Origin of the sequence: Hymenobacter jeongseonensis (genome assembly GCF_015694725.1) — a bacterium.
Classification (GTDB): domain Bacteria; phylum Bacteroidota; class Bacteroidia; order Cytophagales; family Hymenobacteraceae; genus Hymenobacter; species Hymenobacter jeongseonensis.
The window spans coordinates 54,691-170,033 of sequence record NZ_JADQDQ010000006.1 but is presented as its reverse complement, the minus strand read 5'-3'; the positions used below and the strand labels follow the sequence as shown (position 1 = coordinate 170,033).

The 115,343-nt window shown below is 60.4% G+C and carries 84 protein-coding genes, 1 tRNA gene and 1 riboswitch (2 of these 86 only partly in view); of the genes, 35 read left to right on the top strand and 50 right to left on the bottom strand.

What is annotated here, in order from left to right:
* Positions 1 to 766, top strand: partial view of a DASH family cryptochrome gene (locus I2I05_RS14105; RefSeq protein WP_196282912.1) — the 3' portion only. Its footprint begins 551 nt before the window's first position; only the last 766 of its 1,317 coding nucleotides appear in the window; its start codon lies off the left edge, out of view; the stop codon is at positions 764 to 766.
* Between the two features lie 144 nt (positions 767 to 910).
* On the opposite strand, the gene I2I05_RS14100 is transcribed toward I2I05_RS14105, so the two are convergent.
* From I2I05_RS14100 to I2I05_RS14090, 3 genes are all read right to left on the bottom strand, one after another.
* Positions 911 to 1,876, bottom strand: coding sequence for a glycoside hydrolase family 43 protein (locus I2I05_RS14100; protein ID WP_196282911.1), 966 nt, complete (start codon positions 1,874 to 1,876; stop codon positions 911 to 913).
* Between the two features lie 190 nt (positions 1,877 to 2,066).
* Positions 2,067 to 4,889, bottom strand: a complete 2,823-nt coding sequence (locus tag I2I05_RS14095) for a bifunctional transaldolase/phosoglucose isomerase (RefSeq protein ID WP_196282910.1) — start codon at positions 4,887 to 4,889, stop codon at positions 2,067 to 2,069.
* A gap of 323 nt (positions 4,890 to 5,212) precedes the next feature.
* Entirely contained in the window at positions 5,213 to 6,214 is a 1,002-nt protein-coding gene (locus tag I2I05_RS14090) for an arabinan endo-1,5-alpha-L-arabinosidase (protein ID WP_196282909.1), read from the bottom strand.
* Between the two features lie 353 nt (positions 6,215 to 6,567).
* Here I2I05_RS14090 and I2I05_RS14085 point away from each other — a divergent pair, with 353 nt between their 5' ends.
* Both I2I05_RS14085 and I2I05_RS14080 read left to right on the top strand, forming a co-directional pair.
* Positions 6,568 to 7,635: a LacI family DNA-binding transcriptional regulator gene (locus I2I05_RS14085; RefSeq protein ID WP_196282908.1), complete on the top strand. Its 1,068-nt coding sequence runs from the start codon at positions 6,568 to 6,570 to the stop codon at positions 7,633 to 7,635.
* Between the two features lie 51 nt (positions 7,636 to 7,686).
* The gene (locus tag I2I05_RS14080; RefSeq protein ID WP_196282907.1) at positions 7,687 to 8,457 is read left to right on the top strand and encodes an alpha/beta fold hydrolase; all 771 of its coding nucleotides are present in this window, start codon (positions 7,687 to 7,689) and stop codon (positions 8,455 to 8,457) included.
* Positions 8,458 to 8,466: 9 nt separating this feature from the next.
* On the opposite strand, the gene I2I05_RS14075 is transcribed toward I2I05_RS14080, so the two are convergent.
* From I2I05_RS14075 to I2I05_RS14050, 6 genes are all read right to left on the bottom strand, one after another.
* Positions 8,467 to 9,282 carry an energy transducer TonB gene (locus I2I05_RS14075; RefSeq protein WP_196282906.1) on the bottom strand — a complete coding sequence of 272 codons (816 nt, stop codon included), beginning with the start codon at positions 9,280 to 9,282 and terminating at the stop codon, positions 8,467 to 8,469.
* Positions 9,283 to 9,386: 104 nt separating this feature from the next.
* Positions 9,387 to 9,812, bottom strand: a complete 426-nt coding sequence (locus tag I2I05_RS14070) for an SPW repeat domain-containing protein (RefSeq protein WP_196282905.1) — start codon at positions 9,810 to 9,812, stop codon at positions 9,387 to 9,389.
* Positions 9,813 to 9,907: 95 nt separating this feature from the next.
* The gene (locus I2I05_RS14065; protein WP_196282904.1) at positions 9,908 to 11,125 is read right to left on the bottom strand and encodes a DUF1501 domain-containing protein; all 1,218 of its coding nucleotides are present in this window, start codon (positions 11,123 to 11,125) and stop codon (positions 9,908 to 9,910) included.
* A 26-nt stretch (positions 11,126 to 11,151) separates the two neighbouring features.
* Complete coding sequence (locus I2I05_RS14060; RefSeq protein ID WP_196282903.1) at positions 11,152 to 12,642, bottom strand: DUF1800 domain-containing protein; 1,491 nt, start codon at positions 12,640 to 12,642, stop codon at positions 11,152 to 11,154.
* Between the two features lie 78 nt (positions 12,643 to 12,720).
* Positions 12,721 to 15,315: a lamin tail domain-containing protein gene (locus tag I2I05_RS14055; protein WP_196282902.1), complete on the bottom strand. Its 2,595-nt coding sequence runs from the start codon at positions 15,313 to 15,315 to the stop codon at positions 12,721 to 12,723.
* Positions 15,316 to 15,464: 149 nt separating this feature from the next.
* Positions 15,465 to 17,828 (bottom strand): glycosyltransferase, encoded by a 2,364-nt coding sequence (locus tag I2I05_RS14050; protein ID WP_230688340.1) that lies wholly within the window; start codon positions 17,826 to 17,828, stop codon positions 15,465 to 15,467.
* Positions 17,829 to 18,349: 521 nt separating this feature from the next.
* Here I2I05_RS14050 and I2I05_RS14045 point away from each other — a divergent pair.
* From I2I05_RS14045 to I2I05_RS14030, 4 genes are all read left to right on the top strand, one after another.
* Positions 18,350 to 19,678: a glycoside hydrolase family 2 TIM barrel-domain containing protein gene (locus tag I2I05_RS14045; protein ID WP_196282901.1), complete on the top strand. Its 1,329-nt coding sequence runs from the start codon at positions 18,350 to 18,352 to the stop codon at positions 19,676 to 19,678.
* A 195-nt stretch (positions 19,679 to 19,873) separates the two neighbouring features.
* Complete coding sequence (locus tag I2I05_RS14040) at positions 19,874 to 20,875, top strand: aspartate-semialdehyde dehydrogenase (protein WP_196282900.1); 1,002 nt, start codon at positions 19,874 to 19,876, stop codon at positions 20,873 to 20,875.
* Positions 20,876 to 20,956: 81 nt separating this feature from the next.
* Positions 20,957 to 22,930 carry a carboxypeptidase-like regulatory domain-containing protein gene (locus I2I05_RS14035; RefSeq protein WP_196282899.1) on the top strand — a complete coding sequence of 658 codons (1,974 nt, stop codon included), beginning with the start codon at positions 20,957 to 20,959 and terminating at the stop codon, positions 22,928 to 22,930.
* A 45-nt stretch (positions 22,931 to 22,975) separates the two neighbouring features.
* On the top strand, positions 22,976 to 23,593 hold the full coding sequence (locus I2I05_RS14030; RefSeq protein ID WP_196282898.1) for a DNA-3-methyladenine glycosylase: 618 nt from the start codon (positions 22,976 to 22,978) through the stop codon (positions 23,591 to 23,593).
* A 3-nt stretch (positions 23,594 to 23,596) separates the two neighbouring features.
* On the opposite strand, the gene I2I05_RS14025 is transcribed toward I2I05_RS14030, so the two are convergent.
* A complete protein-coding gene (locus I2I05_RS14025) occupies positions 23,597 to 24,064 on the bottom strand; it encodes a GNAT family N-acetyltransferase (protein ID WP_196282897.1) in 468 nt (155 codons plus the stop codon).
* Between the two features lie 128 nt (positions 24,065 to 24,192).
* On the opposite strand from I2I05_RS14025, the gene I2I05_RS14020 reads away from it, so the two are divergent.
* A complete protein-coding gene (locus I2I05_RS14020; RefSeq protein ID WP_196282896.1) occupies positions 24,193 to 25,569 on the top strand; it encodes a PQQ-dependent sugar dehydrogenase in 1,377 nt (458 codons plus the stop codon).
* Between the two features lie 26 nt (positions 25,570 to 25,595).
* On the opposite strand, the gene I2I05_RS14015 is transcribed toward I2I05_RS14020, so the two are convergent.
* Complete coding sequence (locus I2I05_RS14015; protein WP_196282895.1) at positions 25,596 to 26,159, bottom strand: hypothetical protein; 564 nt, start codon at positions 26,157 to 26,159, stop codon at positions 25,596 to 25,598.
* Positions 26,160 to 26,201: 42 nt separating this feature from the next.
* Complete coding sequence (locus I2I05_RS14010; protein ID WP_196282894.1) at positions 26,202 to 27,209, bottom strand: cation diffusion facilitator family transporter; 1,008 nt, start codon at positions 27,207 to 27,209, stop codon at positions 26,202 to 26,204.
* Between the two features lie 235 nt (positions 27,210 to 27,444).
* On the opposite strand from I2I05_RS14010, the gene I2I05_RS14005 reads away from it, so the two are divergent.
* The 5 genes from I2I05_RS14005 to I2I05_RS13985 all read left to right on the top strand — a co-directional run bounded on the left by I2I05_RS14005 (position 27,445) and on the right by I2I05_RS13985 (position 36,230).
* Positions 27,445 to 28,806, top strand: a complete 1,362-nt coding sequence (locus I2I05_RS14005; RefSeq protein ID WP_394368732.1) for an Nramp family divalent metal transporter — start codon at positions 27,445 to 27,447, stop codon at positions 28,804 to 28,806.
* 239 nt (positions 28,807 to 29,045) lie between these two features.
* Positions 29,046 to 31,505, top strand: coding sequence for a TonB-dependent receptor (locus I2I05_RS14000; protein WP_196282893.1), 2,460 nt, complete (start codon positions 29,046 to 29,048; stop codon positions 31,503 to 31,505).
* Between the two features lie 279 nt (positions 31,506 to 31,784).
* Positions 31,785 to 32,639: a transporter gene (locus tag I2I05_RS13995; protein WP_196282892.1), complete on the top strand. Its 855-nt coding sequence runs from the start codon at positions 31,785 to 31,787 to the stop codon at positions 32,637 to 32,639.
* A gap of 69 nt (positions 32,640 to 32,708) precedes the next feature.
* A riboswitch (cobalamin riboswitch) is annotated at positions 32,709 to 32,933 on the top strand.
* Between the two features lie 160 nt (positions 32,934 to 33,093).
* The gene (locus I2I05_RS13990) at positions 33,094 to 35,100 is read left to right on the top strand and encodes a TonB-dependent receptor plug domain-containing protein (protein ID WP_196282891.1); all 2,007 of its coding nucleotides are present in this window, start codon (positions 33,094 to 33,096) and stop codon (positions 35,098 to 35,100) included.
* A gap of 77 nt (positions 35,101 to 35,177) precedes the next feature.
* Positions 35,178 to 36,230, top strand: a complete 1,053-nt coding sequence (locus tag I2I05_RS13985; RefSeq protein ID WP_196282890.1) for a YncE family protein — start codon at positions 35,178 to 35,180, stop codon at positions 36,228 to 36,230.
* 108 nt (positions 36,231 to 36,338) lie between these two features.
* Here I2I05_RS13985 and I2I05_RS13980 read toward each other — a convergent pair whose 3' ends face one another.
* Positions 36,339 to 36,614 (bottom strand): hypothetical protein, encoded by a 276-nt coding sequence (locus I2I05_RS13980; RefSeq protein WP_196282889.1) that lies wholly within the window; start codon positions 36,612 to 36,614, stop codon positions 36,339 to 36,341.
* A 419-nt stretch (positions 36,615 to 37,033) separates the two neighbouring features.
* Between I2I05_RS13980 and I2I05_RS13975 the strand changes: the two genes are divergently transcribed.
* On the top strand, positions 37,034 to 37,393 hold the full coding sequence (locus I2I05_RS13975) for a hypothetical protein (protein WP_196282888.1): 360 nt from the start codon (positions 37,034 to 37,036) through the stop codon (positions 37,391 to 37,393).
* A gap of 5 nt (positions 37,394 to 37,398) precedes the next feature.
* Positions 37,399 to 37,971 (top strand): helix-turn-helix domain-containing protein, encoded by a 573-nt coding sequence (locus tag I2I05_RS13970; protein ID WP_196282887.1) that lies wholly within the window; start codon positions 37,399 to 37,401, stop codon positions 37,969 to 37,971.
* Positions 37,972 to 38,049: 78 nt separating this feature from the next.
* Here I2I05_RS13970 and I2I05_RS13965 read toward each other — a convergent pair whose 3' ends face one another.
* Complete coding sequence (locus I2I05_RS13965) at positions 38,050 to 38,403, bottom strand: four-helix bundle copper-binding protein (protein WP_196282886.1); 354 nt, start codon at positions 38,401 to 38,403, stop codon at positions 38,050 to 38,052.
* A gap of 320 nt (positions 38,404 to 38,723) precedes the next feature.
* Here I2I05_RS13965 and I2I05_RS13960 point away from each other — a divergent pair, with 320 nt between their 5' ends.
* A complete protein-coding gene (locus I2I05_RS13960) occupies positions 38,724 to 41,096 on the top strand; it encodes a B12-binding domain-containing radical SAM protein (RefSeq protein ID WP_196282885.1) in 2,373 nt (790 codons plus the stop codon).
* Positions 41,097 to 41,178: 82 nt separating this feature from the next.
* Here the strand turns inward: I2I05_RS13960 and I2I05_RS13955 are convergent, their stop codons facing one another.
* The 3 genes from I2I05_RS13955 to I2I05_RS13945 are packed head-to-tail and all read right to left on the bottom strand — an operon-like array spanning position 41,179 to position 43,114.
* The gene (locus I2I05_RS13955) at positions 41,179 to 42,252 is read right to left on the bottom strand and encodes a dienelactone hydrolase family protein (protein WP_196282884.1); all 1,074 of its coding nucleotides are present in this window, start codon (positions 42,250 to 42,252) and stop codon (positions 41,179 to 41,181) included.
* Between the two features lie 17 nt (positions 42,253 to 42,269).
* Positions 42,270 to 42,815, bottom strand: coding sequence for a GNAT family N-acetyltransferase (locus tag I2I05_RS13950; protein WP_196282883.1), 546 nt, complete (start codon positions 42,813 to 42,815; stop codon positions 42,270 to 42,272).
* Positions 42,816 to 42,844: 29 nt separating this feature from the next.
* Positions 42,845 to 43,114 carry a hypothetical protein gene (locus tag I2I05_RS13945; protein WP_196282882.1) on the bottom strand — a complete coding sequence of 90 codons (270 nt, stop codon included), beginning with the start codon at positions 43,112 to 43,114 and terminating at the stop codon, positions 42,845 to 42,847.
* A 105-nt stretch (positions 43,115 to 43,219) separates the two neighbouring features.
* On the opposite strand from I2I05_RS13945, the gene I2I05_RS13940 reads away from it, so the two are divergent.
* A tRNA-Gly gene (locus I2I05_RS13940) sits at positions 43,220 to 43,292 on the top strand.
* A 135-nt stretch (positions 43,293 to 43,427) separates the two neighbouring features.
* Here I2I05_RS13940 and I2I05_RS13935 read toward each other — a convergent pair.
* The 8 genes from I2I05_RS13935 to I2I05_RS13900 form a co-directional block, all read right to left on the bottom strand.
* Complete coding sequence (locus tag I2I05_RS13935) at positions 43,428 to 44,834, bottom strand: alpha-amylase family glycosyl hydrolase (RefSeq protein WP_196282881.1); 1,407 nt, start codon at positions 44,832 to 44,834, stop codon at positions 43,428 to 43,430.
* 50 nt (positions 44,835 to 44,884) lie between these two features.
* Positions 44,885 to 47,005, bottom strand: a complete 2,121-nt coding sequence (locus I2I05_RS13930; protein ID WP_196282880.1) for a glycoside hydrolase family 97 protein — start codon at positions 47,003 to 47,005, stop codon at positions 44,885 to 44,887.
* Between the two features lie 54 nt (positions 47,006 to 47,059).
* A complete protein-coding gene (locus tag I2I05_RS13925; protein WP_196282879.1) occupies positions 47,060 to 48,433 on the bottom strand; it encodes an alpha-amylase family glycosyl hydrolase in 1,374 nt (457 codons plus the stop codon).
* A 58-nt stretch (positions 48,434 to 48,491) separates the two neighbouring features.
* The gene (locus I2I05_RS13920; protein ID WP_196282878.1) at positions 48,492 to 50,714 is read right to left on the bottom strand and encodes a T9SS type A sorting domain-containing protein; all 2,223 of its coding nucleotides are present in this window, start codon (positions 50,712 to 50,714) and stop codon (positions 48,492 to 48,494) included.
* 83 nt (positions 50,715 to 50,797) lie between these two features.
* Positions 50,798 to 51,964: a T9SS type A sorting domain-containing protein gene (locus I2I05_RS13915; RefSeq protein WP_196282877.1), complete on the bottom strand. Its 1,167-nt coding sequence runs from the start codon at positions 51,962 to 51,964 to the stop codon at positions 50,798 to 50,800.
* Between the two features lie 227 nt (positions 51,965 to 52,191).
* Entirely contained in the window at positions 52,192 to 53,820 is a 1,629-nt protein-coding gene (locus tag I2I05_RS13910) for a RagB/SusD family nutrient uptake outer membrane protein (RefSeq protein WP_196282876.1), read from the bottom strand.
* Between the two features lie 13 nt (positions 53,821 to 53,833).
* The gene (locus I2I05_RS13905; protein WP_196282875.1) at positions 53,834 to 56,953 is read right to left on the bottom strand and encodes a SusC/RagA family TonB-linked outer membrane protein; all 3,120 of its coding nucleotides are present in this window, start codon (positions 56,951 to 56,953) and stop codon (positions 53,834 to 53,836) included.
* A 426-nt stretch (positions 56,954 to 57,379) separates the two neighbouring features.
* Entirely contained in the window at positions 57,380 to 58,972 is a 1,593-nt protein-coding gene (locus tag I2I05_RS13900) for a DUF6377 domain-containing protein (protein ID WP_196282874.1), read from the bottom strand.
* 268 nt (positions 58,973 to 59,240) lie between these two features.
* On the opposite strand from I2I05_RS13900, the gene I2I05_RS13895 reads away from it, so the two are divergent.
* The 3 genes from I2I05_RS13895 to I2I05_RS13885 all read left to right on the top strand — a co-directional run bounded on the left by I2I05_RS13895 (position 59,241) and on the right by I2I05_RS13885 (position 62,214).
* Positions 59,241 to 59,627: a hypothetical protein gene (locus tag I2I05_RS13895; protein WP_196282873.1), complete on the top strand. Its 387-nt coding sequence runs from the start codon at positions 59,241 to 59,243 to the stop codon at positions 59,625 to 59,627.
* 193 nt (positions 59,628 to 59,820) lie between these two features.
* Positions 59,821 to 60,768: a YitT family protein gene (locus I2I05_RS13890; RefSeq protein ID WP_196282872.1), complete on the top strand. Its 948-nt coding sequence runs from the start codon at positions 59,821 to 59,823 to the stop codon at positions 60,766 to 60,768.
* A gap of 156 nt (positions 60,769 to 60,924) precedes the next feature.
* Positions 60,925 to 62,214, top strand: coding sequence for a cation:proton antiporter (locus I2I05_RS13885; RefSeq protein WP_196282871.1), 1,290 nt, complete (start codon positions 60,925 to 60,927; stop codon positions 62,212 to 62,214).
* Positions 62,215 to 62,259: 45 nt separating this feature from the next.
* On the opposite strand, the gene I2I05_RS13880 is transcribed toward I2I05_RS13885, so the two are convergent.
* From I2I05_RS13880 to I2I05_RS13855, 6 genes are all read right to left on the bottom strand, one after another.
* Positions 62,260 to 62,484, bottom strand: a complete 225-nt coding sequence (locus I2I05_RS13880; RefSeq protein ID WP_196282870.1) for a hypothetical protein — start codon at positions 62,482 to 62,484, stop codon at positions 62,260 to 62,262.
* Positions 62,485 to 62,567: 83 nt separating this feature from the next.
* Positions 62,568 to 63,356: a BON domain-containing protein gene (locus I2I05_RS13875; protein ID WP_196282869.1), complete on the bottom strand. Its 789-nt coding sequence runs from the start codon at positions 63,354 to 63,356 to the stop codon at positions 62,568 to 62,570.
* A 484-nt stretch (positions 63,357 to 63,840) separates the two neighbouring features.
* Positions 63,841 to 64,521, bottom strand: coding sequence for a type 1 glutamine amidotransferase domain-containing protein (locus I2I05_RS13870; RefSeq protein WP_196282868.1), 681 nt, complete (start codon positions 64,519 to 64,521; stop codon positions 63,841 to 63,843).
* A 58-nt stretch (positions 64,522 to 64,579) separates the two neighbouring features.
* Positions 64,580 to 65,575: an NADP-dependent oxidoreductase gene (locus I2I05_RS13865; RefSeq protein WP_196282867.1), complete on the bottom strand. Its 996-nt coding sequence runs from the start codon at positions 65,573 to 65,575 to the stop codon at positions 64,580 to 64,582.
* Positions 65,576 to 65,624: 49 nt separating this feature from the next.
* Positions 65,625 to 66,059, bottom strand: a complete 435-nt coding sequence (locus tag I2I05_RS13860) for an organic hydroperoxide resistance protein (RefSeq protein WP_317192354.1) — start codon at positions 66,057 to 66,059, stop codon at positions 65,625 to 65,627.
* A 43-nt stretch (positions 66,060 to 66,102) separates the two neighbouring features.
* Entirely contained in the window at positions 66,103 to 66,549 is a 447-nt protein-coding gene (locus I2I05_RS13855; protein ID WP_196282866.1) for a MarR family winged helix-turn-helix transcriptional regulator, read from the bottom strand.
* 256 nt (positions 66,550 to 66,805) lie between these two features.
* Between I2I05_RS13855 and I2I05_RS13850 the strand changes: the two genes are divergently transcribed.
* Entirely contained in the window at positions 66,806 to 67,192 is a 387-nt protein-coding gene (locus I2I05_RS13850) for a group III truncated hemoglobin (protein WP_196282865.1), read from the top strand.
* Positions 67,193 to 67,290: 98 nt separating this feature from the next.
* Here I2I05_RS13850 and I2I05_RS13845 read toward each other — a convergent pair whose 3' ends face one another.
* Positions 67,291 to 67,614, bottom strand: coding sequence for a thioredoxin (locus I2I05_RS13845; protein WP_196282864.1), 324 nt, complete (start codon positions 67,612 to 67,614; stop codon positions 67,291 to 67,293).
* Positions 67,615 to 67,854: 240 nt separating this feature from the next.
* On the opposite strand from I2I05_RS13845, the gene I2I05_RS13840 reads away from it, so the two are divergent.
* Both I2I05_RS13840 and I2I05_RS13835 read left to right on the top strand, forming a co-directional pair.
* Positions 67,855 to 69,465, top strand: a complete 1,611-nt coding sequence (locus I2I05_RS13840) for a sensor histidine kinase (RefSeq protein WP_196282863.1) — start codon at positions 67,855 to 67,857, stop codon at positions 69,463 to 69,465.
* Positions 69,443 to 70,501 (top strand): response regulator, encoded by a 1,059-nt coding sequence (locus I2I05_RS13835; protein WP_196282862.1) that lies wholly within the window; start codon positions 69,443 to 69,445, stop codon positions 70,499 to 70,501. Before I2I05_RS13840 ends, I2I05_RS13835 begins: the two co-directional genes overlap by 23 nt.
* A 139-nt stretch (positions 70,502 to 70,640) precedes the next feature.
* On the opposite strand, the gene I2I05_RS13830 is transcribed toward I2I05_RS13835, so the two are convergent.
* A complete protein-coding gene (locus I2I05_RS13830) occupies positions 70,641 to 71,138 on the bottom strand; it encodes a carboxypeptidase-like regulatory domain-containing protein (RefSeq protein WP_196282861.1) in 498 nt (165 codons plus the stop codon).
* Between the two features lie 283 nt (positions 71,139 to 71,421).
* Between I2I05_RS13830 and I2I05_RS13825 the strand changes: the two genes are divergently transcribed.
* Positions 71,422 to 74,859 (top strand): PAS domain-containing protein, encoded by a 3,438-nt coding sequence (locus tag I2I05_RS13825; RefSeq protein WP_196282860.1) that lies wholly within the window; start codon positions 71,422 to 71,424, stop codon positions 74,857 to 74,859.
* 29 nt (positions 74,860 to 74,888) lie between these two features.
* On the opposite strand, the gene I2I05_RS13820 is transcribed toward I2I05_RS13825, so the two are convergent.
* On the bottom strand, positions 74,889 to 75,614 hold the full coding sequence (locus I2I05_RS13820; RefSeq protein WP_196282859.1) for a LytR/AlgR family response regulator transcription factor: 726 nt from the start codon (positions 75,612 to 75,614) through the stop codon (positions 74,889 to 74,891).
* A gap of 1,479 nt (positions 75,615 to 77,093) precedes the next feature.
* On the opposite strand from I2I05_RS13820, the gene I2I05_RS13815 reads away from it, so the two are divergent.
* Positions 77,094 to 83,255, top strand: a complete 6,162-nt coding sequence (locus I2I05_RS13815; RefSeq protein ID WP_196282858.1) for an MBG domain-containing protein — start codon at positions 77,094 to 77,096, stop codon at positions 83,253 to 83,255.
* 375 nt (positions 83,256 to 83,630) lie between these two features.
* Positions 83,631 to 84,872 carry a metal-dependent hydrolase family protein gene (locus tag I2I05_RS13810; RefSeq protein WP_230688347.1) on the top strand — a complete coding sequence of 414 codons (1,242 nt, stop codon included), beginning with the start codon at positions 83,631 to 83,633 and terminating at the stop codon, positions 84,870 to 84,872.
* A gap of 5 nt (positions 84,873 to 84,877) precedes the next feature.
* Here I2I05_RS13810 and I2I05_RS13805 read toward each other — a convergent pair whose 3' ends face one another.
* Positions 84,878 to 85,588, bottom strand: coding sequence for a head GIN domain-containing protein (locus tag I2I05_RS13805; protein WP_196282856.1), 711 nt, complete (start codon positions 85,586 to 85,588; stop codon positions 84,878 to 84,880).
* 325 nt (positions 85,589 to 85,913) lie between these two features.
* Between I2I05_RS13805 and I2I05_RS13800 the strand changes: the two genes are divergently transcribed.
* Positions 85,914 to 86,465 (top strand): hypothetical protein, encoded by a 552-nt coding sequence (locus I2I05_RS13800; RefSeq protein ID WP_196282855.1) that lies wholly within the window; start codon positions 85,914 to 85,916, stop codon positions 86,463 to 86,465.
* A 92-nt stretch (positions 86,466 to 86,557) separates the two neighbouring features.
* Here the strand turns inward: I2I05_RS13800 and uvrB are convergent, their stop codons facing one another.
* The 3 genes from uvrB to I2I05_RS13785 form a co-directional block, all read right to left on the bottom strand.
* Complete coding sequence (uvrB, locus tag I2I05_RS13795; RefSeq protein ID WP_196282854.1) at positions 86,558 to 88,600, bottom strand: excinuclease ABC subunit UvrB; 2,043 nt, start codon at positions 88,598 to 88,600, stop codon at positions 86,558 to 86,560.
* A gap of 219 nt (positions 88,601 to 88,819) precedes the next feature.
* Positions 88,820 to 90,607, bottom strand: coding sequence for a hypothetical protein (locus tag I2I05_RS13790; protein ID WP_196282853.1), 1,788 nt, complete (start codon positions 90,605 to 90,607; stop codon positions 88,820 to 88,822).
* Positions 90,597 to 91,247: an RNA polymerase sigma factor gene (locus tag I2I05_RS13785; protein WP_196282852.1), complete on the bottom strand. Its 651-nt coding sequence runs from the start codon at positions 91,245 to 91,247 to the stop codon at positions 90,597 to 90,599. Before I2I05_RS13785 ends, I2I05_RS13790 begins: the two co-directional genes overlap by 11 nt.
* Before the next feature lie 380 nt (positions 91,248 to 91,627).
* On the opposite strand from I2I05_RS13785, the gene wrbA reads away from it, so the two are divergent.
* Positions 91,628 to 92,242, top strand: a complete 615-nt coding sequence (gene wrbA / locus I2I05_RS13780) for an NAD(P)H:quinone oxidoreductase (protein WP_196282851.1) — start codon at positions 91,628 to 91,630, stop codon at positions 92,240 to 92,242.
* Positions 92,243 to 92,309: 67 nt separating this feature from the next.
* Here the strand turns inward: wrbA and I2I05_RS13775 are convergent, their stop codons facing one another.
* Together I2I05_RS13775 and I2I05_RS22355 are read right to left on the bottom strand one after the other, a co-directional pair.
* Entirely contained in the window at positions 92,310 to 93,068 is a 759-nt protein-coding gene (locus I2I05_RS13775; protein WP_230688339.1) for a LytR/AlgR family response regulator transcription factor, read from the bottom strand.
* A gap of 40 nt (positions 93,069 to 93,108) precedes the next feature.
* Positions 93,109 to 94,311 carry a sensor histidine kinase gene (locus I2I05_RS22355; RefSeq protein ID WP_196282850.1) on the bottom strand — a complete coding sequence of 401 codons (1,203 nt, stop codon included), beginning with the start codon at positions 94,309 to 94,311 and terminating at the stop codon, positions 93,109 to 93,111.
* A gap of 277 nt (positions 94,312 to 94,588) precedes the next feature.
* Here I2I05_RS22355 and I2I05_RS13765 point away from each other — a divergent pair, with 277 nt between their 5' ends.
* Positions 94,589 to 96,025, top strand: a complete 1,437-nt coding sequence (locus tag I2I05_RS13765) for a serine hydrolase (protein WP_196282849.1) — start codon at positions 94,589 to 94,591, stop codon at positions 96,023 to 96,025.
* 54 nt (positions 96,026 to 96,079) lie between these two features.
* Here I2I05_RS13765 and I2I05_RS13760 read toward each other — a convergent pair whose 3' ends face one another.
* Together I2I05_RS13760 and I2I05_RS13755 are read right to left on the bottom strand one after the other, a co-directional pair.
* A complete protein-coding gene (locus I2I05_RS13760; protein WP_196282848.1) occupies positions 96,080 to 96,823 on the bottom strand; it encodes a shikimate dehydrogenase family protein in 744 nt (247 codons plus the stop codon).
* Positions 96,824 to 96,947: 124 nt separating this feature from the next.
* Complete coding sequence (locus I2I05_RS13755; RefSeq protein WP_196282847.1) at positions 96,948 to 97,625, bottom strand: DedA family protein; 678 nt, start codon at positions 97,623 to 97,625, stop codon at positions 96,948 to 96,950.
* Positions 97,626 to 98,119: 494 nt separating this feature from the next.
* Here I2I05_RS13755 and I2I05_RS13750 point away from each other — a divergent pair, with 494 nt between their 5' ends.
* Together I2I05_RS13750 and I2I05_RS13745 are read left to right on the top strand one after the other, a co-directional pair.
* Entirely contained in the window at positions 98,120 to 99,043 is a 924-nt protein-coding gene (locus I2I05_RS13750) for a bestrophin family protein (protein ID WP_196282846.1), read from the top strand.
* A 213-nt stretch (positions 99,044 to 99,256) separates the two neighbouring features.
* Positions 99,257 to 102,064: a T9SS type A sorting domain-containing protein gene (locus I2I05_RS13745; protein ID WP_196282845.1), complete on the top strand. Its 2,808-nt coding sequence runs from the start codon at positions 99,257 to 99,259 to the stop codon at positions 102,062 to 102,064.
* Positions 102,065 to 102,172: 108 nt separating this feature from the next.
* Here I2I05_RS13745 and I2I05_RS13740 read toward each other — a convergent pair whose 3' ends face one another.
* The 6 genes from I2I05_RS13740 to I2I05_RS13715 form a co-directional block, all read right to left on the bottom strand.
* A complete protein-coding gene (locus tag I2I05_RS13740; RefSeq protein WP_196282844.1) occupies positions 102,173 to 103,003 on the bottom strand; it encodes a phosphosulfolactate synthase in 831 nt (276 codons plus the stop codon).
* A 209-nt stretch (positions 103,004 to 103,212) separates the two neighbouring features.
* Positions 103,213 to 104,610: a tetratricopeptide repeat protein gene (locus tag I2I05_RS13735; RefSeq protein ID WP_196282843.1), complete on the bottom strand. Its 1,398-nt coding sequence runs from the start codon at positions 104,608 to 104,610 to the stop codon at positions 103,213 to 103,215.
* 168 nt (positions 104,611 to 104,778) lie between these two features.
* The gene (locus I2I05_RS13730; RefSeq protein ID WP_196282842.1) at positions 104,779 to 105,801 is read right to left on the bottom strand and encodes an NAD-dependent epimerase/dehydratase family protein; all 1,023 of its coding nucleotides are present in this window, start codon (positions 105,799 to 105,801) and stop codon (positions 104,779 to 104,781) included.
* 85 nt (positions 105,802 to 105,886) lie between these two features.
* Entirely contained in the window at positions 105,887 to 106,654 is a 768-nt protein-coding gene (locus I2I05_RS13725; protein ID WP_196282841.1) for a tyrosine-protein phosphatase, read from the bottom strand.
* 12 nt (positions 106,655 to 106,666) lie between these two features.
* A complete protein-coding gene (locus I2I05_RS13720; protein WP_196282840.1) occupies positions 106,667 to 109,165 on the bottom strand; it encodes a polysaccharide biosynthesis tyrosine autokinase in 2,499 nt (832 codons plus the stop codon).
* Between the two features lie 72 nt (positions 109,166 to 109,237).
* Positions 109,238 to 110,197, bottom strand: a complete 960-nt coding sequence (locus I2I05_RS13715) for a polysaccharide biosynthesis/export family protein (RefSeq protein WP_196282839.1) — start codon at positions 110,195 to 110,197, stop codon at positions 109,238 to 109,240.
* Between the two features lie 249 nt (positions 110,198 to 110,446).
* Between I2I05_RS13715 and I2I05_RS13710 the strand changes: the two genes are divergently transcribed.
* The 4 genes from I2I05_RS13710 (at position 110,447) to hpf (ending at position 113,288) form a co-directional block, all read left to right on the top strand.
* Positions 110,447 to 111,592 (top strand): acyl-CoA dehydrogenase family protein, encoded by a 1,146-nt coding sequence (locus I2I05_RS13710; RefSeq protein WP_196282838.1) that lies wholly within the window; start codon positions 110,447 to 110,449, stop codon positions 111,590 to 111,592.
* A 120-nt stretch (positions 111,593 to 111,712) separates the two neighbouring features.
* A complete protein-coding gene (gene rpsU, locus I2I05_RS13705; protein WP_035564799.1) occupies positions 111,713 to 111,907 on the top strand; it encodes a 30S ribosomal protein S21 in 195 nt (64 codons plus the stop codon).
* Positions 111,908 to 112,072: 165 nt separating this feature from the next.
* Complete coding sequence (locus tag I2I05_RS13700; RefSeq protein ID WP_196282837.1) at positions 112,073 to 112,951, top strand: tyrosine-type recombinase/integrase; 879 nt, start codon at positions 112,073 to 112,075, stop codon at positions 112,949 to 112,951.
* Positions 112,952 to 112,988: 37 nt separating this feature from the next.
* Positions 112,989 to 113,288, top strand: coding sequence for a ribosome hibernation-promoting factor, HPF/YfiA family (gene hpf, locus I2I05_RS13695; protein ID WP_196282836.1), 300 nt, complete (start codon positions 112,989 to 112,991; stop codon positions 113,286 to 113,288).
* A 97-nt stretch (positions 113,289 to 113,385) separates the two neighbouring features.
* On the opposite strand, the gene metK is transcribed toward hpf, so the two are convergent.
* Entirely contained in the window at positions 113,386 to 114,648 is a 1,263-nt protein-coding gene (gene metK, locus I2I05_RS13690; protein WP_196282835.1) for a methionine adenosyltransferase, read from the bottom strand.
* 330 nt (positions 114,649 to 114,978) lie between these two features.
* Positions 114,979 to 115,343, bottom strand: partial view of an SDR family NAD(P)-dependent oxidoreductase gene (locus I2I05_RS13685; RefSeq protein ID WP_196282834.1) — the end only. It continues 370 nt past the right edge of the window; only the last 365 of its 735 coding nucleotides appear in the window; its start codon lies beyond the right edge, outside the window; the stop codon is at positions 114,979 to 114,981.

Sequence of the window (115,343 nt, the reverse complement as noted above, 5' to 3'; positions counted from 1 at the left end):
CGCACCACTGCCCACGGCCGCCGCGGTAGCCGAAGCCGCGGGCCTGCCGGCAGCGAGCGTGTCGCTCCGCGACGCCCGCTCGGCCCTGCCGACACTGGGCGGAGGCGAAACCGCCGCCCTGGCCCGTATGCACGATTACGTCGTAGACCGCCGCCTGATTGCGCGCTACAACGACACCCGCAACGAGCTGCTGGGCGAAGCCTTCAGCACCAAGTTTTCGCCCTGGCTGGCCAATGGCAGCTTGTCGGCCCGCCAAATCTGGGCGGCCATTGACGACTACGAGGCCGTGGCCGGCCGCAACGGCAAAGGCTCGCAGCAGCTACGCATGGAACTCATCTGGCGCGACTATTTCCGGCTGCTCGCCCGCCGCGCCGGCGCCGATTTTTTCCGCCTCGCGGGCCTGCGCGGCCAGCAGCCCAAAACCCCCAACCCCGACCGCGCCGCCTTCGAGCGCTGGACTCAAGGCCGCACGGGCAACGGCTTCGTCGATGCCAACATGTGCGAGTTGGCCGCCACTGGTTTTATGAGCAACCGCGGCCGCCAAAATGCTGCCAGCTACCTCATCCACGACCTGCATCAGGACTGGCGCTGGGGCGCCGCCTGGTTCGAGCACCAGCTCATCGACCACGACCCGGCCTCGAATTGGGGCAACTGGAAATACATCGCCGGCACCGGCACCGATGTGCGCGACACCGCCTTCGACGTGGCCCAGCAAGCCCAGTGCTACGACCCGAAAGGCCGCTACGTCCGCACGTGGCTACGGTAGTGGCTGAAGCACTTGAAATTACAAGAACGTCATGCTGAGCGCAGCCGAAGCATCTCGCTTGGGGCAGTAATCAAATGGATTAGTGGTGGCACGCGAGATGCTTCGGCTGCGCTCAGCATGACGTTCTTTTTGCTTCTGGTTCGCCTACTTCACCGCCTTCACGCCTTCCGTGGTCATCACGACGCGTTTCATGGTGCCGTCTTTGTTGTAATACAGGTAATCAACGCACACGGAGCGCCGGAAGCTGCCGCCGTCAGGGTTCAGGCCGCCGTTGTGGTAGATGAAGTACGACTGGCCTTTGAAGTCGATGATGGCTTGGTGGTTAGTGTTGGAATTGCCCGCCAACTCATTCAGAATGCCCTTGTATTCCCACGGCCCCTCGATGCTCCGGCTCATGGCGTACACAATTTTCTCGGGGAATTGCGAGGCGTAGCTCAGGTAGTACCAGCCGTTGCGCTGATGCACCCACGGCGCCTCCGTGAACTGCGGCAGTTTCACAGTTTGAATGGGCCCGTCTAACTCGGTCATATTGGCCTTGAGCTTGGCGTAGTAGCACGTCACATTACCCCAGAAGAGGTAAGCCTGGCCTTTGTCGTCGATGAAAACGCTGGGGTCAATGTCGTCCCACGGGTGTTTGTCATCGGTCGTCATATTATTGGCAATGAGTGCCGAGCCGCGGGCGTCCTTGAACGGTCCGGTCGGGTTATCCGCCACCGCCACGCCAATCGACTTGCCCGGAATGGTGCCGTGCTCCATTGCCGCGTACCAATAAAACTTGCCGTTGCGCGCAATCACCTGCGAGGCCCAGGCGTCGCCCTTGGCCCAGGCAAAATCCGACACCTTCAACGGCACCGGGTGCTCGGTCCAGTTTACCATATCGGTGGATGAAAAGCACAGCCATTCGTTCATCACGTAGCGCTCCTGCCGGGCGGGGGCTTCGTCGTGGCCGGCGTAGAGGTACACGGTTCCTTTTTGGACCATGGCCGCGGGGTCGGCCGTGTACTTGCTCTTAATGATGGGGTTGCCGCCTACCGTAGCACCGAGCACGGGAGCACCCGCTGGCACCGTTTGGGCCAGCGCGGCCGTGGAAAGGGCAAGGGCCGCAGCCATTGTGCACAATCGATTGTGTATTGAAGGCATAAGAAACTTGCTATGGGTGGGGTTTCGGAGTTCTATGAAATTGAAAAAACGTCATGCTGAGCGCAGCCGAAGCATCTCTATCTCGAGAGTAATTCAACGAAGCGGTAGAGATGCTTCGGCTGCGCTCAGCATGACGTTTTATCTATCGTTATGAAAGTATTTACGCCCTCGGCAGCGCCGCCAGCATGGTGCGCAGGCCCTTCTCCGCATTGGCGCCGAGATGCACGCGCAGGGTGCGGCGGTTGTAGCTGTGTAACGCCTCCAGGTCGCCCAAGGCCTGGGCATTTTTAAAGGTGCCGAAGGTGTAGGAGCGGCCCGGCAGCGCCAGGTCGTTCGGGTTATCGTCGGTGAACTGTACGAACAGGCCCGTATCCGGGCCGCCCTTGTGGTACTGGCCTGTGGAGTGCAGGAAACGCGGGCCGTAGCCCGACGTGGTGGCAATGTGGTACTGCGCTTGCACGCGGGCGCGCAGCTCCTGCAAGCACTCGCTCACAGCGGGCGTCTCGGTCAGGTAGGCTTGCAGGCAGAGAAAATCGCCGGGCCGGGCCTGGGCGAAAAATGCCTTCAATACCTCCGCAGCGCCTTCGCCCTGCACGGCCGAGTAGTAGGTCACGCCGTCTTGGCTGGCCACGGGCTGGCTCTTTTCGGGCAGGCTGCCTTGCTCTTCTACTGCCTTCATCAGGCCGTCGGTAGCGGTTTTGGCGGCTTGCACGTTGGGCTGGTCGAAGGGGTTGATGCCGAGCACGGCGCTGGCCACGGCCGTGGCCACTTCCCAGCGGTAAAACTCCTGGCCCAAGTCCAGCGCATCGTCCATCAGGATGGTGATGGTGGGGTGGCCGGCTTGCTCAAACGCCTTCATTTTGGCAAGGTTGGTCTCGTCGGCCTGGCCCTTGTAGCCCACGTACACAAACACCCGGTCCTGGCCGTAGGTGCTCACGTCGCCGAGCGGCTCGCCGGCTACCGGCAGGATGCCCTTACCTTCCTTGCCCGTGCTTTCGGCGATGAGCTGCTCCAGCCACAGGCCCAGGTCGCTCAGCGGTGCCGGCGTGAGCAGTGTGAGCTTGTCGCGGCCCAGTTGCGCGAGCACGCCCAGCGTGGCGCCCAAGTCCAGGCCGGGGTTTTGCTTCACGTCGCCGTAGGCACCGCAAGCACGCATCATCAAAATGGCACGTTCCAGCAGCTCGCCAATGGGCAGGCCGTATAAAGCCGCCGGTACCAGCCCGAAGTAGGAGAGAGCCGAGAAGCGGCCGCCCACTTCCGGGAAGTTTAGGAAGATGCGGCGGTACTTGGCAGCCGTGGCATCGGTCACAAACTTGGAGCCCGGGTCGGTGATGGCCACGAAGTTATCGCCGGCCTTGTCGCCTTTCAGCTCCTTGAGCTTGGCGTAGAAATAGTCGCCGAACGCCAGCGGCTCGGCTGTGGTGCCGGACTTGCTGGCCACGATGAACAGCGTCTCGGCCAGCGGCACCGACGCTTCAATCTGGCGCACCGTGCCGGGGTCCGTGGTGTCAAGCACTGACATCGGCAGGCCAGTTGAACCCTGCTCAAACGCGGCTTTGAAAACGATGGGGGCCATGGTGCTGCCGCCCATGCCCATCACCACCACGTGTTTGAAGCCGGCGGCTTTCACCTCGTGCACAAATTGCTGAATTTCGGGCACGCGGCCCACCATTGTTTCGGCCACGCGCAGCCAGCCCATGAAGCTGCGAATGCTCTGCTGCCCGGCTTCGTCCTGCACCCAGAGGTCGGCTTTTTTGTCCCAGAAGCCTTTGACGAAGTTCTTATCGTTCAGTTCCAGAATCTTGTTGTCGACGGCCGTTTGGTAGCCGCCCAGGCGCATGGTCACGGGCACCACCATTTCGCCCAGGGCGTGCTTGCGCTTCATGTCCAGCGACAGCATTAGCTTGCTGAAAGGCTCGTTGAATTTCTTCGCACCGTCCACTTCCAGGAAGTTGGTTTGCTCTTCCAGGTTGATGCCCAACTCGGGCAGGCGGCGCAGCACTTCGCGGGCCTTGTCGAGGCCTTCTTCGAGGCGGACGGCGGGCTGGCCTTTTTCGCGGAAAATGTCCAGCGTTTCCACCGGCACGGTGTTCACCGTTTTTGGGCCGATGAGGTTTTCGACGTACTTCAGGTCGTCGTATTTTGGGTTTTTGTTGCCGGTGCTGGCCCACAGCAGGCGCTGGGTTTCGGCCCCTTGGGCTTGCAGCGCCTCCCAGCGCGGACCGGCGAAAATCTCTTTATACAGTTGGTATGCCTGCTTGGCGCTGGCCAGCGCCACTTCGCCCACCATCGACTGCGCCAGGGCGCCGCGCTCGCCGCCTTCGGCCGCGATTTTTTCCAACATGGGGTCAAGCAGCACATCGATGCGGCTGAGGAAGAAGCTCGCCACCGAGTCGATGCGCGCCAGCGGCAAGCCGGCCTGCGCCCGGTCTTCCAGGCCCGCCAAAAATGCCTCGGTCACCAAGCGGTAGCGCTCGAGCCCAAAAATCAGGGTCACGTTCACGTTGATGCCTTCGGCGATGAGCCGGCGAATGGCGGGCAGGCCCTCCAGCGTGGCCGGCACCTTAATCATGACGTTGGGGCGGGCCACCGTTTTCCAGAGGCGAATGCCTTCCTCAATGGTGCCCTCGGTGTCGTTCACCAGCGTTGGCGATACTTCCAGGCTCACGTAGCCGTCGCTGCTAGTGTGCTCGCTGTCGTAGAGCGGGCGGAATAAGTCGCAGGCCTGCTGCACGTCGGCCACGGCCAGGTTGGTGTAGATTTCGTCGGTGGTTTTGCCTTGCAAGGCCAGCGCCTTGATGGCCGAATCGTAGTCGGTGCTGTCGCCGATGGACTTGGCAAAAATGGCCGGGTTCGACGTGACGCCGCGCAACGCTTCGTCGGCAATGCGGCGCTGCAACTGGCCGTTAATCAGAATCGGGCGGCTGATAAAGTCCAGCCAAAGGCTCTGGTCGAATTGGCGGATGGCAACGAGAGGGTTCATAGAAGTGCAGTTAGTAAGAGCGCCAAAGGTCCGGAAAGAAGCGCGTTGTTTTCAAGTACGTGCTTGTGGAAATATAAAAGGAGTTAAAAAAGGTCGTCATGCTCACCTGGCGTCCGCGCAGTCGAAGCGTCTCGTCGGGACCTCACCCCCTGCCCCCACTTTCCAAAAAAGAAGGGGCAACGGTTGTGCGCGAAATGTAGCGTAGACTCTGCGAGTCCGCGTAGGGTCGCGTCTCGTTCGGACGGGCGCGGACTCGCAGAGTCCACGCTACACTCGTTCGATTCCCCTCTCCTTTGGAGAGGGGCCGGGGGGTGAGATTCCGGTTACTGCGTCGCTACCGCCGGCCAGCCTTCCTTGTCCCACGCCAGCTTTTCAATCCGCAGCTTGGGCCGGCCACGGTCCACGGCATCGTAGCCGTGGAACACGAGGTAATCGGTTTTATCGAAGGTATAGACCGAATTGTGGCCCACCCCAAACCACTTGCTGTCGCCGGCCAGCACCAGCGTGCCGCCGCCTTGCTCTAGCAGCAGGCCCGCGCGGTCCACGTACGGGCCGGTGATTTCCTTGGCCCGGCCCACCACCATTTTGTAGGTGCTTTGGGGGCCACGGCAGCAGTAGTCAAAGGAAGTGAAGAGGTAATAAAACCCGTCTTTCTGGAAGATGAACGGGGCTTCGATGGCGCCATCGCCGGGCAGGGAGTCGTTCAGCTTGGGGTCGCGGGGGCGGCGGGCCACGGTGCGCCACTGCTCGGGCTGGGCGGGCGCGGTGAGGTCGGGCTTGAGTTTCACCAGCTTCATGCCGCTCCAAAACGAGCCGAAGGTGAGCCAGGGCGTGCCCGCTTTGTCGCGGGCCAGGTTGGGGTCGATGGCGTTCCACATGTCGCGGCCGGGCACCGATTGGATGACCTTGCCTTGGTCTACCCACTTGAAGTCGGGGGATTTCGGGTCCAGGGTTTTGTTGGTGACTAAGCCAATGGCGGAGGTGTTTTTTCCAAACGCGGACACCGAATAAAACAGGCTGTACTGGCCGTTGGCGAAGGAAATATCGGGAGCCCAAATGTGCCCCTTAAAACTGGGAATGGCGGCCACCGCCCACGCGGGCGGTGCCGCAAACACCGGCTTTTGCGGGGTCCAAATCTTCATGTCGGGCGACGACCACACGGCGATGCCGTTGCCAGTGCAAAACATGTAGTACACCCCGTTCTGGCGAATCATCACCGGGTCGTGGGCCGGTGGGTTCGCCATCGGGCCCAAGGGCGGGCGGGCGGGCTGGGCCGTAGCCTTCATGCCAAGCGAGAGCAAGACCAGGATAATCAGTTTTTTCATGCCCACCGGGTAGCTTAAATTAACGATTGTGCAGTGCTTGTTGCCAAGGGTCGCGCCATGAGCGCGACCAAAGTTATAATATTTCACAATCGTTTGTGTAAATTATTTTTTATATTGCCTACATATTCTGGTAAGCAAGCCAGTTGGGGCTCCGGCTCCAAACTGAACCTGCCACGGACCAGCGCAACTGGTTGGCTGGGCTGTAAACGGTAGCAAAACCAAGGATGCACCGGCACTGGTTTCACGCCCGGCCGGGCGCTGGTACGTTGTTATAAGCTGAACCCTGCTGCCGAGGCTATTAATAAGTCGCAGTAGCTTTGTACTCCTTTTGGCATTCTTCACTTAATTAAAAAATGGCTGCACGTCGCACTTCAACGAAAGAACCCAACGCGGCCGGCAGCCCCGTTTCCATGGCCGATTTGGCCCGGGAGTTGGGGGTTTCCATGACCACGATTTCGCGGGCGTTGAGCGACCACCACAGCATTGGGCCGGCTACCAAGCAGGCCGTGCTCCGGTTGGCCAAGAAGCTCAATTACCAGCCCAACCACTTGGCCGCGGCGTTGCGCAAAGGCAAAAGCAAGCTGCTGGGCGTGATTGTGCCCTATATTGAAGGACGGTTTTTTGCCTCGGTGGTGCACGGCATCGAAACGGCGGCCAGCAAGGCCGGTTTCAGCGTCATTATCTGCCAGTCGGGCGAGGACGTCGCCCACGAGCGAAAGAACATCGAAACGCTGCTCAGCGCCCAGGTGGCCGGTATTCTGGTGTCGGTTTCGCTGACTACGCAGGATTTCCGGCACTTCGAAAAAGTGCGCAAGCACGGCGTGCCGCTGGTATTTTTCGACCGTTTGGTGGAGGGCGACAACGTGAATGCCGTGGTGCTGAACGACCGGGAGGGCGGCTACCTGGCCACCCGGCACCTGCTGGAGCAAGGCTGCCGCCGCGTGGCGCATTTTGCCGGCATGCAGCACCTCAACATCTACAAGAACCGCCGCCAGGGCTACCTCGACGCTTTGCAGAGCTACGACATTGCGCCCGATGAGAGCCTCATCATGGACTGCAACATGAGCCTGGAAAGCGGCGCCAACTGCATGGCCGCGCTGCTAGATTTGCCCAATCCACCCGATGCCGTGTTCTCGGCCGGCGACTCAGCGGTGCTGGGGGCGCTGCAGCTCCTGAAAAGCCGCGGCATCCGGGTGCCGCAGGACATTGCCCTAGCCGGCTTCAGCAACGAGGCCCTGACCCAAGTGGCCGAGCCCATGCTCACTTCCGTGGACCAGCGCTGCGAAGAAATGGGCCAAGCGGCCTTCCGGCTGTTTACCGAGTTGGTGGCGGCCGAGGGCACGGCGTTTTCGCAGCGGCAAGTGGTGTTGCAGCCGCAACTGTTTGTGCGGGCCTCGTCGTTGCGCCAGGATACGGTTTAAGAATCCGGCGGGGCGGCGGAAGGGCGCGGTGCTGGCGCTACTTTTGTTGCCATGACCGCCACCACGCCCCACCTGCCCACCATCGTTTTCCTCCACGGTTTTGCCGAAAGCCGGGAGGTGTGGACCGCCTTCACCCGTTCCTTCCCCGACGGCTACCGGCTGCTCACGCCCAACCTGCCGGGCCACGGCACCAACTTGGCGCCGGTGCCCGATTTTTCGATGGAAGCGCAGGCCCGTTACGTCATCGACTACCTCGGCCAGAAAGATTGTCCCAACCCCGTGCTGCTGGTGTGCCACAGCATGGGCGGCTACGTGGCCCTGGCCCTGGCCGAGCGCTGGCCCCAGCGGGTGGCCGGGCTGGCCCTCATCAATTCCTCAGCCCTGGCCGATACCGACGAAAAACGCCAGAACCGGGAGAAAAACATCAGTTTCGTGGAGCGGCACGGCGTGGCCAAGTTCATGGAATCGTTCGTGCGCCCCTTGTTTGCACCCACCAACCGCGACCGGCTGACCGATGCCCGGGCCCTGCTGGAAGAAATCGGCAAGGCCACGCCCGAAACCACCATCACGGGCGCGCTGCGCGGCATGGCCGCCCGCCCCGACCGCACCGCCGTGCTGGCCACCGCCAAATTCCCGGTGCTGATGGTAGCCGGCAAGCACGACGTGGCCGTGCATTTTGAGGACGCCGTGCGCCAGGCAGCCCTGCCCGCCGTGGCCCACGCGTTGTTTTTGGAAGGCAGCGGGCACCAATCCTACCTCGAGCAGGCTACTGAAACGCGCCGGGCCGTGCTGGCGCTGGCCGAAGCCGCTTTTGGTGCGTAGCCGCCGGCACTACTGAATCTTGAATGACGAGGGAATAACGTAAAAAACGCGCACCGGCCGCCCCTGATGCAGGGCCGGGGCCGTGGCGGCGGGCAACTGGCGGGCTGCTCGCAACACTTCCTCATCAAGGTCTAGGCCCGCACTGCCCACAATCTGCTTTTGCTCAATGGCCCCAGTTTCCGAAACTTCAAAATAGAGGTAAACCGTGCCCTGCTGCCGCTGGCGCAAGGCCGCTGACGGGTAGCGTATCTGCATTTGAAAATACGGAACCAAACCACTGGAGGAGGAGAGCTTAGCCAGCAGCGGCGCATCGTTTTGTCTCCGCTCGAAGAACACGTTGCGTTGCGCACGTAGCAGCGGTGCAAAATCAGGGAAGGTCGGCGCCTGCTCGGCATATGGAAACGGCTGGGCAACCAGAGGAGTGGCAAAGTCCAGAACCAAGCTGACCTTGGGGTTGCTGCTCTGCGGGTCGTTGGGGTCCGGGGTGCCCGGTTCCCAGGCGGGCATTCGAGCTTGCAAAAAGCTCATGGCCGTTTCCGCGGCGCGGGTCAGGGGGGATTTTATCAGTGTTGGCGATTCCAATAGTTTGAAATTGCGCGGAGTGCTCCCGTTGGCCAGCTCGAACTGCACCACCGCCCGGCCTTTGGGTGGTGGATTGATGAGCTGCGTGCTGCGATAAACGAGGGCACGGAGCGAATCGGGCCCGCCCGGGAAGCGTGGACCAGTGTAGACGGCTGAAGTAGACGCCGGTTGGGCGTGCGCGGTGGGCGCCACCGCTAGTAGCAGCACTAGCGAAGTGGTGAAGGTAATAAACAGGTGTTTCATGTGGATAGAAGGGGAGTTGGAGGCGCAAGCTACGCCCGAGAGGGCACGAAAAAGCCCAGCCTCTGGGAAGCCGGGCTTTTCGGTAAAGTCATTTCGAGCACGGGCTACGCCATGCCGGGGTTGCGGGGATTGGGAGAAGTGCCGGCGCTGGAAATGGTGCGTCCGTGGCCCGTTTCGCGGGTTTGGCCGGCCCAATCGGTGAGCAAATACACCACCAAAAACACCAGGCCCGCCGCCGCGAAAAGGTTGCGGGCCGTCTCGTTTTCATTGGCAAAGCCAAACAGCCACGGCGAAGCAACCAAGACCAAACCGCTCACCAGTTCCAGCTTGCCGTGCACCGGAAACGGTATCACCCGGGCCACGCCCAGGGGCATGTTGGTGAGCAGCGAAATCACGAGGTAGCCGCCGGCCAGTACGTAGCAAGCCGTGGCATAGGCCCCGCCTAAGTTGAATAAGGTGGGCGCGAGGGCAAAAAACGCACACACCAAATAGTCGAGCACACCGTGCATCGTGGGCGATATGGGTTTCATGACAAGGGTAAATAAAGGGTTGAAAGAGGGCCCTTTTTACGTTTTTACGCGGCGAAATGATATAGCCGAGCTGCCCCAAATCCCGCTGGGCTGCGCTATACCAGCCCGCTCAGGCGCTCGAAGCCGGTGCCCAGAATGGCTGCCTCATCGGCTTCCAGCCAGTCTTTGAGGATGCTGGCGTAAATGCTGCGGAAATCAACTTGGTGGCGCAAGTCGCCTTGGTCGAGATTGGCCAGGTCGGGGGCGGCGTTGAGGACGCCTTTTTTACGAAGCTTCCCGCCAAGTAGCAGCACGGGGTTGGCGGTGCCGTGGTCGGTGCCGTGGCTGGCGTTTTCCTGCACGCGGCGGCCAAACTCGGAAAACACCAGTACCAGCGTGTTTTCCCACTGGTTGTGCTGCTGCAAGTCCTTGGCCAGGGCGGCCAGCCCATCGCCCAGGTCGGTGAAAAGGCGTTGTTGCTGCTCCCGTTGCCGCACGTGGGTATCGAACCCCGACAGCGCCAAGTAGTACACCCGCGACTCGACGCCGGCGCTAATAAGCTCGGCCGTCGTTTTAAGGCTTTTGCCAAAATCTGAGTTGGGGTAGGCCACAGCCGAGTGGTGGCCGCTCGATTTGCGGTACAGGTAATCGGCGGCCGAAGTCGTTTCGGCCAAGGTCTTGTAGAGGTAATCGACCTGACTGTGGTGGCCCGGTGCGGTATGCTGGCTCACCTGGGCCAGCCGGCGGTTCTGAGTGAGCTGGTGAAACTTGCCGGCGTTTTTCAGGGCGAGGCCTTTGCGGGTGCTGCCTTTCATTGCCAAGCTCAGCGTATCGTCAATTTCCAGAGCGTTGTACGGCTGCTGGCACGCCGGACAAGCCGAATCGAGGTAACGGCCCAGCCAGCCGGTGCTCACGCTTTGGTCGGCGCCGGAGCCGCTTTGCCAGATATCCATCGACCGGAAGTGCGACCGGTCCGGGTTGGGGTAGCCCACCGAATTGAGGATGGCCAGCTGTCCTTGGTCGTATAGCCCTTTCAGTCCGGCCAGGGCGGGGTGCAGTCCCAGGTCCTGCTCCAACGCCAGAATGCCGTCGGTTTCTCGGATGCCCAGCGTGGGCCGGGCGCGGTAATACAGGTCGTTTTTATAGGGAATAACCATATTCAGGCCGTCGTTGCCGCCGCTCAGCTGCACCACAATGAGCCGCCGCGCGCCGGGCGCATCGCCCAGGCGTGCCAGGCCCGGCCCCCGGTCCAGGGCGTGCAGGAATTTGGGCACCAGCAGCAAGGAGCTGGCCAACGCAGAAGTCCGAATAAAATCGCGGCGGGTGGAGGACATGTTGGAATGATGAAGGAGATTCGCAATTACGAAAGCTGGTATTCCGGCAGACTCAACAAGCTGAGCAGCAGGCTACGCAAGGCATCGGCCGGTGCTTGCCCCGCGGCGGCTTGTTGCGCCGCCAGCAGGTTTTCGGGCCGAATGGGGGCTTGCAGCAGGAATTCGCTCAGCCTGGCGGGCTGCTGGGCGGCGGGAATCGGGGCCAGAACTGGGCGCAGCGCGGTTAGCGGCAGCTGCGCCCCCACGCCCGGGCGCAGGGTGCGCTCGGCCCGGCCCAGGTTGGGCGCGAGGTCGTTTTCGTCCTGTTTGAGGGCCACCGCAAATTCGGCCTGGCGAAAAAGGACGGCCGGCAGCTGCAGGCGCAGCAGCAGCGACGAGGAGTCAATCCAGCTGCGGCCGCCGGGCCAGCCCGCCACGTTCGGTGGCTGAAACAAGGTTTGGCCCAGGGCTTTCTGGTACCCCAGCAGGGGCCGGGCGTTTTCCAGCTGCAGGCCCAGCGTGCGGCGGATGCCGGCCAGCAGTTCCACCGGCGACTTGATGTGCGTGCCCACGTTGGCCGGTTCGTAAAACCAATCGGCCAAAAACAGCCGTTCCATCAGGTCGGCGATGTCGTAGCCGCTGTGGCGGAAGGCCGCGGCCAACGGGGCAATGTGCCGGTCATTGGGCACCTCGTTCACGAAAAACCGGTAGATTTTGGTGACCAGAAACGTGGCTGCGGCTGGCTGTTGTAGCAGGAGCTGGAGAACTTCCTCGCCCGTGAACGCGCCGGTGTGGCCGAGGATGGTTTTGGGCCCCGCGTCGTGGGTTCGCTCCCGAAACACAAAGTTGTTTTCCCCGTCGTACCCCCAGCCGGTGAAGGCGCGGGCAGCCTCCTTCACGTCCTGTTCGGTATAGTTGCCCCGGCCCAGGGTGAACAGTTCCATCACCTCGCGGGCAAAGTTTTCGTTGGGGCGGGCCTTGCGGTTCTGCTGGTTGTTCAGAAACTGGAGCATGGCCGGCTCCCGGCTCACCGCCAGCAGCAGGTCCGGGAATTTGTCCAGGGCATGGCGATGCATGGTGTTGTGCAGGCTGAGCGCAGCCGCGGGCTGGCGCACCCGGCAGGCAAAGTGCCCGTGCCAAAACAGCGTCATCTTTTCGCGCAGCTGGGCCGGCGAGGCGGCCATGCGTTCCATCCATGCCGTGCTCAGGTTCGCGTAGGCTTCCCGCAGGTCCGTGTTTTGGCGCTTGCGCTGCTCGGGCGTGAGGGCCGCCCGGCGCAAGCGGGGCGGGCGGGCGGCGTTGGGTTTCGTTGGTAGTTCGCCCGATGCAACACGTTGGCCGGTTGCGGATTCAATTATCATCTGCTCGTCGCCGATGGCAGCGTTCAGGCCAGGAATTATCAGCGGCTCCCCTTGCTGCGAATCGTGCAGCAGCTGCCGCAGGGCCTGGCGGGGGCTAAGGCCGGCGGCCACGTCCTGCGGCCGGGGCCCAAAACCGGCCCGCCAATACAAGTGCTGAAGTTGCTGGTTGCTGCTCATGCGCCTTCTGACGCCAAACCGCCGCGCAGGTTTAACCGCGCCGGCCCGCCGTCGGAAGTCCAGCTTTCCCGTTTGCGCTTAAAACCGGGCGCCCAGCACCACCGTTTTTTTGTATTCCCGCTTCTCCCCGCCGTTGGTCCGGAAAAGCTCGACCAGGAAAACGTAGTAGCCCACGCTGGCTTTGCGGCCTTTCTCATCGATGCCGTCCCACTGGAAAAAGCCCGTGGTGGGCACCGTTTCGTTGCGCACAAGCCGGCGCGTGAGGTGGCCCAGGGCGTCGTATACCGTGACGGACGCGGCATAGCCGGGCTGGTCGAGGTGGAAGTTGAGGGTAGCGAAATCCTGCTGGCCGTCGTCGTCGGGCGTAAAGACTTCGGGCGTCAGGGTGAGCTCCTGGTTGCCGCCGGGCGCATCCTGGGCCTGCGAGTTGGCAGTGCCGGGCGTCGCGTAGCCCACCGCACCGGCCGCCGAGTGGAAGTTGCTGCCCGTAGTAGCCCCCGCTGCCCGAATGCGCTCCAGCGACACACCGTCCTGCGTAGCCAGCAGGCTCAGGTGCAGGGCGTCGCTGTACGCAAACCGGTCAATTTCGAGGCCGCGGCTGTTGAATATCTGCGCCGTGCTCTCGTTCGGGAATGAGGGGAAGCTGGCCAATTGCACCAAGTTGGCGGCGGTAGTGCTGGTGGGGTATTGCAGCAAAAGGTTGTCGCTATTGGTGCTGAAAGCCAGCAGCTGGCCGGGCGCTAACACCAGCGGCTCGTTGCTCAGCACGTCGGTATCCACGCTGCCGTCGGCTCGCAGGTTGCCAATTTGCCAGCCTTGCAGGTCGATGAACTTGGTGCTGCGGTTCAGCAACTCAATGAACCGCACGGCGCCCACGCGGGGGTTAAATAGGAGTTCATTGATGACCACATCGCCGCTCACGGCTACTTCGGGCAAGGCAAAAGTGGCCGATTGCAACGGCCCGCTGGCGTTGCCCACGCAGTCGGTGGCTACCTGCACGGCCAGGGTGCTGGCCCGGCTGGCCAGCAGCGGCGCTGCCAACGTCAGGTCGACCTGCCGGAAATCGGGTGCTACGGGCACCACCCGGATGATGCCCGGGCCGGACGCTCCCAGCGAGTAGTGGCTGGCAATGGACGCCGTTGTGCTGTCCAGCTTCTCCGAAAAGTACACCCGGACGGTGGTGGCATTCAGGGCCACGGCGCGGAGCAGGGTGGGCGGCGTGGCGTCGGGCCGGGCGGCCCGCACCGAGTTGGCCTTGCCGGGGGTGCCACCGCTGGCATCGGTGCTGGCCAGCCAATTGTCGGCCCCGGCGCAGAAGTTGTTCACGTCTATCATCTCCAGGCTCCAGCCACCTTCTTTCTTTTGGGAGTCGCGGTACCATTCATCCGAGTACGTGACCTCGAACAGGGTGCGGCCGTCGCGGCCGCGCAGCACCAGCTGGTCACCGCCGTTGTTGAGCGCGGGGAAATTGGTGGGCCCGTACACTTTGCCGTAACCGGCAAACTGCGGTACCCGCGTGCTGCCGCACACAATGGCGTACTGGCCGGGCAGCAGCCGGGCGGTATCGGGCAAAATAGCGGCCGAGCTGCTGCCCGGCTTGCTCAGGCGCACGCCGCCCAGGCTGATAACCTTGGTGCTGCGGTTGTGGATTTCCACGTATTCTGACAGCGGCAGCCCCACCTGGGGCGTTTCGTCGGCGAAGATTTCGGTGATAATCAAATCGCCAACCTGCGGCGTGGCGGGTGGGGCCGAAAAAGTGGCCCGCAGGGGGCCTGCCGCCACATTGCCGTACAAGTCGGCCACATTGCGGACTTCCAGTGTGTTTTGGGCGGCCACGTCGGCCGCGAACGTGAGGCGCACCACGGCCGGGTTGGTGGCCAGCACCTGGGCCGTGGTGGGCACGGCGCCGCTTTGCAGCCGGTAGTTGGCCGGCATGGTGGCGCTGGCCGGGTCCACGGCTTCGTTGAAGCCGGCGTCAATCTGGCGGGAGCTCAGAGGCACAGCGCGGGCAAGCAGCGGCGCGGTGGCGTCGGTCACAGCAAAGTCATCGAAGTAGAAACTGCGGTTGTTGGCCGACGAGTAGAGTAGGGAAACACCCAGGGCCACGCTCTGCTGGTAGGTGGCGTCGATGGGCTGCGCGGCCTCCGCCACAAAGTTGCGGCCGCCGGTGAGGTCGCGTTCCAGGGTCCAGCGGCTGTCGGTGGTGCGGGTCACACGCACACGCACGAGGTTATTGCTGGCGCTCGCTAGCGTCCCATCCAAGCCGTCGATGACCAGCACCGCGGAGCGGGTCGAGTCCTTGCGGAACAAGCTCACTTCATCGGCCGTGCCACCGAGGCGGATGTAATAGCCCGAGTTTTGGGTACTGCGCAGGTCTTCCTGCGAGGCCATCAACCATACATCGGCCAGGTTGCCGGAGCTGGTGGCCAAGCGCAGGTTGGCCCAAAACTCCCACACGGTGCCCGTGCTGGCCTGGCTGGGAGTGCTGAGCTGCAACGCGGTACCCGTCACGGCGGGGCCGTTGCTTTGCAGTTGCTGGTTTGTAACCTGGAAACTTCCGGCATCGCCTCTCCAGGTAGGATTGGTGGTGAAATCACCGTCGGCAAATGTCTCGGCCAACTGGGCCGAGGCCAGGAAGGGTAGGAAAGTGAAGAGTAAAAGGAGTCGCTTCATTGATGGGCACAGGTATTAGCAGTGCCCAATGTAAGCCCTTATTAATGATATTGTATTATTTTGTTGCGCTCTGGGGCCACGCGCGGGGTTTTATGGGGTTTTAAGCGAAAGCCCGGCGCGTGGCGTACGGAAATTATGAGCACCAACGCTTACCCTCCTAGCCCGTGGCGACTCTGGCGGTTTTTCCATTCGGTGGCCGTTTCCGGATAGGGTTTGGGAGATATCGGGAATACAATGGCTTTGATTTCCGGGTACTCCCAGTTCAGGCGCTGCGCCACATTTTGCGGATTGCCCTTGGGGGTGGGGGCCAGCAAAACCACGGGCAGCTGGTGCAGGGCCAGGTTTTCGCTGAGGTAGGTGCGCAACTGGGCATAGTCGGGAGCCCCGTCCTGCGCCAGCAGCGGGCTGGCAATCCAGTCGGCGTAGGCCACGCCCGGAAACTGCTGCATCAGTGAATCAGCGGCAACCGGCGTCCAAACCCAAACGGCGTTGATGACTTGCTCCTTGCGGAAGGCCCTGACCATCTCCTTCCAGGCCTGCCGGTAAGCAGCGGCGTTGGGCGCCTGCAAAATAGGCCGCAGCATCACCGGCCCGGGAATTTGGCTTATCTGTTGGGCCAAGTGCTGCCAGTACGCCTTTTGGTCTGTGGCGGACGTGCGCGCCGTCCAGGTGAGCAAGGGCACGCGGCGGCGCTGCACCAAGCTGTCGACTTGCGCCGGCAATGGCCCGGTGAGGGTCGGAGCAGGGATGGTGAGCGCGGCAATATCGTATTCCGAAGCTTCCGGCGTTTCAGTCCACAAGCCTACCAAGGTAGCCGAACCGTGTTTTTCAAAGGGCGTGATGGCCTGGCCCAGGCGCAACGTGTGCGTGCCCGTCAGCATCCATTCGGGGGGGACCCGTGCCAGCCAGGATTCGCGCGCATAGGAATAGGAGCCGACCAGCGCCAAGCCGCTCAGCGCCACCAGCGGGCCGAAGCGGCGCAGGCGCGGCACCAGCGCGTGCACCACACCAGCCTGCACCTGATGCAGGCCCAGCACCACCCCACGAAACGGCTTAGCCGCCATATCCTCGATAAAGTTGCGCAGCACCTGGTGCTGCCCCATAAACGTGGCCGCCAGCAGAATGACTACGTTCAGCAAAGCCAGCAGCACCATGGTGTTGGTGTAAGGTCCGTAGGCAACCAAGCGACCGTATTTGCAGGCGCCTAGCAGGATGGCGACCAGCAGCAGGTTGGGCAGCACCAGGAGCCATTCGTTGCCCCAGCGGCCCTCTTTGGGCGTGGGCAAATAGGGCACGCGCACGCCCACCACCGCATACACAAACCCAAGTGCATACACCCACCACGAGCCGATGCGCAGGAACCCGCCCGCCAGATGCAGGCCGCCCTCGCCGGGCTCGCGCAGCCAGCGCTGGGCGTAGCACCGGATAAGGAGCGACATGCCCATGAGCGGCAGCGCGTGCACGGCCAAGTCGCTCACCTTTACCAGCCAGGGAAATTGGCTGAGGCCCAGCGATAACACCGGCAAGCTCAGGTCAATCAGGGCAATCACGCCGGAAAAGAAGTACAGCGGCAACAGCAGGTAGTGCAGCCGCTGCGGCCAGGAAAAACGGCCCAGCAGCTTGGGGTAAACGCGAAAAAGCAGGTCGAAAGCTCCGCGCGACCATTTGAGCTGCTGCGAATAAAAGGCGGCCAAGGACGCCGGCACCAACCCTCGGCTCACCACTTTCGGCACGTACACCGACTGCCACCCTTCGGCGTGCAGGCGCATGGCCGTGTGCATGTCTTCGGTGAGGCCAGGGGCGTGCCCGCCAATGGAGTCGAGCGCCACGCGGCGGAACGTGCAGTTGGCCCCGATGGCCTGCACCGTGCCGTAGCCGTTCATGCCCATCATCAGCGGGCCGTAGAAATGGTAGGTTTGCTCGGCGGCGCCTTTTGCCACCAAGCTTTCCTGCTGGTTGCCATAGGCTTGCACTACCTGCACGAAACCTACCCGCTCATCTTCGAAATACGGCATCACTTCGTCGAGGAAGTTGGGCGTGGGCACGTGGTCGGGGTCGAGCACGACACAGAACTCGCCGGTGGCCTGGCGCAGGGCGTTGTTGATGTTGCCGGCTTTGGCATTTTTTTTCTCCGTCCGGGTCACGTGTACCACGCCCAAGCGGGCGCAGGCCGCGCGCAGCACCGGGTCGTTGCCCTCGTCGCAGAGGTAGCTCGTGTGCGGGTACCGGATGGCTTGCATCGCCTCCAAGGTCCGGATAATCATGGCGTGGGGTTCGCCGGGGCAGGCCGTCGTGAGAACGTCCACGCGGCGCAGGTTTGCCGTATACGTGGGCGGCACGGGCTCTTGCACTTGCACGTAGTGCACCCATTCGTGCAGCATCTTCAGGAGTTTGAACCCCAGCGAAACCGCGAGCAGCCAGAAAAGCGGCGCGTAGCCCATCCGCAGGGTCGTGAAGAACCACCACAAAAAATGGAGCATGCACAGGAAGCCCACCGCCACAAGCCAGCGCATGGACGTAAGACCGGCAACCTTGCGAAAACGAACCTTATATGATAATCCCGAGGCGTGAGCAGGCTCAGTTTCCGAGGTATTTAATACAGTAGTAAGAGGCATATAGAGAACACATACAGCAATTGAATAGTATATTATTTTTCATATAGATAGTTGTTATATTAAAAGTGGCTTGACTGGGCTGTCAGAAGTCAAACAACACCCAGTACTATAAAATTGTGCTTATGGTTAGGGATTTACGATGATTTTTTTTGCAAAAACTAATTTAGTGCCCTGCAAAGGCCTATAGAACAGAACCTTCAAAAAATAAAAATATTTAGTGTTCTGTTTACGTATAGAGCCTGGGTGTAATGCCCTTCTGATTGTAGTGTCTGAACCAGAATAAGGGAAGATGAAATTGATTTGAAAAATATAAAAAATAAAATATTATAATGATTGTTTTTAACTCGGTAAATAGCCGTTTCAATGAATGTGGGCCTACTATCGGCGGTGCTTGGCTACGGGCGCTGGCAGCAGCATGCGTGCTATTATTCAGCTCCTGCAACGAGGCCAAGCCGCCGATTGCGGAGCGGTACTCTGCTGGCCCGAATGCCAAGCCGGAGAGCGTGATTGAGGTTAAAGTGGACACAACGGCCCACGGCTTTCGCTTGCTGCGCGGCGGGCAGCCCTATTTTTTGCGCGGTGGCGGCGGCCTGCAACAGTACAGCCAGCTGCGTGCCGCCGGCGGCAACACGGTGCGGCTGTGGAGCGCCGACTACGCGGGTCCGTTGCTGGACGAAGCCCACCGCCACGGCCTCACTGTGATGCTGGGCCTGTGGGTGGATGGCGAAAACCAACACTTCAGCTACTACGACCCCGCCATGGTACAAGACCAGCTGGCCCGCATCCGGGAACAGGTGCTGCGCTACCGCCACCACCCGGCGCTGCTCATGTGGAACATAGGCAACGAGGTGGAGCTTAAGGCGAAAGGGCCGCGCCTGTTTGAAGCCCTCAAAGACATTGCCCACCTGGTTCACGAGCTCGACCCTTACCATCCAGTTACCATTTCCATGACGGCTAATCTGGCACCTTATACCGACTACCTCAAGGTATTGGCGCCGGAGATAGACATCCTGTCCCTGAACGTGTACGGGCAACTGGGAAAATTGCCAGCCTTGGTGCGGGCCAGCGGCTGGCGGGGGCCGTACATCGTGACGGAATACGGTGGCCGGGGGCACTGGGAATCGGACTCCACGGCCTGGAAAGTGGCGCTGGAGCAGACCAGCAGTGCCAAAGCCGAGTTCATGAGCACCCGCTACCGCCAAACCATTGCCGTGGACACCGCGCGTTGCCTGGGTAGCTACGTGTTTTTCTGGGGTACTAAATTCGAATACACGCCCACGTGGTTCAGCCTGTTCGAGCCGACGGGCGAGAAAACCGAGATGGTGGACGAGCTGCATTTGCTCTGGCGCAAGCAATATCCCGCCAATCGGGCGCCGCACCTCACCGAGCTGCGGCTGGCGGGCTACCCACCCGGCGACGATGTTCAACTGCAGGCGGGCCAGGAATACCCAGCCGTCGTTACTGTCACCGACCCCGAAGGCGATTCCCTTACCACGCGCTGGGAAGTGCTGCCGGAGATGCGGCTCGGGGCTACAGGCAAAGAAAAAGAGTCGCCGCTGGAGCCGGTAATAGGCTGCGTGCTCCGCGCCGAAGGCCGCCAAGCCACCATCCGCACGCCTACAAAGCCGGGTACTTACCGCTTGTACGTGCGCGTGTTTGACGGGCACGGTAGCGTCGGCACTGCCAATATTCCCATGTTGGTGCGGCGAGGCGCCACTCCGGTGTCGGCTGTTTCCGGTTCGAAGTGACGGCGCGGGTCATGTTTTCAGGTACTATCTCCGTGGCTTTACCGCTCGTTTCGGAATAATTGCCTGACGGGCGCGCAGTCCGGCTGTGTCGCCATGGGCGGCGAGGTGAGATTTAGAGGGCCATAATTACTTGTTTGTTGGCGACCTTTGCAGGGCGCGGCGCGCTGGATTACCGCGTCTTATTTCCCCAATTCCATGAAACTTGCTATTGTGGGTGCCACCGGCCTGGTGGGCACCGAACTGCTGAAAGTACTGGCCGAGCGCCAGTTTCCCTTAACCGAATTGCTGCCCGTGGCTTCGGCCAAATCGGTGGGCCAACTGGTGGAATTCCGGGGCAAACAATACCCCGTGGTGAGCATGGACGACGCCATTGCGGCCCGGCCCGAAATTGCCATTTTCTCGGCGGGCGGTTCGGTTTCCAAAGAGCACGCCCCGCGCTTTGCCGCCGCGGGCACCACCGTTATCGACAACTCTTCGGCCTGGCGGATGGACCCCACCAAGAAGCTGGTGGTGCCTGAGCTAAACGCCTTCACCCTCACGGCCGAAGACAAGATTATTGCCAATCCCAACTGCTCCACCATTCAGCTGGTGGTGGCCCTCAACGAACTGCACAAGGTGTACCAGGTGCAGCGCATTGTAGTCAGCACCTACCAAAGCGTGACCGGCACCGGCAAAAAAGCCGTGGACCAACTCCTGGAAGAGCGCGCCGGCCAAACCGCCAGCAACCCCGCCTACCCGCACCCCATCGACCTGAACGTGCTGCCCCACATCGACGTGTTCGAGGACAACGGCTACACCAAGGAGGAGATGAAAATGGTGAACGAGACCAAGAAAATCATGGGCGACGACAGCATCCGCGTCACGGCCACCTGCGTGCGCATTCCGGTGATGGGCGGCCACTCCGAGGCCCTGAACGTGGAGTTTGCCCGCGAGTTTGAGTTGGACGATGTGCGCGCCATTCTGGCCCGCACGCCCGGCGTGGAACTGGTCGACGACCCCTCGCAAAACCGCTACCCCATGCCCAAAGACAGCCACGGCAAAGACGCCGTGCTGGTGGGCCGCCTGCGCCGCGACGAAACCCAGCCCCGCACCCTCAACCTGTGGGTGGTGGCCGACAACCTGCGCAAAGGCGCGGCCACCAACGCCGTGCAAATTGCCGAGTACCTGGTGCGCGAAATGGTGCCTGCCAGCCACTAGCAGCTACTTCGCGCAACCGGCGTTGACGAACATTGAAAGCCTGTTCGAAGTAGACGGGCGGACGCATTCCGAACCGTTTTTATGCGCTGTTTCCTGCTGATATGGTTTGTGATGGTGGCGGGGGCGGCGTTGGCGCAGGCTCCCGCCATCCTGCGTGGCCAAGTGCTTGATGCCGAAACGCACCAGCCCATTCCCAACGCCCAGGTGGGTGTGGCCGGCAACCGCATCGGTACCAGCACGAACGAAGACGGGCGCTTTGCGCTGCGCGTGCCGCCGGAATACCAGCGCGAGCAGTTGGAAGTAGCGCTGCTCGGCTACCGCAAATTCACCCAGGCGCTGCCGCCGTTGCCGGGCCCAGAGCTTCGCATCGAGCTGCGCATTATCCCGGCCGCGCTGGGCGAAGTGCAGGTAACGGCCTCGGTGGTGGGCATTGTGCGGGAGGCAGTGGCCCGCATTCCGCGCAATTTTCCCCGGCAGCCCACGCGCCTCACGGGCTTTTACCGCGAGTCGGATAACGACCCTGCCGGCCGGCCGCGCTACCTGGTAGAAGGGCTGCTGACGGTGTTTAAGGAACCGTACCAGCAGCGCACCAGCGAGGGCGCCGTGCAGATTAAGCAGTCGCGCAAAGTGGACCTGCGGCCCGCCGGCCCGGTGCGGATTGACTGGGCCGGTGGCCCGTTTATCGCGCATCTGGCAGATTTTGTGCACAGCCGGTCTCAGTTTATTGACCCCGCTCAGTTCCGGCATTACGACTACCGCCTGGCGTCCGGCAGCACCTTCGCCGGCCGGCCGGTGTACATCGTCGTGTTTGGGCCGCGGCCCGGCAACCGCCGTGCGCACTTTGCGGGTCGGATGTACATCGACCAGGACACCTATGCCTTCCTCGGGGCCGAGTGGCACTACACGCCGGCCGGCCTGCGCAGTCGAATTCATGTTGCCGATGCCCGGGCGTTGCGCGTAGCCTACCAGCCCTACGCCGGGCGCTGGCACCTCAAAACGGTGTGGTGGCAAACCAAATACAACCCGCCGGTAGGCCCGCCATTGCTCTATTTCGGCGAGTTCCTGACCACGGCCATCGACACGGCTCAAGCAGCCCCAGCGCCTACTTACCTGGAGCGGGCGCAGTACCGCGACGTATTTCTGCACAACGCCGTGCCTTATGATTCAGCTTTTTGGCAAAGCCAAACCACGCTGTTGCGCTCCGAAGCCGTGCAAAAAGCCCTGCTCGACCAGCAGCGCCAGCAGCGGGCCGATTCTATCTTTAAACAACCCGCCGCTGGCGCCCCCCTACCTGCCGCCGCGCCCGCGTCTCCGCAATCCGTTCCGCTGCCTCCAAAGCCGGCCCTGCAGTGGCTGCGGCGCATCCGCTACGGGGCCGCGGTGGGGGCGTGGCCCGTTGCTGCTTCGGCGGGGCAGGTGGCGGCTGCTTTTGCGCCGGTCGGGGCGGTGTTTCGGGCAGATGGCAGCACCCGCGTAGCCGCCCGGCAAGTTGTGGGCTGGTGGAGCGCTGAGTACGAGGTTGACATCGCAAAGGGGGTGGCCGGGCGCTTGGCTACGCGGCAGCTATTCGGGCAGTTTTCCGGCGCGGGCTGGGAGGCCGGCCTGAGCTACCAGCACAACTTGGCTCCGCGCCACCGGCCCATTTTTGGCCGGGCCGGCTTGGCCTACACCCGCCAAACGGAGGCCCGCGCGGTGGGCGAATTTACCAATTCCACTGGCCCGTTGCGGGTGGGCGGCACTCGCCTGAACGCCGACGAGTTGAGCTTGCGCGTGCAGTCAATGACCGATGCCATCCAGCACAAACTAGGCTTGGGGGTGGAATTAAGCCATAAAGTCGAGTTGTTGGCCGACGTGGGGTACCTCTTGCCGCTCCGCACGCGCACCCAGTTGCAAGTGGACGAGGAGAGTGGGTTTTTCCTAACGCGGCGCTCGGCCGTCGTCAATTTGCCGAGCGCCGACGTAAGCCTGCGGGTGAACGACCAACTGGCTACCGCCCTGCCGTGGCGGCAGCGGCGGTGGCTACTCAGCTTCGGCCTGTTGTATCGGCTGTTTTGAGCGCCTAGCGGGTGGTTCGTTTGGTAAGCCTTTTGATGTAACCCCATGCCCGCAAAAGCCAGTAAGCTGCCCGCATCCTTCTTCCAGCGACCCGATGTGCTGCAAATTGCTCGTGAATTGTTGGGCAAGCACCTATACACCTGTGTCAATGGCATCATCACGGCCGGCCGCATTGTCGAAACCGAAGCCTACCGGCACGAAGGCGACCACTCGCTGACCCTGCACCTGCAGCGCAAGCGCCACCAAGCCCAGGGCTTGCACGTGCCCGGCGGCCACGCCTACATCTACACCGTTTACAACCGCCACGCGCTGTTCAACATCGCCACTCACGACGCCGAACACCCCGACGCCGTCCTGATTCGCGCCGTGGAACCCACCATCGGCATCTCCGAAATGCTGTTGCGGCGCAACCTGCTCACCGCCAAGCGCGCCCTCACCGCCGGTCCCGGCGTGCTGAGCCAAGCCTTGGGCATCACGCCCGCGCTAACCGGGCTACCGGTGAACGGCGAGGTGCTCTGGTTCGAAGACCACGGCGAAGTCATCGCCGCTGCCGACGTGGTGGCTAGTGCCCGGGTAGGCCTGGAATACGCGGGCGTGGAAGCAGCGGGCTTGCCGTGGCGGTTCCGGGTGCGCGCCAGTGTATGGACTAGCCCGGCGAAGTAGCGACTACGCCGGCGTGTGCGCTGGGTAGGGGTCCGGGTGCTTGATTTCGAGCCAGCGGTCGGGGCGGTCGAGGAGGGTGTAGCCGAAGCGTTGGTAGAGGGAGTGGGCGTCGAAGGTAGCGAGCAGGTGGCGGCGCAGGTTTTGCAGGTCTGGGTGGGCCAACATTTGTTGCACCAGCCACTTGGAGAGGCCGTGGCCGCGGAATTCGGGTAGCACGAACACGTCGCAGAGCCAGGCAAACGTGGCTCGGTCCGTCACTACGCGGCAGAAAGCGGCTTGGCGACCATCGGGCGCATAAACGCCGAAATTCAGTGAGTTAGCAATGGCCCGCTCCACGGTGGCCCGGGGAATATGGCGCGCCCAGTACGATTCTTCGCTTAGCCAGCGGTGAATGGCCGTGACATCGAGCTGGGCTGGGTCAGTGCTGAGGAGGTAGCCGGCGGGGTGGGTTTGGGTGATAAACTCGGGCATGGGGAGCAGCGCTAATGAGGCATGCAAGCTACAAAACGGGGCTGCGCGAATGCGCACGGCATCCGGACTTTTCCAAGTTTCGTTTGTTGGAGTAGCACTGCCGTCATTTCCACTTTTAGCCACTTGCCATGAAGTTTTTACGCAACGCAATATTGGCCTTTTGGGCCATTGGGCTGCCGCTCTCGGCCCGTGCACAGGCCCCGGCACTCACCACTTTCCTGGTCGGCACCACCACCGTCACGGCCTCGGCCCTGACCACCGGCCGCAGCCACATCTGGGAGTTGGTGTGGGGGCCCGATAACTTTCTGTGGATGACGGAACGGGGCGGCCGCATCAGCCGCGTCGACCCGGCCACCGGGCAGGTGCAGCTCTTGCTCACGGTGCCCGATGTGACGCCCACCGGCGAAAGCGGCTTGCTGGGTATGGTGCTGCACCCCGATTTCGCTACCATGCCCTACGTGTATGCGGTGTACAACTACACCGCCGCGGGCGACCTGAAAGAAAAGCTGGTGCGTTTCACCTACTCGGCCGCGGCCAATAGCCTAACGGCCCCGCAAGTGCTACTAGGCAACATCGAGGCCACCACCACCCACAGCGGCTCACGGCTGCTCATCCTGCCCGACCGCACGCTGCTCATGACTACCGGCGATGCCCAATTGCAGCCCGAAGCCCAGAACCGCGCTTCCCTCAACGGCAAAATCCTCCGCCTGAACCTCGACGGGACCGTACCCGCCGATAACCCCACGCCCGGCAGCCTCGTGTTCACGCTGGGCCACCGCAACCCGCAGGGCCTCGTGCGCCTGCCCGATGGCCGGCTCTACAGCTCGGAGCACGGCCCGAGCAGCGACGACGAAATCAACAAGATTGAAGTTGGCCGCAACTATGGCTGGCCCAACGTGCACGGCAACTGCAACTCGGCCAGCGAGCTTACCTTTTGCGCGGCTAATAACGTGCGCGAACCCCTCACCATCTGGACGCCCACCATTGCGCCGGCCGGCTTGGCCTACTACGACCATCCCGCCATTCCCGGGTGGCGCGGCAATTTGCTGCTGGCCACCCTCAAGCACCAACGGCTGGTGCAGTTGCCGCTCAACCCGGCCGGCGACGCCATCACGGCCCGAATAGAGTTTTTGACGAACGAATTTGGGCGCTTGCGGGCCATCTGCGTGGCTCCTAACGGCAAGGTGTATTTGGGCACCAGCAATGGCTTCAACGACCGAATTATCATTCTCGAAAACCGCGCTTACGTCGCCACGGGCACCCGCGCCGCTTCCGACTTTTCGTTTGACTTATTTCCCAACCCCAGCCGGCGCCAAGCCACCGTGCAGTTGCCCAAGGCTAACGCGCTGCTCACATTGCGCGACCTAGTGGGCCGCACCGTGCTCACGCTGCGCGCCGCTGGCACCACCGCCACGCTTGACCTGAGCAACCTGCGCCCCGGCACTTATTTGCTACAGGCCCAGACCGCTGCGGGCAGTGCCACGCGCCAAATGGTGGTGGAGTAGGGGAGGGGTGGAGCAAGATGGAGAAGCTATATCACCCCTCCGACCTCGTGGATGAAAGTCAGCACTGCGCCTTGTAGAAAAGAAGTAAGGTTGGTTTCGAGTCGCGCTTGGTCATTAGTCAATTCGAACACATAAAGGGTCGGATTAACGGTGAGCCGGTTCCACACATACATAGTAAACAGTCTATGTTTCGGGGATTTAGTTGCCTCAGCAAGTTCCTTGAGAGTGCTTACTCGGTTCAAATAGTACTCGGGGTGTACCGTCGGGTAAAGAATCCCATCGGCGAAAAGTGACAGGAACCGGTCATCCACATCGAAGGCACTAAGCGTGTCGGCTCCGTAGCGAAACACCTGCTCTTGTCGCGCTACACGAGCTTGGACTGTGCCTTGAAATCGGACAGCAGGTTTGTATTCATAATGTTTCTGGAACGTCGTTTGGGCCCATTTGGCTTCTAGTGGTCCTTGAGTAGCAAAGTTGGTTTCAGCGCTAAATTCCTCTTGGTGAATGCGAGTTTTGGTTGCAATTTGATTGGAAGCAGTACAGGCACTAAAGGCCGGTCCCAGGAGCCAAAAGATGACAGCCTTCTTCATTTGATTTAATTAATCTTCTTAATATAAGCATACCACTAACCGCTACCGGCTTACCCTAGCCCCTTCTTCCAGCGTGTGGCGCTGGTTCTTCACGGCGTTTTGCACGGTCCACTCCACCTCGTGCTTGAGGGGGTGCTGGCGCACGGGGCAGTTCGGCATCAGGCACAGGGAGCACGCGGCGAAGGTGCAAGGGTCGGCGTGCACGAACATCTCGACTTCCACCGCAAAGCGGGCCCGGATAAGCTCCTCAATGTCGTGCAATTGGGTGTGCACTTCCTCCAGGGTGAAATAGTAGGGCATCTGCATGTGGCAGTCGATGTGCAGGTTGGCGCCGTAGCGCTGCACGCGCAGGTTGTGCACGTCAATCCAAGGGGCACGGCGCTGGGTCTGTAGCTCCGCAATGACCTCGGCCACCACGGCCGTGTCGGTTTCGTCCATCAGCCCCGAAATGGCGCGGCGCAGCATCCGGCCGCCGTTCACCAGAATAAAGCCGCCCAGCAACAGAGCCGCGCCCGCGTCGAAACGCACCTCGCCGGTGGCGGCCACCAGCAGCAGCGCCACCGAGGAAACAATGGACGTCAGGGCATCAATGTACAGGTGTTGCCCATCGCCGACCAAGGCCAACGATTTCAGCTTCTTGCCGTTGCGCACCAGCAGCACGCCCACGCCGAGGTTGACCACGGCCGTGCTGGCCAGCAGCAGCACGCCCCAGTCGGGCCGGGCTACTGGCTGCGGGTTGAGCAGGGCCAGCCCGGCCTTGTAGAGAATGTAGGCCCCGGCCATGAAAATCAAGCCGCCCTCGAAGCCCAGCGACAGGTTCTCGATTTTGCCGTGGCCGTAGGGGTGGTTTTCGTCCTTGGGCAGGCTGGCCAGGTAGATGCTGTAGAGGGCAAACCCGCTGGTGAACACGTTGATGATGCTTTCCAGCGCGTCGGTGAGCACCACCTGCGAACGGGTGAGGTAGTAGGCGTAGAATTTCACCGCCACCAGCCCGATGCTGACCACGAGGGAGAGCAGCCCGAGGCGGCGTTTGATTTGGGAAGGCGTCATGCAAAGTGGGTTTCGGCGCAAAGGTCGGGCATGGCCGGCAACTGCCACCGCGCCCGGCGGGCGGCGCCTCCGGCGGGCCGGTGCTAGCGTTCCGTTTTAGCCCCAACAACCTTTTGGCAGAATCCCCGCCGGGCAGCGAAACCTTTTTGCGGATTTCCGGTATTTAAGTCAGTCGAAAAATATTTTTAGGCTGCCCTAAAAATATTGTACCTTTGCTTTAAACCAACTGCTTAACGTGCCTCCCTCTACAATCACCGATACCAAGCAGCCCGTGCCCGAAGCCGGCTGGCGCCGCGCCCGCCACGGCAACTCGCTGAGCGAAGTGTACGCCAGCATCCGCGTGCCGGGTGCCGACGCCTCGTTCTGGCGCAAGCTGATGGCCTTTTGGGGCCCTGGCCTGCTGATAGCCGTGGGCTACATGGACCCCGGCAACTGGGCCACCGACATTGCCGGCGGCGCCCGCTACGGCTATACTCTGCTGTCGGTGGTGTTGATTTCCAACCTGTTTGCCATGCTGCTTCAGCACTTAGCAGCCAAGCTGGGCATCGTGACCGGCCGCGACCTGGCCCAGGCCTGCCGCGACCATTATTCGCGCCCCATTAGCCTGGTGCTGTGGTTTCTGTGTGAAATCGCCATTGCCGCCTGCGATTTGGCCGAAGTCATCGGCTCGGCCATTGCCCTGAACCTGTTGTTTGGCCTGCCGCTGGCTTGGGGGGTGGTGTTCACGGTGCTCGATGTGCTGGTGGTGCTCTACTTTCAAAACAAGGGTTTTCGCATCATCGAAAGCATTGTGGCAGGGCTCATTTTCTTGATTTTCGGGTGTTTCGTCTACGAAATTGTGGCGTCGAATCCTGATTGGCTGGCCCTGAGCCAAGGGCTGGTGCCCCGCCTCGAAATCGTGAGCAACCCGGCCAAACTCTATGTGGCCATCGGCATTCTGGGTGCTACCGTGATGCCGCACAACCTGTACTTGCACTCCAGCATCGTGCAAACGCGTGACTTCCCGAAGGACGAAGCCGGCAAACGCTCGGCCATCAAGTTTGCTACCATCGATTCGACGGTGGCGCTGTTCCTGGCGTTTTTCGTGAACGCGGCCATCCTCGTAACGGCTGCGGCGGCCTTTCACGGCAAGGGCTACGAACAAGTGGCCGACATTGCCGACGCCCACCAATTGCTCACGCCGGTGCTGGGCGCGGTAGCGGCCAGCACGCTGTTTGCCATTGCCCTGCTGGCCTCGGGCCAAAGCTCGACCCTAACCGGCACCCTGGCCGGCCAGATTGTGATGGAAGGTTTCCTGGACCTGAAGCTTAAGCCGTGGATGCGCCGGCTCATCACGCGCACGATTGCCGTGGTGCCGGCCCTGATTGTGACCATCATTTATGGCGAAAAAGGCACCGGCCAGCTTCTGGTATTAAGCCAGGTCATCCTGTCGTTCCAGCTAAGCTTTGCGGTGGTGCCCTTGGTGCTCTTCACCAGCAGCAAAGCCAAAATGGGAGTATTCGTGAATAAGCCCGTGGTGAAGGTCGTGGCTTGGGTGATATCGGGGATAATTATCGCGCTCAACGTCTTTCTGCTTTGGCAGACTTTCACGGCCTAAAGGGCTGTGCTTAGCAGATTTATTTTGCTGTAGGTTAAGTCGTTAAATTGATATTCTACGGTCAAAAAGGGCGTCATGCTGAGCGCAGTCGAAGCATCTCTACCGCTTCGCCTGCCCCCTGCAACGAAGCGATAGAGATGCTTCGACTGCGCTCAGCATGACGCGGAAATCATATAGCTAAATCCACTCCAATGAGCGGCTGGGCTACTGTTGTTGGACTATTAATTAGTAATATCTGTATGAAACTATTATTGCTTTTAATGCTCCTGAGTCCTGCTTTGTTGTGGGGCCAAACCGGTACCTTGAGCGGTGCGGTGCACGATGCCCGGCACTCGGCCGTGCCCTTTGCCAGCGTGGCGGTGGTGGGCACGAACCTGGGCGCTGTAGCCGACGCGGCGGGCCGATTCCAACTGCTGAAAGTGCCGGCCGGAGCCCTGCGCTTGCATCTGAGCGCCGTGGGCTACGCCCCCGCCGAGCACGATGCCGTACTTGCCGACGGCCAGACCCTGAGCCTGCAGCTGACGCTGGCCGCCGCGCCCGCCGCCCTCTCCGAAGTGGTGGTGACGGGCGTGAGCCGGGTCACCGAAATCCGCCGCAGCCCCGTGCCCATCGCCACCCTGAGCCGGCGCGAAATCAGCCTCAACGCCAACACCAACGTGATTGACGCGGCCGTGCGGGGCATTCCCGGGTTGAGCGCCGTTACCACCGGCCCCAACGTATCGAAGCCCTTCATCCGCGGACTGGGCTACAACCGCGTGCTGACCCTCTACAACGGCCTGCGCCAGGAAGGCCAGCAGTGGGGCGACGAGCACGGCGTGGAAATCGACGGCTACGACACCGAGCGCGTGGAGGTGGTGAAAGGGCCCGCCAGCCTGCTCTACGGCTCCGATGCCGTGGCTGGGGTGGTGAACTTGCTGCCCGGCTTGCCCAGCGGCCCCGAAGGCCGGTTGGGCGGCGATGCCCTCACCGAATTCCAATCCAACAACGGCTTGCTGGGCCATTCGCTGGGGCTGAATTACCAGAAAAATGGATTTCAAACCAGTTTCCGGGCCAGCCACCGCCTGGCCCACGACTACCGCAACCACGTGGACGGTTTGGTATACAACACCGGATTCCGCGAGCTGACGCTAACCGGCATGGCCGGCGTGGTGAAGCCCTGGGGCAGCTCGCACTGGTACCTCACGCTCTACGACAACCAACAGGAAATCCCCGACGGCAGCCGTGACTCGCTCAGCCGCCGCTTCACGCGCCAGGTAGCCGAAAGCGCGTTGGATGACATCAAAAACCGGCCATTGGCCAGCCGCGATGAGCTGCGCGCCTACGCCATTGGGCCGCTGCACCAGCGCATTCAGCATTACCGCGTCTTCACCAAAACGCAGGTGGAACTGGGCCGCGGCCAGCTAAACCTGCTGCTGGGCGTGCAGCAAAACCGCCGCCGGGAGTTCAACCATCCCACCGCCCCCGTGCAGGCCGGCCTGGCCCTGGACCTGACCACCTACACTTATGATGTTCGCTACCACCTGCCTGCCTGGCAAGGCCTGGAAATGAGCGTGGGCAGCAACGGCATGGCGCAAGTGAATCGCCATCAGGATGCCACCGACTTCCCCATTCCCGATTACAACCTGCTGGACGCGGGCAGTTTTCTGCTCTTAAAAAAGCCGCTGGGCAAGCTGGAAATCAGCGGCGGCGTGCGCTACGACACGCGCCTTGTGAAGTGGGACGACTTCTACGTGGCCACTGACCCCCGCACGGGTTTTGGGGCGGCGGCCGGGCCCCAGGTAGCGGGTGCGGCTCTGCAATTTCCCTCGTTCCGGCGGCGCTACCAGGGGCTGTCGGCCAGCCTGGGCGCGAGCTACGTAGCCACCGAGCAGCTTACGCTCCGCGCTAATTTAGCCCGGGGCTACCGCGCCCCCAACATCCCCGAAATTGGCTCCAACGGCCTCGACCCCGGCGCCCACATCGTGTACCTGGGCAACCGAAACTTCCAGCCCGAATTCAGCTGGCAGCAGGACGTGGGAGTGCTCTGGCACCAGCCCACGCTCGACGCCAGCGTGGAAGTTTTCCACAACTACGTGCAGAACTTCATCTACCAGGCCCGCCTGCTCGATGCAGCGGGGCAGCCGGTGGTCATTGTGCCCGGCAACACCACCTACCAGTTTCAGCAGGCCGCCGCCCGCCTCTACGGCATTGAGGCCAGCCTGAATGTGCGCCCGGCCGCGTTGCCGTGGCTGGCCCTCACCAGCAACGTAGCCCTTGTAAATGGCCAAAACGAAGACGCCAAATTGGTAGAAAATCCAGACAACGCCGCCCGTTTTCTCCCGCTGATTCCGCCCCTGCGGGCCCGATTCGAAGTCCGCGCGACCCTGCCTACGCGCCCCGGCCGCCTCACCGGCACGTACTTCCGCGCCTCGCTGGACGGCAGCGCCCGCCAAAACCGCTTCTACGCCCTCGACAACACCGAAACTGCCACGCCTGGGTACGCGCTGCTGGGCTTGGGCGCGGGCACCACCTTCCGTACCCGCGCCGGCCGGGAGGCAGTGCAGTTATTTCTGCAAGTCGATAACGTGCTAGACGTGGCCTACCAGGCGCACCTCAACCGCCTGAAATACTTTGAGTACTACCAGGCCTCGCCCAACGGCCGCCCCGGCATCTTCAACCCCGGCCGCAATGTGAGCGCCAAAGTGGTGGTGCCGTTTTAGCATCTCTGCTAAGCCAAAGAGTAGTGAAGGTCTATTGCAAAAAATAATTCTTCCCGGTCATGCTGAGCGCAGTCGAAGCATCTCGCTCGGGGCAGTAATTTCTAACGATTGAGTTACTACCTCACGCGAGATGCTTCGACTGCGCTCAGCATGACCGAAGCGGGGTGTCGCTATTTTCAAAGCCTGATTCAGGCACTACAGTCAGGGCCTGGCTAGCGGTAAAATTGCAAACTGCGGTGGCCGTAGCAGCCGTAGTGCAAGCAGTTGCGTAGAAGCGCCATGAAACAGATTTTATGGTGTTTGTGCTTGCTACCGCTGGGCAGCTGGGCGCAGGTTCGCCCCACGGCTTCGCCCTACGACTCGGCGCACTACAGCTGGCGCAAGCCCGTGCCGCGTAACCGGCTGCGCGAGCTGCAGCCCGACCGGCCCGGCATTACCGAAAGCCCTTTTACCGTGGATGCGGGCCACGTGCAGCTGGAGTTGGATGGCCTGCGCCTGCGGAACAGCGCCCGCGGCAACCCCGAGCAAAGCCGCGAATGGAAAGTGGCGTACACCATGCTCAAGCTGGGCCTGAGCCGCCGCACCGACGTGCACCTCGAACTGCCGATGTACACCATTGCCAAGCAACGGCCCACGGGCACCCGCGAATGGCAGGAGCGCAACGCGGCCTTCGGTGACCTGACGTTGCGCGTCAAGCACAATTTCCTGGGGGATTTGCAGGACGGCACGTTTGCCATGGCCGCCATTGGTTTTGTGCGGCTGCCCAGCGGCGGCCTCACCAGCTCGGGCCGCACCGAGTACGGCCTCGTCGTGACCTCCGACGCGGAGTTGAGCGACAATGCCAACCTCGAATTCCAGCTGGAAACCGACCTTGACTACGACCGCGAAGCCGCCGCCCACTGCCTGCGCCTGATGCCCTCCGTGGCCCTGGAGTACGATTTCACCGAGCGGTTCGGCATCATCACCGAAGGTGTGACGCAATGGACGCCGCGCCAGCAGCGCTGGGAAGCTTCGCTGAACATTGCGCCGCTTTTTAAAGTCACTGAGAACATGCAGTTAGACGCGGGCACCCACGTGGCCCTTAACCGCCGGAGCACCCACGAATACTTTGTGGGCGTCACGCTGCGGCGATGAGCGTCCGCACAGTAAAGGGACTCGTGGCTGAACGACTTGCTCGCAGACTACGAATTCCGCGATAGGTCCTATCTTTGCCCCCGTCAAGGTGCCAACCCCCAATCGCGGGGCGCGGCTGAAAAGGGAATCCGGTTCAATGCCGGAGCTGTCCCCGCAACTGTACGCTCCACATCGGGGTGGGCCCATACGCCACTGTTCGGAGTTGATTTTCTGATTGAAAATCAACGTAATGAATGGGAAGGCGGCCCGCTCGGCGAAGCAAGCCAGGAGACCTGCCCGGACATTCACAGGTTCAGCATTCGCGGAGGACGGATGGAGAAAGAGAGCAGCAGCTGCCTTTGGGTAGCTGGTTTTACAACTGTTTTTCGGCCTCGGCCCGGCAGTGGTTTTCTTCGTTTGAAGGCAGCTGCAATGGGTTTTGAATCGAATTTTCTTCATCGAAAATTTGATTCGGATGCATTTATTCAATTTCGGACGCGCCGGCTGGCGGCAAAGCCTGCTCGGGTTGCTGCTGGCGGGCCCAGGCGTAGCGCTGGGGCAGCAGCCCGGCCCGGCCGCCGCGCCGCCCGATTCGGCCCGCCTCAGCCGGCGGCAGCACCGCCTCGCCGAAGTGCAGGTGCGCGCCGTGGGCCCCGAGCGGTTTGCCGTGGGCAGCCGCCGCTTCGAGCTCGATTCGGCCGTGCTGGCCCAGTACCGCGGCGCCAACCTCGCCGACGTGCTACAAGCCCGCACGCCGCTCGTTCTGAAAAACTACGGGCCCGGTCAATTGGCCACCATTGCCCTGCGCGGCACCTCGGCCCAGCACACCGCCGTGCTCTGGAACGGGCTGAACATCATGCTGCCCACGCTGGGGCAAAACGACTTTTCCCTGCTGCCAGCGGGGGCCAACACCCGCGTTGCGGTGCAGCCCGGCCCGGCGGCCGCGCTCTACGGCAGTGGCGCCATCGGTGGGGCCGTCCTCCTCAACACCGACCCCGACTGGCGGCCTGGCTCCCGCGGCAGCGTGCAGGCTGATGCCGGCAGCTTTGGGCTGGCGGGCGGCAGCCTCGAAGCCCGCACCACTACCCCCACCGTGGCCGTGCGCATAGCCGCCAGCTACCGCGAAGCCCAAAATAATTATTCCTACGTGCTGCGCGAAGCGCGCGGCCCCGTGCGCTACACCTTGCGCAACGCCGCGTTGCGCCACCAGTGGAGCATCAGTCCCGACGTGGCCTGGCGGATAGGCAAGGCCGGCGAGGTTACCGCCGCCGCCTGGCTCACCGATGCCGACCGCGAAATTCAGGCGGGGGTGAATGTGGTGGGCAGCGAGGCGCGCGAGCGGGACCAAAGCCGCCGCCTGGTGCTGGGCTACCGCCACGTGGCCGCCCGCCAGCAGTGGGCCGTGCGCGGCGCTTGGTTCGAAGACATCATCAACTACCGCGACGGCGGCACCCCGAGCAATTCGCGCGTGCGGACTTCTCAAGCCCAGGCCGAACACACCTCCGCCCTGGGTGCCCGCGGCAGCCTGCGCGTGGGCGCCGAAGCCCAGCATTTCGCTGCGCTGGTAGATGGCTATGGCTCCGAAACCATCACGGAAAACCGCGCCGCTGCCTTTGCCCTACTACGCTACGACCCCCGGCCGGCTCTGCGCCTCTCGGCCAATCTGCGCCAGGCTGCCCTGCCTGCCGGCTTGGCCCCGCTCACGCCCACCGTCGGGGTGGAGTGGGATTTGCTGCCGGCCCGCCCTGATACGCTCTCCTATTCCTCCGCTTCTCAGCTCACCATCAAGGCCAGCGCGGCGCGGAGCTACCGGGCGCCTACCCTCAACGAACGATACTGGCTGCCGGGGGGCAACACTGCGCTTCGCCCTGAGTTGGGAGCCGGGGCCGAAGCCGGGCTGCGCTACCGCCAGCGCCGGGGCCGTCGCATTACTATGGAAGCGGAGCTGACGGCCTTTCGGCAAGACGTGGACCACTGGGTGCAGTGGCTGCCCAGCACCAGCACCGGCATCTGGAGCCCCCGCAACCTGCGCCAAGTGCGCAGCCAAGGGTTGGAGGCCAGCACGGCGGTGCACCTACGTCAGGGGAGCTACCAAGGCGGCGCCCAGCTGGCTTACCATTTTACCGATACCCGCAAAATCCAAGGTTCAGCCGCCGACTCTGACCCCGTGGGGGTGCAGCTGGCGTTTGTGCCCCGGCACCAAGCCAGTTTAAGCACCGACCACCGCTGGCGCGACTGGCTGGTGAGCGGCACGTTCGTGTTCAGCAGTTTCCGCTATACCAATGCCTCTGGTACCGATTTTCTGCCCAGCACGTCGCTGCTAGGGGCCACGGTGGGCCGCACCGTGCGGGGGCCCGCCGGAACCAGCGTGTTGCTGCTGGTACAAGCGGCCAACCTACTCAACCATACTTATTACAGCTACCCTGGCCGGCCGGCGCCACCCCGGACGTTGGGGGCCAGCCTGCGCCTGAGCTGGAATTAAGCTCTTGGTACGCCATTTCAATCCATTCAACTCTTTCTTAACCATTTTCTTGCCGGCTGAGGCCGGTGCATTGCCTCATGAAAAAAAACCTTGCTCCTCTGCTGGCCGCTGTGGCCTTTTTGGCTGCCTGCGACCCCGAGAATTCCGCCACGCCCATTCCCGCGCCCGACATCTTCATTCTCAGCGAGGGCGAATTTACCAAGGGCGACGGGGCCGTTAGTGCCTTCAACAGCCGCACCAACGGCTTGGCCGTGGACTATTTCGGCAGCGCCAACGGCGGCGCCAAGCTCGGCGACGTGGTGCAGCACATGGGAGTGCAGGGCCAGCGCGGCTACATCGTGGTCAACGGGTCGAAGAAAATTGAGGTGGTGAACCTGCCCGATTTCAGAACGGCCGGCACCATCAGCGGGCTCGACCAGCCGCGGTATTTCACGGCTACTTCGGCCACCCGTGGCTACGTCACGGAATGGCGCGGCCCCTATACCGGCTACCTACCCGGTGTGCTCAGCATTCTTGACCTCAGCACCAACACCGTAACCAGCCGGGTGCCGGTGGGCCGCAACCCCGAGCACCTGTTGGCGCTGGGCGGCAAGATTTACGTGCCCAATAGCTTGGATAATACCATTTCGGTGGTCGACGAGGCCACTGGCGCGCTGGCCTCAACCATAACGGTGTCCGACGGTCCGTCGAGTATGGTGGCCGATAAGGACGGCAACATCTGGGTGCTGTGCTCGGGTTTTGTGTCGTATGCAACCGGGGCCGCGGTCCAGGTTTCGGCGGGTGCCCTCATTCGCTTCAATCCCAGTGTGCCCAGCGCGCAGCTAAAGTTCACGTTTCCGGCCACGAGCAGCCCCGGCAGTCTGCGCATCAACCCGGCCAAAGACCAACTCTATTACGGGTTTGGCGGGGCCGAGTACCAGATGAGCGTGGCCGCGACGGCACTGCCTACGGCGCCGTTTATCCGGCGCAGCTTCTCGGGCTTTGCCATCGACGCCCGCGACAACCGGATTTACGCCGCCGTGTCGCCCAGCTACAACACCAACGGGCGCTTCATCCGCTACCAGGCCAGCGGCGTGGCCATCGATTCGTTTGAAGTGAAAGTGGGCCCCAACGGCTTCGTGTTTTACTAAGGCTTGTTTCTCCTCCTTCCTCTGCAAAAAAGGAAAGGCCCTTACCGCGCGGTGAGGGCCTTTTTTGTGGAGAGAAGCGCTGCTGATTTTATCCGCAGTACCGCCAGTTTAGTCGGCGATGCCGTCGTGGTTGCGGTCTTTGGCGTCGGCGGCGGCTTTGTATATTTCTTTGCCGGTGGGCTGGCGGGGGCCGGTTTCCCGGGTCATGCCTGCCGTGGTCGAGTCGCCGGCGGGCGTGCCATCGGCGTCGGCAGCAGGGCCTTTCTTGGTGTAGCCGCGCTCTACGTTGGTGTCGCCTTCTTTGGTGCCGGAGCTGCAGGCGCTAAACGTGGCGGTGAGGGCGCAGGCCAGGGCGAAGGGGCGGAGGAGTTGTTGAAACTGCATGAAAGAGCGTAGGTGAAGGAGTTAAGAACCAGCAATGGCGCAAGGTAGAAAAATAACTTGCCGCCGCGCAACCCGAACCTTGCGGCCAGGGTACGGTTGTAGCGATAGCCGTGGCCGTTTGGTTGCGCACGGCCCAGTTATCCAGGCGCCGCAAGCGCATTCCCATGCTCCTTCGGCGCGACCAGGCCAGCGGTGCAGATTTGGGCGAGTGGGACCCCGCCCGGACGAGTTCCAAGTGCTGCCGTTGCGACTGCCTTCTGACAAGGGCTTGCATACCAGTGAAATAGTCAAAACAATGAATGAATAGTACGCAGCCAATAATGGGCAAGCGGTGCGACCAGAACTCCTGATTTTATTGGGGTACTATCCGGAATCAATCAGTTTTATTTCCTATTTTCACCTTCCCAATTTATCAACTGATGCCCGTTCCCCTCCGCCAACGCCTTCAAAAACGCATTGCTGCCTGGCCCTGGCCGCGGGTCGGGGTGTTGGCCGGCATCAGCCTGGGATTGGCACTAATGCTGGTCTTTTATCTGTTTGGGGTGAGTGACCATTTTTTCGGTCGACTTTTTTCTGCGTTTCTCGTACTGTTCTGGCTGCTGGCGGTTACGTTTCTGGCCGTGGTGCCATTCGTAACCTGGGCCACCGAGCACTGGTTTGGGCGTGGCTGGGCGGAGGCCTCTACTCCGGTGCCGCGTCCGCGCCGGGCTAGCAGTGGCTCACCAGCAAATCGTTCTTTTTCTTCACCGGCCCCCTCGCGGCGGCCCGAAACTCGTTAAAGCTCTTGAAAACCAACCTACTGCATATCAAAAACATGGTGTGCCCCCGGTGCGTCGAAGCCGTGCACAACCTGTTGGAACGGGCCGGCTATCATCCCAAAGCGGTGACCTTGGGCGTAGCTGAACTCGACGACGCCACCCCCGCCAACCCCGAAGACTTAGCCCCGCTGCTGCACGCCGCCGGCTTTGAGCTGCTGATGGGCCGCGCCGAGCAGCTCACCGAGCAAATCAAAACCGTGCTGGCCGACTATTTGGAGCACTTGCGCACGGCGCGCTCGCCGCTCACCACTTCGGCCTTCCTCACCGACCGGTTTGCGGCCACGTACTCGCACCTGAGCAAGGTATTTTCGCGCACCGCGCACCTCACCATCGAAAAGTATCTGATTCGCCTCAAAATTGAGCGCGTAAAGGAGATGCTAAGCTATGGCGAGCTGACCCTGAACCAGATAGCCGACCAAATGCGCTACAGTTCGGGCCAGCACCTAAGCAACCAGTTCCGCCAGGTAACGGGCTATTCGGTGAGCGAATTCCGCCGCCTGATGCTGCCCGAGCGGGTGTCGCTCGACGCACTGGCGTAGTATCATCCCATCAAATTGAACTTAACAAAAGGCGACCCTGCATAGGGTCGCCTTTTTCTTTGCTGGCCTGTGAGGCTGCTAAGCGGCGTAGGTGCGGCACGCATCAAGGCACGCTTTGCAGGCAGCCGCGCACTGCTGGCAGTGGTCGTGGGAATGCTGGATGCACTCGTCGTGGCATTTCTGACAAATTTCCATGCACTCCTTGAGCACGTGCGGGGCATGGTCGGAGCCTCGGGAAATGTAGGCGGCCGTGAGGCGGCAGATGTCGGCACAGTCGCGGTCGAGGCGGATGCAGGGCACCATCATCTTAATGTCTTCCTCGTCGAGGCAGGCGTCGGCGCACATTTCGCAGGCGGCAATGCAGCGGCTGAGAGCGTCGGTCACGGCGCGATTATCCTTACGGGTGCGGGGAGAAGCAGTGTGTGCGTGCATGGTAAAGTTATTTGGTGGAAAAACAGTGTTCTACTGTTCAATGGTTTACGAAGAAATGGAAAGCAAGGGGTGTGTAAAATTTATGCCACGAGCCAACAGGATAGAGCTATCTGATTGTCACCACAGCAATGGCTTTACCCGTTGCCTCAAGCCCCTTGGGCGCGGCCAGAATCATTATGGCGGCGTTTCAACAGCTTCTGATGCTGGCCGTGCTACCTAGTGGCCCGTGGCAAAAAGGCAAGGCCGCCGTGACACCGCCAACTATGCCCGAACTTTGTCGGAAATGAACCCCGGCCCACTTCGCCGGGTTAGTTGCTGCCGTGCCGACTGTCTCTCCTCGCATCCTGCTGCTTACCCCGCCGCTCACGCAGCTCAATACCCCGTACCCGGCCACGGCCTACATTAAGGGGTTTCTGGGCGGGCGCGGCTACGCCGTCACCCAGGCCGACATGGGCTTGCAGCTGGTGCTACGCCTATTTTCGGTGGACGGCTTGCAGCAGGTTTTTGCGGAGATTGAAGCTGGCCGCTTCCGCCTCAGCGACAACGCCAAGCGGATGCTGCGCCTGCAAAACCGCTACTTGGCCACCATCACGCCGGTCATTCGCTTCCTCCAGAACAAGGACCTAACCCTGGCCCCGCGCATTTGCCACGGCCGGTTTCTACCTGAAGCCAGCCGCTTCGACAATGTGGCCGACCTGGAAACTGCCTTCGGCACGATGGGCCTCACCGACCAGGCCCGGCACTTGGCCACGCTCTACCTCGAAGACCTGGCCGACCTTATTAAGGAAACCGTGGGGCCGCACTTCGGCTTTTCGCGCTACGCCGAAAAATTGGCCCTCTCGGCCACCAGCTTCGAGCCGTTGCACGAGGCGCTACAAGCCGCGCCCAACCTCCTCGACCGCCTGCTGCTGGAGGAATTGGACGCAGTGCTGGAACGGGTCAAGCCCGACATAGTAGGCTTCACCGTGCCATTTCCCGGCAACTTATACGGCGCCCTGCGCCTAGCCAAGCGCATCAAGGAAATCAGCCCGGCCACGCACACCATCATGGGCGGCGGCTACCCCAACACGGAACTGCGCACCATTCAGGAGCCGCGCTTTTTCAATTACATCGATTTCCTGACCCTGGACGACGGCGAAGGCCCGTGGCTGCGGCTTCTGGAATATTTAGGTGATTCGAAGCCCGAAAAAGAACGTAGTGATGAGCGCAGTCGAAGCAGCTCTCGCGCGCTGGTAACTTTTGCTAACAGCAGCGAAGCGGGAGAGCTGCTTCGACAAGCTCAGCAGGATGGCCAGGAAGTTAACGACGCCGAAGACGAGGTTCACTGCACCCTGCAATCCGTACTCTATAACCCGCCCGGCCGCGACCAGCTTCAGCGTACGTTTCTGCGCAATGAGCAGGGGCAAATCGAGTACATCAACCACCCGCACCCCGACGTGCCGCACCACGAGGTAGGCACGCCCGACTACTCCGACCTGCCGCTGACGGAATACCTCTCGGTGCTGGAAGTGCTGAACCCCATGCACCGGCTCTGGAGCGACGGCCGCTGGAACAAACTCACCGTGGCCCACGGCTGCTACTGGAAGCGTTGCTCGTTCTGCGACGTCACGCTGGACTACATCTCGCGCTACGAAACCGCCCCCAGCACGCTACTGGTCGACCGCATCGAGCAGATTATCCAGCAAACCGGCCAAACCGGCTTTCACTTCGTGGACGAAGCCGCGCCACCCCTTGCCTTGCGCGACCTCGCCGTGGAGCTGCTCAAGCGCCGCGTGGCCATCACGTGGTGGGGCAACATTCGCTTCGAAAAAACCTTCTCGCCCGACCTCTGCCGGCTGCTGGCCGCCTCAGGCTGCATTGCCATTTCGGGCGGGTTGGAAGTGGCCTCCGACCGCCTGCTGGCCCTCATGGAAAAAGGCGTGACCATTGCCCAAGTGGCCCGCGTGGCCGATGGCTTTACCCAGGCCGGCATTATGGTGCATGCCTACCTCATGTACGGTTTCCCCACCCAAACCGCCCAGGAAACCGTGGACAGCCTCGAAGTGGTGCGCCAGTTGTTCGCCGCCGGCGTGGTGCAAAGCGGCTATTGGCACCGCTTTTCGATGACGGCCCACTCGCCGGTGGGCAAAAACCCCGCGAAGTACCAAGTGACCGCCATTGGCCCCGAACCCGCCGGCTTCGCCTGGAACGACCTTTGGCACGACGACCCCCTCGGGGCCGACCATGAGACCTTCGGCCCGGGCTTGGCCAAGTCGCTCTACAACTACCTCCACGGTGTGGCCCTCGACGAACCGCTGGGCTTCTGGTTTGATTTTAAAACGCCCCGGCCCACTACCCCGCGTCACCTCGTGCAGCAGGCCCTGCAAGCGCCCGAAAAGCCAGATTTTGCCAAGCAAAACCAACGCCTGTTCTGGCTGGGCAACGCCCCGGAAATCCGCATCGAGCAAGGCAAAAAGGCATCCCGCGCCGTGCTCACCTGCTACGAGCAAGCCGAGGATTTCGAAGTGAAAACCACCGAAACCACGGGCCTTTGGCTGCACCAACTGCTCACCCAGCTCAGCCACGATTACGACACCAAAGTGCTGCTGAAGGAAGCCGCCGCTACATTCCCGACGGGGGAGGGGACGTTTGAAGCCTTTCTGCAAAATCCGGCGTGGATTCTAATGCGAGAAAAGGGCTTGCTGCTGATTTAACGGCCGAGCTTGCGAGTCATTTGGGCAGCGTCAAGCTAATGGAGCCACGACGAGCGGAGGAATTGTGGCTTGGTAATGCGGGCTATTGCGCCGTCGCGCCCCGCAGCCACTCCACTACTTCGTTTGGCAGGCCGGGGCCAAAACGAGGGCTCAGGCCATCGGGAATCAACAAATCGGGGCCGGTGGTGCGATAGGTGCGCACTGTGGCCCCGCGACGGCCTCCCAGGGCATTGCGGAGCGTAGCGGCTTGTTGGTTGAAGGCAGCCCCGCCGAACAAGCCGAGGACGGGCAGCTTACGTTTCTTCAGCGCCCGAAACGCGTCGCGGCCAGTCGGGTCAAGCGCAGCATTCTGTGCAATAACGAAGGCTGTGCGCGGGCCGTCGGGCGCGGCCAAAACCTGCGCCACTGCCGAAGCCCGGCCGCCGGTAGCCCACACGCCGATGCTGGCGGTGTCGGCGCCGGGCGTGCTGCGCAGCAGGCGCAGGGCTGCCTGTAGGCGCGGCGCTTCGGCGGGGGGCGCTGCCGAGTCGGTGGCCGGCAGTACCAGCACAATAAGGCCCTCGCGGGCCAGGGCATCGGCCCACAAAGCGGCGGCTGGCGCGGTGGCCGCATCGGGTAGGAGTAGGAGGGCAGCCCCCGGCGTGCCGGTGTCGGAGGGGGAGAAGAGCCAGGCGGAGCCATTGTCCTGCGGCAATTCTTCGACCCGGTAGGTGCTGGGCGTGGGCGCTCCGCGCTTCAGCAGAATGGCCTCGGCTTTGGTAGAATCCAGCATCAGCGAACCGCGCCAGAAGTCTCCTTCTTGAGTGAGGGTAAGCACTTGGCTAGGCCGAGCCGGGCGCGTGAACTGCAATTGGTTGTTGCGGAATACGATAGTGTCGGAGACGAAACTGAGCGTGCCGGTGGTAGGCACGCTCAGCTCGGCTTCGTAGTGGCCGGGGCTGGGGTGCCGAATGTCGAGGGCGGCGCGGACTTCGGGTTGTCCGGCTACCGTGATGCTGCCCTCGTAGTGCCCAACGGGCGGCGGGGGAGGGGTGGCTTCCGAGTTAGACTGGGATTGGCAGCTGGCTACTTGCAAGCCCAGGCACAGCAGGGCCACGAACCGGGCCAACTGGCCGCCGCGGGTACTCATCAAACGCATCAATGCAAGCATAGGCATTCCCAAAAGTAGCCGGTTTAGCGCCCGGCCATGCCTTTGCGCAAAATGAGGTCAGTTTGAATGTCTTGGCCCAACCGGAATTCGTGCTGGCCAATTTCCCGAAAGCCGAACCGCTGGTAGAAGGCGCGCGCCCGTTCGTTCTTTTCCCACACGCCCAGCACCACGGCGGAGCAATGCAACTGCTCGGCCAAGGCCAGAATGCCCCGCATGAGGGCCGCGCCGAGACCGGTGCCCTGCCAGTCGTCGCGCACGTACAGGCGTTCTATTTCGAGGCGACCGGCGGCGTCCTGGCCGTTGGGCAAGCCGAGGGCGGAGTTGTCGCGCAGCTTGGCGTAACCCACCAACTCGGCCTGCATGTGGGCCAGCAGGAACGTATTGTCGCGGTCTTGCAACTCGGCTAGCTGAATATCGGGCCCGAAGTTTTCGCCCAGGTAAGCGGCCATGTCGGCCGGCGTGTTGGTGGTGGCGAACGTGTCTTGGAACGTGCGCCGGCCGAGGTCGGCGAGTTGGGCGGCGGTAACGGGGTTGGCCTTGGCCAGGGAAATGCGCAGGGGTGATGACATAATGCAAAGGTCGAGCAATGCCCGCCGATTTACAGCATTTCGTTGGTTTCGCGGTCTTGGCCGGGCTTCTCGCCGCGCCGCATGCGCAACCCCATGCGCACCAGCAGCCCGCTGGCCAATAGCCCTACGAGGTTGACGGAGAGCTTCATGGCATCTGGACTGTAAGAGCCCATTGTACTCCAGCTATACACGGCTACGTACACTTTAAGCAGCAGCCCCACGCCCATCAGGCCACCGCTCAGCATGAGTAGCATGCCTACCAAACGGCGCGTAGTGGGGGGAAGTGGACGAGTAACCATGGGTGTCCTGTGCATACGCACCGGCCAAAGTTGGAGTTGGGGTCTCCCCTAAATCAGGTTGCTTATCCGGTTCTTTGGCGTAATTTCGTACCACCAAGTCATCCCGCGAGAGTAGCTCAGTTGGTAGAGCATCAGCTTCCCAAGCTGAGGGTCGCGAGTTCGAACCTCGTTTCTCGCTCATTGTAAAACAGCCACTCTGCTTCGCGGCGGAGTGGCTGTTTTGGTTTTTGGTCAGTTACCAAAAAATTGGCGCTGGTTTTTTCAGGGAATGCAGCAGGCCAGCCGTGCGGTTGAGCGGCTGGCCTAACGGCAGCTATTTCTTTAGCACCAAATAGCCGTAGGCGGGCAGTACCACCTCCGTGCCCAGCGCAACGGCGCCCCCTTGCAAGGCGTTGGTCCAGGATGAGTTAGCCAAAGCCGTTGGCAGAGTGTAAAGGGTGGCCGAACCGCGCACGTTGACCAGCACGAGGGCTTGCTCGGTGCCGGCGGTTTTGGTGAAGGCGCAGACGCTGGCGGTGCTGTAGGGAGTAGGTGTGCCCTGGCGCAAGGCGGTGCTGGCCGCACGGGCTGCCAATAATTGTTTGTAAGAGCGCTTCACGTCGGGGTTGACGCCCCACTGTACTTTCACTGAGGTGAAAGGAAAGGGAATGGCTGCGGTCATGCCCGCTTCCTGGCCGTTGTATATCATGGGCACGCCTTTGTACAAGGCGGTAATTACGAAAGCTGACATGGCTCCTGCTTTCCCCCCAAACAAGGCCACCGGGGTGCCATCCGAGCCGTTGACGTCGTGGTTGGTTATGTAGCGCACCACCTGCTGGGTGCCCGTGGCGCCCGTGTACTCGCTGTTGTTGAGCGCATCGAAGGTGGTGGCCGGCGCGCTGTTGCGGTACACGTTGTAGATGCCGCCGTAAAAATTAAACCCGAAGTTGTAGTCGAAGCCCGACGCGAAATTGGAGGGGCGGGTGCCCTCGGCCAGCAGCAGCAGCTTGTGGGTTTTGATGTTGCGCAGCGTGTCGGTGGCTTGCTTCCAGAAGTCGTTGGGCTGGAAGTCGGCATAATCGAAGCGAAATCCGTCCACGTTGGCCGTGTACACCCAGGATTTCAGGGCCGAAATCATCTCCAGGCGCATGGGCATGCTGTTGAAATTCAGCTGGGCCACGTCGTTGTAAGTGGTGCCGTTGTTGGAAGGAGAAACGATGGTGCCGGCTGCATTTTTCTGGTACCAGTCGGAGTGTTCTGTAACCCAGGGGTGGTCCCAGGCGGTGTGGTTGGCCACCCAGTCCAGCATCACGGTGAGGCCGCGGGCGTGGGCGGCGTCCACCAGGGTGCGCAGGTCGGCCAGGGTGCCAAATTCGGGGTTTACCGCCTTGTAGTCGCGCACGGCGTAGGGCGAGTTCACCCCGCGCAGCTGGCCGATGGGGTAGATGGGCATCAGGTACAGCACATTCACACCCAAGTCCTTGATGGAATCCAGCCGTGCCGTAACGCCGGCGAAGTTGCCGCTTTGGCTGAAGGCCCGCATGTTCACCTGGTACATCACGGCATCGGCGCGTTCGGGCACCCCGGCGAAGGGCGTGCCGTACTGGGGCGGGGCGGGGTCGGTGGTGGGCGGCGGGACAGGGTCGGGTGCCTGTGGCACGTCTTTTTTGCAGCCCGCCAGCAGGCTGCCGGCCACGAGCAGCGCCAAGCTGTTTTTGAATAGAATACGACGAAAAGACATCAGAAAAGGATTAATAAAGAGTGTAGAGTTAATGAGCAAAGCGCCCGTAGTTACTTCTTAACCGGCTTGAAGCTGACCGCCGCGCCGCCGCCGGGGGCCAGCTGCAGCGTGAGAGCCGACTTGCTGGTGACCACCTGCCGGGTGATGCGGTAGGCCATGGGGTTTTTCTGCCAGTCGGCACCGGTACCGTCGGCGTAAATGGTGGCCTCGTAACGCTGGCCGGGAGTAAGAAAATTCAACTTTATCGGTTGTTTCCGAGCGTTTTCGTCGGTGATGCTGCCGAGGTACCACTCGTCCTTGCCCTTGGCTTTGCGCACGGTGGTGAGGTGGTCGCCGGGCTCGGCGGCTAGGATGCGAGTGTCGTCCCAGTCCACGGCCACGTCTTCGATGAACTGGAAGGCGTCGAGGTGTTTTTCGTAGGCTTCGGGCAGGTCGGCGGCCATTTGCAGCGGCGAGTATAGGGTCACGTACAGGGCCAATTGCTTGGCCAGCGTAGTGTGCACCTGCTTGCCCTGGTTGCGGGTGGGGTTCCAGCTTTCGAGCTGAATTTGGAAGATGCCGGGCGTATAGTCCATGGGGCCGCCCATGAGGCGGGTGAAGGGCAAAATGGTTTCGTGCTCGGGCGGGTTGCCGCTGCTCCAGGCATTGAACTCGTTGCCGCGGGCGGCTTCGCTGGCCATCCAGTTGGGGTAGGTGCGGTGCAGGCCGGTGGGGCGCACGGCTTCGTGCATGTCGACCATTATTTTATTGTCGGCCGTGAGCTGGGCGGTGCGGTTGTAGTGGTTCACCATCCACTGCCCGTCGTGGTGTTCACCGCGCGGGATGATGCGGCCCACGTAGCCGGTTTTCACGGCGTCGTAGCCGTACTGCTTCATGAAGCGGTAGGCGGCGTCCTGGCGGCGCTCGTAGTTGGTGACGGAGCTGCTGGTTTCGTGGTGCATGATGAGCTTGACGTTTTTGCTGGCGGCGTAGCGCTGCAATTCGCTCACGTCGAAATCCGGATAAGGCGTCACGAAGTCAAACACTTCTTCTTTCCAGTTATTGGCCCAGTCCTCCCAGCCCACGTTCCAGCCTTCCACCAGCACGCCCTGAATGTTGTGCTTCGCGGCAAAGTCGATGTAGCGCTTCACGTTGGCGGTGTTGGCGCCGTGGTGGCCGTTGTCTTTCAAGGATTTCCAATCGGTGTCGGCCAGCTTGATGTTCGACACGTCGGCGTAGTTCCAGCTGGCGCGGTTCACGTGCATTTCCCACCATACGCCCACAAATTTCTGGGGCTGAATCCAGGTGGTTTCCGTTAGCTTGCTGGGCTCGTTCAGGTTTAGTATCAGCTTGCTGGCCAGCATGGCGGGGGCGTTGTCGCTCACCACCACGGTGCGCCACGGCGTGTGCTCCGGTGCTTGCAGGTAGGCCTTGGCGCCGGTGCCGGTGGCGTCGGGCACCAGCTGACTGGTGAGGCCAAAGCTCTTGGTGTCCACGTTCAGGAACATGGCCGGGTAGTTCACCAGCGCCGCCTCGTGGATGTTGAGGTACAGCCCATCGTCGGCCTTCAGCATGAGCGGGGTTTGCACCCGGTTGGGCGCGGCTTTCAGCTGAATGGCTTCAATCGGAGTGGTATTCACCTCGCTCACGCGGCTGGTGGTGTAGGTGTACTCGTTGGAATCGTAGTCGCCCGGAATCCAGAAGGCCTTGTGGTTGCCGGGCAGGTTAAATTCGGTGTGCTCGTCCTGCACCGTGAAGTAGGCCAGGTTGGGCTGCGCCGGAAACTCGTAGCGAAAGCCCACGCCGTCGGCAAACACGCGAAATACCACATCGAGCAAGCGGCCGGGCGCCGCCGGCTGGCGCAGGTGCACCGTGAGCTGCTGGTAGTGGTTGCGAATGTTCTTCACCTCGCCCCACACCGGCTGCCAGGTCTCGTCCACGTCCTTGGTTTCGCTGCCCACCACCACCAGTGGGCCCTCAAAGCCCTTGCCATCGGCGAAGGAAAGGCCCAGGCGCGAAGCTTTAATGACCGGCTTGGCGCCGAAAGCGATGGCATAGCCGGGCCGGCCATCCGGCCCCAGGGCAAACGTCAGGCTGACCTTGTCCAGGCGGGCGGTTAGTGGTCCGGGGGCTTGCGCGGTGGCGCGGTATCCGGCCGTCAGCAGCAGCAATACCAACAGATAATTTCTCATTGTGAAGTTTTAGAATGATGGCAAATCTCGCGCCGGGGGGCCGGCTGCCACCAGTCACTTTGTTAGAATAAGGTATTGGAAAGGTTGTAAAGTCAATTGAGACAGCGCAACGGACTGGCCGTCGAACGCATTGCGCCAGCCGGCGGCGCCCACGCTGGCGGGCACCTGGTAGCTAACCGGGGCATTGCGGAGGTTCACCAGCGTCAGTACCTTTTCGTTGCCGTCGATTTTGGTAAAGGCGCATACGTCGTCGGTGCTATACGAGGCCAACGCGCCGTTGCGCACGGCGTTGCTGCCGTTGCGGAAGCGAATTAGCCGCTTGTATTCCTGGGTCAGTGGCGATTTCACAGCCCAGTTGATGGGCTTGCGCGGCCCCATGAAGGGGATGCGCTCGGGGTGGCCCACTTCCTGGCCATTGTAAATCAGGGGCACGGCCTTCATGTAGGACGCCACCACAAAAGCGGCCATGGACCCACGCTCGCCCCCAAACAGCTGCTGTGGCGTGCCTTCCCAAGCGTTAACGTCGTGGTTGGAAGTGTAGCGCAGCATGCGGGCCGAGGGCGGGGTGTCGCGGTAGTTGGCCGTGTTCACCGAGTCGATGAGCTTCACGCTTTTGCCCTGAGCAAAGATGTCGTGCTTGAGCACGTTGATGAAGCCGAAATCGTAGCACATCTGGAAGCCGCCTTTCAGGTAGTACTTCTTTTTATCGCCCTCGGCCAGCAGCAGCAGCTTGTGGGTTTTGATGCTGTTGAGATTTTGCAGGGCCTCCGTGAAAAACGCCTGCGTCGGCCCATCCGCGTAGTCGAAGCGGTAGCCGTCGATGTTGGCCGCGAACACCCAGTAGCGCAGGGCGCTAATCATGGCGGCCCGCATCGCGGGCTTGGCAAAATCGAGCTGGGCAATGTCCTTCCACTCCGGAATCGGGTTCACGATGGCGCCGCTGGCGTCGTGCACGTACCAGTCGGGGTGCTGCGCAACCCAGGCGTGGTCGAAGCTAGTGTGGTTGCCCACCCAGTCCAGCATCACGGCCAGGCCGCGGGAGTGGGCGGCGTCCACCAGCGCGCGCAGGTCGGCCAGCGTGCCGAACTCCGGATTTACTGCCGTGTAGTCGCGCACTGCAAACGGCGAATCCACCGCCCGTAGCTTCCCAATGGGGAAAATGGGCATCAGATACACTACGTTCACCCCCAGCGCTTTGATGGAATCCATTCGGGCCAGCACGCCCCGAAAAGTCCCTTCCTGGCTAAACCCACGCATGTTGACCTGGTAGATGGTCGCGTTCTGGCTGGCCGGCACGCCGGCGAAGGGCTTGCCATATGGTGCGGGGTCTTTGGATGCAACTTTTGCCGCGGTTTGGGCTCCGGCCGAGCCCGCCCCAATCAAACCGGCCAGCAGCGTCAGGGAGGAAAAAAAGGTGCTTTTATTCATAAGATACTTTTGTGTTATGCTTGGCGCACCCTGAAGCAGCGAGGCCTTGCGCAGCTACCTACCGCCGCACCTCCACCCGGCGACTGGTTGTGCCGGCGGCCGTTTGCAGGCGCAACAGGTACACCCCGTTGGCCACAGCGTTTACGTTGAATGTCAGCAAGCTGCCCGTGCCCTGCTGCTCGGCCACCACTTGGCCCAGCATATTGAGCAGCGTGGCTCGTACCGTCCCCACCGGCCCATTCAGCCCACCAAGTTGCATGGTAATTTGGTTGGTGGCCGGGTTGGGAAACACGCCTACCTGGGGCGCAGCCGCCGGCTGGGCCGCGGCCAGCGCCGTGGCCATCGGCGCAAAGGCCACGCCCCGGAAGGAAGTATTGGCCGCCAGCGGCACGAAGGGCGCGGGCAGGGCATTGGTGCTGGGTGCCACGTTGTAACCGGCTTGGTCGGTGATGGTATACAGACCGCCGCCGCCGCTGGCTACCAGCTGCACCGCCGTGCCAACCAATTGGCCCGTGAGGCCGCGCAAGAGCGCCGTAGCCGAGCCGCCAACGGTGCCGTTAAGCATCCAGATACCGTCCACGAGGCTCCATTTCCGGATGCCGCCGGTGGCCGCATCATCGGCCACGTACACCACATCCAAGCCCGGTACGGTGGCGCTTAGGTCGGCAAAGTAGAAGCCGTAGGGGCTGGCGACGCTGGCCGTGGGGAAGCCCGGTAGCAGCGTGACGGCTGCGCCGGCCGCCGTGGGCAAGCCCGTGCCAATCTGGTTCAGGCCGTAGTTGGACCCCGTGGCCGAGGTGGCGTAGAGGTTGCCCCCGGCAATGCCTAGAATGCGGAAATTCACCACCGGGCCGCTGCTCAGCGCCGTCGTCGGCCCGGCGTTGCCAAAGGGCACGTAGCGAATGCCGCTGTTGCCGCCCGACACGTAAAACGCGCTGCCATCGGTACTCACCGCCGAGCGTATGTTGGAGCCCGAAAAGGCATCGTTGATGCGGGTGTTGGTTTCCACCGTGCCCGTGGCTCTGATGCGGGCCACCAAGCGGTTGTTGGTGGTGCCGCTGTTGGTGCTCGTCACGATGGCGGCCGTGCCGGGCACGGCGTTGTAGCCGGTCAGCAGCAGGTAGCGGCCGTCGGCCGAGCGGGTGATGTTGTCCGAAGTGGCCGTGCCGCTGTTGGTGAAGGCCAGCGCGGTGCCGTTGTCGGCCGTGGGCATGGCAATGCTGCGCACCAGCGTGCCGTCCAGCGTGTACTCATCCACAAACTCAGCGGTGGCGGCGGTGGTGAGCGTGGCCGTGCCATCGCCCACCCGCACCACGGCCACGTTGCCGGGCGTGAAGGCGGTAGCGTTGGTGGGCAGTGCTACTTGCTCATAGGCAATCTGTTGTAGGACCGCGGCGTCGGCAGGCGTAATGCCTAAGTCTATAGCCGCCACCTCGGCGGCCCCGAGGGTGCGCGGGTCCACGTTGGTGAGTTGGTGAAACAGCACCAAGGCGCTGAGGTAGCTGCCCCATTTGCTGGCGTGCACCTGGTCGGAGGCCCACAGGTTGATTTTGCTGGCATCGGGCGTGTACGGGTTGCGTACGGCCACGCCCGCCGTGATGGCGCGCAGCCAGGCATCGCCCACCGGGGCCACGGCGGCGAAACGGCCATTGGTGGCAAACGCTTGGTAGTAGCTATTGTGCAGGTCCTGGGCCATCGAGTCGATGGGCAGGCCGGCGTAGCGGCTGCCGGCCGGATAGGTAAAGTCGGGCCGGGCCCAGGTGCCGTGCAGGTACACCTGCGCGGCGGGGCTGGCCCCGTGAATGGCCTGCTCCAGCAGCGTGGAATAGGTGTAGAACAGCGCCCGGTTGCCCCCGCGGGCGGTGGGCGTGGGGCGGGTGCTTTGTTCCTGCAGTACCACTTTGTCCCAGCCCGGCTGCGCGATGACCGACAGGGCATTGGTGTTGTGAAACTCCAGCGACTTGCCGCTCACCGCCTCAATGTGCACGTCATAATTCAGCCCGGCCTGCGTGGTGAATTTCTTGAAAATGCCGGGCACGCCGCCAAAAGCAGCCGGCATGCCCGGGTCGTGGGCGCGGGGGTTGGTGGCGGGCAGGCCAAAATTCACATCGGTGATGGCCGCGGCGTTGTAGTTGAGCGCCGGCGCGTACTGGCCGTGTGTGAAGCTGTTGCCCACGAACAGCACCCGCGTTTGGGCCGAAGCCGTGGCGCTGAGGCCAAGTACGGCTGTCGCCAGCCCAAGCAGGCGGCCCGTAATCCGTGGAGAAAAGGATATAGGCATTAAGGAAAATGGAAAGTGGAAATTATAACGAGCTTGCCACCCACTCTGCTAATTCAAAACAGTTTAATGGCTTATAAAAAAGGCTAGCGGGTTACCGCCAGACGACGAGTGGCAACCTTATCGCCCACCTGCACCTTCACCAGGTAAGCGCCCACGGCCAGGTCACCGGTGGCCACCTTCAGTTCGTGAAACCCTACCCGCTGCTGGGCATTGACGAGGGTGCGGACCTCGCGGCCCAGCAAATCGGTGACGCGCACGGCCACGGCTTGGGCGCGGCCCTGCACTTGGTAGGAAATCGTGGATTCGCCCTGCGCCGGGTTGGGGAACACACTCATGGCTACCACGGCCTCATCGGCCCTGCGGCTGCTGAGCACGGTCACGTTCACCGTAGCGGCCTGGGTGCCGGGAAGTTTCGTGTTGTCCGTAAAGTCAGGGCTAAAACCGAGGTTGGTGTTGTTGTTGCCGGTCACTTCCGGAATCACATCCGACGACCAAAAGGCGTCGCCGCTCACGTAAGCCGCCATCACGCGTACGATGGACGCGCCCGAAGGCAGGCCCAGGGCGGCGCGGTCAAACTCGTATTCCAGGGCGTAGGAGCCTTCTCCGCCGCCGTTGGCGTTGCCGGGGTTGGTGGTGATGTTGCCCGTGGGGGCTAGGTAAGCCACGCGGGTGCCCGCAAACAGGCTGTAGGCGCCGGTGGTCGAAGAACTGGGCAAGGTGTTGGGCACTCCGTCTTTAGTCGTGGTGGCGCTCAGGCCGTCGCCGAGCGACTTGGCCACGCCCGTGGTGGCCGTGTAGATGGCGGCTTGCACGTCGCCGTTGCCGGTGGTGGCAATGGCCGCATCCGCTTCCAGTTCCAGCTTGGTTCCGCCGATGCTGCCGCCGGCAAACGTGCCAAATACCGTGGTAGCGCCTGCAATGGCGGGCAGGCCCGTGCCCACGGGCACGCCGGTTTTGTTGGGCAAGTCCATGTATAGCTGGAAGTTGTTGCCCCCGGCCTCAATAGTGCCGGCCAGGCCGATGTAGAGTTTAGTGCTGCTGTTGGCGCCGTACATCCGTAGCAGGCCGGCAAAGCCGAAGCCGGCGTCGCCCACGTGGGTGGGCGTGAAGGCCCCCAGTGAGGCGTACTTGCCCGGTGTGGTGCCAATTTCGCCGGCCGAGATGATGCCATCCAGGGTAATCTGCGCCTGGGCGCTGAATGAGGCCGCCGCTAGCGTAGCGGCCAAAACGAGCGTAAATGTTTTTTTCATGACGTTAGACCAGTAAAAGGGTGGGTGGGAAATGCGTGATTGGGCCAAATGCGGGCCAGCGGGGTGCGCTGCCGGGCCGCACTCGGCAGTTCTTCCGGTTCAGGGCTTAAAGCCTGGTGGGCCTCCTAAAGCTGGCAGTACCAATGCCATCCGAGGTTTCCACCCGTTTTCCCACCTGTGGAGGGCTAGGCCTTAAGTCCTGAACTAGAAGCAGCTGCGCTCGCGGCTTAGTAGCCGGGGTTTTGCGCCAGCGTGGGGTTGGCCACGAGGTCGGCCGACGGCAGCGGAAACAGGTTGAACTTGGCGTCGATGCCCTGGCCGTTGGCCACGCCGCCCTTCCACGGCCACAGGTAGCTGCCGCTGGTGAACTTGCCGAAGCGCACCAAATCGGTGCGGCGCGTGGCTTCCCAGTACAGCTCCCGGCCCCGCTCCTCAAGCAGGAAGTCGGTTGTGAGTTCGGCCGCTGTGATGCGGCCGGCGGTGGTGCCGCCCGTGTTGCCATAGGCGCGGTCACGCAGGGCATTCACGTAGGTCAGGGCCTGGGTTTGGCTGCCGCCGGTGCCGCCGCGCAGCACGGCTTCGGCGTACATCAGGTACACGTCGCCGAGGCGGAGCAGCGGAAAGTCGGTGTCGACAAACGTTCCGCCCGGGTCCGAGCCGTCGGCGCCGGTCGAGGTCTTGTTCCGCCACTTCGTCACGCCGTAGCCATCGGTAAAGAGGGTCAGGTCGGCGATTTCCAGGTTCTGGCCGTTGGTGAAGAACATGGCGCGGGTATCAAACTGGCCCGGCACGGTGGGGAACAGCAGGGGCAGGTTGCGGCGGGTGCGGTTGCCGGCCCAGCCGCTGTTCACGCCGAAGCCGCTGCCCAACATCCGCCCGCCGATGGCGGCGTGGATGAGGTAGGTGGTGCCGCCGTAGCTCTGGGTAGCGCGGCCGTCGCTGGTGATGGGGAAAATGATTTCCGAGGCGGCCGTCACGTTGTTGTCGGCCAGGAACAGCAGGCGGTATTCTGGTGCCAATGCATAGTTGGTGGCCGTGATTTTGTTGCAGTAGGTGATGCAGTCGGTGTAGCGGGCGGTGCCAGTATACACCTCAGCATTGAGGTACAGCTTGGCCAGCAGCGCCCAGGCAGCACCCTGGTCGGCGCGGCCGTAGGGAGCCGAATGAGCGGGCCGCAGCGCCGCCTCAATGCCTTTCAGCTCCGACTCGATGTAGCCGAACAGCGCTGCGCGGGTCGTTTGCTTGGGCAGCGTTTTGCCGGGTTCGTCGGCTTCGGTCACGAAGGGCACGTTGCCGTACAGGTCGAGGGCGTGGTAGTAGGCCAGCGCCCGCAGGAATCGGGCTTCGGCGCGGTAGGTGCGGGCATTGTCGGCGTCGGTCCCCGTGATGCCGCGGGTGCTGAGCTTGTCGTCGCTGGTTTCGCGGATAAACTCGTTGCAGAGCGTGATTTCGTAGAAAATGCGGGTGTAGCTGTTGTTGATAAGGTCATTGCTCGACGACCAGGTGGTGCGGTTCAGCTCTTGCAGCGGCACGCTGTTCCAGGCCACCACGGCCTCGTCGGTCACCAGCTCTTGCAGGTACCAGTAGGCGCGCAGGTAGGAGGTTTCCCCTTCGTCTTTGCCTTGGCCGGCAAATACGTCGGGCTGGCCGGGGTCGCCCGAGAGGTTGAAGCCGGCGTAGAGCTTGGCCAGCACCCGCACGTGGTTGGCCGGGTCGCGGTACACCGATTCGGTGTTGAGGTCGTAAAAAGGCAGACGGTCGAGGTCCTTGGTGCAGGACGCGAGGCCGCCGGTGAGCAGGGAAGCCGCTACGGCCACGGCAAGGCCGGCCCGGCGCAGGAGGGGGTGGGATTTCATAGAGAAAGCGCGATTAGAAGCCGAAGTTGACGCCCAGCGTGAGGGTGCGGGGCAGCGGGTAGAAATTGCTGTCGATGCCGAAGGCCCGCTCGGGGTCGAGGCCGGTGTACTTGGTTAGCACCAGCAGGTTGGTGCCGGCCAGCGAGACTTGCAGGTTGGAGTCGGTCGTGAGCAGGCTGCCGAAATCGTAGCCCAGCGTCACGTTCTGTAGGCGCACAAACGAGGCGTCTTGCAGGTAGAAGTCGCTGTAGGGCTGGCCGGCGCGGAAGCCGCTCAGGTAGATGTTGGGCACCACGTTGGCCGAGTAGCCCAGGCCGGTGTTTAGGCCGTAGTAGTTGCCCTGGCCGGCGTCCACGTTGTTGTACACGTAGTTGCCCAGGTTGGAGCGGAGCGTGAAGGCCAGGCTGGCTTTGCCGTAGCTCAGGTTGGAGCTGAAGCCCAGAATGGCCTTCGGGGCGGGCGACTCAGAGCGCACCCGGTCACGCTCGTTTATCTCGCCGTCGCCATTCAGGTCTTCGTACTGCAGGGGGCTGGCGCTGTTGGTGGGGCCTTGCAGGGGCTTGCCGCTGTCGTCGTACTTCTGCTTGTAGAGGAAGAAGGTGTTGGGCGCGTAGCCTACGGTGTTAATCTGCACGAACTGGAAGTTGCCCACGTTGCCAATGGGGGTGCCTTGGTAGGCGGGGTCTTCCACCTGGGTCAGCTTCGTGATTTTGCTGCGGTTCATGGTCGCGTTGAAGTTCACCGACCAGTTGAGGCGCTCGCCGCGCAGCACGTTGTAGTTCAAGGCCAGCTCCACACCCCGGTTTTCCAGGTTGCCGATGTTGGTGAGCAGCGTGTTGCTGAAGTTGGTGCCCACACTGATGGGAATCACGGCCAGCAAGTCGTTGGTTTTGCGCAGGTACACGTCCACCGAGCCCGTCAGGCGGTTGCTGAATAAGCCAAAGTCAATACCGGCGTCGTAGGTCGTGGTTTCCTCCCACTTCAGGTTGCGGTCGTAGGGCGCGGGGCGCAGCGTGAAGATGGTGTCGTTGCCAAAAATCTGCCGCACCGAGCCGCCTTCCTGCTTGTAGCCGCCTAGGTAGGGGTAGTCGCCGGCCACGCCCGCCACGTCCTGCTGGCCCGTGATGCCGTAGCTCACGCGCAGCTTCAGGTCCGACACGGTTTTGGAATCGGCTAGGAAAGCTTCCTGGTTCACGCGCCAGGCCACCGAGCCGGCCGGGAAGTAGCCCCAGCGGGTTTCGGGGCTAAAGCGCGAGGACGCATCGGCGCGCAGCGTACCCGTGAGCAGGTACTTGTCTTTGAAATTGTAGTTCACCCGGCCGTAGTAGGAGAGCAGGGTGTACTGCGTCTTGCCGGGGTTGCCAGCCGGGGCCGTGGGGTCGCGCAGCGTGCCCGCCGCCGTGAACGTGCGGTAGAACGGGCTGTAGGTGTAGAAGTCCTGGTACGAGTAGCCGGCCAGCGCCTCCACGCGGTGGTCGCCGATTTGCTTGGCGTAGTTGAGGTAAGTTTCCAGCAGCTTGTTGTTTTTCTCTTGCCGGTAGCGGCGCATCTCGCCACGCAGCAGCGGGTCGGCCACGTAGGCCAGCGAGGACGTGGCCGGAATGTCCACGGTGCCGGCGCTGCGCGAAATGTCGTAGCCCAAGTTCACGTTGGCGTGCAGGTCGGGCAGGAAGTGCAGCGAGTAGTCGAACTGCACGTTGCCGATGCTGCGCTTCACGCTGCTGCGGTCGCGCTTGTCATTCAGCAGCGCCAGCGGGTTGCGGTCGGAGAGGGAGTAGGGCGTGGTGCCGTTGGCCGGGTCGAGCCATTCGTAGTAGCCGTTAAAGTCGTCGTTGCCGCTGCGGATGGGCTGGGTGGGGTTGAAGCGCACGGCCGCGCCGATGGCGCCCTGGTCGGCAAAGCGGTAGTCGGCCCAGGTACCCTTCACGTTCACGTCCACCCGCAGGTGGTTGTCGAACAGCTTGGGCGAGAGGCCAATAGAGGCCGAGTTGCGCTTGAGGTTGCCGGTGCGCAGCGTGCCCTGCTGGCCCAAGTAGCCCACCGATACGCGGTAGGGCACGTGCTTCACACTGCCGGTGACGCTCGCGGTGTTGTCGGTGGTCCAAGCCGTGCGGTAAATGGCGTCCTGCCAGTCCGTGTTGGCCGTGCCGATGTAGGACGGTGCACCGGCCGGAATGCTGCCATCGGCCCGGGCCGCGTTGTAGAGGTTGCGGTAGGCGGCGCCGTCAAGCACATCGACCTTGCCGTAGTTCGTCGAGCGCGACACCTGCGAGGTGAGGTTCACCCGCGTTTTCTCGCCGTCCACGCCCTTTTTGGTGGTGATGAGGATAACGCCGTTCGAGGCCCGCGAGCCGTAGATGGCCGTGGCCGAGGCGTCCTTCAGCACCGTAAACGTTTCGATGTCGCTGGGATTGACCAGCGAGAGCGGGTTGCCCGCGCCGTTGATGCCGCTGTTGTCCACGGGCACGCCGTCGATGACGATAAGCGGGTCGTTGCTGGCGTTGAGCGACGAGCCGCCGCGGATGCGAATCACGCCCACTTCGCCGGGCGCGCCGCCGCCGGTGGTAATCTGCACCCCGGCCAGCTTGCCCTGAATGAGCTGCTCGGGCGAGGTAACCTGCCCCTTCACGAAATCCTTGGTGGTGATGGTGGCTACCGAGCCGGTTACGTCTTGGCGGCGGGCTGTGCCGTAGCCCACCACCACGGCTTCGTTTAGTTGCGTGGCGTTCTCGGTGAGCGTGGTTGGGGCCACCTGGGCGGTCTGCCCGTCCACCACGGTTACTGCCACGCGGCTCGAATTCAGCCCCACGGACGAATACACCAAGTTGTGCGGGCCGGCCGGCACGTTGGCAATGGTGAAGGAGCCGTTGGCGTCGGTTGATGCCCCGAGCGTGGTGCCTTCCACCAGCACCGTGACGCCGGGAATGCCTTCGCCCTTGGCATCAACAACGCGCCCGGTGATGCTGCCATCGGCCAGCACGTTGGAAGAGCTGATAGCTGCGAAAGCCGGGAGCGGCACCGCGCTGGCCGAGTGGGCAAACGTAGTGCTGGCAGCCAAGTTTCCCAGCACCGAGGTCAGCACCGAGGCTCGGAGCAGATGGCGGCTAAGGATTGGTGGTAACAGATGAGCCATGGGTGGGAGGTTAGGTGGCGGATAGGGATTAGGGGGGCCGGGAACGGCTACTGTGGCCGGAGCAAATGGCAGGAGCAGAAATCGTTTGCGGCAATGTTGCCGGACAAAACTAGAGGCACCCTTAGCCGCGTAAAACTTGTCAAACTACAGTATGAAAAATATTAACCCGCTTCCTGTTCAAATTATTGATTTATAAATAATTATATCATAAATGAGGGCCTTAAATATAAGGCTGATATAGCCGGTTGGCACGATTTATTCCATAAAAAAAGGGCCGAAGCCCTCTGGTATTACCGCCTTTTCTATCGGGTGCACCCATACCCTGAGCACCTCCCGGCCGTATGTCCGGCATCGATTTCTGACCCGGCCTGACTGAGCCAAACCAGAGGCACGCGGCTAAAATTAGCGCCTTGCGACCGTCATTTTCTAAACCGCTTGGATGGCTTGGATGCGCGCTTCAAACTCCTCGTTGGGAAGGAAGGAGCGGTTCTTCACGCGGGTTTTATAAGTGTAAATCGTGTTGATGGAGTAGCCTAGCATGCGGCTGATTTGTTCGCTGTCGTCGATGCCCAAGCGGATGAGGGCAAAAATGCGCAATTCTGTGGTCAGCAACTGGTCTTCCCCAAGCTTGATGCGCTCCTCTTCGTGGAACAGCGCATTGAACTGCGTGATGAAGTTGGGGAACAGGCGCAGAAACACGGTGTCGAAGCCCTTGAGCAGGTCGTTGCGCTCGGTTTTGATGTTCACGCCGTCAATCAGCTTCTGCACCCCCGCGTACTGCTTGCTGCTGAGCAAATTATCCAGCCGCTTCTTCAGTGCCTCGATTTTGTCGATGTACTGCGAGTTGTTGTGAAAGTAGAAGCCGATGTACTCTTCCTTGATTTTATTGGCCTCGTTCAGGCCGTTGTTCAGTTGCCGCAACTCGCCGTTGCGGTCCCGCAACTGCTGGTTGGTGGCAAAAATCAGCCGTCCGGCTCTGCGCAGCTTCCGCAGCTGCCGGACGCTGACCACGGCAAAACCGATGACGACCCCGGCCAGCGCCGTCATGATAATGGCGTAGGTTTTCAGCGACTTGCGCTGGTTTTCAATGATATTGATTTTCTGCCCTTCGATGATGGAGGAGACGTGGCTCATCTCAATCTGCCGTTGCCGGGCTTTGTAGAACGCCGCGTCTTCGCGGGCTTCCTTGATGAAGGTGTAAGCATTTTTCAAGTCGCCCTGCCGGTAGCAGTAGTCCGAGAGCTTAAAGATGGCCGTGGTTTCCTTGGTGGCCGTTTTCACGTCGGCGATGGCCGACACCAGCAGCAGCTCAAACGCTTTGTTGCCCTGGCCCGCCAGCTCGTAGAGGTAGGCCGTGGTGCTGGCGCTCACCGCCAGCTGGTGCAGCGTGAGGCGGGGCAGGGCGCGTATCTGGCGGTAGACGGCGGCGCCGGCTGGCAAGTTGTTGGTCTTCTGGGCCCGAAACTCCTGCACCGACAGGTACTCGTAGGAGCCGGGCCGGCTAAACCGCAGGGCTGTATCGGCATACGCCAGAGCCTTCGTGTAATAGGCCGGCCGGTACGTCTGGTCCTGGTTAAAATCGCCGAGGTCGCTGAACGCCCGGGCTTTCAGGAAATAGAAACTCTGCTTGTCGGTTTCTGCCAGCTGGCCAGGGTCGATGCTGTCGAGCGTTTCAAACGTCTCCTTGAACAAGCCCGATGAGAGCAGCACGAAAGCAAGCTTCAGCTTGGCTACTTCGATTTTCTCCGGGTTGCCAAGCTGCTCGGCCAGGCGCGTAATCTTCTGGCAGTAAACGAAGGCCGAGTCGTACTTGAACGCTTTGTATTCGTCGTAAATCCTCAGCCCCAGGTCAAACTTCGTGTTGTTGTTTACTTCCGAGGAAGCAAAATCCGCCGTCAGCACGGCAATGCGATTCAGGCGCTGCCCGTCGTAGTGCTTTTTTTGGGCCAGCGCCTCGTTCAGCACCGTAAGCAAGCTGTCGGCCGCTTCGGCGTTGGAAAAGGCATGGGCGGGCAGCATACTAAATAGCAGCCCGCAGAAGAAGAAAAAGAAGCGCTTCACCAGATGATATTCGTAACCTGTCCTCGTCAAAAGTAATGAATAGTTAAGCCGAGCCTTACCGAACCGGACCCCGCACCGAGCCGGCTTGACCTACCTGGCCCGTGCCGGCACCCGCGGCAACCGCCGCGCAACGCTTGCCGTTCGGCCCACTTGGTTTTAACTAAATTTACCAACCGCCCGTTGAGTACCAAGCCGCGTCTTGTGCGCCGGCCCCCGATTTGCTACTGTGCCGAACTTGTTCCCTGCCGCCTTTCTCCTCCGATTCACTGCCCTGCTGGTGCTGTGGATGGGCGCATTGGCCGGGCCACGGCCCGTAGCGGCCGCGGCGGCAGGGGAATTCAGTACGGTGCGGGCCGCCGACCACACGCCCTCGCCCGCTGCGCTGCTGCTGAGTCAGTTGCAAGGCCAGGCGCTGGTTGCGGTAGAGGCTCAGGACCCAGGCTTGCCGCCGCTGGTGCCCGCGGGGCCCGCGTATTTGGGAGCAGCCCTGGCCTTCCACCGGGCGGCCGCGGTGCTCACGGCGGGCCTGTTGCCCGTGGCGCGGCCCCGGGCGCTGCCAGCGGGCATTCGGGCGCGGCTGCTGCGGCCGGTGCTTTCCCCGAACGCGCCTTAGTCTCAACTGCTTGTTGGTGCCGTCCGACTCTGGTGGCCGCTGCTTTCGGGTGCGCGGAGCCAGCTGCTTGGGCGTATTTTTTCTAAGGGGCCACCCGGCTGGGGCTGCTACTGCGTGAGCCGCCGCCGGCCAACCGGCCCTCTGTATCCTATTAGTAAGTATGTTGCTTCCCTCATTTATTACCTCCCAATCCATGGAACATTCCCTCCAAGCGAACGCGCCCGGGCCCCCGCCCGGCCAGAACGCAACGACTTTGCCAGGGGCCTTGGGGCCGGCCACGGGCCTGCCGCTGCGTCGCTACTTTGTGCAGTTTGCTTTCATGGCCATGGGCGTGCTCTCGGCCGCGTTGGGCCTAAAAGGATTTCTGCTGCCTAACGGCTTCATCGACGGGGGCGTAACCGGCATTTCGCTGCTGGGCAACCAGCTTTCCGGGGTTTCGGTCTCGGTGCTGATTGTGCTGCTCAACCTGCCCTTTATCGTGATGGGCTACTACCAGCTGGGCCGCACCTTTGCCCTGAAAACGCTGGTGGCCATTGTGGCGCTGGCCGGGGCGCTGCTCGTCATTTCCTTCCCAACCCTGACCAATGACAAGCTGCTGATTGCCGTGTTTGGCGGGTTTTTCCTCGGCGCTGGCATCGGGCTCACCGTGCGCGGCGGGGCCGTGCTGGATGGCACCGAAGTGCTGGCTTTGTACCTGAGCAAAAAAACGGCCCTCTCGGTTGGCGACGTTATTCTGCTCATCAACCTAGTGATTTTCGGCGCGGCGGCAATCCTGCTCTCCGTCGAAACCGCGCTGTATTCCATCCTGGCCTACCTCTCGGCCGCCAAAACGATTGATTTTATCATCGAAGGCATCGAGGAGTACACCGGCGTCACCATTATCTCGGCCCAGAGCGAAGCCATCCGCACCATGCTCACCGAAAAGCTCGGGCGCGGCGCCACCATTTACGCCGGCCGCCGGGGCTTTGGCTCGCACGGCCACGCCCGCGAGGCCATCGACATCATTTTCACGGTAACCACCCGTCTGGAAGTCACGCGCCTGAAGGAAGAAATCGACCAAATCGACCCGCAGGCCTTCGTCGTGATGCACAGCGTGCGCGAAACCAAGGGCGGCCTCGTAAAACGCCGCCCGCTGCACTAAAACCGGCTTTATTAAGTACGTAATTGAATACAAAATCCCAGGCTTTTGGTCTGGGATTTTGCTGTTTACTGCCGAGTCACCGTATTAAACCCGTGGGGTAACCAGTTCTGTAGCCCGCCACGCGGGTGGTTTTGCCTGGCGCTAACATTCGTTTCTATGTCATTCTACAACGTTGCTCTGGTGTTGCTGGGCGTGGCCATTCTGGGCGTGGCCTGGCTGCCGTCGCTGCTCGAAAAGTACCCGCTTTCGTACCCTATTTTCTACATTTTGCTGGGCCTGGGCGTGTTCTCGCTGCCGATTGGGCTGCCGTCCGCCGACCCTTTCGAGCACCCCAAAATTGCGACGCATTTGTCCGAGCTCTGCGTGATTGTGGCCCTGACGGGCACCGGATTAAAAATCGACCGGCCGTTTTCGCTGCGTGCGTGGCGCACGCCCCTGCGGCTGGTGCTGCTCCTGATGGTCTTCACCATTGCCGGCCTCACGCTGGCCGGCTGGACGCTGATGGGCCTGGCCCTGCCCTCGGCGGTGCTGCTGGCGGCCGCCATGGCGCCCACCGACCCCGTGCTGGCCGGCGACGTGCAGGTGGGCGACCCCGGCGAAGGCCGCGAAGACAACGTACGCTTTGCCCTCACCGGCGAAGCCGGCCTGAACGACGGCTTGGCCTTTCCGTTTGTGTGGCTGGCGCTGGCCTTGCTGCCCGATGCCCTGCCGATGACTGACCGCCTGCTGCACTGGCTGTGGATGGATGTGCTCTACCGCGTGGCGGCGGGCGTGGCGCTGGGCTGGCTGTCGGGCCGGCTGCTGGCCTACCTCATTTTCAACCTGCCCAAGCGCATCAGCGTCAAGGCTAGTGCCTACGGCTTTGTGGCGCTGGCCGTCACGCTCACCAGCTACGGCGTGACGGAGCTGCTGCAAGGCTACGGCTTTCTGGCGGTGTTTGTGGCCGCCGTCACGCTGCGCAGCCGCGAGCGCAAGCACGAATACCACCGGCAAATGCACGCCTTCACCGACCAGATGGAGCGCCTGCTGATTGTGATTATTCTCATTCTCTTCGGCGGAGCCATTGCGGGGGGGCTGCTGGCGCCGCTCACCTGGCAGGCCGTGGCGGGGGGGCTGCTGTTGCTGCTGGTGCTGCGGCCTTTGGGCGGCATGCTCACGCTGGCCGGGTCCAAGCGGGTTACCGTGGCCGAGCGCGTGGTTATCTCCTTTTTCGGTATTCGGGGCATTGGCTCCATCTTCTACATTGCGTTTGCGCTGGAGAAGGCCAATTTTCCGCAGGCCCGGCTGCTGTGGGCCATGCTGGGGTTCACCATCCTGGTTTCCATTGTGCTGCACGGCGTGCTGGCCACGCCCGTGATGAACTGGCTGGACCGACGCCACGGCCGGAAAATATCGGCCGAACTAGCCGAGGAAACCGAGCACCAAGCCGCCCCGGCTACCGAATAACGGAGCAAGACGGGTTCAGCGACGGCCACGTTTCAGCGGCGGCGCTTAAAACGAACCCGCGTAAATACTCATCAAGCTAGGGTTGCGGGCCAGCCCCTCGGCCTCGGTCAAGGTATCGTCGAGCAGGTGGCTCGGCTCCTCCGGCAACGGGCGGTTACGGTCGCGGCCCAGCCTGGGGCTGCTGCGCGCGGCAAAACGGGAAGGCGGTGTTTCGCCGTGATAGGGACGCTTATAAAACGACGGGGAAGCGCTTTTGGTGGACCGATTCATAGTAGTATATTTTTGATAAAACGAGATAGATACTGGTGCCGAGCAGCCGAAGTATTGAGTATTAACCCATTGTTTTACAATAGTTAATGCGAGGTCTTGGCTAGCTGCTTGTCCAGTTTGGCCCTGATTCGTTCGCGTTGTTGCGTCTGGTCAATAGCCCAGTACGCCACCACCAGATTGCGGGCATCGACGCAGGCAGCGCCCGCCAGGTAGGCGGCCGCCACTATCTGGTCGCGCTCGGCAGCGGTGCCCAGCGTGCCCGTGAGTTGCACTACGCCCCGCACCGTACGGGCATGGATTAAGGGACATTTCACGCCATTTCCCCAAACCAGAAATTCTTGGATGCGGGCCGTGATTTCTTCGTCCGAAGGCCTGGTTTCGCCGTCCTGCACCCGCAGCCGGTTGTTAATTTGGCGCACGCCCGACACCCCTTTGAGTACCCGCAGCACCGCTTGGCGGGCGGCTTCCGAGGGCAGACTGCCCGCCACGGTGAGTTCGCCGCTGCGGCCGTGGCAGCTCACTTTGTAGTAACGGGCCACGGGGTCTTGCAGCAGGGCTTGCTCGGCCCGGTTCTGCAGTTCCGCATCGGGTATTTCCAGCGTGCGGATGCTGATTTTATTGATAACGCCGCGTACGCCGTGCACCGTTTTGGCCATGTACGCGGCCCGCTCCCGCGACAGCAAGCTGTGCGTGAAACCCACCAGCTCCACAATTCCCTCGCGGCACTTCACCTCCAGCAAGCGGGTGCAAACTCCCTTTTTCATGAGCAGCAACTCCACGGCTGCCGTGATGCTGGCGTCCAGGGCGCTGTTTGGTGCGGCCAGTGTTTCTGCCGACGGGGTGTTGTGAAAAGAAGCAGGATAAGCAGTCATGGCGTGGTGGGATGTAACTCGGAAAAAGACCGGCGCCCGGCGGTGGGATTTCGGCCACCGCCGGGCGCCGGCCCAGCCGAAAACTTACTTAAAATGCCACTGCGCTCGGCCCCGTCAAATGAATCATACTGCGCCACAAAATTGCACCCGAATCCAGTCGTTAGTCATTGACTATCATCAAGCTTATCTATGATTTTGGTCAAATTGCAGATTCCTCTGGCCAATGCTGATGACACACAAAAGGGCCGAAAACCTGGTCGGTTTTCGGCCCTCATGCTTCTGGTTTTTAGTCGTTATTGTGCTGCTGGTTGGTCTCGCTCAAGGGCCATTCGCGTGGCGAAGCATGGCCAGTTGCTAGCTTGATTGCCGGCAACGCTGGAACGAGGGATTTGGGCACCGACCAGCAGAAACCACCAGTAAAAAGCGGCCCCGGCCACTCCTGCTTCGGGAGTAACCAGGGCCGCCAGCCAATGAAACCAGGAAATTACTTCGCCAGCTGCTTCAGCAGTTCTTGGGCGGCGGGCTCGGAGGAAGCCGGGTTTTGGCCGGTGATGAGGTGGCCGGCGGTAACCACGTAGGGTGCCCAGTCGGCGCCTTTGGAGTACTGGCCGCCGTTGCTTTTCAGCATGTCTTCCACCAGAAAGGGCACCACGTTGGTCAGCTGTACGGCTTCCTCTTCGGTGTTGGCGAAACCGGTCACGGGCTTATTCTGCACCAGCGGGGTGCCGTCGGCGGCTTTGGTGTGGCGCAGCACGCCGGGCGCGTGGCACACCACGGCCACAGGCTTGCCGGCGGCATACATCGTTTCAATCAGCGCAATAGACTGCTGGTCCTCGGCCAAGTCCCAGAGTGGGCCGTGGCCGCCGGGGTAAAACACAGCATCGTAGTCCGCCGCAGTTACGGTGCTCAGCTGCACGGTTGTGGCGAGGGCTTGCTGGGCGTCCGGGTCTTGCTTGAAGCGTTTCGTGGCTTCCGTTTGGGCGCTGGGGTCGTCGCTTTTGGGGTCGAGGGGTGGCTGGCCGCCTTTAGGCGAAGCCAACGTGAGGGCCGCGCCCGCGTCTTTGAAAACGTAGTAAGGCGCGGCAAATTCCTCCAGCCAAAAGCCGGTTTTGTGGCCCGTATTGCCCAGCTCGTCGTGCGAAGTGAGCACCATTAGAATCTTCATCGGTATCGTCGTTTAAAGTAAAAAATGAAAGGCCGGAGCCGGCTGCCCGCGGGCGGCCTTAGGCCACCTTCACAATGGCTTTGCCGGTGTTTTCGCCCTGAAATAATCCCAGGAACGCGGCCGGAATCTGCTCGAAGCCTTCGGTGATGGTTTCCTCATAGCGGAGCTTGCCCTGGGCGTACCACTCGCTGAGCTGCTGCACGCCTTCGGGGAAGCGCTGGTGGTAGTTGCTCACGATGAAGCCCTGCAGGCGGGCGCTGGTAGTCAGCAGCTTGCCCTCGGGGCGCGGCCCTACTGGGGCTTCGGTGGCGTTGTAGCTCGAAATCTGGCCACAGAGGGCAATGCGGGCGTGGTTATTCAGGCGGTTGTACACGGCGTCGGTGATGGCGCCGCCCACATTATCGAAGTAGCAGTCGATGCCGTTGGGGGCGGCGGCGGCCAGCGCGGCCGGCAGGTCGGCCGTTTTGTAATTGATGGCCTCGTCGAAACCCAGCGACTTCAGGTAGGCTACTTTCTCATCGGAACCGGCCGTGCCGATGACGCGGGCGCCCTGGATTTTGGCCAGCTGGCCCACCACCATGCCCACGGCCCCGGCCGCGCCGGACACCACCACGGTTTCACCCGCTTTGGGCTGGCAAATGTCGAGCAGGCCGAAGTAGGCCGTGAGGCCCGGCATGCCCAGCAAGCCCAGGTAATAGCTTACCGGCGCAGGACCCGCCGGCACGCGGCTCAGCCCCTGGCCATCGGCCACGCTGAACTCCTGCCACGGCAAACTTCCCACTACCAGGCTGCCCACCGGCAAGGCCTCGCTTTGGCTTTCAATCACCTCGGCCACTGCACCGCCGGCGATGGGCTGGCCCAACTCAAACGGCGGCACGTAGGATTTGCCCTCGTTCATGCGCCCGCGCATGTAGGGGTCCACCGATATGTACAGCGTTTTCAGCAGCACCTGGCCGGCCGCCAGCGGGGGCAGTTTGCGGGTTTCAAACGTGAAGTTTTCGGCCGTGGGCACGCCCTTGGGGCGGCTGGCTAAGGTGATGGTTTGGGTTTTCATAGCTCAGAAAGAGGCGAATAGCTAGCGGCTGAGGCAGGCAGATGCGGCGCTACGCGTTGGTGGTGGCCGTGAGGTTCACTTCGATGTTGCCTTTGGTGGCGCGCGAATAGGGGCAAATGCCGTGGGCCGCCGCCACCAATTCGTCGGCTTGCGCCTGGGCCACACCGGGCAGGTTCACGTGCAAGTCGGCCGAGATGCCGAAGCCGCCGTCTTCGGCTTTGCCAAAGCCAATGAGGGCTTCCACGGTCACGTTGTTCAGCTTCACGCCAGCCTGGCGCGCGGCCACCCCCAGGGCGCCTTCGAAGCAGGCCGCGTAGCCGGCCGCAAACAATTGCTCGGGGTTGGTGGCGCCGGCTTTGCCGGGGCCGCCCATTTCTTTGGGCGTGCTGAGGCTGAGGTTCAGCACGTCGTTGGTGGTGGTGATGGAGCCGTCGCGGCCGCCGGTGGCCAGGGCTTGAGCAGTGAAGATTTTTTCGATTTTCATCAGAGGAAAAAAAGGGGTTGGAATGAAAAAATAGGTGATTGAATTAAGCCAACTGGGTTAGAATGTGCTGCAGCTGGCGGCGCAACGCTTCGAATTCGGTAGGGGTGAGGGTGAGCTTTTCCAGCAGCTGGGCGGGAATGTGGCAGGCCTGGGCCTGCAGGGCGCGCCCGGCCGGCAGCAGCCGGATGAGCACCATGCGTTCATCGGCCGGGTCGCGGCGGCGGCTGAGCCAATACTTCTGCTCCATGCGCTTAAGCAGGGGCGTAAGCGTGCCCGAGTCCAGCAGCAATTGTTCGCCCAAAGCTTTCACCGTCAGCTCGTCGTGTTCCCACAGCAGCAGCAGCACCAAGTATTGCGGATACGTCAGGTCCAGTTCCTGCAGGTAGGGCTGGTACGCTTTGGTTAGCATGCGCGACGCGGCGTAGAGCGGGAAGCACAGCTGGTTTTCCAGTTGCTGCACGGGGTTCACGGAAGCGGGAGGCGTGTTCATGGGTTTCGGAAGGCTAAACCAAACTAGATAGCGCAAGTTTTAATTGTACGCAATTAAATAATTTTTGTCTGAGTTCGCGCTACTGATTGAAAGTTGACTGATAATTTAATGGCACGTCCTGCGAAGCACAGCCGAAGCAGGCGACGAGGCTGCACGGGTTACTTTCGCGGCTTCCCAGTGTTCCCCCTCCGCCTGCACCAATTCGCAGAAGCGGCGGTTCTAGGGGTCTTCAGCTCCTTTCCTTTTCGCTAAAAACATGCCCGAGTCCCGCCCGGATATTCAGACCGAAGCCGACGTGAAAACGCTGGTGGATGCCTTTTACGACAAGGTGAATGCCGACCCGCTACTGGCGCCCGTTTTCAACGGGTTTGCCCACGTCGATTGGCCGGCCCACTTGCCCAAGATGTACGATTTTTGGAGCGGTTTGCTGCTGCACACCAGCCGGTACCAGGGCCGGCCCTTTCTCAAGCACATTCCGCTGCCCATTGCCGGGGAGCATTTTGAGCGCTGGCTGGCGCTGTTTTTTCTCACGGTGGACCAGCTGTTTGCCGGCCCGGTAGCGGAAACGGCCAAGCTGCGGGCCCGCAGCATTGCGCAGGTATTCGAGGCGCGCCTGAATCCCAGCCGGCTCTCCATTCTGTAATTTCTTTCTCTTGCGGCCGCATGAGCGAGCGGCCGCGGAATGGCGCCGCCGCGGTGTTGCGGGTGGGCGCCGCGCTGCGATTGCCCGCGTGCCTGGCCCTACTGGGTTTGAGCGGCCTGCAGCAGGTTGCTCAGGCTCACTTCATCTTCGGGCAGGCCGTGCTGGCGCCACAGTTCCACGCCGTGGCGCACCAGCACACAGGCCGGCAGCTGGGGCGTGCCAAAGCTCTGCACCACGGCAGGGTGGCTGGCTTCGTCTATTTTCAGTACCCGAATAGCCGGCCCTAGGCGCCCTTGCAGGGCGCGAATCGACGCGTTGCTTTGCGTGCCTGGCGGTACTTCGCCGGCGGGCACCAACGGCAGCAGCACCAGCAGCACGGCCGCGTCGAAGGGCAGCACGGGCAGGGGTGAAGAAAGGGACATCAGCGAAGAAGTTATATTCTTGTCGTAAAATTACCGGCCGGCGCCCGGGCTCATCTATGAGGCTTCTCAAGTAGGCGCTTGACCTTTGTCAAGAGGTGTGCCAAGGGATTTCTGGCGACCTTTAATCCGCTTCGCTCAATCAGTACATCGCGGAACGGCGGCCCCCAGCACCCGTGGCCGCGCCGGCTAAGCGCAACCGTTGTAGACTACCGGGATTCCGGAATTTTGTTTGTTTTGATTATGCCCGATACCCCGTTTGCGCTTGCTTTAACTGATATTCTCATCACCAACGCTTCCGAGTTCGTGGGGGTGTTTGATGCGGCCCAGGGCTGGTTCACGCAGGTCAACCCGGCGGGCGTTGCCCTGCTTGGCTATAGCTCGGCGGCGGAGTTCCTGGCCGAGCCCAAGCGGCTGCTGCGCACGCCAGCCTACTCGCCCTCCGACTGGGCGGCGTTGTGCGAGCAAGCCCGCCGCACCGGCCGCCAGGAGGCCGAAACCGAAATCAGCCGGCCTGAGGGCTCCATTCAAGCCCGCATCGAGCTCACGTATTTTGAGGCGGCCAACGCGCCTTATTTCCTCGTGCGCATCACCGAGCAAAGCCGACTGCACCAGGCCGAGCGCGAGCTAGCCCAGAGCGTGCGCCGTTTCGAAGCCGTGTTTGCCAACGCCACCATCGGCATTGTGGTGTGCAACCGCGCCGGCGCCATCCTCTCGGCCAACCAGATGGCCCACCAGCAGTTTGGCTACGCCGAGGGCGAACTTATGGAGCAGTTTATCGAAGCGCTGGTGCCCAATGCGGCCGGCCGCCGGCACGATTCGTTGCGCGCCAGCTTCAATGAGGCGCCGTCGGTGCGGGCCATGGGCGCCCACAACGGTGACCTGGAAGCTCGTCGCAAAGACGGCTCCGTGTTCCCCGTCGAAGTGAGTTTGAGCTACTTCTACATCGACGAGGAGCTGTTCGTCGTGTCCTACATTCTGGATATTACCTACAAGAAAAACGCCCAACAGGCCCTGATTTCGGAGCGCCAGCGCGTGGAGCGCCTCAACGCCGAGCTGGAGCAAAAAGTGGCCGACCGCACCCACGCTCTGCTCAGCACCTTGGAGCAGCTGGAGCAGCGCAAAGACGAACTGGCCAAAGCCCTGGCCGCCGAGCAGGAACTGGGCGAGTTGAAGTCGCGCTTCGTGAGCATGGCCTCGCACGAGTTCCGCACGCCGCTCACGGCCGTACTCACCTCGGCGTCGCTCATCGAGAAATACCCGGCCACCGAGCAGCAGCCCAAGCGCTTGGTCCACCTCGACCGCATCAAGCAGTCGGTGAACCACCTGAACGACATCCTGGAGGAATTTCTGTCGGTGGGCCGCATCGAGGAGGGCAAGGTGCTGGCGCACCCGGCACTTACCAGCATTCCCGAACTGCTGGACGACACTGTGGCTGATGTGCAAGGCCTGCTTAAACCCGGCCAAGGCATTGCGCAAGACGTGCAGTGCCCGGCTGCCGTGTGGCTCGACGCGTCGCTGCTGCGCAAAATCCTGGTCAACCTGCTGTCCAACGCCATCAAGTATTCGGGCGAAAACTCGGTGGTGCGCGTGCGCGCCACCTGCCTCGATGGCCAGCTCCACCTAGCCGTGGAGGACCAGGGCGTGGGCATCTCGCAGGAAGACCAGGAACACTTGTTCGAACGGTTTTTCCGGGCCCGCAACGTCACCAACGTGCCCGGTACCGGCCTGGGCCTCTACATCATCGGCAAGTACTTGGAGCTGATGAACGGCACCATTGCCTTGCAAAGCACCCTCGACGTGGGCACCACCGTCACCCTAACCATTCCCTATGAAAACCATTCTGCTGATTGAGGACAACGATTTCATCCGGGAAAACACGGCCGAAATTCTTGAAATGACGGGCTACGCGGTTATTACGGCCCACAACGGCAAAGTGGGCGTCGAAAAAGCGCTGGAAACCAAACCCGATTTGGTGGTGTGCGACATCATGATGCCCGTGCTCGACGGCTACGGCGTGCTGCACATTTTCAACCAGAACCCGCACCTGGCCGGGGTGCCATTCATCTTTCTTACCGCCAAAACCGAGCGCACCGACCTGCGCCGCGGCATGGAGCTCGGGGCCGACGATTACCTTACCAAACCCTTCGACAGCAGCGAACTGCTCAGTGCCATTGCCAGCCGCCTGGCCCGGTTCCAAAACCTTAAGTCCGACTACGACCTGCAGGCCGGCGGCCTCCACGAGTTTCTGCACGATGCCCAGAAGATGGACAATCTGGCCAGTCTCTCCATCGACCGCAAGCCCCACGCTGTGCCCCGCAAGCAGATTATTTACGCCGAAGGCGACGAGGCCACGCGCCTCTACTTTGTGCAGGCCGGCCGGGTGAAAACCAGCAAAGCCACCGCCACCGGCAAGGAATTGATTACCGGCCTCCACCAAGCCGGCGACTTTTTCGGCTACAAAGCTCTGCTGGAAGGCACCGAGCACCACGACTCGGCCGTGGCCGTAGAAGACAGCGTGCTGCTCTACGTGCCCGCCGACGACTTCACCCAGCTGCTGCACCGCAACCCCGATGTGAGCCAGCAATTTGTGCGCCTGCTGGCCGGCCGCGTGCGCGAGCAGGAAAATTTGCTGCTGGATATGGCCTACAATTCGCTGCGCAAGCGCGTGGCCGACACCCTGCTGCGCCTGCACGAGCAGCAGCGCCACCTCGACCCCGCCGACCCGCTCATCCACCTCTCGCGCGACGACATGGCCGCCCTCATTGGCACGGCGCCCGAGTCGCTCAGCCGCACGCTGAGCGAATTCCGGCACGACGGCCTCATTGAGCTCACCAACAAGTTTATCCGGGTGGTGCAGCCGGAGCAGCTGCGGCGCACCAACTGGTAGGCCAACAGCCGGCAGCGGGGCGCTTTGGCCGCTCGCGCATCCCGCAATACTGCCCATAAGAAAAGCCCTGACCGAAGGCCAGGGCTTTTCTTATGGGACGCACCAAGTGCTCAAAAAGGCGCGGAAGCCCGTTGGTGGCTTACGCGGTGTGGCGGTGTACCTGCTTGAGGGTGTGCTTGATTTCCTTGCGGGCGTGTTTCAGGTATACTTTAAGCTGCTGCTTGCGGGCCACTACAATCACCGTAGCGTTGGCCAAGTTGACCGTGGATTGGGCCGCGGCGGCGTTCAGGGTCATGCGCTCATCGGCGTAGCCGGCGTAGGTTACGCGGGCTTGCAGCGGGCCGGAGTTGGCGGGAATCACAAACTGGAATTCGCCGTCGGCGTTGGTCACGGCCATCTGTTTGGTAGCAGTGATAATAACCACGGCGCCGGGCAATACGCCGGCTGTATTGGTGATTTTGCCCACCAGCACCATTTTCTGAGTCGCCTTGGCCGCAGCAGGCGCGGGCTTGTCGGTATCCGAATAAGCAGTCTTTAGCGGCTTGATGCTGGCAAACGTCTGCGCTTTGGCGGGAGTGTTGAAGAACGACAGGCAAGTGAAAAGCGAAGCGGCGGCGAGCGTAATGATTGAGCGCATGGTGCTGGTTGTTTTGGCGTTTTGTTTGAACGATACAAATGTAGTTTTGCACCTTACTCAGGCAGCGCGGCTTCGGCCCAAGCACGGCAATACGCCGGTGAATAGGCGGATTTGCCATTGGAATGGCCGCCAGATACTGCTGGCAGGGATTATCGGGGTTTTTGCCCGCTGAAATGTGGGTTTCACCTGGAAAATCCCGCAATTCAGACGGAATAACTAATCATTGGGCGAAGGCCGGGGAATGGCAGCTGCATCTGGCCGGATATTGCAGATGCCTCCCATTATGTCTACTCCCTCGCCGCAGCTTCCGTCTTCCGCCACCCCCGCCGACCTGGCCCAAGCCCAACAGCGCGCCGCTGAGTTGTTCCAAGCCGTGGTGCAGGCCACCGGGGCCGCTGAAACCCCGGCCCACCCGGTAAGCCTGCTCCTCGACATGCTGCCTGAGGGCATTGCCCTGGTCGGCGCCACTGGCCGCATAGAAGTACTCAATCAGCGCTTTTTCACGCTCTTTGACTTGCCCGATGCGCCGGCCATTTGGCTAGGCCAGCCGATGGAGACGCTGCTGGCACATGCGCAACCCCGGGTGCTGGCCAGCGAGCCCCGCGGCTCCGCCCAAGTCCAAACCCTGCATAACGGCCGGGTTCTAATCTGCAGCGAAATGCCCGAGGCCGCTGAAGCTGAGAAAACGGGCCGCCGTCTGTTGTGTTGGAACGAAGTAACGGAGCGGCACCAGCTGCTGGCCCAGATAGAATCCATTGCTCGGATTCCGCAGCAAAACCCCAATCCGGTGGTGCGTTTGGCCGCTTCGGGCCGCCTGCTTTACGCCAACGTAGCCGCCCACAAGCTGGGCCTGAGCCTCACCCGTGCCGAGCGCGTGCAGGGGCAGCAGACGCTACGGGCGCTGGCCGCGCAGGCCCTAACGCAAGGCGACGGGTCTCAACTAGAAGGCAGCTTGGGCCAGCGGTGGTTCAGCGTGCACGTGGTGCCATTTGCCGCCGAAGGCTACGTGAACCTGTATCTGGGCGAAACCACCATGCGCGTGCAGGCCGAGCAGCAGTTGCAGGAACAGGAGCGTTTCTACGAAACCATTCTCAACGAGCTGCCCGCCGAGGTATTCGTGGTGGACCAGCACTATCGCTACCAGTTTGTGAACCCGGCAGCCGTGCCCGATGCTGCCTTGCGGCAGTGGATGCTGGGGCGCACCAACGAGGAATATAATACCCGCCGGGGCCTCCCGGGCGTGGTGGCCCAGCAGCGGCAGCAGCACATGAAAACGGTGCTTACCAACCGCCAGCGCCACGAGTGGGTGGAGACCTTGGGCCATGCCGAACAGCTCCGCTACGTGATGCGCCGCCTACAACCCGTGCCCGAAGCCGGCGATAGTATCCGGTTGGTTATTGGCTACGGCCTTGACATTACGGCACAGGAAATGACGCGCCGGGAGCTGCGCGAGCAGCAGGATTTCACCCAAAGCATTTTGGATGCCAGCCCGAGCGTGATTTACGTGCGGGACGAAGCGCACCAAATTGTGTTTGAAAACCACGCCATGCAGGCCATCCGCGAGGCGTCGCGGCACCTGACCGGTGAGGCGCTGGCGCCCGGCAGCGTGGAGGCGGCAGAAGTGGCGCAATTTATTGCCAATGACCAACTGGTTATCCGCAGCGGGCAGGAATTGCAGGCCGAAGAATCTCTCACCCTCCTCGACGGGTCGAAGCACATTTTCCAGACCGTGAAGCGGCCCCTGCCGCGCTCCGACGGCCGCGTGCACGTGCTGGGCGTGAGCACCGACATCACCGCCTTTCGCCGTGCGCAGCAGACCCTGGAGCAGAGCGAAAAACAGTACCGCGACCTGATGAACTACGCGCAGGCCTTTATCTGCGCTCACGCGCTCGATGGCACGGTGCTCACGGCAAACCCCGCCCTGAGTGAGCTGCTGAACACGCCCATTGACGAAATTGTGGGCAGCAACGTCTCGGATGTGATGACCGCCGGCGACCGCGCCGCCTTTGCCGATTACCTGGCCCTAATCACGGCGAACCATGAGGCTTCCGGCGTGCAGCGCGTGTGCCCTCGCGGCAGCACCGAGCAGCGCTACCTGCTGTATCGCAACTTCTTGGTGAACGAGCCGGGCCAAGAACCTTACGTAATTTCGCACTCGCACGACATCACCGAGCGCATCGCCGCCGAGCGGGAAATGAAACGCGCCAAAGAAGCCGCCGAATCGGCGGCGCTGGCCAAGGAGAATTTCCTGGCCAACATGAGCCACGAAATCCGCACGCCCCTAAACGGCATTCTGGGCATGGCCAGCCAGCTGGGCAAAACCGCGCTGGAGCCTCGGCAGCACGAATTTCTGCGCATGATTCGCACGTCGGGCCAGCACCTGCTCAGCGTTATTAACGATGTGCTGGACATGGCCAAAATTACCTCGGGCAAGCTCGAATTTGAGCAGGTGGGCTTCAACCTCTGCGATTCGATGGGCCAGGCGGTGCAGCCCCTGGTGCTGCAAGCCCAGGAAAAAGGCCTGGAATTTGGCGGCACCATGCTGCGCGAAAGCTGTACCTACCCCTGGGTGGTGAGCGACCCGTACCGGCTGAACCAGATTCTTATCAACTTGGTGGCCAATGCTATCAAGTTCACGGCCCGTGGCAGCATCACGGTGGTGGGCCGCCAGCTGGCGGAAACCAGCACGCACCTCACCGTGGAGTTCAGTGTGACGGACACGGGCATTGGCATCGCGCCGGACAAGCACGCCAGCATTTTCGAAGGCTTCACCCAGGCCTACGCCGACACGTCGCGGCAGTTTGGCGGCACGGGCCTGGGCCTGAGCATCAGCCGGGCGCTGGTGGAGCAGCTGGGCGGCACCCTCACCCTGCGCAGCGCCCCCGGCCAGGGCAGCACGTTTGCCTTCACCCTCACCTTACCAAAAGCCGAAGCGCCCGTAGTGGCCCCCGATACCGTGGGAGAATTTAATACGGGTGCCCTGGCCGGCCTGCGGGTGCTGCTGGTCGAAGACAACGAAATTAACCGCGAAGTTGCCCGCTTTATGCTGGAGGAATGGGGCGTGATTCTGGAAGAAGCCGTGGACGGCGTACAGGGCCTGCAGCTGCTCACCGACCACACCTACGACGTGGTGCTGATGGACATTCAGATGCCCGGCCTCAACGGGGTGGAGGTGACCCGGGCCGTGCGCCAGCTGGCTGACCCCGTGAAGGCCCACGTGCCCATTCTGGCGCTCACCGCCAACGCGTTCCGGGAAGACAACGAGCGGTACCGCGCAGCCGGCATGAACGACTGCTTGGCCAAGCCCTTCGACGAACATGACCTCTACCACAAGCTGGACACCTTGCGCGGGCTGCCCCGCACGGCCCTGCCGTACGACCTGACCAAGCTGCGCGCCATGGCCCACGGCCGGGAAGCGTTTGTGACCAAAATCATTCGCTCGTTTCTCAGCAACACGCCCACCAGCCTGGTGCAGCTGCAGGAGGCCGCCGCCGCCGGGCAGTGGAGCCGGGTGGCCGAGCTCACGCACCACATCAAGCCCAACCTGGCCGCGCTGGGCGTGCCGGGGGTGTCGCACGTGGTGAGTGTGTTGGAAAAAGTGCCAAGCACCAACCAATCCTCGGCGCACGCCACCGCCGACCGGGCCTTGCTGGTAACGCAGCTGGTGGCTTCGGTGAGCCGCGCGCTGGCCGCTTTGCCTGCCGAAATACCAGCAGAATAGGGCGGAGGAGATTGGCGCTGGCGGCGGGCTTACGCGCGGCGCAGCTGGCGGTAAAACCCTTCCTGATACGATTTGCTAACGGGCACTTCGTGCTTGCCGAAGACGAGCATGTGGTCTTCGATAACGTCGATGCGCCGGGTGTTGACGATGTAGGAGCGGTGCACCCGCGCGAAAGACGAGCTGGGCAGCCGCTCTTCCAGGCTCTTGAGCGTGTTGTAAACAATCAGCTTCTGCTTGTCGAGCACCAGCACCGAGTAGTCGGATAACGCTTCGATGTAGAGCAGTTCCTCAAACTTCACGCGCACCATTTTCTTGTTCACTTTCACGAAAATGTGCTGCTCGTTGGCGGGAGTATGGGCTTCAGGCAACGCCTCAGGGGTTTGTCGGGCCTTGATGACGCGCTCCACCGCCTGCAGAAAGCGCGGCAGTTCGACCGGCTTAACCACGTAGTCGGTCACGCGCAACTCGAAGGCGTCGAGGGCAAAGTCGCGGTGCGAGGTGACGAGGATGACATCGGGCTGGGGCGTGGGCAGAATGCGCACCAAATCCAGCCCCGAGAGCAGCGGCATTTCAATGTCCAGAAACGCAATGTCGACCTGTCCGCCCTGCCGGAAAAACGCCAGGCAGTCCACGGCATTGGCGAAGGACGCCACCAGCTTCAAATTCGGGGTTAACTCGATGAGGTGTTCCAGGGTCAGCCGGTTCATCTCGTTGTCGTCGACAAGCAGGCAGGTAAGTGGGGTGATGGGATTCATAAGCCTGCAAAAAAGTGGGCCGAGTCACTCGGCGGGCGGCCGTAGCGCAGGCCGCGGCCCACGGCGGTATTGGGGACGGGACGCAGGGACGGGCAACTGCGGCCTTCCCTATTCGGGAAGCATACGGGTTTCACCCCTAAGCTAGATTTCGCAAATACCTGTAACAAAGCACACTTCGTTGAACTGCCTTAATCGGCTGACCAACAAGGTTATTTGCGGGGTCAACCGCGCAGGTCAAGCGTGTGTGGCAAGTGCGGCTCCGCATTGCGCGCTGCCAGCGCGTATGGCCCGGAAATAAGGTTGCCTGCTCCAGCACATTGCCCGGCTGCAGCCGCGGCCCGCAAAGCCGGATTCAAACCGGTTTTGGCAGTAGTACTCCCCGTGCTATTTCACCTTTCCCGCCGCCAATGCTAAGCGCCCCCGGCCGCCGACGTGTCGCTGCACATAAGAACACAAACCGAGCAGGGGAGCCGGGTCAGGCCGGGGTAGATAAGGAATCTGAATAAAGTGCCTTTAAAGTGCAGAATCGAGATATAGGTAATTAATAAGCTCCACCATTCGTATTATAACAATAAATATTAGTTAAAAAGCAATAATATTTTTATAAAGTTACTTTTTTTATTGAAAAAGTACTCATTAAATTTGGTTCTTGTTCGTGCGAATCAGAGGCATCTTTCTGGCTCATTGCGGCTTTCTCTCAGCGTTAGTACTACCTGAAATTGAACTTAACAGGTAGTGAGTGCCCGTCATAAACCAATTCCCACCCCTTTTATGAATCAAATCATACCCTCCACAAAGAGCAGGAGATACTCCAAGGCCTACGGGTTCTTGCTGTTCCTGCTGCTAAGTGTGCTCGGCGCACTTGGTGCTTCAGCCCAGACGGTCACCTCCGATAAAGATGACTATGCCCCTGGGGAAATTGCGCACATCACCGGTACTGGCTGGACGTCAGATGCGGTTGTGCACGTTGAATTTAAAGAGGAGCCTGACTATCCAGATTACCACGTATATGACGTGAACGTCGATGAGAATGGCGCGTGGCAGATTGACTATAATATTGAGGAGCGGCACCTAGGTGTGAAGTTCACAGTAACATCTATTGGTCAAACAACCAATACGACCATAAAGACGGCGTTTACAGATGCACAAAATACGGTAACTACCTTGGTGACCAGCAAAACGCCAAGCGTTTATGGTGAAGAGGTTGTGTTTACAATGGGCGTGACAAGAGGAGGAGGAGGTCAGAATAACACTGTTTTTGGAACTCTCAATTTGACGATTGACGGAGTCCTAATTACAACATCGCCAATACAAATTTCAGCAGGAAGTAATACAGGTAAAATATATAAAACCACCTCACTCACAGTAGGAACCCATACTGTAGTAGCGAACTTTACAGGTTCTTCTAGTGCTCCGGGATACGAAAATAGCGTTCAAACTGTACAGCAAAGGGTCGACAAGGCCACGGCTACGCTCACCTTGGCGAACCTGACCCCGACCTACGACGGTACAGCCAAGTCGGCTACCGCTACCACCACGCCAGCCAACCTGAGTACGGTTTCCTTCACGTACGCTGGCTCGGCCACGGCTCCGACCAATGCCGGTACATACGCCGTTGTGGCCACCCTAAACAATGCCAACTATTCTGGCTCAGCTTCGGGCTCCCTCGTCATTGGCCGGGCGGCGCAGACCATCACTTGGGCTACGCCGGCCGCTATCACCTATGGCAATGCGCTAACGGCTACCCAACTCAGCGCCATGGCCCCTGGTGCGCTAACATACTCGCCCACTTTGGGAGTGGTTCTCGATGCCGGTACGCAGACCTTGAGGGTTAACGCTGCCGAAACGACCAACTACTTGGCCGCTACCAAAGAGGTGAGCCTGAATGTGAACCAAGCCGATGCCACAGTGTCGGTGACGGTGGGCGGCCCTTATACTTACACGGGTTCGGCCCAGGGCGTGAGCAGTGCTACGGTGACGGGCCTAGGCGGTGCATCCTTGGGCAACGCCACGGTGGTGTACAAAAAAGGCACCAACGAAGTGAGTCCGGTAGAAGCCGGCACCTACGACGTGTACGCTTCGTTTGCCGGTAGCACCAACTACAAGCCGGCCTCGGACAACACCAAGCAACTGATAATTGCCAAGGCTCCGGCAATTATTGTTCTAAGCAACCTTAGTCATATCTACAACAACACAAGTCAGGGGGCTACCGCTACAGTTACTCCTGCTGTCAGTGGCTTGAACCTTACTTATACCGGAACGGCCAACGATAACACAGCTTACGGCCCAAGCAACACGGCTCCAATAAAGGCGGGTACTTACACCGTTGCAGCTACCCTCGCCAACGATAATTATCAAGCGACCCCAGTAAGCGGAACCCTCACGATTGGGCGCGCAGACCAGAGTATTACGTTTGATGCATTAGCTACTAAGACTTTTGGTGACGCTGATTTTACCGTAAGCGCGACTTCGTCAGCCAGCTTGCCCGTGAGCTTTTCGGCCAGCGGCAATGCTACCGTAACTGGAAACACGGTGCACATTACCGGAGCGGGTAGTGCTACGATTACAGCTGCCGCCGCTGCCGATGGTAATTATAACGCGGCCACAGCGGTATCGCAGTCTTTGGCTATCCGCAAAGCTCCTGCGGCGGTGACGCTGAACTTTAACGCTCCCTATACCTACTCTGGTTTTGCGCAGCCCATTACTGGCAGCGTGACCGGGGTAGGGGGGGCTTCATTGGGCAATCCCGTTGTTACGTACAAAGCCGCCTCGGCATCCGAATACAGCACGGTTGAGCCTGTATCGGCGGGGACTTACGGAGTAAAAGGCTTCTATGCCGAAACGGAGAATTACCTCGCAGCCGAAGCCGTCAGCAACATGACGATTGACCAAGCTGCCGCCACCATTACGCTGAGCAACTTGGCGCACACCTACAACGGCAGTGCCAAGACAGCTACTATCACGACTAGTCCCGAGGGCTTAACCGTGACCGTAACATACGACGGCTCAGCCATGGCGCCCGTCAACGCTGGTTCCTACCAGGTACTGGCTAGCTTGAACAATGGCAACTACTCAGCCAGCGACGCCACGGGCACGCTGAGCATCGCCAAGGCCTCGAATAGCATTGCTTTCGACAACCCCGGAACCAAGACCTTTGGCGATGCACCATTTGCATTGAGCGCGAGTGCCACTTCGGGCCTGGATGTGAGTTTTGCGGTGGCGAGCGGTCCGGCCACTATCGAGGGCAGCATGCTTACCATCACCGGTGCGGGCCTTGTAACGGTGACTGCCTCGCAAGCCGAAAGTGCCAATTACGAGGCCGCCGCAAACGAGCACCAGACTTTTGAAGTTAGCAAGGCCACGGCCACAGTGACGCTGGCCAACTTAAGCCACACGTACAACGGCGTGGCTAAAGCGGCCACTGCCTCCACAGATGCTACAGGCGCAAGCACCTTTACCTACGAATACTCAAAAGACGGTAACACAGTAGAGGCTGAAGATGTGAAGGATGCCGGGACCTACGCCGTGATAGCAACCCTGCACAACGACAACTTCACGGGCTCGGCCAGCAGTAATTTAGTTATCGCCCAAGCCCCGAACGCCATCAGCTTCGCGCCGCTGGCCGACAAAACCTTCGGCAATGCACCGTTCACGCTGAGCGCCACGGCCACTTCGGGCTTGGGCGTGAGCTTTGCCGTAGTGAGTGGCCCGGCCATTATCAGCGGCAGTACCCTTACCATTACGGGCGCAGGCTCCGTGAAAGTGCGGGCCTCACAGGCCGGCAACGCTAACTACGTTGTTGCGGCCGATGTGGACCAAACCTTTACTGTTAATAAGGCCACGCCCGTTATTGTTGTTGAGGTGGGCGGACCCTACACATACGACGGTTCGGCACAGGCTGTGGCAAGTGCCATCGTGACGGGCGTAGGCGCTGCGGATTTGGGTGCCGCTATGGTGGTGTACAAGCAGGACAATTCTCCCACTACCCCGGTGAATGCTGGCACCTACGATGTGTTCGCGTCGTTCGCGGGCAACGATAATTACCACCTTGCCTCAGATAATAGCAGCAAGCTTATCATCGGCCAACGTCCGATTACGCTCACGGCCGACGCCCAGACAAAGGTCTACGGCACCACGACGGACCCGGCCTTAACTTACCAAGTGACCAGCGGCACGCTGGTAAGTGGCGATGTCTTCACCGGCGCCCTGACCCGCACCAGCGGCGAGAGCGTGGGCGACTACGCCATCGGTTCGACGCTGGCCAACACCAATTATACCATCTCCTACGTGGGCGCTGACCTGCGAATCACTGCTCGTCCGATTACGCTCACGGCCGACGCTCAGAGCAAGACTTATGGCGAAGCCGACCCCACCCTTACCTACAAGGTAACGGCGGGTAGCCTGGCCTACTCGGATTCCTTCACCGGCAGCCTGAGCCGCGTGGCCGGCAACGCTGTCGGTGCCTACGCCATCGAGCAAGGCAGTGTGGCGCTGAGCACGAACTACGACCTGAGCTATGTGGGGGCTAAGCTGAGTATCACCGCTCGCCCCTTAGTAATTGCGGCAACCGGCGTAGACAAAGGGTACGACGGCAACGTCACGGCCACTGTGAGCCTGAGCGATAACCGCGTGAGCGGTGACGTATTAACCACAAGCTATGAGACGGCCAGCTTCGACAACAAGAATGTGGGCCAGAACAAGCCGGTAAGCGTGAGCGGTATCGCCATCACCGGTGCGGACGCTGGCAACTACTCGGCCAACGCCACGGCCTCGGCCAGTGCCAATATCACGGCCAAGGCCATCACGGGCAGCTTCACGGCCAGCAATAAACCCTACGACGGCACCACCAGCGCCAGCATCACCAGCCGCTCGCTGAGCGGTACTGTTAGCGCCGACGACGTGACGCTGACCGACGGTGCGGCTGCGTTCACTGCTGCCAGCGCGGGCACTAACAAGCCCGTGACGGGCTCGCAATTTGCCCTGAGCGGGGCCGATGCTCCCAATTACACGCTGACGTCGGTAGATGCGACCACGGCCGACATCACGGCCGTAGAGTTGACGCCACACATCACGGCCGCAGACAAAGTATACGATGGCACCACGACGGCCACGCTCAGCAGCCAGACCGTAACGGGCATGGTGAACGGGGAAACGGCGGTGACGCTGGTGGTTGGCGCCCAAAGCTTCAACAACGCGAACGCCGGCCCCCGCACGGTAACAGCCAGCAACCTGAGCTTGGGGGGCAACGCGGCCAGCAACTACTCGCTGGCGGCCAACGCGACGGCCACCGACGAGGCTACCATTTCGCGGCTGGGCATCACGGGGAGCTTTGCTGTGGCCCCAACGAGGGTATATGACGGCACCACAGATGCAGCGGTATCCGGCCGCTCGTTGACCGGCGCGCTTGCCAACGATGCCGTGAGCCTAGACGGTGGCACGGCCAGCTACGACACCAAGAATGTGGGCACGGGCAAAACGGTCACGCTGACCGGCTTCACCCTGGCCGGCGACGACGCTCCTAACTATGATTTATTGTCCGTGGAAACCACGACGGCCAACATCACGGCCAGGGACATTGCCGGCAGCTTCGCCGCCGCCAGCAAAGTGTACGACGGCAATCGCGCCGCCGAGGTGCTCACCCGCACGGTGACGCCGCTGACGGGCGATGCCGTGACCCTCGAAGGTGGCACGGCCACCTTTAGCGACAAGAATGTCGCCGACGGCAAAACGGTCACGCTGACCGGTGCTTCGCTGGGCGGTGCCCAGGCGGGGAACTACAGCTTGACGGGCGTGGCGACGACCACGGCCAACATCACGGCCAAGGCATTGGAGATTACCATCTCGGCTGACAACAAAGTGTACGACGGCAACTCCACCGCCACGGTGACGGCCTTGATTGCACCCGGTACTACCACTAGCGGATTGGTGAGCGGAGACCAGGTGGAAGTGAGCGCCAGCAACGGCTTGTTCCAAAACAAGAACGTAGGCACGGGTAAACCCGTGACGGCCGACGTGGCCATCAGCAACTCTGCGGCAGCCACTAACGCCGATGCGGGCAACTACTCTGCCAACACCAGCGCGACGACCACTGCTGCCATTACGGCCAGAGAATTGACCATCACGGCCGACGCCCAGAGCAAGACCTATGGCGATGCTGACCCGGCCCTTACCTATAAGGTGACAACTGGTAGCTTGGTGGATGGGGAAACGTTCATTGGGTCATTAGTACGGGCAACTGGCGAGGATGCCGGCACATATGCCATCACGAACTCACGAACCACGGGCGCGGTGACAGCAGGAAGCAACTACACCCTGAGCTATGTGGGGGCTAACTTTGTCATCGGCAAGGCCACTGCTGCGGTGTCGCTGAATGGCTTGTTATGCCAGACAGAGAATGGCGTAAATAAAGCTGTTACGGCCACTACAAACGCCACCGGCGTGAGCACTTTTGCTTACACTTACTCGAAAGGCGGGGCCTTATTATCAACTACGGGCGTGACGGAAGCCGGCACTTACGTCGTAACAGCCACCTTAAACAACCCCAACTTCATAGGCTCAGCCACTGGCAACCTTGTCATCAACGCAGTACCGGTGATAAATAGCATTAAGGGTGACCTGACCCCCTTGAGCATTGCTGCCCCCAAGGCCACCTTAACCGCTACCCTGACGGACACCAACCTAGCTTCTGCTGTGTGGAACTGGGACGACGGCAAAACAGACCTTGTTTCGAATACCAGCACCACTTTACTTGGAACTCACACTTATGCTCTCCCAGGGGTCTACAAAGTGTCTTTAACAGTGACGGATGCTTGCGGGGCTACCGCCACGCTACCTTATGAGTACGTGGTGGTATACGACCCCAACGGCGGCTTTGTCACCGGCGGCGGCTGGATTACCTCGCCTGTTGTACTAACAACGCAGTATATGCAAGTGGGCGGAAAGGCCAACTTCGGTTTCGTCGCCAAGTACAAAAAAGGCTCCACGGTCCAAGTCGACGGGGATACGGAATTTCAGTTTCAAGCTGGTAGCTTGAACTTTAAGAGCACCTCGCTGACGGACATGCGCCTGGTGATTTCAGGAGACCGCGCCAGTTATAAAGGTGTCGGTACCATCAACGGCACGGGCAGTTATGGGTTTATGGTAGCGGCCATCGATGGGCAGTATAACAAGGGCACTGGGCCGGATAGGTTTCGCATGAAAATTTGGGAAGCAGCCAGCGGGACCGTGGTGTATGACAACCAGGCCGGAGCCGATGAGAACGCACCCGCTTCCACGGCTATCGGAGGAGGCTCCATTGTCATCCACGCCCCAACCAAAGGCTCCACGGCTAACCTCGTCGTTACGGATGCAGATGCCACCATTGCCCCAAAATCGGCAGAGAGCAACTTGCTCGAAGTATACCCAAACCCCATAGCGGAGCAGGCCACCATCCACTTCCGCACGCAGCAGGGCGGCAAGGCGCAACTCTACCTCTACAACCAGGTTGGAGCGCTGGTAGCCACTCTATACAACGCCGAGGTTGAAGGTGGCCGAGACTACCACTTGCCACTTTCGAGAGAAAACCTAGCGGATGGCGTGTATTTCTGCCGCATGATTACCAACGGCAAAGTCGAGAACAAGCGCCTCACCATCATGCGGTAGCAGAACACGTTGTATTGCAATGTTAAAAAAGGCAGCCAGGTATCCCCTGGCTGCCTTTTTCATGAGGTCGATTGACGACCAACGTTTGCGAGGGTTTGGGAGATGAAACGAGTATTCGACGGGCAGCCTACGCACCAGCCGGGTACTGTTAGCCTCGCCAGCCCCCCGCAAGTCCAGTTGGCCGAACGTGCTGTGCGAGCGGCATGTGCGCTTAGCCAAGTAGCTTCGCCGGGCGACTCCTGCACTCGGGGAGGGGCGCCTTGTTTTTTTATGCAAAAGAATTGCTTGCGGTGGCCCGCTGAAAGGCTCAGGGGTTGGTGGTCGGTTCCGGCCGGTCGCGCCTTGTTGTGGTTAGCAATAGTGGCTGCAAGTGTACTGGAAGGGCATGCGCAGTCCATAGGGCCAGTTCCAACCGTCAGCGCTACGCTGCTGCGGCCCGCCGCCGTATTCGACGGGCAGAACCTGCACCCGGGCTGGGTGGTGCTGGTGGAAAACGATAAAATTACGGCGGTGGGGCCGGTGGCCGAAGTGGCATTGCCTCCCGGCGGCCGCCCGCTCGACCTGCCCGGCCTCACGCTGCTGCCCGGGCTGATTGAAGGCCACTCGCACCTGCTGCTGCACCCATACAACGAAACTTCGTGGAACGACCAGGTGCTGCTCGAATCCCAGGCGCTGCGCGTGGCGCGGGCTACCGTGCACGCCCAGCGCACGCTGCTGGCCGGTTTCACCACGGCCCGCGACTTGGGCAGTGAGGGTGCCGGCTACGCCGACGTGGGGCTGAAGCAGGCCATCGACAAGGGCATCATTCCCGGGCCCCGACTGCTGGTGGCCACGCGGGCGCTGGTGGCCACGGGCAGCTACGGCCCCAAACTGGCCACCGACCTCGACGTGCCCCAGGGCGCCCAGGAAGCCGACGGCGTGGGCGGCATTGTGCGCGCCGTGCGGGAGCAAATCGGCAAGGGCGCCGACCTCATCAAAGTGTACGCCGACTACCGCTGGGGACCCAACGGCACGGCCCAACCCACCTTTTCGCAGGACGAGCTGACCCTCATCGTGCAGACGGCCCGCTCGGCGGGGCGGGGCGTGGTGGCCCACGCCTCCACGCCCGAGGGCATGCGCCGCGCCACCCTGGCCGGGGTCGAAACCATTGAGCACGGCGACGAAGGCACGCCCGAAATATTCCGGCTGATGAAGCAGCGCGGCGTGGCGCTGTGCCCCACCGTGGCCGCCGGCGATGCCACTTCGCAGTACAAGGGCTGGAAAAAGGGGAAGGAACCCCAGCCGCCCCGCATTCAGCAAAAACACCTGAGCATGCAAGCGGCCCTAAAAGCCGGCGTGGCCCTGGCCATGGGCGGCGATGTGGGCGTATTTGCCCACGGCGACAATGCCCGCGAAATGGAGCAGCTGGTGCTGGACTACGGCCTTACGCCGCTGCAAGTGCTGCGGCAGGCCACCAGCGGCAACGCCCGGATTTTCCACCTCGCCGACCGGGGCAGCATTCGCCCGGGCCTGCTGGCCGACTTGGTAGCCGTGGCCGGCGACCCGACGCAGGACGTGCGCGCCGTGCGCAACGTGCAGCTGGTGATGAAGGGCGGCGTGCTCTACCGGCAGCCGTAAGGCGGCTATTGCACGCGGCGCACGCTGCTACCGCCGCTGCTGGATTTGGCTACCCGGGCGTCGCCTTTGTACCGAATGTCGCTGCCGCCGGAAGCATTGGAGGAAATTTCATCCTCGACCGATACGTTGACATCCGAACCGCCGCTGGCGCTCACGGTGGCCGTGTTGCTTTGCAGGGCAAACCCGTCGTAGTCGGAGCCGCCGCTCACATTCACTTTCTGGCGCTCTACGCGGCCGGCCAGGCTTACGTCGCTGCCGCCGGATGCCTGCACGGAAAGGGTTTTGGCGGTTAGTTTCAGCTTAATGTCGCTGCCGCCGCTGGCATCAACCCGAAAATCATCGGCGGTAAAAGTGGATTCGCTTTTTGCATCCGCCCCGCCGCTCATGGACAGGCCATTGAGCCGGGGGCAAGTGACGTAGACAACGACTTTTCCTCTGTTGCTCAGCAGGTTTCGCCAGGAGTAGTTGCGCTCCCAGCCAATGTTCAGGGTGCCGTTGTTCACTTCAGTAACCAAGTGTTCCTGGGCTTCAGACGAGGCTTCTACCGTCACCGAGGTAGTGGGGCTCTGGGTCAGCACAACATCGATGCCGCCGCTGGAGCTGACTGCCTCGAAATTGCCCACTTGGCGCGACTTTTTTTCTTGTGCCTGCGCGTTGCACGAAGCCAAGGCAATGCAGGAAACGACTAAGAGAGAGGAGAAGAACGGATTTTTCATGAGTTAAGCAGAATAAAAGATGTAGGCCGATAGATGCTGGAACGGCTCGCGGGGTTGCCTGGCAATCGGCACGAAGCAGCTTCAGGTATTGGCTGTTGAAAGTATACCAAAATACAGTAAAATATCACCAATTGCCTGCGCTCAAGGCAGCAGTTGAGCCCGGATACCGCTGTTTCAGGCCAGCTAATAAGCTGTGTTTTTTACACCATTGCGCACCGTTATGGCTCAGGTTATCAAAGGAAAGATGCTTTTTGCGGCCAACAGGCCATTATTGCTGGGTATCTTTGCTGGTATTCTACTTTCTCTAAATAATGCTTTTTCATTGATGAAGCTTCCTCTACGCAGTCTTCTGGTTGCCGCCCTGTTGAAAACGGCCGTTGTGTCGGCCCAGGCCCAAACGGTTCCGGCCACAGAATCTACCACGCCGGTGGCTCCCACCAGCACCCTGGCAGCAACGCCCGCCGCCATCGCGGAGCCATTACTTTCGCCCGAACTCGCCAAAAAAGGCAACTACAAAACCTACAAAGACTACTTAAACCAGCGTTACACCACCGACAAAGAAGCCCGGGCGGCCGTGCATATGTTTGGGCGCAAGCAGACGGGGGGAGCCGTGTGGCTGGTAGGTGGAGCAGCGGTTCTTGGCTACTTGTCTTCGCAAACCGGCACCAAAACCGATGCCTCCACAGGTGTAACGACTACGTTCTCTATCTCTCCGCTGGGGTACATCGTGTTTGCAGGGCTGCCGGCCGCGCTTGCCATCGGCAAATTCTCACGCTTCAACAACGGCGAGCTGTATAAAATGCTGCTTGAATACGACAAAACCCACGCCTTGCCCGGTTACGTGTTAGGCAAGCTCAGCAAGTCGGACTACCAATAGGGCGGCTTTTTGGAAGCAGTAAACAAAGCAAAGGCCCCACCCGCAAACGACTTATCGAGGCCGTTTGCGGGTGGGGCCTTTGCCTTGTGTGGCTAGTCCCGCTTGCCCTTGAGCATGTTTTTGAGCGCAGCCAACTCGTCGCGCAGCTTGGCGGCTTGCAGGAAGTCGAGCTCCTTGGCGGCGGCTTCCATCTGCTTTTCAGTGGTTTTGATAAGCTTTTCGAGCTCCGTGCGGTTCATCATGGCCACCACGGGCTCGGCAGCCAGCGCGAGGGCGGCGCCATCGGAATCGGGGCCGGCGTAGGCTTGGTTGTCGAGCACGCGGTAGTCGGAAAGCGACGTCTGGCCCAGAATTTCGGCGTGGCTCTTGCGCACCGTGCGCGGCGTGATGCCGTGTTCCTCGTTGTAAGCGGCCTGGGTAGCGCGGCGGCGGTTCGTCTCGTCGATGGCGCGCTGCATGGAGCCGGTCATGCGGTCGGCGTACATAATCACTTTGCCGCGGTCGTTTCGGGCGGCGCGGCCCATGGTCTGAATCAGGCTGCGCTGGTCGCGCAGGAAGCCTTCCTTGTCAGCATCCAGAATAGCTACTAAGCTAACCTCGGGCAAGTCCAAGCCTTCGCGCAGCAGGTTCACGCCAATTAGCACGTCGATTTCGCCCAGGCGCAGCTTGCGCAGGATTTCCACGCGGTCCAGCGTTTTCACGTCGGAGTGCACGTATTCCACCTTGATGCCGAGGCGGTCCATGTACTTGCTCAACTCCTCGGCCATGCGCTTGGTGAGGGTCGTCACCAGCACCCGGTCGCCCATTTTCACGCGGTTGTCCACCTCGTCCAGAAGGTCGTCAATCTGGTTGATGCTGGGTCGTAGGTCAATTTCGGGGTCGAGCAGGCCGGTGGGGCGAATGATTTGCTCCACCACCACGCCGCCGGCCTGGGTCAACTCATAGTCCGAAGGAGTAGCCGACACATACACGGCCTGCCGGTACATGCTTTCGAACTCGTTGAACGTCAGCGGCCGGTTGTCCAGGGCTGAGGGCAGGCGGAAACCATATTCAATCAGCGCCGTTTTGCGGCTGCGGTCGCCGCCCCACATGGCCCGGATTTGGGGCATGGTGGCGTGGCTTTCGTCCACCACCAGCAGGTAATCGTCGGGGAAGTAGTCGAGCAGGCAGAACGGGCGGGAGCCGGGCGTGCGCCCATCAAAATAGCGCGAATAGTTCTCGATGCCCGAACAGTAGCCCAGTTCCCGAATCATCTCCAAATCGAACTCAGTGCGCTCCATGATGCGCTTGGCTTCGGAGTCACGGCCTTCCTTTTCGAAGTAGGCGTGCTGCAGCACCATGTCGTCCTGAATCTGCTTGATGGCCGAATTCAGAGTGTCCTTGCCGGTCACGAACAGGTTGGCCGGGTACAGGGCCACGCCGTTGGCTTCGTCGCTCAGCTTCTTGCCACTTACCGGGTCAATCTTGTGGACGGACTCGATTTCATCGCCAAAAAAGTAGATGCGGAACGCGTGGTCGGCATAAGCCGGAAACACGTCCACGGTGTCGCCCTTCACTCGGAAAGTGCCGCGCGTAAACTCTACCTCGGTGCGCGAGTACAGAATCTGCACGAACTGGTACAGCAGGTTATTGCGCGTGTAGCGCATGCCCGGCTTCAGGAAAATGACGTTTTTGGCGAATTCCTCGGGGTTGCCGATGCCGTAGATGCACGACACCGAGGCAATGACGATGATGTCGCGCCGCCCGCTGAGCAGCGTGGAAGTGGTGTGCAGCCGCAGTTTCTCGATTTCCTGGTTGATGGCCAGGTCTTTTTCGATGAAGACGTCGGTGCTGGCGATGTAGGCCTCCGGCTGGTAGTAGTCGTAGTAACTGATGTAGTACTCGACAGCGTTGTTGGGGAAAAACGCCTTGAATTCGCCGTAGAGCTGCGCGGCCAGGGTTTTGTTGTGGCACAGCACTAGGGCCGGCTTGCCGGTTTGGGCAATGACGTTGGCCATGGTGAAGGTTTTGCCGGTGCCGGTAGCCCCAAGCAGCACCTGGGCATGCTCCCCGTTATTCACGCCTTCTACGAGCTTGGCAATGGCCGTGGGCTGGTCGCCGGTCGGCTTAAATTCTGAGGTCAGTTGGTACTCCATGCAACGGGAAAGGTAGGCCGAAAAGGTCAGCCTAACTTAACCCCAAACCGGTATTTTGGGTTTCGTCGGATTTGAAATAGAGCTTGGGGGAGGTTATTCGGAAATCAACACGAAACGTCATGCAGAGCGCAGCGAAGCATCTCGCGGGCCACCGCTAATTAGTGGCAGCCCGCGAGATGCTTCGCTACGCTCTGCATGATGGTCTTTTTCAAGACGCTCCTACCGGCCAAACTCTACGCCGGCTTCCAGACCGAAGCTGTAGGCGCGGTTTTGGCGCAGGTAGCTTTGAGCCGGATGGGCATTCAGGGTCACTACGTTCATTTCGGCCACCGGGCCGAGGGTAAAGGCCCACTGACCGGTGCCGGGACGAAACTGCGCTCCGGCGCCTCCGCGCACGCTGGCCAGCGCCCGGCGGTAGGGCCCAGCGGCCGACATAATGGAGTAAGTTTTGGTGGCCTCCGGGGCGCCTTCTACTTCGCTGCGCACGCCCAACAAGGCACTCACCGCGCCGCCCAGGCGGCCGTACAGGCTCCAGCCGCGCTTCAGTGGGTTGTTATACGTTACTTCTACTGGGATGCCGGCCATGTGATACCGGAAGTCGGTGGTCCGAGATTTTCCGTTGGTGAATGGTCCGAGGTCGATGAGCTGCTCGCCTACGAAAGCCGAGGTCGATGCCGATTTGGCCGTGGCTTGGGTCAAGCTCAGGCCGGTGCTCAACGACCAGTTGCCCGTGAGGTGGCGCTTGGCTACCAACGCCAAGCGCTGGCTGAGGCCGGGCCGCAGATTTTCGCGGTATTGGGCCGCCGCGGCTTCGGTCAGAGCCGGTGAATTGGCGCCGAGGGCCGGGTTATACCCGTGTTCGGCCTCAATGCCCGCGCGTGAGAAGTTGATGTTGGGATTGAATGCGCCCGCCGTGTAGGCACCGCCAAACCGCCATTTGCTGGCGGCCGAAGCCACGGCGGATTCCGCCTCGGCTGGCATGGCCAGGGCTGCCAACCCATCGGGAAGCGTGGCCGGATTGGTCAAACTCAGCGCGGCCGGCCGGGCGGCGAGTAAGCTTACCGGCTCCGGAACGGCCACGGACGAGGCCTGCGAGATAGCGGCTAAGGCCGATGAAGTGCCGCTTTGGCCAACCGCGCCGCTAGTCAGCGACCCGCCTGTCAAAGCACTGCCGGTTGTCGAAGCCGCAACAGTGGCTTCAGACAATGGGAAAGCCGGCGTATTATTCTTGTCCGGGCTGCCAAGCGCGGTGTTGTCAGTAGCGTCCGCCTGTGTAGTGCGCACCGCCACTGCTGGCTCGGTGGTGCGGCTGGCCGAGTTGTAAAGAGCACCAGGAATAACGCTGGGCGTCTCCACCGCAATTGCGGAGTTGCTGGCGCTACGCTCAATAGCGCTGGTGCTGCTTGCAGTGCGCCCCGCTGCAGAGGAGCCATTTTCCAAACCCGGGCGCGCGGATGAAGGCCCAAAGCCGGTGGTGCGGCCGGCCGAATTGGCAGCAACGGCGGCTTGAGAAGCCGCATACGCGTCGCGGGCTGCGGCGCTGGTAGCCTTTCCGTTGTTGGTCAGGCTCCCGCTGGCCGAGAAATTGGCCGATGAGGTCGCAGGACTCGTTGCCGCTACCGATTCGGTAGCAGCATTGTTGCCCGCCTGGCCGCTGCCACTGGCGGCTGCACCCGAGGTGGTGGAAGTGTTGTTGCCCGAATTGGTCCCCGTCGTGCGCGTAGCTGTGGCTACTTCTGTTCCGGCCATGTCGGCCGTGCGGTTGGCCCACCAGCCGGTGCCGGCCAGCGTGGCCAGCAGCAGGCTAGCCGCCGCTACCCAGCGGGTGGCTAACAGCCGGCGGCGGTAGGTTTCGTTTTGGCGAATGAGCAGCGAATTATCAATCTGGTCCCAGAGCATGGGACGCGGGGGCACGGCGGCCTCCTCGCCCAAATGATGACGAAATAGGTCCTCTAGGCTGCCGGTGGGTTTTGGCGTAGAATTATCTTCGATAGGATTAGTTGACATGGCGGGTTGGAGCACTCAGGCGCTCCAGTTTAGTTTGTAAGATTACCCGGGCCCGGGAGTATTGCGACTTGCTCGTGCCCTCGGTAATGCCCAATAGTTCTCCGATTTCTTTGTGGTTGTAGCCTTCAATGGCGTAGAGGTTGAAGACCATGCGGTAGCGCGGCGCCAGTTCTTGCACCATTTGCAACAGCTCCTGGAAGTTATAATTGCTGAGGGTAAATTCTTCGCTGGCCAAGGTTTGCGGATACTCGCCGTCGCTCACCGCTACCAGCGAGGCGTTGCGGCGGTGCTGGCGCAGGGCGGCGTTAATCATGATGCGGCGAATCCAAAACTCCAGCGGGCATTCGCGCCGGAAGCTGGCCAGGGTGCGGAACACCGTCAGAAAGCCTTCCTGCAGCACGTCTTCGGCTTCGAACGTGGTTTGGGCGTAGCGCAGGCACACGGCCATCATTTTGCCGGCGTACTTGTCGTAGAGCAGTTTTTGCGCCAGCTGGCGGCCGCGCAGGCAGCCGTCAATCAGCTCGGCTTCGGTGGGCGGGCCGGCGGTGGCGGCGCGGCTGGCCGTCAGGCGCGGGGCAACGGGCGCGGCGTCGGGCAGCACGTCGTCGGCCCCGAACGCAAACCACGTTGCGGCGCTCATGCCGACAGCCGGGAGCTCCTGCCGGCGGGAAGAGTGGTAGAGAAGGTCATTTTCTGCAGCATAGAAAGGCACATCAAGCGAAGACCGCGCGGCCAGTAGGGGGCCCGCTGCTTCTGGATGCAGGCGGGCGCCAAAAGGTTGCAACCGCTGGCAAAACGTGTTAAAACAGCCTGAAAAATTACCGCTCCGGGCCACGCGGAGCTCCCGCCCCCCAAGATATTACCTCCCTGCGAAACAACCGCCGGGACCAAATCGGAGCATGGGCAACAGCGGCACAGCATTGCTACCGTTCTGGTTCGCCCTTTTCACCAAAAGCCCGTATCCAATAGTTGAGCTTCTGCTCCTTCTTTTCCATTTTCCCAACCCTTTTCCGTTTATTTATGAAGACCCTTGTGCTGTTTTATTCCACGTATGGCCACGTCTGGAAGCTAGCCGAAGCCATTGCCGAAGGCGCCCGCCAAGTAGCCGGCAACGAAGTCGTGATTAAGCGCGTGCCCGAAACCCTGTCCAAAGAGCTGCTGGACCAAATTGGTGCAACCGAAGCCCAAAAGGCCTTTTCGCACCTGCCCGTGGCCACGCCCGAGGAGCTGACTGAGTACGATGCCATCCTCTTCGGCACGCCCACCCGCTACGGCAACCTGTGCAGCCAGATGCAAGCCTTCCTGGATGGCACCGGGGCCTTGTGGGCCAACGGCGCGCTGGTGGGAAAGGCCGGCGGCGCCTTCGTGAGCACGGCCACCCAGCACGGCGGGCAGGAAACCACGCTGCGGTCCTTTCACACCGAGTTGCTGCACCTGGGCTTCGTAATTGTGGGCTTGCCTTACGCCTGGCAGGGCCAGATGGGCCACGAAGAAGTAAGCGGCGGCACGCCCTACGGCGCCAGCACCGTGGCCGGGGGCAAAGGCGAGCGGCAGCCCAGCGAAAATGAGCTGGAGGGCGCCCGCTACCAAGGCAAGCACACCGCCGAAATCGCCAAAAAGCTGGCCGCGAAGTAAACTTTAAGGCTAGTGTGAAAGGCCGTCCTGCTGAACTTGCTGCAGCAGAACGGCCTTTTTCAATCATTTATAATTGGTTGTGCGCCCGAATCAATTCGCCGAACGACTCGCGGTACGTGTCGCCCACGGGCAGTAGCCGGCCGGCCACCTGCACCTTGCCGCGCTCCACGTGCTCGATGCGGCTGAGCGCCACCAGAAAGGATTTATGGATGCGCGCAAACCGCTCGGGCGGCAGCACTTCCTCCACGCGGCGGAACGATTGGAGGGTGAGGATTTTGCCGGCTGATGCCGTGTGCAGCAGCAAGTATTCCTTCATGCCTTCGATGTACAGAATATCATCGAAGGCCACGCGTTGCAGGCGGTGCTCGTTTTTAACAAACATGGCATCGGTGGGCGCAGCAGCGGCTACGACCACTTCTACCGGCGCGGCCGCAGGGGCAGTGGCCACGGCAGTAGCCGCGTGCGGCAGTGCCTGCCGCACTTTGGTCACGGCCTGTAAAAACCGCTCAAAGGCAATGGGCTTGAGCAGGTAATCGGTGGCATTGAGGGTGTAGCTCTGCACCGCGTACTGGTCATAGGCCGTGGTGAAGACGATGCGCGGCCCCGGACTGGGCAGCAGCTGCACCAGCTGCAAGCCGGTGAGGCGCGGCATGTGAATGTCGATAAACACCACATCCACGGGGTGGTCCTGCAAGAATGCCAGGCCCACCAACGCGTCGTGAAATTGCCCGCGTAGTTCCAGAAACGGTATTTGGGCACAGTAGTCGGCCAGGAGGTCGAGGGCCAGCGGTTCGTCGTCGAGGATGGCGCAGGTCAGGCGTTGCATGCAGTAGTCAGGGAATGAGCCAGCAAATAAAGCGGGATTCCTAGCTGCGGCGCGGCGCCGTCAGCCGATTGGCGGCTCCTTGCAAGACCAGTTCCACGGCGTACTCGCCCGGTAGCGTGCGCACGTGCAGCGCGTGGCGCCCCGGGTACAGCAGTTCCAGGCGCCGGCGCAGGTTGTGCAGCCCTAGGCCACCGGGTTGGGTGGGCAGGTCGGCGGCGGCCCCCACGTAGTTGTGCACCGAGAAGTGCAGCTCTTCGCCCAGCAGCTCCAGTTCAATGCGGATGGCCTCGGGGCGGGCCGCCAGGTCGCCGTGCTTGAACGCGTTTTCGACCAAGGGCAACAGCAGGAGCGGGGCCACCGGAAAGGTGAGGTCGGTGGAGCCGAAGGTGTGGAGCACGATGGCCGCATCGGCTTCGGCCTGGGGCAAGCGCAGGCGCTGCAAATCCAGGAAGCTGCGCAGGTGGGCCAGTTCCTGGCTCAGGGGCACGGTGTCGGCGCTGCTTTCATAAAGGAGGTAGCGCATGCTTTCGGCCAGGCGCAACACGGCTTCCGGCGCGCGGTCCGATTTGCGGCTGGTGAGGGAGTAGATGTTGTTGAGGGTGTTGAAAAGAAAGTGCGGATTGATTTGGGTTTTGAGCATGGCCAGCTCTGTGAGCAGGTGCTGTCGCTCCAACTCGCGGCGCTGGCGCTGGCTCTGGAGGTAGTCGAGGGTGATGCGCAGCCCCGAGCTGGCGGCCACGGTAACCAGCCCGCCCGCCCACAACATGGCAAACAGCGACCCGAAGTGCGTGCTCAAATCCGGGTCGTTGGTGCTCATGGCGTAGTACACCAAATTGGAGGTGGCCATGCGCAGCAGCGTAAACACCGCCGCCGATGCCGCGGCTGCCACCAGGTAGCGGTCCATGCGGCCATGCGCCAGCGTGCGCGGAAACAGCACGGCCCAGTTCCAGTAGAACAGCGCCGCGGTCAGCGCATCCAGCGCGCCGTTGCGCACATACCACACCAGGTCAATGCGGACGCTGCTTTTGGGGTTGATAAGTGTGGCATAATACAGCAGCACGTCGATGCTCAGCAGCACAAACAGCAGCAGCGCGTGCGCCCACCACGGCACGGCCGTGGTTTCCTGAGCGCGCGGCCACCAGTTGAAATGGCCGAAGGCGCGGGCCCGCCAGGAGCCGGAAGCGGGGGCCAGCGCGGGAGCAATCGATGCGGGAGCCGCCGGAGAAGTAAGAGTATTATCCACGCCGAAAGGTAGCCCGTGTCAAAAAACTCCCGGCCGCATTTCAACCAACGCCCCCAGCGCGCGGCCCAACGCCCCCGCCAGCGGCACCAATCCGCGGCTTTGATGCAAGGAGAAAGTTGTGGACATGAAAACGGCGTTTAAGGTCCAAAAGCGGGCGTTTCAGGGAGGCGTGGGTGGGTTGGTTGATAAGGCGTTTGCCGGGATTTTTGGGCCTTTAGGTTTGCCTCAGATTTCAGCATCACCTCACTCACACCTCACTTTTTCACCAGTTCTCACCATGAAAATGCTCTTCCACTCCGCAGCTTGCACCGGCCTCCTGTTTCTTGGTTTGCTTGCTCCCGCCCAAAGCCAAGCTCAATCAGCCGCCAGTGCCCCCAAAGCAGCCGCCAGCGCCACCACCCAGCAGCAGCTCGACGCCTACGTGCAGCAATTCCAGCAGGCCGGCTTCTTCAACGGCTCAGCGCTGGTGGCTGAGAAAGGCAAGGTGTTGCTGCAAAAAGGCTACGGCCTGGCCAACCGCGAGCAGCAAGTGCTCAACGGGCCCGACACCAAGTTCCGCATCGGCTCCCTCACCAAGCAGTTCACGGCGGCGCTGGTGTTGCAGCTGGTTGAAAAAGGCCAACTCCGGCTCGATGGCAAAGTCTCGGATTACCTGCCCACGTATCCCCAGCCGGCCGGCTCCCAGATTACCCTGCACCACCTGCTGTCGCACACGGCCGGCCTGCCCGATTACACGGCCCTGCCCAATTTCGGTCCCGACATTATGCGCACGCATCAGGAACCTGCGCAACTGGTGGCGCTCTTCGCGGCGCTGCCCCTGCAGTTCGTGCCCGGCGCGCAGTTTCAGTACAGCAACTCCGGCTACGTGCTGCTGGGCGCCATCATCGAAAAGGTGACGGGTAAGCCGTACGCTCAGGTGTTCCAGGAAAACATTGCCCGGCCCCTCAAAATGAAATCCACCGCCTACGACGCCCTTGAACCCGCTGACCGGCGCCGCGCCGCCGGTTACCAGGCCACTGCCAAGGGCCTTGTAAATACCAGCCCACTCGACATGACCGTGCCTTACGCCGCCGGGGCCATCACCTCCACCGTGGCCGATATGTACCGCTGGAACCAAGCTCTGAATGGTACTAAAGTGCTATCCGCTGCCAGCAAAAAACTGCTCTTCACCCCCGTAAAAGACAATTATGCCTACGGCTGGATGGTGATGAACGCGAAAATGGGCCCCGAAACCATCGGGCTGCAGGAGCACAACGGCGGCATCAACGGCTTTAAGTCCTACATGGTGCGCGTGCCGCAAAGCCAGCAGCTCATCATTCTGCTCGACAACCACAGCGGCAACTCGTTGCCGGAGCTGCGCCGGGGCCTGCTCCGCATTCTCAACCACCAGCCCGCCACGCTGCCCGCTGCCGTAGCTGGCCCCGCTCCAGCTTCTGCGGCGGCGGTCGCGGTGAGTGAAGCGGCTCTCAACTCCTACGTGGGCGTGTACGAGCTGTCGCCCAGCTTTCGCATTGCCGTGCGGCAGCAGGGCGGCAAGCTGTTCGTGCAGGCCACCGGTCAGTCGGAGTTCGAAACCGAAGCTGCCTCGCCGGTGCTCTTTGCCCTGAAAGGAGTGCCTGCGCAAGTGGAATTTGCCAAAAACGACAAAGGGCAGGTGGCTCAACTCATTCTGCACCAGGGCGGCCACGACCAGCTGGCGGCTAAAATTCAGTAAGTCCACACGGAGCGGGAGTGGCCATCCTTCGGGGCGGTTACTCCCGCTCTTTACTTATTTGCTATTCCAAATGTCCCAGGCGGCCTCGGCTTGCAGGCACAGCATTTCGAAACCGTTTTTGACCTGTGCCCCGGCTTCCTTGCCTTTGGCCATGAACAAGGTTTCCATGGGATTGTACACCAAGTCGTAGAGGTAATGCTCGTCGGTGAGGGCGTGGTAAGGCAGCCGCGGGCATTCGTCGGAGTTGGGAAACGTGCCTACCGGCGTGGCGTTGATGATGAGGCGGTGCGAAGCCAGGAGCTGGGGCGTGAGGTCATCGTACGTCAGGCCGGGGCCCATCAGGTTGCGCGTTACGTTCCAATAAGGGATGTTCAGCTCGCGCAGGGCCACTTCCACTGCCTTGGCCGCGCCGCCAGTGCCCAGCACCAGCGCCCGCGCCGCTTCTCCACGCAGCGGGCAGAAGGTGCGCAACGAATCCCGAAAGCCGATATAATCCGTGTTGTGGCCCACCAAACGTCCTTCGGCCGTACGCTCAATCACGTTCACCGCGCCCACGCGGCTGGCCGAAGGCGCCAGGTCGTCGAGGTACGGCACCACCATTTCCTTGTACGGTACGGTCACATTCAGGCCCACCAGGTCGGGGTGGGTGGCCAGCAGTTCGGGCAGTTCCCCAATCGTGGCCAACTCAAACAACTCGTACTGATGGTTGGCTAGCTGCAGCGAGTAAAACTTTTGGGTGAAATACGTCTGCGAAAACGAGTGACTGAGGGTGCGGCCAATAAGCCCGAACTGACGCATAGATGGAACTCTAGGAACAGGAAAACGCCCCAAAATAACACAAAAAAGCCGCCCCGGTCACTGGAATGGCGGGACGGCTCTATCAGCAAATTACAATTTATAAGAATTACTGAATGCAATGTTCTTATTGGCCGTCGGCCACGGGTTGTGGGCTCAGCTTGCCTTTGATGAACGACCACAACGGCGGCAGGATGGAGAGCAGAATGATGCCGTAAATAACCAGGGTGAAGTTTTTCTGCACCCAGGCAATATTGCCAAAGAAGTAGCCGGCCAGGGTCAACGAAATCACCCAAAGCGCGGCGCCCGCAATGCTATAGGTTACAAAAAAGCGGTAGGTCATGGTGCCCACACCGGCCACAAACGGCGCAAACGTGCGCACAATGGGGACGAAACGCGCCATAATAATGGTTTTGCCGCCGTGCTTGGCATAGAAGGCCTGCGTCTGGTCGAGGTACTTGCGGTTGAGGAACTTGTAGTTCTCGCGGAACACCCGCGGCCCCAAGTAGTCGCCCACGAAGTAGTTGAGGTTGTCGCCCATGAAGGCGGCGGCCATCAAGAGGGGAATAAGAATCACGACGTTCAGCAGCGGTTCACCCGTTTGGAGGTTTGGTTGCGCCGCCAACGTGCCGGCCACAAACAGCAGGGAGTCGCCGGGCAGGAAGGGAAACACGATAACGCCCGTCTCGGTGAAAATGATGAGGAACAAAATGAGGTAAGTCAGGCTGCCGTATTCGTTCACCAGGAGTTTGAGGTGAACGTCGAGGTGCAGAACAATGTCGAAAAAGTGCTTAAGTAGTTCCATGCCGGAGGTAAGTGAGCCACAAAGAAAACCGTCAGCGCCCGAATCAGCATTTCCTGTGGGGCACGCACTGGCAACTAGCAGCCGTTTAGTAATAATTACTGTTGTGTTTTTCGGCGGTTCAGTTAAATTTAAAGTTGGCGAAAGAAGCACTATTTGGCGAATACGTTTTGCGGCGCGCCCCTTCGGGTTATACCTTTGTTGCTCTAGTCCAAAGGAATAGGAGTATAAATTTTCAAATGTTTTTATAGTAGATACCGAGGGGAGAAATAGGGGTTGATACGATATTGGAGAGGGATTTTAGCGTAGCGACGCTCTCGTAAGCAGTTCCAGGGAGAACGGCAATTCAAAATGTGGCATGACCTGTGTTGGGCCCCGCAGCCGGGGCTGGCGTACGCCTTGTCTTTTACTTTTTTAAGGCTTAGCCGCGCGTTTTGCGGCCCAACCTCAACTACGCCTTTCTCGTTGCAGGACAGGACTTAATTTATACCTATACGATGATTGTTTACCAAGGTGGGGACTGGTGGCGGGCTTTGCGGCACTTCCAGACCTCGGCGGTTATTCGCTTGTTGCTGAAGCGCGTAGCGTTGGTGGGCCTCTACGGCTCAGCCGTTGCCGTCATCAGCATTGACTTTCACACGCTGAACGTAAAAATCGGCCGCGAATACCTGTCCATTCTGGGCATTCTGCTGAGCTTGCTGCTGGTGTTCCGCACCAACACCGCCTACGACCGGTACTACGAAGGCCGCAAAGTGTGGGGCATTTTGGTGTCGCAGTGCCGCGGGCTGGCCATGGAAATGAATGCCTTGCTGCCCCGCGAAGCAAAATCCAGCCGCCGCTACTTCGCGGCCCTCATTTCCAACTTTCCGATTGCCGTCGAAGGCAGCCTGCGCAACAAGGTGCGCTTCGACAAGATGGAGGCCACCCCCGACATCATCGAGCGCCTGCAAAAAGCCGAAAACGTTGCCTCGACCATCATCGCCGTGCTTATGGAGAGCGTGGAGCAACTCCGCCAGGTGCAGATTTTCGACCCCATTCACCTCGTCAACATCAAGCAGCATTACCTCGCGATGATGGCCGTGAACGGCACCTGCGAGCGCATCAAGTCAACCCCCATTCCGTATTCGTATAGCTTCTTTATAAAATGCTATATTACCATCTTTATCATGATAATGCCCGTTGTGCTGGTCGATTCCTGCGACTGGTGGATGGTGCCCATCACCATGATTGGGGCCTACGCCATGCTGGGGCTGGAAATGATTGGCAATGAAATCGAAAACCCGTTTGGCTACGACAGCAATGACCTGCCCATCACGCAGCTTTCCAACAAAATCCGGGTTAGCGTGCACGACCTGCTGGGGGTAGAGTTGCCGGCTGAGAAGAAAGCCTTAGCCTCAATTCCTTACAGCGTGGTGCACTAACGCAGCGGTGTAGCCGTCGCATTCTGCAAATCTAGTGGGCCGGGATTATAGAAATGGGTCAAAAACCATGTTTTTATAATAATTAGACCAATCTATTTAAATTTTTCCATAACTGCAGCCATTTTTTTTACCTCAGCGTATATGCCGCTCGTCGCGCAACGCACAAAATGCGTTCCCTTCTTCTTTTCATTCAATTTTCTAATTACTACTTACATGCAAACCATAACTTTTACTCAGAAGCTGCTGCGACAGCGTTTCTTCTTTAACTGCCTCATTCCACTGTTGGCTTTATTTGTGGGTTTGGGCGCTTCGCAGACGGCCCAAGCTGCCATTGGCATCACGACAAATGCACAGGCTGTCAACATTAACCAGGGCAGTGGCAATGCCAGAATTCTTGCCACGGCTTTTGATGGTATTACGCTTGTCGACCAAAAGCCTGGTTCCACTACAACGCCAGCATTCGATATTAACACGGGCCAGCTTTTGTTAAACGGTGGTGAGGTAACCACCACCGAATCAACTAGCGGCGTCAATCAGGATAGAGTAACTCGTGCTAACGTAGAATATCGTGTTTTTTTGACGGGCGAGGAGCCCGGTGCTTATCAGTCAATTGCTCTGACTCAGGTTTCGTACGTTTTATCACAAAACGGCACAGGGACTCGCGTTTGGAGTCTTAGCACGGCTGCCCGCAACGTCATTAAGGATGCTATTGTAACGGCTGCTGGTAATTATTCCCTTCAAATTAGGTTTTCAGCTTCAGGCACTCGCACCAAAACAAATAATGGACAAGTTTCGACACTGGGCCCAGTTTATGACGACAACGGCAGTGCCGGTTATACTGCTGATTTCGACGTTGTAGGAGCCATTCCCGTTCCCACCAAGCTCTTCGCTACCCAGGTCTTCCTTGATATCAACGGTGTTGACCCTAAGACCGAGAATACGGCATATGACGCCAGCGATGTGACTGCTGCTCCTCAGTTTGAAGGTTTCAATTTTGGCCCTTATGATATCAATACCGGTGAGTTGTTCCTGAATGGCGGCAAGGCCACCACGTTTGAAAGCGGCGGCGAACAAGTAACAGCGGTACGTCTCTATTATCGTGTATACAAGAGCGGCTCAATTACTGCTCCTGCTTTCACTAACCTTGCCCTGCAGGGTGGTGGCACGGCCACCAACGGTACTCGTACGTTTGCTCTGAGCACCGCTCAGCAGAACCTTATTACCGGTTTGCTCATCAACGCTTCGGGTGCCACAGTTGCCGGCGCTTATTTCATCGAAACTTACTTTGAAGCGGACGTATCGCAGCCAGATGGCACGGTAACTATCATTAGTGATAATGATGGAGGTACTTTTTACCGCGCTAACCTTTCGATAACAGGTCAGCTCATTGAAACGATTACCTGGACGGGTGGCATCGACGATGATTGGTTCACGGCGGGCAACTGGGATGCCAACAAGGTTCCTACTGCCCTCACCAATGTTATCATTCCTGACTTTGGTCCTGCTAATCCTACGCCTTATCCCAACATCAACAGCGGCGTTTCTTACACAACTAGCGCAGGAAGGGTAAAAGACAATACCAACTCAGGCCCGGCTCTCGCTCGTAACCTAGTATTGCAAGGGGCTTCGCAAGCACAGCGCTCCATTCTGCGGGTTATCAAGGGCCGTATAAATATCTATGGTGATTTTATGAACCAGTTAGACAGCTTCATTATGCGTGATGGTACTACCATCGGCTTTATGGGCGTCAACCAGCAAATCAGCGGTGGTTCGGGTTTTCCCAACGTTGTTATTGCGGGCGGTGGCATTAAGAACCTGCCCGGCTCTATGTTGATATCCGAGAGCTTCCGGTTTGACGATGCAAACGGCGGCGGTATTTTCACAACGGATATTGCCCAACCAACTCGTTCGTTTGTGGAATTGACCGACCGTTCTTCCAACAACAATCAGCAAGGGGCCCAATTGGTAGGCGAAAGCGAAACGTCGTATATCCGTGGTTTCGTCAAGACCAACCGTGCAAATATTTTAGCTTCGGAAACGGACCCCCGGACCTTTGGCAATATTGGTTTGGAGCTGGATTTTATCGGCAACAACCCCGGTGATGTTCTAGTGACCCGTAACACGGCCGAAAACTACACCCCACTGGGCACCAAGTTCAGCATCCGGCGCATCTTCGGGGTGCGTCCCAGCAATCCAAACACCAACAGCGGTGGTTTGAACGCAACCATGACGTTCCATTACCTGGATAACGAAACCCGGAACCTGGGGCCAACAGGCAATGGCTTTATTGCCGAGGATAACCTGACCATATTCGTATCGTCTAACTCGGGTGGAACGTTCCGCTTGGTGGGCCGCGATGGCCCAGTGAACACCACCGCCAACCGCGTGACCAAAACCGGTGTGCGCACGTTTGCCACCTTCACTTTGGGCGATGTTCAAAACCCGCTTCCCGTCCGCTTGGTAGCGTTCGACGCTCAGCGTTTCGGTGCCGATGCTTTGGTTACTTGGAAGACCGCCACCGAGGAAAATAGCAAAGGCTACGACGTACAGGTTTCGACCAACGGCAAAGTGTTCCGCACGCTGGCCTCGGTGCCCAGCGCTACCCCCAACAGCAGCGGTGAAACCGAGTACCGCTACGTAGACATGGAAAAGAACAAATCCGGCGTGCGTTACTACCGTCTGCGTCAGGTAGACTTGGATGGCACGGAAACCTTCTTTGCGCCTCGTACCGTAACCTTCAGCGGCAAAATTTCGGTTGAACCAGCAGTTGCAGCTTACCCGAACCCTTTCAGTGGCAACGATGACGTGCATTTGGCCCTGCAATCTGATGTCGCCGGCAAAGGTCAGTTTGTCCTCACCGACATGACCGGCCGCATCATCCGCCAGCAGGCCGTTGAGCTGACTACCGGCATCACCGACTTCTCGGTAGCTGGCATGAAAGACCTCACCGCGGGCATCTACATGGTGCGCGTGACTTTGCCCACGGGCGACGTGAAAACCCTTAAAGTAGTAAAGCAATAAGCTTGCTTCCTTAAGGGAAACAAAAATGCCGGTCTCCGAAAGGAGGCCGGCATTTTTTTATGAGTTGCCAACGGCTGGCTGCAACAATTATGCTGTAGCTGGCAAAGCTTAGCCGCGCGGCATGGAAGTGCCGGGTTTGCCTGTTTTGGCCGCCGGATGGAACATGGGGTCCACGGCGTCCATGTCGAGGAAGTGCGAAAAGGTGTCGCCACGCAAACCCAGCCGGATGGTCTCGAGGCTCACCACCTCATTGGGCGCAATGTTGCCCAGATTTACATTGGCGCCCAGCAGCTTGATGAACCAGACTTGCTGCGCCTTTTGGGGCGCTTCCCACAGAATCTTCTCAGAGGGAATTTTGGTCAGAATTTCTTCCACCAGTCCCGAGCGAACTTCCCCGGTGCTGCGGAACAAGCCCACGTTGCCGCCCTCCCGGGCCTCCCCAATCACCTTGATGGCGCCGGCGGCCAGTTCGGTTTCCATCTGCGAAATCCATTTGTAGGGCGGAATGATTTTTTCGGCGTCCTTGGAGCCTACTTCGCTCAATACCCGCACCGACTTGCTCAACTCGCGAATGAACTCGCATTTGCGCTCGTGGTCGAGGTCAATGCTGCCGTCGGATACTTCGGCGTACTCCATGCCGTAGGTGTCGAGCAGGCGGCGGTAATCGTCGAATTGGTTGCGGATGATGAACGCCTCAAACAAGGTGCCCCCAAAGTACACGGGAATGTCGGCGGCCCGGTAGATTTCGAGTTTGCGCTTCAGGTTAGGCACCACGTAGGACGTGGCCCAGCCCAGCTTCACCACATCGGTATAGGCGGCGCTCACTTCCAGGAAATCTTCCACTTCGCGCAGGCTCATGCCCTTGTCCATTACCATGGTGTACCCTTGCTCGCGGGGCTTGGGCGTGCGCTCGGGGAGTTGAGAAAGGTCGTAGTTCATTATTTAATAAGGGCTGTTGGGGTGATATACTCAGGATGAAGAGGAGATTAGATTAAAAACACCAGCACAGACGCAGCCAGGTTTAATACACTTCAAAAAAAGCCGCCCGCAATTAAGCGGGCGGCTACAAAAGTAGAACAACAACAAGTAGATTGCGGTGTGTTAGCGTTTAGTTAAAAAACCAATAGCGCTGCCGTTCCATCTGCCACTTATTTTCGGAACTGCTCAATCAACTTCTTCAGGCCGGGCTGTTCGCGCAGGGCGGGGAAGTAGTCAAACAGCAGCACGTGCTGCTCGTAGTTGAGCGTAAGCGCCGTTTCCAGGGTGTTGTACGCTTCGCGCATCCGACCGTCGGCCAGCAAGTACGCGCACAGCATGTAGTGGAAATGGGCTTCGTGGGGGTGCAGGTTCACGGCGTGCTGCACCAAATCCACGGCTTCGGCAAAATGCCCTTGCTCGTAGAGAATGGCACTCCAGCTCACCCAGCCCTGCACGTCGTCGGGTGCCACTTCGGTGGCTTTTTCGTACGATTCCAAGGCACTGACGACGTTGCCCACCTGGTTCTCGGCCGCGCCCAGCGCCGACCAGTATTCGCCACTTTCGGCGTAGAGCTCGGTGGCCTTGCGGAAGTAGTGAATGGCTTCGAACCAGCGGCCTTGCTCCTGCAGCAGCACGCCCTGGCCGAACCACGCCTCGTCCATCTCAGGGTTTAGCTCAAGGGCTTGGCGGTAGTAGCGGCGGGCGGGTTCCCATTCGCGCAGCTTTTCGTAGCACTCCCCAATGTTGCAGAGGGCCTCGTCGGTGGGCTCACCCGTGGGGTAAGCCAATTCAAATTCCGGAATGGCTTTCTGATACTCCTGCTGGCACACAAACGTATCGGCCAGCCAGTGGTGGGCGTCATGAAAATCGGGGCTGATGACCACCGAGTAGTCAAATGCCTCCGCCGCTTTGGCGAAGTCCTCGCGGCGGTACCAGTACTGCCCCAGGTTATACCAAGCCGTGGCCGAATACGGGTCCTCATCGGTAAAGCCTTTGAAAAAGTCCTCATGCTCCTCGAGGCGCCCGCTGATGTCCAGGCAGTGCAGCAATTCCTGCACACCGGTTTCGTTGTCGGGGTTAAGTCGCAGGCTCTGCTTGTAGTGCTTGGCCGCGCTTTTGAATTTCTGCCAGCTTTGAAAAGCAAGGCCGAGGTTAAAATGAATGTCTTCGCGCTCGGGTTCCTGCTCTAGTCCGGCCCGGAAAAACTCGACAGCTTGGGCAAATTCGCCTCGCTGGGTGCTGATGATGCCCCGCGTGACGGCCACATCGGCATTAGTGGGGTCTAAGGCGGCCACTTCGTCAATCTGGCGCTCGGCTTCGATGTAGTCGCCGCGCATGGCAGTTACTTGGGCGCGGTCAATCAGCAGCTCCGTGGAGAAGGGGTACTGGCCCAGGGCTGCTTCGCAGGCCTGCAGGGCCTTGTCAAATTCTGCGTTGGTAACGTAATGGTCGATGATGTTCTCGAAGTCCTCCAAGTCAAAGAAGACTGGTTCCTGCTGGGCCACCATGCGCTCGAAACGACGGACGACGTCCAGCACAGCCCGATGGTTTTCAAAATGTTCGTTCATGCGCATAAAATCGCAATTAAGTAAATGGACTATCTGGGTTTGTGCAGGGCCGAATGCTACGGCAGATTCTCGTTGGTACGTCGCGCGGAAGCACCGGTCCTCTCCACTTTATCCGTTCTATATCAATAATAACAAAAGTTAGCCAAAACCGTGCAATCCGGCTTGTTGCTAAGATACGATAACCGCCGGGGAGATGGTCGGGTTCATTCCCAATTTGGCCGCGCACCAAGCCAGCGTCTCCGTTAACGGGCGGAAGCCGAGGCCGGTAGCGCTTTGCACTTTGGCATGTGCGTACAGCACGGGGTGGCGTCCGGCCCGGGCCGTGTCTTTGGTAATAAGTGGCCGAGCGCCGGTGATAACGGCCCGCGCATGTTCCAGCCGCCAGATAATTTCAGCGGCCCAGTTGGGTACCGCCACCGTAGGAGGCCGGCGCTGCATAGCCGCCGCGGCTTGCCTAAAAAAATCGGGCAGGGGCACGGCCTCTGCGCTCACAATGTAGCGCTCCCCGCTCAGGGTGGGCTGGTCGAGGGCCAGGGCCAGCAACTGGGCTACCACGTCGCGCACATCCACGAAATTGATTAACCCCCGCGTATAAAACCGATGCTGCTGGTGGGCGTAGCGCAGGAGCCGGGTGCTGCTGCGGTGCCAGTCGCCCGGCCCTAGCACTACCGACGGGTTGACGATGACGGCCGATAAGCCCTCTGCCACCCCCCGCCAAACTTCCAGCTCGCCCAAATACTTGGAGGTGGCGTAAGCTGGGTGAGCTGCGCCGAGGTCCCAGGTACTCGTTTCCGTCACCAAATGCGCGCCGGAAGGGCCGGCAAGGCTCGTGGGAGCCGGCCCACCCAGGGCGGCAATCGACGACACGTGCGCCAGCCGGATGCCCGGTCTCTCCAAGCAGGCATCGACCACGGCCGCGGTGCCTTGCACGTTCACCTGAAGCAGCAAATCCTCGTCTTGCGGCGCATAGGAAACCAAGCCGGCGCAGTGGAACACGTGGGTCACTTCGGGAGTGAGGGCGGCCCGCAACAGGTCCGTGTCAAGTAAGTCACCCGCCACCCACTCCACGCCCGCCGCGCTCCCCGTTGGGACAGCCCCTCGGTGCAGGGCTCGCACGGCCAGCCCTCGTGCCCGCAGCGCCTCCAACAGAAATGAACCAATGAGGCCGGTGCCGCCGGTAACAAAAATCATGAGTTGGGGCAGGTAATTGGTAAATGGAAAGGCACGGCCTGAGAGGGAGAGCGGGCCAATCCTCCGTCAGCAACAAATAATGGCCTCAGAGCGTTTGATTCAATAGGGGCAGCTGAAGCAGTTTCTGCAAGTAGGGCTGCGGCAAGGTGCGCCGCAACAGGGTTTCCGTGTGGCGCAGGTGATGGGTGTCGGTACCCACAAAATCAACCAACCCCCCGTCTATCAATTGTTCGGCGACCTTTTTGGCTGCTGGCGAGTAATAACCCGCCAAGGAGTTGAGGTTGACTTGCAGCAACACGCCGTGGTTGTTGCGCAGCATCTCGATTTCATCAAACCGGCCGTAGAAATAGGTGTAGCGTTCCGGGTGGGCGAGCACTGGATTATAGCCCTGCGCCTTCATCTCGAAGATGATTTCGAACAAATTCAGTGGTTCGTTCATGTACGAAGTTTCGAAAAGCAGGTAACGCTTGTCGCCCCCAAACGTGAGCATCTCGGTGCCGTCCGCCAGCTTGTGCCCCAGAAATTCGTCGAGGTAGTATTCGGCGGCACAGTCAAGGGCTACATCTTCCAGGCCCGCCGCCGCCGCCGAGTCGCGTAGCAAATTCAAAGCCGCTCGGATGCCCTCCGGGGTATTCTTGTAAAAGTCGCCCATGATGTGGGGCGTCATGATTAATTTCCGAAAGCCTAATTCCCGTAAGGCGCGAAGCAGGGATAGTGAGTGTTCCACGGTTTCGGCCCCGTCGTCTAAGCCGGGTAGCAGGTGCGAATGCATGTCGGCCCCCAGCGTTGCCAGCCCGGGTAGCACCGCTGCACTAGCCGGCTTGCGCCCAAACAGCCGTTGAAGGAATGCCATGAAGCAACGCGGTTAATTGAAGAACTTCTTCAGCTTTTCTCCAAAGGTGAGCGGCTTGGTTGTTGGCTCCTCATAATAGCCTTGGCCGTAAGCCCCGTAGCCGTAGCCGTACCCATATCCATATCCATATCCGTAGCCGGAACCACGCGTGCTGGCGTCGTTGAGAATGGTGCACATGCGTGTCAGATTATTGGCGCGCATGAGGCGGTTCATGTTTTTAATGAATGCCTTGCGTGAATAGTCCGCCCGCACGATGTAAAGGGGGATGTCAGCCTTGCGCATAATCAGAATGCCATCGGTAACTAAACCAACAGGGGGAGTGTCAATCAAGATGACGTCGTATGATTGAAACAACTCCTGAATCATCAAGTCAAACTTGTCGCTCAAAATCAACTCCGACGGATTAGGAGGGGTTGGGCCAGCCGAAATGAACTGCATCGTTTCGATGGAAGTGGGCTGAATGCACTCCTGAATGCTGTGCCGGTCGATGAGAATGGTACTTATTCCCTTCACGTTTTGCGCTCCAAAGGCTAAGTTGACTTTGGGCTTGCGCATGTCCAAGTCGAGGATAATAACACGTTGCCCCGATAGGGCAATAATGCCACCCAGGTTGACCGTCACAAACGTTTTGCCTTCGCCCGAGATGGTGGACGTAACGGAAATCATCCGCTTTTTCTTCGCCGAACTGATAAAATCCAGGTTGGTCCGAATGGAGCGAATGGATTCTGAAATGGCCGATTTAGGATTTTTATCCACTATTAGCCGCGATACCTCCATCTTCTCCTTGTCGTAAGTAGGAATAATGCCCAGCACCGAGGCTTTGGTGTTGCGCTCCAGTTCCCGCACATTTGTGATGGTGTTGTGCATGAAGTAGCGCGCCGCAATCAGCCCCAGCCCCAGCAACAACCCGCCGGCTAGCCCCACAGCATAGACAATCAAGCGATTAGGCGAAATTGGGGCTGCGGGAGGGGAGGCTGGCGAGAGTATCAGAAAATCAGCTGTTGCGCCAGCCTGCTCAATATTGAACTGAACCTTGCGGTCCATCAATTGCAGGAAATTCTTGTCGTACAAGCCCAAAGGCCGTTGCAAGCGCGCCAGCTCGGTGCTTTTGGATGGCAGGCTCTGCAAGTCGCTCGTAAGCCGGTCGCGCTGCTGATTTAAGCGGCCCAACTCACTCTGCAGGAGTTTCTGATTTTGCTGCAACAGGCGCTTGATGGTGGCCCGAGTGAAGGCAATGTTTGCCTTGCGGCTTTGCACCGTCTCCGTTTTGTCGGTGTACGAACGCGAAATTCGCCGGAGCTCCCACTGCAACCCGTTCAGGGCATTCAATTCTTGCACCAGTTGCGGGTCCTGTACGCCCGCAATGGAGGGCAGGCTTTGTTCCACCGTTTGGGTTTCGTCACGTGTCAACTGCTCTTGGCTCGCCATTTGAGCAACTTGATTCAGCAAGCTCATCTTGTCCGTGAGGGCAATGCGCGCGGTTTCCAAAGCTTCCATCTTGGTGGAAATGGCTTCCAATTCTCCTTTTGTATCGTACGTGCCGGTTTGTTGAACGTAACTCTGCAACCGGTCCTCTGCCCGTTCCAGGTTTTTGCCGTTCTCGTCAAGTATTTGGTCCAGGAACTCAAGCTGGTTGCGGGTTGCCTCGTTCTTGCGGCTTAGTTTTTCGGCTAAATACAGCGAATCAATCTGATTGACAATATCTTGTGCCTTATTAGGGTTAAAGTCATTGAAAGAAATCTGAATGGTGTTGGCATCAAAATTCACAATTTCAACGGCCAGGTTTTTGTCCAAGTAGGCGTTCACCTGGCTGTCATTCAAGATGACGAAATGGTAGTTTTCCTCCGGCGTCTTGTTATTAAGTTCCGTCGTACCAAATACCTGCAGCGTAATGCCGGGCCAGGCAATTACTTGGCCGAAGTCGTATTCCCCCCGCATTGGTTGCCCTTGCCCGGTATATTCAAGGCTGAACCTGTTGGGGGAAATGAACTTCAAGTCAAATTTGCTATTGTACAGCGACCGGTCGGTGATGGCATACTTAACGCGGAAAGGGGAGGTGCCAAAAAGCTCACTTTCAAGCACGGTGCCTTGCACGTAATAGTTGACGTCGAGGGCTAACGAGTCTTTGAGCTTCCGATAAATTATATTCGACTTAATCAGCTCAACTTCCCCGGCAAGTTTGTTTGTTCGGTTTTCAGCCACGGGCGCCATTTGGCCAGCTAGGCCAAGGGCGCTGCCTTCGTTGCGCTCGTCAATCTTGAGCAACGACTGCGACTTGTAAACGGGTTTGGTGTAGCGTAAATACAACCACGAGGCCGTCAGCCCCAGCGTGATGAGCAAAATCATCCACAGCAAGCTGCGCCGGGCCACCAACACAAGCGTGGCCGTGTCCAAGCTAGCCGATTCTTCTTCGGCGTCATTTCCGGCCGCTAACGGCATCTCCGGCGCAGTTCCCCCGCCAGTCGCATTGCGGATAAGGTCCTCCAATTCCGTATTCTCGTTTATAGCCATTTTGCTGATAGTGCCAAGGATGGCGTCAATGCAAGATTATTTATTTGAAAAATATAGTAACTATAATCCAGGCTACTGCCTGTTGCTGAATTGATTAATAAGGAAAAACGTAGTGCTAAGTAGCAGTGTTGATAAAGTTATAATGGGACTCAAATCGGCTAATGCATCCAGGAATGGGCGCCGTATGGGTTCTACATAAATAACGTCGTTAGGCTCTACTTGTAAATTTGCGCGGCGCATGCCATCCAGCGTAGATAAATCAATTTGCTGCACCCGCGGGTTTTTCAGGTCACCACGTATAATACGAATGTCGTTTGCCTTGCCGCCATTGCGGTAATTTGATGCGCCCCCACCGGAGTTTCCTCCTCCGCCCGTGTTCCTGCCGCCATCGATGCCACCCGCCAGGGCCAGCACTTCCAGCAGGTTCATATTATCGTTGTTGAGGGGAATAACTTGTCCACCGGTGGCTCCCATCACAACTACTCGGTTATTCGTTACCCGGGTCGATACAAAAGATTCTTTGTAAAACTCGTTGTAGCGCAACGCCAGCATGCTGTCGGCTTCCAATAAGGTGAGGCCGCTGATGCGAACTCGGTTCACCATGGGCAATACCACCGTGCCGTCGGCTTGAACCAGAAATTCTGACCCACCAGTCGCAGGACCCGCGCCCCGGCCAGTTGAGCCGGACGTGCCTCCTCCACCGGTTGAGGGAATGGCGCTCGACCGAGAAGGTAGGCCGCCACCCGGTTGGCCAAATTGCAATTCCCCGTTGGGGTCAAGAATCCGTTCTCCTCGGTTTGTATTTACCCGCACTTCCAGAAAGTCATTGGGTTGAATGACATAATTGCGCTCCGTACGGTTCACAGCTATGCGTAACTTGGTGCTGTCGAGTTGCCGGCCCTGGCTATCAGTGAGCCGGAACAATGTCCGTTTCTCGTAATACTTGGTAGTAGCGCACGACGAAAAAAAGAGCACTGCCGGTAAGGCCAGCAGCCACAGCCGCCCGAGGCGACGAGAAAGAGATGTCGGCATGAAGGCCAATTAGGAGGGAACTGAACGGGATATAGCGAAAAACTTTTGCTTCGACAGCTAGGTTCTCCTCAAAAAGCCTCAAAAGTAACGCTTTTAGCGTGCCTATTCAAGAACAGGTGGTTAGGCCCCGGCGCGGCGCTGGCATTTCCCGCTGCGTGAGCCGTACTTTTGCGGCATCAAACCGGCTAATGTCGGTTGCGAAGACATTCAATCCCGTTCTCTCAAATTCCCACCCTCATTTCCTGTCCAATGGAAGCCGTAGCCACCGAAAACCAAACCATGATTGCGCAGATGGTGCGCGACTTTGGCGCCCAACACATCAAGCCCAACATGATGAAGTGGGACGAAAGCCAGGAGTTTCCCATTGAAGTGTTTCACAAGCTGGGCGAACTGGGCCTGATGGGCGTGCTGGTGCCGCAGGAATACGGCGGCTCGGGCTTTGGCTACATGGAATACGTGACGGCCATTGCTGAACTGGCTAAAATTGACGGCAGCATTGGCCTCAGCATGGCCGCCCACAACTCTCTCTGCACCGGTCACATCCTGCAACACGCCTCCGAAGAGCAAAAGCACAAGTACTTACCCAAGCTGGCTTCGGGCGAGTGGATTGGTGCCTGGGGCCTCACTGAGCCCAACACGGGCTCTGATGCCGGCAACATGCGCACCACGGCCGTGCTCGACGAGAGCGGCGAGCATTACATCATCAACGGCGCCAAAAATTTCATCACCCACGGCAAATCCGGCAACGTGGCCGTGGTCATTGTGCGCACCGGCGAAGTGGGGGATTCCCACGGCATGACGGCCTTCATCATCGAGCGCGGCACGCCGGGTTTCGAAGCGGGCCGCAAGGAAGACAAGCTGGGCATGCGTGCTTCCGAAACCACCGAGCTGATTTTTACCGACTGCAAAGTGCCCAAGGAAAACGTCATCGGCAAAGTGGGGGACGGCTTCGTGCAGTCACTGAAAGTGCTTGACGGTGGCCGCATCAGCATCGCGGCGCTGAGCCTCGGCATTGCCCAGGGCGCGTTCGAGGCCGCCACGCAGTATAGCAAGGAGCGCCACCAGTTCAACCAGCCCATCAGCAGCTTCCAGGGCATTGCCTTTAAGCTGGCCGACATGGCCACCGAAATCGAAGCCGCCAGCTTACTCACCTACCGCGCCGCCGATATGAAGGACCGCGGCCAAAACGTGAACCTAGAATCGGCCATGGCCAAGCTTTACGCCTCGGAGGTGAGCGTGCGCGTTGCCAACGAAGGCGTGCAGATTTTCGGCGGTTACGGCTACACCAAGGACTATCCGGCCGAGAAATACTACCGCGACGCCAAGCTCTGCACCATTGGCGAAGGCACCAGCGAAATTCAGAAGCTGGTGATTGCCCGGGCGCTGCTGAAGTAGTAAATCTCATGCATTCAGCCGGCTTGCTCAGATAATTCTTTGTTTTGCCTAACAATTCTCCTTATCTTTGCGGCCCGATTTACTCGGCTCCCCTCCTGAAAATCTCCCTCATTCCCTGATATGATTATCATTCAAATCAAAGACAACGAATCGGTTGACCGCGCCCTGAAGCGCTTCAAAAAGAAGTTTGAGCGCACCGGCGTGCTGAAAGAGCTGCGTCGTCGCACTTTTTTCCAGAAGCCCAGCATCACGGAGCGTAAGATGAAGCAGAAGGCTGTTTACAAGCTCGCCACCTACGGCCAGCCGAACGAATAGTCCGAAGTTTCGGGAACCGTTAGCATTGCTAAAACCGGTTGGGTTGCCTCACAAGGCACTCCAACCGGTTTTTTCGCGTCCATACCACAGTGGTTTGTTTGGTAGAAAATAAAAAACCAGTACATTGGATGCCCGGCCCATACGCTGGGCATTTTTGGTGTTGGTATGGATGCTTTTTTTGATTATTTGCGCTTTGAGCGGCGCTACAGCCCCCACACGGTCACCTCGTACCAAACCGACCTGGGGCAGTTTGCGGCCTACCTGAAATCGGCGTACGACCTCTTGGACCCGGCGCAGGCCACGCACCCGCTCATTCGGGGCTGGGTGGTGGAGCTGATGGAGCAAACCCTGGACCCGCGCACCGTGAACCGCAAAGTGGCCTGCCTGCGCTCGTACTTTAAATTTTTGCTGCGCACCGGCCGCATCGAGGCCAATCCGATGCTACGCATCAAGGCACCGAAAATGGCCAAGAAGCTGCCCGAGTTTGTGCCGGAGGACGCGTTGAACGGGCTGTTGAATTCGTTCGAGTTCGGCGAGGATTTCGCCGGGCAGCGCGACCAACTCGTGCTGGAGATGCTCTACGGCACGGGCATTCGCTTGTCGGAACTCATCGGCATTCACGCGGATGACGTGAGCCTGGGCGCCAGCACCGTGCGCGTCACTGGCAAGGGCAACAAGCAGCGCCTCGTGCCCCTAAACCCTTCGTTGAAGCTGGTGATTGAACACTACCAGGCCCGAAGAGCCCAGGAATTTGGCTTGGCAGCGGGGCCGCTGCTGCTCACCGACAAAGGCGAGCCGATGTACGAGAAGTTCGTGTATCGCACCGTGAAGCGCTACCTCAGCCAGATTACGACTTCGAGCGCGCAGCAGCACCCGCACGCGTTGCGGCACGCGTTTGCCACCCATTTGCTGGGCAAGGGCGCCGACCTCAATTCCATCAAGGAATTGCTGGGCCACGCCAGTTTGGCGGCCACGCAAGTGTACACGCACCTGTCCGTCGATAGGCTAAAATCCGTATTTGAACAAGCCCATCCGCGGGCTTGAGTTTCTTTTACCCTTTACCCTCTTAATCAACTGCTTTATGAAAGTACAGATGCATTCGGTGCACTTCGACGCCGACAAGAAACTGCTTGATTTCGTGCAGCAACGCCTTAATAAACTCGAGACTTTTTATGATAAAGTGACCGGTGGCGAGGTTATTATGCGCCTTAACAACAAAGACGGAATCGAGAACAAAACCGTCGAAATAAAGCTGCTGGTGCCCGGCAGTACCCTTTTCAGCCAAGAAGACGCTGCTTCCTTCGAAGCTGCCGCCGATGCCGCCGCCGAAAGCCTGCGTCGCCAAATCACCCGCCACAAGGAAAAAACCCTCAGTCACTAATTGAAGCACAAGCTTTCGCTTAAACAAATAAAAAGCCCCGTTTGCTGACCAGCAAACGGGGCTTTTCTTGTGGCTTTGTACTACTCAAACACTTGGGCTACAGCGCAAACTCAGCTTTAATCTGGGGCACGTAGTCCAGCTTTTCCCACGTAAAGGTTTCGAAAGTTTTCACGCTGCCATCCTTCATGGTAGCTTGTACGGTGCCGGGCTGCCGGCCCATGTGGCCATAGGCTGCCGTTTGCGCGAAAATGGGGTTTTGCAAACCAAAGCGCTGCACAATGGCATACGGGCGCAGGTCAAATAGCTTATTTACTTTTTCCGCAATTTCGCCATCGGTGAGGGTGGCGCCGTTGCTGCCTTTGGCCTTGGTGGTGCCGTAGGTGGTCACGAACACGCCCACGGGCTGGGCCACGCCAATGGCGTAGGCCACCTGCACGAGGACCTGGTCGGCTACGCCGGCCGCTACCAGGTTTTTGGCAATGTGGCGGGCCGCGTAAGCGGCCGAACGGTCTACCTTGGAAGAGTCTTTGCCGGAGAAAGCGCCGCCGCCATGGGCCCCTTTGCCGCCGTAGGTATCCACAATGATTTTGCGGCCGGTGAGGCCAGAGTCGCCGTGGGGACCGCCGATAACAAACTTGCCGGTGGGGTTGATGTGGTAAATAATCTGGTCGGTGAACAAGCTTTGCGCTTCGGCGCTCAATCCGGCTTTCACGCGGGGAATGAGAATGGCGAGCACATCGGCTTTAATCCGGTCCAGCATAACGCTTTCGGAAGCGTCGAACTCGTCGTGCTGCGTGCTGATGACGATGGTGTCGATGGCTTCGGGGCGGTGGTCGTCTGAGTAGCGAATCGTGACCTGGCTCTTGGCGTCGGGGCGCAGATAGGTCATTTCCCGGCCTTCGCGGCGGATGGCGGCAAGTTCCTGCAGCAAGCGGTGCGACAAGTCCAACGCCAGCGGCATGTAATTGGCCGTTTCGTGGCTGGCGTAGCCGAACATCATGCCTTGGTCGCCGGCGCCTTGGTCTTCGTCCTTGGCACGTTCCACGCCTTGGTTGATGTCAGGCGACTGCTCGTGCAGGCGGTTCATCACCTCGCAGGTGTCGGCGTTGAACAGGTATTCGGGCTTGTTGTAGCCGATGCGGCGGATGGTTTCGCGGATAATGGGCTCTGCGTCGACGTGCGCCGTGGATTTAATTTCGCCGGCTACCAGCGCAAAGTCCGTAGTTACGAGGGTTTCGCAAGCTACTTTGGCAGTAGGGTCCTGGCGGAGGTATTCGTCGAGGATGGCGTCGGAAATCTGGTCAGCGACTTTATCGGGATGGCCTTCCGAAACCGATTCGGAAGTGAACAGATAGGGCATTGATAGCGCGAAAAGAGCAAAAAGAAAAGAGAGGGGCCCCCACCAAACTGCGAGCAGCAAGCGGGCGCGGTGCAAAACTACGGAAATCCGAGCTATCGGGAACGCCAACAAGCACGTGCCTAGCAGGAAGCACGGAGGATTCCAAACTAGGAAATAACCTCAACCTCTGCCTTGTTGGCTGCGGCGTTCCCTGGACACGGTTTCCCAGCAGTCATTTCAAGAAATATTTAGTCTTTGTAATCCAGAGGAGAAATATGCGACCTCGTCGTGTTACTGCATGAATTGCCCCACCTGCAGGTGAGCTTATACCTTACAGCATCCGAAGGCTGCTTACAGCTGCGCCAGCCGGCCACCGTCCACAGCCAGGGTGGTGCCGTGGATAAAGCTGGCTTCGTGGGATGCCATAAAGGCAATGGCGGCCGCTAGCTCTTCGGGCTGGCCCACCGTGGCTTTGTCGATGGTTTCGACGCCGTTCTTCACATTGGGGTTAGTCCACAGCATGGGCGTGTCCACGGCGCCGGGTGCAACGGCGTTGATGCGGATTTGCCGGAAATCCAGCTCCCGGCTCATGCCGCGCACAAACGCTTCCATGGCGCCTTTGCTGGTGGCGTAAGGCACCACGCTGGCCGTGGTTTGGTGCGCGTGCACCGAGCTAATGGCCACAATGGCGCTGCCCTTTGGCATGTGCGGCAAGC

Bases quoted from the DNA above. Each gene is read 5' to 3' on its own strand.
- I2I05_RS14100 (WP_196282911.1), bottom strand. From the start codon at position 1,876: ATGGCTGCGGCCCTTGCCCTTTCCACGGCCGCGCTGGCCCAAACGGTG.
- I2I05_RS14095 (WP_196282910.1), bottom strand. From the start codon at position 4,889: ATGAACCCTCTCGTTGCCATCCGCCAATTCGACCAGAGCCTTTGGCTG.
- I2I05_RS14090 (WP_196282909.1), bottom strand. From the start codon at position 6,214: ATGAAAAAACTGATTATCCTGGTCTTGCTCTCGCTTGGCATGAAGGCT.
- I2I05_RS14085 (WP_196282908.1), top strand. From the start codon at position 6,568: ATGGCTGCACGTCGCACTTCAACGAAAGAACCCAACGCGGCCGGCAGC.
- I2I05_RS14080 (WP_196282907.1), top strand. From the start codon at position 7,687: ATGACCGCCACCACGCCCCACCTGCCCACCATCGTTTTCCTCCACGGT.
- I2I05_RS14075 (WP_196282906.1), bottom strand. From the start codon at position 9,282: ATGAAACACCTGTTTATTACCTTCACCACTTCGCTAGTGCTGCTACTA.
- I2I05_RS14070 (WP_196282905.1), bottom strand. From the start codon at position 9,812: ATGAAACCCATATCGCCCACGATGCACGGTGTGCTCGACTATTTGGTG.
- I2I05_RS14065 (WP_196282904.1), bottom strand. From the start codon at position 11,125: ATGTCCTCCACCCGCCGCGATTTTATTCGGACTTCTGCGTTGGCCAGC.
- I2I05_RS14060 (WP_196282903.1), bottom strand. From the start codon at position 12,642: ATGAGCAGCAACCAGCAACTTCAGCACTTGTATTGGCGGGCCGGTTTT.
- I2I05_RS14055 (WP_196282902.1), bottom strand. From the start codon at position 15,315: ATGAAGCGACTCCTTTTACTCTTCACTTTCCTACCCTTCCTGGCCTCG.
- I2I05_RS14050 (WP_230688340.1), bottom strand. From the start codon at position 17,828: ATGCGCTGGCTTGTGGCGGTGGGCTTCCTGTGCATGCTCCATTTTTTG.
- I2I05_RS14040 (WP_196282900.1), top strand. From the start codon at position 19,874: ATGAAACTTGCTATTGTGGGTGCCACCGGCCTGGTGGGCACCGAACTG.
- I2I05_RS14035 (WP_196282899.1), top strand. From the start codon at position 20,957: ATGCGCTGTTTCCTGCTGATATGGTTTGTGATGGTGGCGGGGGCGGCG.
- I2I05_RS14030 (WP_196282898.1), top strand. From the start codon at position 22,976: ATGCCCGCAAAAGCCAGTAAGCTGCCCGCATCCTTCTTCCAGCGACCC.
- I2I05_RS14025 (WP_196282897.1), bottom strand. From the start codon at position 24,064: ATGCCCGAGTTTATCACCCAAACCCACCCCGCCGGCTACCTCCTCAGC.
- I2I05_RS14020 (WP_196282896.1), top strand. From the start codon at position 24,193: ATGAAGTTTTTACGCAACGCAATATTGGCCTTTTGGGCCATTGGGCTG.
- I2I05_RS14015 (WP_196282895.1), bottom strand. From the start codon at position 26,159: ATGAAGAAGGCTGTCATCTTTTGGCTCCTGGGACCGGCCTTTAGTGCC.
- I2I05_RS14010 (WP_196282894.1), bottom strand. From the start codon at position 27,209: ATGACGCCTTCCCAAATCAAACGCCGCCTCGGGCTGCTCTCCCTCGTG.
- I2I05_RS14000 (WP_196282893.1), top strand. From the start codon at position 29,046: ATGAAACTATTATTGCTTTTAATGCTCCTGAGTCCTGCTTTGTTGTGG.
- I2I05_RS13995 (WP_196282892.1), top strand. From the start codon at position 31,785: ATGAAACAGATTTTATGGTGTTTGTGCTTGCTACCGCTGGGCAGCTGG.
- I2I05_RS13990 (WP_196282891.1), top strand. From the start codon at position 33,094: ATGCATTTATTCAATTTCGGACGCGCCGGCTGGCGGCAAAGCCTGCTC.
- I2I05_RS13985 (WP_196282890.1), top strand. From the start codon at position 35,178: ATGAAAAAAAACCTTGCTCCTCTGCTGGCCGCTGTGGCCTTTTTGGCT.
- I2I05_RS13980 (WP_196282889.1), bottom strand. From the start codon at position 36,614: ATGCAGTTTCAACAACTCCTCCGCCCCTTCGCCCTGGCCTGCGCCCTC.
- I2I05_RS13975 (WP_196282888.1), top strand. From the start codon at position 37,034: ATGCCCGTTCCCCTCCGCCAACGCCTTCAAAAACGCATTGCTGCCTGG.
- I2I05_RS13965 (WP_196282886.1), bottom strand. From the start codon at position 38,403: ATGCACGCACACACTGCTTCTCCCCGCACCCGTAAGGATAATCGCGCC.
- I2I05_RS13955 (WP_196282884.1), bottom strand. From the start codon at position 42,252: ATGCCTATGCTTGCATTGATGCGTTTGATGAGTACCCGCGGCGGCCAG.
- I2I05_RS13950 (WP_196282883.1), bottom strand. From the start codon at position 42,815: ATGTCATCACCCCTGCGCATTTCCCTGGCCAAGGCCAACCCCGTTACC.
- I2I05_RS13945 (WP_196282882.1), bottom strand. From the start codon at position 43,114: ATGGTTACTCGTCCACTTCCCCCCACTACGCGCCGTTTGGTAGGCATG.
- I2I05_RS13935 (WP_196282881.1), bottom strand. From the start codon at position 44,834: ATGTCTTTTCGTCGTATTCTATTCAAAAACAGCTTGGCGCTGCTCGTG.
- I2I05_RS13930 (WP_196282880.1), bottom strand. From the start codon at position 47,005: ATGAGAAATTATCTGTTGGTATTGCTGCTGCTGACGGCCGGATACCGC.
- I2I05_RS13925 (WP_196282879.1), bottom strand. From the start codon at position 48,433: ATGAATAAAAGCACCTTTTTTTCCTCCCTGACGCTGCTGGCCGGTTTG.
- I2I05_RS13920 (WP_196282878.1), bottom strand. From the start codon at position 50,714: ATGCCTATATCCTTTTCTCCACGGATTACGGGCCGCCTGCTTGGGCTG.
- I2I05_RS13915 (WP_196282877.1), bottom strand. From the start codon at position 51,964: ATGAAAAAAACATTTACGCTCGTTTTGGCCGCTACGCTAGCGGCGGCC.
- I2I05_RS13910 (WP_196282876.1), bottom strand. From the start codon at position 53,820: ATGAAATCCCACCCCCTCCTGCGCCGGGCCGGCCTTGCCGTGGCCGTA.
- I2I05_RS13905 (WP_196282875.1), bottom strand. From the start codon at position 56,953: ATGGCTCATCTGTTACCACCAATCCTTAGCCGCCATCTGCTCCGAGCC.
- I2I05_RS13900 (WP_196282874.1), bottom strand. From the start codon at position 58,972: ATGCTGCCCGCCCATGCCTTTTCCAACGCCGAAGCGGCCGACAGCTTG.
- I2I05_RS13890 (WP_196282872.1), top strand. From the start codon at position 59,821: ATGGAACATTCCCTCCAAGCGAACGCGCCCGGGCCCCCGCCCGGCCAG.
- I2I05_RS13885 (WP_196282871.1), top strand. From the start codon at position 60,925: ATGTCATTCTACAACGTTGCTCTGGTGTTGCTGGGCGTGGCCATTCTG.
- I2I05_RS13880 (WP_196282870.1), bottom strand. From the start codon at position 62,484: ATGAATCGGTCCACCAAAAGCGCTTCCCCGTCGTTTTATAAGCGTCCC.
- I2I05_RS13875 (WP_196282869.1), bottom strand. From the start codon at position 63,356: ATGACTGCTTATCCTGCTTCTTTTCACAACACCCCGTCGGCAGAAACA.
- I2I05_RS13870 (WP_196282868.1), bottom strand. From the start codon at position 64,521: ATGAAGATTCTAATGGTGCTCACTTCGCACGACGAGCTGGGCAATACG.
- I2I05_RS13865 (WP_196282867.1), bottom strand. From the start codon at position 65,575: ATGAAAACCCAAACCATCACCTTAGCCAGCCGCCCCAAGGGCGTGCCC.
- I2I05_RS13860 (WP_317192354.1), bottom strand. From the start codon at position 66,059: ATGAAAATCGAAAAAATCTTCACTGCTCAAGCCCTGGCCACCGGCGGC.
- I2I05_RS13855 (WP_196282866.1), bottom strand. From the start codon at position 66,549: ATGAACACGCCTCCCGCTTCCGTGAACCCCGTGCAGCAACTGGAAAAC.
- I2I05_RS13850 (WP_196282865.1), top strand. From the start codon at position 66,806: ATGCCCGAGTCCCGCCCGGATATTCAGACCGAAGCCGACGTGAAAACG.
- I2I05_RS13845 (WP_196282864.1), bottom strand. From the start codon at position 67,614: ATGTCCCTTTCTTCACCCCTGCCCGTGCTGCCCTTCGACGCGGCCGTG.
- I2I05_RS13840 (WP_196282863.1), top strand. From the start codon at position 67,855: ATGCCCGATACCCCGTTTGCGCTTGCTTTAACTGATATTCTCATCACC.
- I2I05_RS13835 (WP_196282862.1), top strand. From the start codon at position 69,443: ATGAAAACCATTCTGCTGATTGAGGACAACGATTTCATCCGGGAAAAC.
- I2I05_RS13830 (WP_196282861.1), bottom strand. From the start codon at position 71,138: ATGCGCTCAATCATTACGCTCGCCGCCGCTTCGCTTTTCACTTGCCTG.
- I2I05_RS13825 (WP_196282860.1), top strand. From the start codon at position 71,422: ATGTCTACTCCCTCGCCGCAGCTTCCGTCTTCCGCCACCCCCGCCGAC.
- I2I05_RS13820 (WP_196282859.1), bottom strand. From the start codon at position 75,614: ATGAATCCCATCACCCCACTTACCTGCCTGCTTGTCGACGACAACGAG.
- I2I05_RS13805 (WP_196282856.1), bottom strand. From the start codon at position 85,588: ATGAAAAATCCGTTCTTCTCCTCTCTCTTAGTCGTTTCCTGCATTGCC.
- I2I05_RS13800 (WP_196282855.1), top strand. From the start codon at position 85,914: ATGAAGCTTCCTCTACGCAGTCTTCTGGTTGCCGCCCTGTTGAAAACG.
- uvrB (WP_196282854.1), bottom strand. From the start codon at position 88,600: ATGGAGTACCAACTGACCTCAGAATTTAAGCCGACCGGCGACCAGCCC.
- I2I05_RS13790 (WP_196282853.1), bottom strand. From the start codon at position 90,607: ATGTCAACTAATCCTATCGAAGATAATTCTACGCCAAAACCCACCGGC.
- I2I05_RS13785 (WP_196282852.1), bottom strand. From the start codon at position 91,247: ATGAGCGCCGCAACGTGGTTTGCGTTCGGGGCCGACGACGTGCTGCCC.
- wrbA (WP_196282851.1), top strand. From the start codon at position 91,628: ATGAAGACCCTTGTGCTGTTTTATTCCACGTATGGCCACGTCTGGAAG.
- I2I05_RS13775 (WP_230688339.1), bottom strand. From the start codon at position 93,068: ATGCAACGCCTGACCTGCGCCATCCTCGACGACGAACCGCTGGCCCTC.
- I2I05_RS13765 (WP_196282849.1), top strand. From the start codon at position 94,589: ATGAAAATGCTCTTCCACTCCGCAGCTTGCACCGGCCTCCTGTTTCTT.
- I2I05_RS13760 (WP_196282848.1), bottom strand. From the start codon at position 96,823: ATGCGTCAGTTCGGGCTTATTGGCCGCACCCTCAGTCACTCGTTTTCG.
- I2I05_RS13755 (WP_196282847.1), bottom strand. From the start codon at position 97,625: ATGGAACTACTTAAGCACTTTTTCGACATTGTTCTGCACCTCGACGTT.
- I2I05_RS13750 (WP_196282846.1), top strand. From the start codon at position 98,120: ATGATTGTTTACCAAGGTGGGGACTGGTGGCGGGCTTTGCGGCACTTC.
- I2I05_RS13745 (WP_196282845.1), top strand. From the start codon at position 99,257: ATGCAAACCATAACTTTTACTCAGAAGCTGCTGCGACAGCGTTTCTTC.
- I2I05_RS13740 (WP_196282844.1), bottom strand. From the start codon at position 103,003: ATGAACTACGACCTTTCTCAACTCCCCGAGCGCACGCCCAAGCCCCGC.
- I2I05_RS13735 (WP_196282843.1), bottom strand. From the start codon at position 104,610: ATGAACGAACATTTTGAAAACCATCGGGCTGTGCTGGACGTCGTCCGT.
- I2I05_RS13730 (WP_196282842.1), bottom strand. From the start codon at position 105,801: ATGATTTTTGTTACCGGCGGCACCGGCCTCATTGGTTCATTTCTGTTG.
- I2I05_RS13725 (WP_196282841.1), bottom strand. From the start codon at position 106,654: ATGGCATTCCTTCAACGGCTGTTTGGGCGCAAGCCGGCTAGTGCAGCG.
- I2I05_RS13720 (WP_196282840.1), bottom strand. From the start codon at position 109,165: ATGGCTATAAACGAGAATACGGAATTGGAGGACCTTATCCGCAATGCG.
- I2I05_RS13715 (WP_196282839.1), bottom strand. From the start codon at position 110,197: ATGCCGACATCTCTTTCTCGTCGCCTCGGGCGGCTGTGGCTGCTGGCC.
- I2I05_RS13710 (WP_196282838.1), top strand. From the start codon at position 110,447: ATGGAAGCCGTAGCCACCGAAAACCAAACCATGATTGCGCAGATGGTG.
- rpsU (WP_035564799.1), top strand. From the start codon at position 111,713: ATGATTATCATTCAAATCAAAGACAACGAATCGGTTGACCGCGCCCTG.
- I2I05_RS13700 (WP_196282837.1), top strand. From the start codon at position 112,073: ATGGATGCTTTTTTTGATTATTTGCGCTTTGAGCGGCGCTACAGCCCC.
- hpf (WP_196282836.1), top strand. From the start codon at position 112,989: ATGAAAGTACAGATGCATTCGGTGCACTTCGACGCCGACAAGAAACTG.
- metK (WP_196282835.1), bottom strand. From the start codon at position 114,648: ATGCCCTATCTGTTCACTTCCGAATCGGTTTCGGAAGGCCATCCCGAT.